Source organism: Constrictibacter sp. MBR-5 (assembly GCF_040549485.1).
Classification (GTDB): domain Bacteria; phylum Pseudomonadota; class Alphaproteobacteria; order JAJUGE01; family JAJUGE01; genus Constrictibacter.
Map to the genome: position 1 here is coordinate 1 of NZ_JBEPTK010000009.1, position 112,784 is coordinate 112,784.

Below are 112,784 nucleotides of genomic sequence, written 5' to 3' on the forward strand. Positions count from 1 at the left end.
GAGAAGCGCAAGCCGAATTGGAAGAATCGGTAAGATCACGCTTTATCCCGGAGCGGGGGGGGGGGGCGCCCCCCCCCCCCCCCCCCCCCGGCCGGGGGGGGGGGGGGGGGGGGGGGGGCCCCCCCCCCGGCCGTTCGCTCGGATGCGTGGCGTCACATCTTCGGCATGTCGCGCTCGAGCGCCGTCAGCGAGCCCTTGCGGCCGCCCGGGACCTCCATCGACACGCAGGTGCCCTTCGGCACGGCCTTCCAGGCATTGCCCTGATAGTCGACCTTCGAGGTGCCGGCGCAGGTGGTGCCGGGGCCGGCGGCGCAGTCGTTCTGCCCCTTCAGCGCCACGCCGAAGCACTTCTCCTTGTCGGCGTCCATGGCGCTCGCCGGGGCGGCCAGCATGGCGAGGGCCGTGGCGAAGGAACCGGCGAGTGCGATGTTGCGTGTGAGGCGATTCATGTGAACTCTCCCTTTGGATTCGAGCGCGGGCCGTCTCTCGGCCTGCACTACGCCCTTCGACGCCCCGGCCGGGTTCGTTACCGTCGTCGCCGATCCGTGATGGCCGAGGCGGTGCCGATCACGGATCATTGATCCGGCATCATGCCGCTGTAACGAAGGCTGCCCGCGCAGCGAAGGACATGGGGACGGCGTGAACGACAGGGCGCGGGAAAGCAGGCGGATCGAACTGATGACGGCGGCGCTGGACGGCGACGCCGCCGCCTATCGCGCACTGCTGCAGGACATAGCGCCCGCGGTACGGGCGACGGTGCGGCGGGTTTTCGGCACCGGGTACGGCGCCGAGATCGAGGACGTGGTCCAGGAGACGCTGCTGGCGATTCACTTGAAGCGTCATACGTGGCGTATGGGCGAACCACTCGGCCCCTGGATCGGCGCGATCGCGCGCCACAAGGTCATCGACGCCATGCGCCGTCGCGGCCGACGGCTGGAAGTCGCCCTGGACGGGCTGGTCGAGGAGCCCGAGGCCGAAACGTCGGAACGCGACGAGGACAGGCGGGACGCGCAGCGGCTGATCGCGGGCCTGAACCCGCGCCAGCAGGACATCGTCCGCTCCATCTCGCTGGACGGCCGCACGGTGCGCGAGACGGCACAGCGGCTGGAGATGACGGAGGTGGCGGTGCGGGTGACCCTGCATCGCGCGTTGAAGGCGCTTGCGGCGCTGTATCGGAAAGGACGGGAATGAGGACCGGCGACCTGATCGAAGCCCTCGCAGCCGACGCGAAGACGCGCCGGACGCCGCCGGCCGCGGTCATGCTGCCGGCCCTGGCGGCAGGCGCCGTTGTCGCCGGCGCAGCACTGCTCGCAACGATCGGCATCCGCGCGGACGTCGCCGCCGCGCTCGCGACGACGCGTTTCCCCTACAAGTTCGTCGTCGTCCTCGGACTGGCCATTCCGTCGATCGTGCTGCTGCTCCGCCTCGCGCGGCCGGCAGCACCCGCGCGCGGCCCAGCGCTGGCGCTGCTCGCCTTCCCCGCGCTGGCCGCGGCCGGCATCGTGGCGGAACTCTTCGCCGTGCCGAGCCAGGCATGGGCGCCGCGGCTGATCGGCAACAACGCCGCGATCTGCATGACCGTCATCCCGCTGCTCGCGGTGGCACCGCTCACGGCACTGCTGCTGGGGCTGCGGCAAGGGGCACCGACCCGGCCGGCCCTCACCGGAGCCGTCGCCGGCCTGGCGGCGGGCGCCGTTGCGGCCTTTCTCTACGGCTGGCACTGCAGCGACGACAGCCCGCTCTTCGTCGCGACCTGGTACCCGCTGGCGATCTGCCTGCCCACCGCCGTCGGTGCGGCGGCGGGCAGCCGCCTGCTGCGCTGGTAGGCGCCGTCAGTTCTTGCCGGCGGCCTCGGCGACGATGCCGCCCATGGCCTTGGTCATCCGCCCGACCGCCTCGGACTCCGGATCCGCACCGTGCAGTTCCGCCAGCATAGCCGGCGGCCAGTAGCCCAGGTTCACCTTGCCGTCGGCATCCTCCCAGACCAGCACGCGCAGCGGCAGGTCGAGCCCGGCGGTCTGGTTCGTCTGCATCAGCGGCGTCCCCAGCTTCGGGTTGCCGAAGATCACCACGGTCGTGGGCCGCAGCTTCATGTCCACCGAGCCCGCCGCCTTCGCATGGTCGACGGTCGCCGCGATCTTGGCGCCGCGGCTCTCGATCGCCTTGGTCAGGCGATCGACCGTCTCGGCGAACCCGTGCGCGCTCGCGACGGTCGCAGGCTCATGGGCGGCCTCCGCGGCCATGGCGGAGACGGGGGGAAGCGATGCGGCCATCGCGAGGCCGGCGGCGAGGGCGAGCGGAAGGGAGCGGCGCGGCAGCAGTCTCATCGATCTCTCCGTCGTGATGGCGGTTTGCTGCCATACGGCAGCCAACTACCAACGACGGCAGCGGCGGCACCGTCCTTCACGATCGCGTCAGACGGTGATGCCCGGCGGCGCTACTCGACGATCGTCTTCACCTTCGTGCCCGGCTGCAGCGTCTCGCCCGGCCGAAGGCCGTTCAGCACGCGCATCCGGTCTTCGCGGTGATCCGTGTAGGGCATGCCCGCCGCGAGCGACGCCAAGGTGTCGCCGGGCCTCACCGTCCGGATCCTGATGCGGTAGGGGCGCACCTTCGCGGCCTCGGCCGCGGACAGGCGCCGGAAGCTGTAGGTCGTACGCTGCAGGTCGTTCGCCAGGCGGGCGGTCTGCGCGCTCGGCGTCGCGAACTGCAGGCGGTAGACGGTGTCGCCGTCGCCGCGGATCGCCACCAGCCGCATGTCGACGACGCCGCTCCGCGACTGGACGCGTGTGGTGCCGGTCGCAGCCGGCAGGCCGTTGATCGTGATGTTCTCGACGCCGGCGAGCCGCGTGCGCGCCGCCCAGACGTTCTGCAGATAGGCCGCCATGCCGGTCGCACCGCCACTCTTAGCCATGTCCATGACGATGACCGCGCCGTCCGGGCCGACCGCGCCCACCTTGCTGGCGGTGTTCACCAGCTTGAAGCTCTCCGGCACCTCGAAGCGGAAGCGCAGCACCGGGTGGATGAAGCTGCGCCCACGGATGAGCCCGTTCTCCGGGCTGTCGCCGTAGGTCATGCCGTCGATCTTCGCAAGGAAGGTGTCCCGTCCGCGCATCGGGTCGCGGATGCTGATGCCCTGCGCCGCGGCCGACGCCGCGGTCACCCGTTCGCCCGTCGGCGGATGGGTCGCCAGCCAGCTCGCCTCGGACTGCTCCTTGCCCTGGATGCGGGCCAGCAGCTCGCTCTGCGCCTGCATGCCGGCGAGGAAGCCCGACATGGCGTTCGGGTCGAAGCCGACGCGCGACAGATAGCGCACGCCGAGTTCGTCCGCCTGATGCTCCTGGCTGCGGGAATAGCTGGCCACATAGCCCTGCCCGAGGGTCGAGCCGATGCTGGCACCGGCGTCACCCAGAAGGATGCCCGCCGCCAGTGCGCCGATGCCGGCGATCAGTCCCTGGCCCTGGCGCTGGGCGGAGTGGCGCGCAGTGACGTGCCCGATCTCGTGCGCCAGCACCGCGGCCATCTCCGCCTCGTCGCGGGCGAGCGCGATCAGGCCCCGCGTCACATAGACATAGCCGCCGGGCAGCGCGAAGGCGTTGACGATGTCGGAATCGATGACGGTGAAGCGCCAGTCGAGCTGCGGCAGTTCCGAGGCGCTCGCCAGCAGCTTTCCCACGCTCGCGACATAGGCGGCCAACTCGGGGTCGTCATATTCCCCGCCGAACTGCGACAGGATCTTCGGGTGCTCCTGAGCGCCCAGTGCCGCCTCCGAGGACAGCGGCGTGAAGCCGGTGAAGACGGACTCGCCGGTGGCCGGTACCGTCTCGCAGGCGGCCAGAAGCAGCGCCGCCGCGACGCAGAGCATCGCCGGACGGATCGGAAATCCACGGATCGAAAATCGGCGGCTCATGATTCCGGCACCTCGATCTGCTCCGGATGGGTGACTTCCATCTGCGGGCCATCATACCAGCGCAGCCAGCCGCGCACGCGCACCGTGCGTCCCTGGAAGGATTGAATTTCGGCCCCTTCGCGCCGGAACAGGCGGACCGCATCCGGCGGCACGACGACGGTGAAGTCGGTCTTCCAGTCGGTGCCGAAGTTGAGATAGCCGCGCCCGCGCACGACCGCCGCGCCGAGCACCTCGCCCTCGACGATCTGGAACGTGCCGATGTCGCGGTCCAGATCATCGGCGCTCCGGATCGCATAGAAGCGCAGCCCCCAGATGCCTCGCCGGGCAGCCCGCGCCTCGCGCTCCAGCGCCAGCATTTCCGGCACCCGGGCGCGGTTGTCGGGGAAGGTGTAGACCCGCGCCATCCCCCGCCGCAGCATCTCGCCCTGCACCCAGGCCGCACCGTCGCCCTCACCCAGGAACAGGTGCGCGAGGTGGCGGCCGTGCCGATCCATCCTGGCGCCGCCGAAGCGCAACTGCACCCGCCGCCCCCCGGCGATCGCCTCCAGCGCCGCCTTCGCCTCCGCCGCCAGCGGCCATGTCGGGAAGTTCGGCCGCACGAGCGGCAGCTTCGGCGCCTGCAGCCCGACCAGCCGCACCTCGCTGCGGTCGTCGAGCACGACGGTGTCGCCATCCACGATGTCCACGACCAGCGCCGACGGCCCCGGCTCCAGCGCAACGGCCGGCGAAACGGACCAGAGGAAGGCGAGGAGCAGAAGAAGACGCCGCGCCGGAGCGCGGGCGTCCCGCCTGCCTATTATTCGTCCGCCGAGGGACGGAGAGGAAATTGCGGGCGGGACGCCCGCGCTCCGCCGGCGCCTCAAAAGATCTTCGGCTCCGGGATCGGCTCGCCGGCATGCAGGAAGTCGAAGTCGGCGCCCTTGTCGGCCTGCGTCACGTGCTGGATGTAGAGCGAGCCGTAACCGCGGCTGTAATGCGCCGGCGGCGGCTGCCAGGCCTCGCGCCGCGCCTTCAGCTCCGCCTCCGAGACGTGCAGGTGCAGCGTGCGCGCCTCGACGTCCATCTCGATCTCGTCGCCGTCGCGGACGAAGGCGAGCGGCCCGCCGACCGCCGATTCCGGGCAGACGTGCAGGACGCAGGCACCGTAGCTGGTGCCGCTCATCCGCGCGTCGGAGATGCGCAGCATGTCGCGCACGCCGTCGCGCAGCAGCTTCTTCGGGATCGGCAGCTGGCCCCATTCCGGCATGCCGGGCGCCCCCAGCGGGCCGCCGTTCTTCAGCACCAGCACCGAGTCCGCGGTCACGTCGAGGTTCTCGTCGTCGACGCGCGCATACATGTCGTCGACGCTCTCGAACACCACCGCCTTGCCGCGGTGCTTCAGCAGGCGGGGCTCGGCGGCCGTCGGCTTGATGATGGCGCCGTCGGGCGCGAGGTTGCCGCGCAGCACCGCGGTGCCGCCGGTCGGCGACAGCGGATTGCCGCGGGTTCGGATCACATCGTCGTCATAGACCTCGGCGCCGGCGATGTTCTCGCCCAGGGTGCGGCCGTTGACCGTCAGGCAGTCGAGGTTCAGGAGGTCGCCGATCCGGTTCAGCAGCCCGCGCAGGCCGCCGGCATAGTAGAAATCCTCCATCAGGTGCGTGCCGGCCGGCTTCAGGTTGCACAGCACCGGCGTGCGCTTGGAGATTTCGTCGAAGCGCTCGGCGGGCAGGTCGATGCCGGCCCTGCCGGCCATCGCCGTCAGGTGGATGATCGCGTTGGTCGACCCAGACAGCGCCATGTCGACGGTGATGGCGTTGTCGAACGCCTCGCGCGTCAGGATCTTCGCCGGCGTCAGGTCGTCCCAGACCATGTCGACGATGCGCATGCCGGCACGCACCGCCATCTGCGCATGCGTCGCGTCCACCGCCGGGATCGTCGAGGCGCCCGGCAGGGTCATGCCGAGCGATTCCGCCAGCGACATCATCGTCGAGGCGGTGCCCATCACCATGCAGGTGCCGGCCGACCGGGCGAAGCCGGACTCCAGGCTGTTCCAGTCGTCGTCGGACAGGTTGCCGGCGCGCCGCTCGGCGTGCAGCTTGAACACGTCGGTGCCGGAGCCCAGCGTCTTTCCGCGCCAGTGGCCGCGCAGCATGGCGCCTGCCGGCAGGTAGATCGCCGGGATGCCCATCGAGATGGCGCCCATCAGCAGGCCGGGCGTGGTCTTGTCGCAGCCGCCGAGCAGCACGCAGCCGTCGATCGGCTGCGAGCGCAGCAGTTCCTCGGTCTCCATGGCAAGGAAGTTGCGGTACATCATCGAGGTCGGCTTGGTCATCTGCTCGCCGACCGACATCGCCGGCAGTTCGACCGGGAAGCCGCCCGCCTGCATCACGCCGCGCTTCACCTCGTTGGCGCGGTCGCGCAGGTGGCTGTGACAGGTGTTGGTGTCCGACCAGGTGTTCACGATACCGATGACCGGCTTGCCCATGAACTCTTCGCGCGCGAAGCCCATCTCCTGCATGCGCGAGCGGTGGCCGAAGGCGCGATGCGTATCCGGCCCGAACCAGCGGAAGCTGCGGAGTTCGTCTGGCTGCTTGCGTCGCTGGCTCATGGCTTGCTCTCCCTGATCTTTTCGTCGTGCGGGCGGCGGCCGCTCGCTACGCGACAGAGTAGAGCCTCAAGTCACCTTTCGTCATCCACGTGCGGGAACGGCCCGCCCTGCGCAGTGGCTAAAGCTCCGCCTTCAGCGTCAGGCCGACGACGCGGCGCGGTCCGAGCGTCGCGGCGACATCGTTGTCATTATAGAGGAAGTAGTCCTCGTCGAAGACGTTCTCGGCGAACACCGTCGCCGTCAGGTTCCGGTAGCGGTAGCCCGCCTGAAGGTTGGCGACGAAGTAGCCGTCCAGCGTCTCCTGCGGCGCGGTGCCGAACCGCGCGAGGAAATCGGAGGTGTATTTCGCGTCGGCGCCGACGAAGAAGCCGCTGGGGTGGTGATAGTCGGCGCCGACGGCGACGTTCCACTTGGACGCCTCGGGGAACCGCGATCCCGACAGGTCGCCGAGGCTGGAGCTGTCGAAGTCCTCGAACTTGGTGTGCACGTAGCCGAGCGAGGCGAAGGCGGAGAGTTCGCGCGTGACCCGCCCCTTCGCCTCCAGCTCGAAGCCATAGAGCCGCGACTCCGCCGCGTTGGTCGTGATCGTGGAACCGAAGTTCGTCGGATCTTCCTGCACCTCGACCTGCTGGTCCGTCAGGTCCGCATAGAAGACGTTGGCGCCGATATCCAGCCGCCGCTCGAAGAAGCTGCCCTTGTAGGACAGTTCGTAGTTCCAGGCGAACTCGGGATCGAACGTGAAGGTCTCGCCGGTCGAGCGCTGCAGCCCGGCACCGCCGTTACGGAAGCCGCGCTGCACCGTTAAGCCCAGCTGATGCCCAGGCGTCAGTTCCTTGATGATGCCGGCCTTCGGCAGGAACACCGTCTCGTCGAAATCATAGTCGAAGTCGGTCGTCGCGGCACCGTTGCGCGAGAAGAAGTTCGAGCCCTTCTGGCTGCTGTGGTCGAGGCGCCCGCCCAGCACGGCCTTCCACGTCGGCACGAACTCGTAAGTGACCTCGCCGAACAGCGCCGCATTGTAGATCTCGGCGTCCGACCGGCTGATGTCGGAGTTGCCGAAATAGTCGGGCCGCCGATACTCGTTGTCGTCGTCCTGGTAGGCGCCGTAGACCCCCAGTGTCGCTGCGAGGCTGTCGGCGAGATAGTTCAGGCGGAACTCCTGCGTCGCGAGCTGTTCCACCAGGTTGCCGTCGACGAAGTTCGTCTCGCCGCCGGTGCCCTTGTTGATCGAATCGCGCGACAGGTTCGTGTGCACGTAGCTGGTCATCGAGGTGAAGGTGAGGTCACGCGACAGGTCGTGCGTGATCTCGGCGCCCGCACTGTGGTTCTTCGCGCGGCGCACCTCGGCGAACACCGGCAGGTTGAAGTCGCCGCGCTCGCTGTCCCAGTCGAAGCCCAGTCCGGGGCCGGCGATATCGTCGATGTCCGGTGAGTCGCTGGCGAAGGCGTAGGTCACCAGGGCGCGCGTATCGGGCAGCGCCGCCGGCGTGAACAGCAGCTTGCTGCGGATCTGGTAGTACTCGTCGCGCTTGAAGTCGCCATAGTCGTCGAACCGGCGGTAGGTTGGATAGTTCAGATCGCTTTCGCTGCGCTCGTATTCGGCGGCGATGCGCAGCGCGAGGATGTCGTCGACGACCGGCACGTTGACCATCGCGGCGCCGCCGCGCGTCTCCATGGTGCCGACCGTGCCCTCCGCCGCCGCCTCGTAGTCGAAGGTCGGGTCGTTCGTCTTCACCTGCACCGTGCCGGCCAGCGCCGCACGCCCCGACAGGGTCGACTGCGGCCCGCGATAGACCTCGACCTGCTGCACGTCCCAGAGGCCGCGGGCGCCGCGCCGCGTGCCCTGCACCGTCTGCTGCACGCCGTCGACGTAGAAGCTCGCGAGCGGCGCGCCGCCCGGCGTCAGCCCTTCCGAATTGAGGCCGCGGATCACGAAGCCGGCGTCGTTCCAGTCCGAATCGGCGACGTTCGCGAGCGTGCGGAAGGCGCTGCGGAAGCTGCGCAACTGGTGCGTCTCGATGTCCGCCTCGGTGACGATGCCGACGCTGGCCGTGATGTCGTCCAACGTCTGCGCGGTCTTCGCGCCATAGACGACGAGCGGATCAAGCGCGAGCGGTGCGAGCGGGTCGGCCTGCTGCGCTGCGGCCTCCTGGGCCCCGGCCGGTGCCGTTGCGGCCAGCGAGGCCGCCATCGCGGACGTGGCCGCGGTGCGCAACAGCCCTGGTCTCGGGCGCCCCTGCATCCGCGCGTGTCGCCCGGCTCGTCGATTACCGCGAATTGCCATCATCCCCCCTCCGAGCACGCGTGCAGCCCCCCACACGCGGGTAATGCCGGAAGTGATAATAAGAACGATTCCTCTTATCAATGAGAATCATTCTCCCTTCCTGCCGCGCCGACGGACCGAACGGGTTGCCGATCCAGTCAGTCCTTGACAGCCACCCCGCCGATGAGCCCCACTGAGCTTGCCGAGACGGGCTGCCGGAGGAGCCGCATGGCTGCCAAAGAGGGCAAGCGCAGGGAAAAGATTCGTCTCCTTGTCGAGGTCGTCGAGGAGGTCGGACGCGTTCACGCTTCGGTCGCCGCCGCCGCCGCGCGGCTTCATGGGCCGGAGGGTGCCGCTGCCGGACGCCGGGCGATCCTGCGCCAGCTCCGCGACGAGGGACCGCTGACGGTGCCGGATCTGGCGCGGCTGCGCGGGGTATCGCGGCAGTATGTCCAGACGGTCGTGAACGATCTGGTCGCGGCCGGCCACATCGAGACGAAGCCCAACCCCGAGCACAAGCGCTCGCCTCGTCTGAGCGTCGCGAAAGCCGGCATCGCCTTCCTCGACGACGCCGCCCGCCGCGAGGAGCCGTTCGCCGAAGCCCTCGCCTCCGACTTCAAGCGTTCCGAACTGAACGACGCGCTCGACCTCCTCCAACGCCTCCGCGCCGCCCTGGACAGCCACGAGCCAGGCGACGACACGCAGGATTAGAAAGGGTCAGGATGCGATCACGCGGTGGCGCGCGGCATGCGGAGCGCCAGCGACAATCTCGGCCGCGAATCGGTGCCCCCGTCCTTTCCAGTGTAGCTACGAAGAGCGCTACGAAGTCCGGAGCGGCGCGATCTTCATCCTGCGGATCTGGCACACGCGCGAGTCGCGATAGCGTCGAGAGGGGGAACGGCGGGCCCGAAGGCCCGCCCGCCGCCTAAAGCGCCCCGGTCACCTGCAGGTTGACCGTCACGTTCTTCTTCTGGGTGAAGCTGTCGAGCATTCCTTCCAGCGAGAACTCGCGGCCGATGCCGCTCTGCTTGTAGCCGCCGTAGGAGTGGCCCGGCATCTGGCCGAGGCCCTGGTTCACCTGCACCCAGCCGGATTCGATGGCGTGCGCGGTGCGGAGGCCGCGGCCGATGTCGTGGGTCCAGACATAGGCGGCGAGGCCGTAATGGCTGTCGTTCGCCATGCGGATGGCCTCGGCCTCGTCCTTCCAGCGGATCGCCACCAGTACCGGCCCGAAGATCTCCTCCTGCGCCAGCCGCCAGTCGTTCGACGCCTGGGCGAAGATCGTCGGCATGGCGAAGTAGCCTTCGCTCAGCGGCCCGTCCTGCGGCGGCAGCCCGCCCATCAGCAGGGTCGCATCCGGGCTCCTCAGGCCCTCGTCGACATAGCCGCACACACACTTGAACTGCTTCTCGTTGATGATCGAGCCAATGTCGGTCGCCTCGTCCATCGGGTCGCCCAGCTTCAGCTTCGAGGTCTTATCGACCAGCTTCTGCAGGAAGCTGTCGAAGATGCTCTCGTGCAGGAACAGGCGCGATCCCGCCGTGCAGGACTGGCTCTGCCGGGTGAAGCGCATCGACGCGATGACGCCGTCGACCGCCCAGTCCTCGTTCGCGTCGGGATAGACGATGGACGGGCTCTTGCCGCCCAGCTCCAGCGACACCGGCACGATCCGTTCGGCCGCCGCCGACATGACGAGCTTGCCGACGCCGGTCGACCCGGTGAAGGAGAGCTTGCGCACCAGCGGATGGCGGGCGAGCGGCTCGCCGCACTCCGGGCCGATGCCGGTGATGACGTTGACCACGCCCTTCGGCAGGAATTCCCTGCAGACCTCGGCCAGCAGCAGCACGCCGAGCGGCGCGTCCTCGGCCGCCTTCAGCACGATGCAGTTGCCGGCGCAGACGGCCGGCGCGATCTTCAGCACCGACAGCATGACCGGGGCGTTCCACGGCACGATGGCGCCGACGACGCCCAGGGGCTCGCGGCGGGTGTAGCTCAGAACCTGCTCGCCGAGCGGGATCGTCTCGCCCTTCAGCTCGCTCGCGAGTCCGCCGAAATAGCGGAAGATGTCGCCGGATAGGGCGGCCTCGCCGCGCGCCTGTGTGCGCAGCGCGTTGCCGGTCTCCAGCGCGATCAACCGCGCCAGTTCCTCGGTGCGCGCTTCCAGCGCATCGGCGATGCGCAGCAGCATCCGGCCGCGATCGCGCGGCGCCACCTTCGACCATTTCGGGAAGGCCGCCGCCGCCGCCTTCACCGCGCGGTCGACGTCATCGGCATCGGCACGCGGCACCTCGGCGATCGGCTTGCGCTTCGCCGGGTTCTCGACCGAAAGGGTCCGGCCGGTACCGCTCGCCACCCAATCGCCGTCGATCAGCATCAGCGGCCGGCGCAGGTCGCCACCGGCATCCGTCGTCGCTGCGGCTATCGTCATTCCTCGCTCCTTTCGCCCGGCGCAGCCGCCGGGCCCTTCCGCTCCGGGTCCGAGCGCATCTCGATCCCCGTCCATGCCTCCAGATAGCGCACGTAGGTGCTGATGTCCTCCCGCCCGCTGCCCTGGCCGACGGCGAAGGACCACATCTGCCGCGCCGCACTGGTGACGAACATCGGCACGCCCGCCGCTTCGGCCTCGTCGGTGCAGAGGCGGATGTCCTTGTGCATCAGCTCCGTGCGGAAACCGAAGTCGAAGGTTCGCGTCAGCACCCGCTCGGTGAACATTTTCTCCGTCATGAAGTTGCGGCCGCTGGACGCGTTGATGACGTCGACCACCATCTTCGCGTCGAGCCCGGCATGCACCGCCATCGCCACCGCCTCGGCGGACGCCACCACCGCCGTCGCGGCGAGGCCGTTGTTGACCAGCTTCAGCACCTGGCCGAGGCCGACCTGATCGCCCACCACGAAGACACGGCCGATCGCTTCCAGCGCCGATCGCGCCTTGTCGATCGCATCGGCCGGCCCGGAGACCATGACCGCGAGCGTGCCCGCCTCCGCCCCGGCGATCCCGCCGGATACGGGGGCGTCGATGGCCGTCACGCCCTTCGCCGCCAGCGCCGCGGCGACCTCGCGCGCCACCGTCGGACCCGTCGTCGACAGGTCGACGAAGGTGCGCATGCCGCCCCCCTCGATCAGGCCGTTCCGGCCGAGCGCCACCTCGCGCACGATCGCCGGCGTCGGCAGGCTGACCAGCACCGTCTCGGCATTGGCCGCGACGTCGGCGGGCGACGGCGCCGCCTCGGCGCCATAGCCCACCGCCCGCTCCAGTGCGGCCTGGGAACTGTCGTAGACGCGCACCCGGTACTGGCGCTCGCACAGGCGGCGGACCATCGGGCCGCCCATCGCGCCGACGCCGATGAAGCCGATCTCGTTCGTCATCGCGCCCTCCTACTTCTTCACCAACGGACAGGCGCTCTGCGCCAGCGGCCGGAAGGCCTCGTCGGCGGGGATCGTCTGGACCAGCTTGCAGGCGTCCCAGCCGCCTGCCGCGTCAGGTTGGCGCCGACGTCCGCCTTGTTCTGGTGATCGGCCGAGACGACCTCGATCTTCTTGCCGAGCACCGTGCGGCCGAAATCCTCGACCGCCATCTGTACGGCGACGACCGAGCCGGGCCCCGCCCAATCCTGGTAGGGGCCGCTCATGTCGGTCAGCACGCCGATGCGGACGACGTCGTCCGACACCTGAGCCTGTGCTCCGAAAATCGCGAACGACATCGCGGCCAGCGCGGCGGCGCTGGCGAGTACCGGTCTCATGGCTTTCCTCCGATTGTTCTTGTCGGAGGATGCTAGGCCCGCGCGCGAACGCCCGCCAGGAGGGGACCTGGGCGGCGACTATCCCGCGGCCGGCGCCCGTGCCGTGGTGACGCCGATCAAGGCGTCGCGGGTGACGAGGCCGGCCAGATCCGTCTCGCTCCAGCCCTCCGTGCCGGCCGGCCGCATCGGCAGGACCATGTAGCGCAGGTCCGCCGTGCTGTCGTGGACGCGCACCTCGACCGCGTCGGGCAGCACCGTGCCGAATTCGGCGAGGACGGCGCGCGGCTCGACCACCGTGCGGGCCCGGTACGCCTTCTTCTTGTACCAGGCCGGCGGCACGCCCAGCACGGCGCGCGGATAGCAGGAGCAGAGGGTGCAGACGATGACGTTGTGCACCGACGGCGTGTTCTCGACGATCATCAGTTCGGGGCTCTTCTCCAGGTCGATGCCCCACTCCTGGATCACCGCCTTCGGCTCGGACAGCAGCCGCGCCTTGAACGCCGGGTCGGCCCAGGCCTTGGCGACCAGCTTCGCGCCGTTCATCGGCGTGCGGCTGTCCATGTCGTCGATCTGCCGCTGGATCTGCTCGGCGGTCAGCAGGCCCTTCTCGATCAGCAGTTCGCGGATCGCCTGCTCCAGCAGTTCGTATTCGCGCGGCGGCGCCGGATCGTCGGGCGCATGGTCGTGATCATGATCGTGGTCGTGATCGTGGTGATGATGCCCGCCGCTCATCGCGCCGCCTCCAGCCAATGCTCGTAGATGTCGGCGGCGACCGTGTCGTTCGGTCCGCCGCGATAGTCCGGCCAGACGTCGGCCTGGCGGAAGCGGACCACGTAGAGCGGCTGCGCCGGCTCGCCGGAGCCGAAATAGGCCAGGCTCTCCGGGTTGCGGAAGGTGCCGAGCACGTGGTCGACGCTGCCGGTCTTGCCGCGCAGGAAGGTCGGCGTGCGGCAGTGCCCCTCGTGGTCGCGGGCATCGACGCGCACCCGGTCGCCCGGTGTGAAGCGCGGTCCGTTCATCGCTGATCATCTCCCCGTGCATCGAGTGCCGCGACGCGGTGTCGGAGCTCGTCGTCGGTCGCCACGCCGGTCTCCACGACGATCTGGCGCAGCACCGCCAGCCAGCGGCCGTAATAATCCTCGGCGTCGTAGTCGACGTCGCGCAGCCGCTCCTGCGCCTGCCGGTGCGCCGCCGCGCAGGCGCCGCCGGATCCGGCGATCAGCTGCAGCATTGCGTCGACGCGCTTCTCGTGCAGCGTCATCGGTTCCGGGTGCCGTCCGGCGTGATCCTCTGCGGTGGCCATGGTCCCTCTCCTGCCGCTCGCCGCGTGCAGGATAGCGGGCCGGTCGCCGCTTCACCAGGGAACCGCCGCGCCGCGATGGTCGAAGAACCCGCCATTGTCGCTCGGCCCCAGGCGGTCGATCACGGAGAGCAGGCGGCCCGCCGCCTCGTCCGGCGCCTGCACGTCCAGACCCCCCTTGGCGAACGGCCCGGACAGCCCGGTATCGACCGTCCCCGGATGCAGCGCAACGCAGGCGGCCTCGGGGCAGCGGCGGTGCAGTTCGACCGCCGCCGTCCGCACCAGCTGGTTCAGCGCCGCCTTCGACGCGCGATAGGCGTACCAGCCGCCCAGCCGGTTGTCGCCGATGCTGCCGACCCGCGCCGACAGTGTGGCGAACACCGCCTTGCCGCGGCGCGGCAGCAGCGGCAGCAGGTGCTTCATCAGCAGTGCCGGCCCGATGGCGTTCACCGCGAACGCATGCGCCAGATGCGCCGGATCCAGATCGCGCAGGCTCTTCTCGGGCGTGAAGCCGCCGCCGTGCAGGAAGCCGGTCGCGTCGATCACCAGCCGCAGCTCGCCGAGGTCTCGCAGCTGCGCCGCGGCGGCGGCGATCGACGATTCTTCCAACAGGTCGAGTCCGATCGCGGCGGTCCGGCCGCAGCCGACGACGCGCGCGAAGTCGCCGCGCGCCTCCAGGCCGTGCAGCAGCGCGGCACCGATGCCGCCGCCCGCACCGACCACCACGGCGATGCCGCCTTGCGGGAAGAGTATCGGCGACTGCGACGGGATCATCGGCCATTCCTCGGGAAACGGACACGGCAACGGCGCCACTCTGTGCCGCCGGTCCTCCTACGTGGGCATCCCGCGGGCGGATGATGAACCGTCGGCGATTCCGCCGCGTATGCCGGGCGAACCCTGGGTTATCCGCCGGAGCACGCGCCATGACATTTCCGCCGCGCCGCGAAGATCCCGGCCCCGGCCGCGAGTCCGTCTGGGACTATCCGCGGCCGCCTCGCCTGGAGCCGGTGGCGGAAAGGCTGCAGGTCGTCTTCGCGGGTGCCGTTATCGCGGACACCTGCGCCGGGTGGCGGGTGCTGGAGACGAGCCATCCGCCGGTGTACTACATCCCGCCGGCCGACGTGCGCCAGGACCTCCTCGTCCCGGCCCCGGGGCGCAGCTGGTGCGAGTTCAAGGGCACCGCGCGCTACTGGAGCATCGAGACGGGCGGCCGCCGCAGCGATGCCGCCGCCTGGTCCTATCCGGACCCCACGCCCGCCTTCCGCCCGATCGCGGGCTTCCTCGCCTTCTATGCCTCGCGCGTGGACGAATGCCATGTCGGCGCAGAGCGCGTGCAACCGCAGGAGGGCGACTTCTACGGCGGCTGGATCACGTCACGCATCGCCGGCCCGTTCAAGGGGGCGGCCGGCACGCGCGGCTGGTGAGTCCGCCGGTGGCGCGTCGCACAGTCCGCGCGCAGAATGACGCTCCGCCATTCCGCCGGAGGTTCCGATGACGTTCACCCTCATCGCCCGCTGTCCCCGCACGGGTGCCTTCGGCATCGCCACCGCCACCGGCGAGATGGCGGTCGGCTCGCGCGTGCCGTTCGCCCGTGCCGGGGTCGGCGCCGTGGCCACCCAGGCGCTCACCAACCCGACCCTCGGGCCGCGCGGCCTCGACATGCTGGCCGAGGGCCGCGACGCGGAGGCGGTCCTCGCCGCGCTCGCCGCCAGCGACCCGCATATGGAGCGGCGGCAGCTGGCGGTGGTCGATGCCGCCGGCCGCTGCGCCGCGTGCACAGGGTCCGGCAACACGGACTGGAAGGGCCACCATGTCGGCGACGGCTTCGTCGCCATGGGCAACAAGCTGGTCTCGGAACGGGTCGTCTCGGCGATGGCGGAGGCTTTCGCCGCATCCGAGGGGGCACCGCTGCCGGACCGGCTCTGCCGCGCCCTGGAAGCCGGGCGCGACGCGGGCGGCCAGCCGGACGGGCAGCAATCGGCGGCGATGCTGGTCTACGATGACCGATCCTTCCCGGCCGTCGACCTGCGCGTCGACCGCCATATCGAGCCGGTCGGCGAACTCCGCGCGATCCTCGACGCCTACATGCCGCTCATCCCCTACTACAAGGCCCGAGCCGACGATCCGTCGGTCGGGCCCTGGAACGAGTGGCTCGCCCGGCAGCAACGCGCGGGCGCCTAGTCCTCGGTACGGGTAGGGCTCAGTACGGCGTGTCGCCGCAGATCGTGATGCGGTGCATGATGCGCGTGTCGCCGGGATAGTCGTTGACCGCATAATGCTGGGTGCAGCGATTGTCCCAGAAGGCGAGCGAACCGGTCTGCCAGCGGAAGCGGCAGGTGAATTCCGGCCGGGTCGAGTGCCGCATCAGGAAGTCGATCAGCGGCTGGCTCTCCTCGGCCGTCATGCCCTCGATGCCGTGGGTGTGGCCGCCGATGTAGAGGCCCTTGCGGCCCGTCTCCGGGTGGGTGCGGATCAGCGGATGTGCAGACGTGGTCTGCACGTCGCCCGGATCCTTCACCTTCATCGAGATCTTGTCGGCGTAGAACTCTTTGCGCGACTTGCCGTCGTGACCCTTGAAGTTGTCGCCGATGTTCACGCCCTTCAGGCCCGACAACATGTTCTTCATCGTGTCCGACAGCGCCTCGTAGGCGAGGTACTGGTTGACGAACATCGTGTCGCCGCCCGCCGACGGCACCTGCTTGGCGTAGAGGATCGTGCCCATCGCCGGCTTTGGCGCGAACTGCTGGTCCGAATGCCACGACCCGCCGAAGTTCTTCTTGTCGGTCGGCAGCTTCTTGATCTCGAGGATCTCGGGATAGTCGTCCATGCCCTGCATGAAGGGATGGAAATGGATCTCGCCCCAACGCTTGGCGAAAGCCAACTGCCGGTCGGGGGTGAGCTTCTGATCGCGGGCGAAGATGACGAGATTGTCGAGCAGGGCGGAGCGGATCTCACCCAGCACCTCGTCGTCCAGCTCCTGCGACAGGTCGACACCTTCGATCTCGGCCCCGAGCGAGCCGGCGATCGGGTGGACCTCGATGTGCCGGTATTCGCGATTACGCAACGCCGTCATGAGCATGTCCCTCCTTCGGTTGTTCCTTGGACGCTGGTCCAGGACATCGCCTTGGAGAAGCGGCCGATCCCGATGGAGCGACAGCCTAACGGCATTCCGCCGCGTTGGGTACGGCAAAAGCACGGACAAATCGCACGTCCGTCCCCCTTCCGACCGATGATCTACAGCGGCACGCCGCCCTGGTCGAGGCAGGCCTGCCGCGGCATGGACCGGGAGCCCCAGCCGACGAGACTGCAGTCGACCAGATCGTAATGCTGTTCCTGCGTGTATTGCGGCTGGCCGCCGCAGCCGGCGATGGCGGTGGCGATACCGAGCATAGCCGCCAGCCCGAGGGCAGGCGGTATACACCGTTGCATGGCGCTCTCCTTGAAAACGACCGTGCAAAGCGATCTGTGCCGCCCGGCGCCCTCGCCAAGGCGCCGGTTCTACCTCGATGCGCCGCCGCAGCCCGAGGCGGCTACGCCTCGTCGCGACGCCCGGACGCGATCACGCCATCGCCAGCGGCGCACCGCCCGCCGAGCAGGCCGGCCGGTATCGGATCGAGAGCCTTCCGGAACGCGCCATGGAGCCCCTGCAGAGGCTCAGGAAAAGCCATAGCCATCGTCGGCGCCGGCGGCATTGAAGCCGGCGTGGTCGGTCGGGATTATCGTCAAGATCGGCGTCTCCCAGGCCTTCGCGGATGCGGGCTCGTCGTCGCGATCAGCCGTATTGCACTCGTTCATGCTGTCCCCCAGATCCCCGTGCGATGCCGCAAGCATGTCCGATCGACCTCGATCAGGCGACAGCCGCGCCGGTACGCGAATCCGGTCGAAGCGGGGCCGCCTCGATCCGGTAGTGGTGGTGGGCCCGCCAGGATTCGAACCTGGGACAACACCGTTATGAGCGGTGCGTTCTAACCGCTGAACTACAGGCCCTCCGGCCGGATGACGTAGCGCCCCGTGCGCGCCGGCGCAAGTCTAAGGGTCCGAGCGGTGTCACCGTTCCAACCCTGCCTCATGGGTCTCGTTACCCTCCTCGCCTTCGAGCTTCAGGAAGCGGGCATCGCCGAAGCCGATCGAGATGATACCGTTGCCTTCGCCGCCGAGCAGCCAATCCCCGCCGACGTCGCTGTCCCCACCGAAACTGATCACCGAGACCAGACCATTCGTCGGCCAGATCTAACCAACTTTAGGTGATTCGAAAGCGATATACATATTCAGATTCCTTCTGGCGCCCCCACCAGTAGCAATTTTCGCCATCATACCCATGCTCTTCGTATGTTTTCTCAATGAAATCGGTGATGAAATTGACGGCCGACTGCCGGTCCGGGAAGCGGTCGCCGACTTTGAAGTCGCTGATCTCACGCCCCTCAAGGGTGTGATTGCTCCCGATAATCGTAGGCATGCTCCGCCCTCCCTGCTCGCGATGGCGGGCCCATATCTTCCTGACCAGGCGCCGCCTTCGGAGTTGCCATGTGAGCGCAACCGGGTACCGGCAGTACACCCCTCAGAAGGGGTAGATCGAAAGTGCACTCTTAGCGAGATCGGCATTCGCGAGATATACGAGTGGGCAACATTGCCACTGTAGTTCAACACGAAGTCTGCAACGTATCTCTTACCCGCAGCCGCTTCGGCCGCTGAATTAACCCCACCAGCGGCGGACGATTCAGCATCGCGCGGGGGATCGGCGAGTCAAAGTATTGGAGGCGTTTCAAAGGGGCGCGCGGGCGTCCTCCCGAATCATCGCGGCGCACTTCTCGCCGATCATGATGGTCGGCGCGTTGGTGTTGCCGGACGGCATGGCGGGGATGATCGAGGCGTCGGCGACACGCAGGCCGTCGATGCCGTGCACGCGCAGGCGCGGGTCGACCACCGCCATCGGGTCGGTGCCCATGCGGCAGGTACCGACGGGGTGGTAGACGGTGCCGCCGTTACCGCGCGCGTAGCGTTCCATGTCGTCGTCGGTCTGCACGTCCGGCCCCGGGAATGTCTCCTGCACGCAGAGCGGTGCCAGGGCCGGCATGGAGAAGATCTTGCGCGACAGGCGTATGCCGGCCCGGATGACCTCCAGGTCGTTTGGTGCCGACAGGTAGTTCGGGCGGATCGAGGCCGGGATCGACGGGTCTGGCGAGATCGCCATCACCGTGCCGCGGCTCTCCGGCCGCACTGGGCAGACCGCGATGGTCATCCCCGGCTCCTTCTCCAGCACGCCGAACACGTCGGCGGCGAAGCTGCCCGGCGCGAAGCTGAGTTGCAGGTCGGGCCCCATCAGGCCTTCGCGCGAGCGGCAGAAGAGCAGCGCATTGGTGGCGCCCAGGGTCAGCACGCCGCGCGAACCGAACGTCCACTGCAGCACCTCGCCCACCAGACGCAGGCCGCGCGACTGCTCGTTGACCGTCACCGCCCCCTTCACCCGCTGCGAGACGCGCACGATGTAGTGGTCGTGCAGGTTCGCGCCGACGCCGGGCAGGTCGTGCACCGGCTGGACGCCGAGGCTGCCGAGATGCGCCGCCGGTCCCACGCCGGAGATCTGCAACAGGTGCGGCGAGTTGATCGTGCCGCCGGAGAGGATCACCGCGCGCGCCGCGCGCACCACCGTCTCGACGCCATCGCGCCGGAAGGCGACGCCGGTGCAGCGCCGGCCCTCGAAGATGAGCCGCGAGGCCAGCGCGCGCGTCTCGACGCGCAGGTTCGGCCGTCCCTTCGCCTCGGCCAGATAGGTGCGCGCCGTCGAGGCCCGGAAGCGCCCGCGCCGCGACATCTGGCAGAAGGACGCCCCCTCCTGGTCGCCGCTGTTGTAGTCGGGATTGTAGTCCCAGCCCGCCTGCTGCGCCGCCTCGACGAAGCGCTTCGCCAGCGGGTGGACCGTCCGATGGTCCTCCACCGTCACCGGCCCGTCGCGGCCGCGCACCGCGTCGTCCCCGGCGGCATAGCGCTCGCTGCGCCGGAAGTGCGGCAGGACCTCCTCATAGCTCCAGCCCTGGCAGCCGCGCTGCGCCCAGCCGTCATAGTCGGCCGGCTGGCCGCGCACCCAGAGCATGCCGTTGATCGAACTGGTGCCGCCCAACACGCGACCGCGCGGCCAGCGATGCGGGCGGTTGCCGGTGCCGGGCTCAGGCTCGGTCAGGTAGTTCCAGTTGACCCGCGGGTTCTGGATCAGCTTCAGGAAGCCGGCCGGAACGTGGATGAAGGGATAGGTGTCCGGCGGCCCCGCCTCCAGCAACACCACCCTGGCGCCGTCCTCGCTCAGGCGGGCGGCGACGACGCAGCCGGCGGAGCCGGCTCCCACCACCACATAGTCGGCTTCGATCACGGTTTTTCCCGTTTCGACGTTTCCCCTGCGATCAGGATGCGCCAGCAGGTTGCCGGGCACAACGGCGGGCACCGCCGGCTACAGTTCGGCCCAGGCGCGGATCAGGTTGTGATAGTGGCTGGTGACGCCCAGCACGCCCTCGTGCGTGTCGGGCAGCGTCGCCCGCAGCGCCATGATCGACTGGTCCAGGTCGTAGAGCATCGCCCGCCTGCCGTCGTCGCGCACCATCGACTGGGTCCAGAAGAACGAGGCCCAGCGGCTGCCGCGCGTGATCTCGGCGACGGAATGCAGGCTGGAGGCCGGATAGACGACCATCGATCCGGCTGGAAGCTTCACCGCCTGCGCGCCGTAGGTGTCCTCGACCAGCAGTTCCCCGCCGTCATAGTCGTCGGGGTCGGTGAGGAAGAGCGTCGAGGACACGTCGGCGCGCAGGCGGATGCCGGTACCCGGCACCTGCCGGATGGCACCGTCCACATGGGCGTCGAACTTCATGCCGACGTCGTAGCGGTTGAACATCGGCGGCAGCACGCGCAGCGGCAGGGCCGCGGCGGTGAAGGCGGGACTGCGGCCGAGGGCCCGCAGCACCAGGTCGCCGACCTCGCGCGCCGCGTCCGAATCTTCCGGGATCTGCAGGTTGCGCTTGGCGAGAGCCGCCTGCTCCCCCGCCGTCTTGCGTCCGTCGACCCAGGCCGCCGCCTCCAGCACGCGGCGGGCATGGGCGACCTCCTCGGGCGTCAGGACGTCGGGGATCTCGACGAGCATGGCTCGGCTCCTGCTGGCCTCGAAGCGGGGTAGATCGGGAGAGGCCGAAGCCCCTCCCCTCTTCGGATGGCGGTGTCAGAAGGTCACGCCCGCGGTCAGAACGAAGGTCCGTCCGGCGGACGGGACGACCCGATTCCCCCAGACCTGATCGTAGTTCAGTTCGTCGGTCAGGTTGTAGGCGTTCAGCGCCAGCCGATAGTTGGCGTACTCGTAGGACACGAGGCCATCCCAGGAGAAGGTCTCGGGTGCGATCGAGGTATTCGCGGAGTTCAGGTAGACCTCGTCGCGATAGGTGATGCCGGTGCCGATGAGAATGCGGCCCAGATCCTTGGGAATGATCAGGTCGGACAGATCATAGGTCGTCCAGACCGAAGCCGCGTGCTTGGGCACGAACGAGATCTGGTTCCCCTCGAGGCTGTCATCCACTCTCACGGGCGCTCCCCGCCCTCCCGAGAACCCCTCGCGGATCTCCGGGTCGAGATAGGTGTAACCGGCCGTTACGATCCAGGCATCGGTGATCCGTCCACTGATGCCGATCTCGACGCCCTTCACCCGCTGCTTTTCGCCGCTGTTGGCGAGAATGTCTCCGGTGACGGGATCGTTCTGCTTGGCGTTGTCCTTATCGATGTAGAAGATCGCCCCCGAAAGGCCGAGCCGCTCGTCGAACAGGCCGATCTTGGCACCGATTTCCCACAACTCGCTCGTTTCCGGTTTGAGATCGTCGCTGCTGACCGGGTTGCCCGTCGACGAGATGAACTGGCCCTGGGGCGAACTCGATTTCGCCCAAGACACATAGTAGGCCTGGGTATTGGTCGGCTCCCAGATCAGGCTCGCCTTCGGACTTGTCAGGTCGGACTTGTTCTCGACCGTCGTGAGGCCGTCATCGACCTTCGCGTCATAAGAATCGAAGCGGACGCCGCCGAGGACTGAAATCTCGTCGGTGAGCCACAGCCGGTCGCTGGCGAAGAAGCCGAGGTTCAGCGCGTCGGTCTCGCGATCGGCGCCTGTCCCCTTCAGGACATCGAACGGCGAATCGTTCGCCGGGTTCTCCAGGCCGGTTCCGGGACGCCCGGGACTGTAGGAGTGGCTCTGCCGCTCGTTGTTCTGCTTGAACAGGTCCGCGCCGACGACGAGCTGGTGACGGAGCGGTCCGGTGTTGAAGTTGCCGACGAGGGTAGAGACGTTCTGGGCGGCCCAGCCTTCCTGGTCATAGGGGCTCGGTCCACCGCGGCTGACGGTAGCGCCGCCGACGCCGAAATAGGCGGCGACGCACGCCGCGTTGCAGGTCGCCTGCGTCGCCTGAAAGTAGCGGTCGTAGGTCGTGACGCGCGTATCGTTGTAGAAGGTCAGCCAGTCGGTGACTTCGTGCTCGAGCCGGGCGGTGAACATGTCCACCTGGGTCTCGTCGGTATCGCTGTCGAAGCCGTAGAAGTTGTCGCGGTCGATGCCGTACTCGGTGGATGGCTTGCCCTTGTCGATCAGGAATCCTGGGCCGCCCGTATTGGGCGTTTGCCCGAAGACCGGGATTCCATAGTCCGGCACGCGGTCGTCTTCCTGGTGGAAGTAGGACATCGTGAACTCGGTACCGGTGCCGATGCCGAAGCCGATCGAACCGGCCACCCCCCAGCGCTCGGATTCGACCACGTCCCGGTCGGCTGCCTCCTGGTTGTGATACATGCCGTTCAGGCGCACGGCGATGGTGTCGGTGATCATCCGGTTGACGTCGACCGTGCCGCGGCCCTGCGGCCCGCTGCCGCCGCTGATCGTCCCGGAGACGAAATTCTGCAACTTCGGCGTCTTCGACTGCGTGTTGATGGCGCCGCCGGTCGTTCCCATGCCGAAGCTCTCCGACGAGGGGCCCTTGATGACCTGCACTTCTTCGTAGTTGAAGCTGTCGCGCACATACAGGCCGAAGTCGCGCAGTCCGTCCGAATAGATGTCGCTCTGCGCGGCGAAGCCGCGGATGCGAAACTGGTCGCCGTTGCTGGGTCCGCCCTCGCCGATCGCGATCGTCACACCGGGCACATTGCGCAGAGCCTGCTCCAGCGACGTCACGTTCTGCTCCTCTAGCACGCGCTTCGGGACCACGTTGACGATCTGCGGCGTGTCCTGGACGGTCCCGGGAAGCCGGCCGATTCCAGTCTCCGCCTTCAGCGTGTTCGGCGGCGTTTCCGTCTCCGTCCGGCCCTCGACCGAGATCGGGGCGAGTTCGACGGCACCCGTGGTCGACGTGTCCGCCGAGGTCTGCGCCTGGGCGAGTGCCTCGCCGGCGCCGACGGCGGCGAACGACACGGCCAAGCCCGCGGTCAGGGCCTTTCGCCGCAGCGTGCGTGGATGATGAATATTGTGCTTGTTCATTTGAGAATGACTCCCAACCGCATGGATTGGGGCCATAAAGCACATGCGAATCATTCTCCGCAACGGGATGTCGCGCCGCAAGCCGTTGTCCGCAAACCATTCATGGGGGCTCGGGACCGGCCGAACGTTGCCGTCGGATACCGGCGGCGTCGCACATGCGCAGGGTGCGCTGCCGCCCATCACGGCTATGCGATAAGAAGTGAGCGGTCCCGCCTGTTCGTCGGTGCAGGACCACAGTCATGGGCAGGCAGCAAACAGATGAAGCGCCCGATGCCCCCTGTCAGCCGGACGCGACGTCCCGCCCGGACCGCAACATTACAGCGCCGCAATTTTGCGATTGCCTCTCAATCACATAAGCTTTCACCAGTTAGGGGCAAAACTGCGACGGGGGCGAAGCCTTCCGGCTTCGCCCCCGTCATCATCGTCTCCGTCACCCGGCGGAGCGCGTCACGCTTCTGCGTCGAATTGCCGCACCCTCTGGCGGCCGCCCGACGCGCGGTCGCTCAGGTGTCGAGGAAGCTGCGCAGCTTGCGCGAGCGACTCGGGTGCTTGAGCTTGCGCAGCGCCTTCGCCTCGATCTGGCGAATGCGCTCGCGCGTCACCGAGAACTGCTGGCCGACTTCCTCCAGCGTGTGGTCGGTGTTCATGCCGATGCCGAACCGCATCCGCAGGACCCGCTCCTCGCGCGGCGTCAGCGAGGACAGGACCCGCGTCGTGCTCTCGCGCAGGTTGCCGAGAATGGCGGCATCGAGCGGCTGGATCGCGTTCTTGTCCTCGATGAAGTCGCCGAGATGGCTGTCCTCCTCGTCGCCGATCGGCGTTTCCAGGCTGATCGGTTCCTTGGCGATCTTCAGGACCTTGCGGACCTTCTCCAGCGGCATCCCGAGCTTGACCGCCAGTTCTTCCGGCGTCGGCTCGCGGCCGATCTCGTGCAGCATCTGCCGCGAGGTGCGGACCAGCTTGTTGATCGTCTCGATCATGTGGACCGGAATGCGGATCGTCCGCGCCTGGTCCGCGATGGACCGGGTAATGGCCTGCCGGATCCACCAGGTGGCATAGGTCGAGAACTTGTAGCCGCGGCGGTACTCGAACTTGTCGACCGCCTTCATCAGGCCGATGTTGCCCTCCTGGATGAGGTCCAGGAACTGCAGGCCGCGGTTCGTGTACTTCTTCGCGATCGAGATGACGAGCCGGAGGTTGGCCTCGACCATCTCCTTCTTCGCCTTGCCGGCCTCGCGCTCGCCCTCCTGCACCGTCGCGACGATGGTGCGGAAATCGCGCAGCGGCAGGCCCGCTTCGACGCAGATGTCGCAGATGCGGCTGCGGATCGTGGCGACCGGCTCGGCCTGGTCGCGGACGAACTTCTTCCACTCGGCCTTCTGGCCGATCCGCTGCATCCATTTCGGGTCGATCTCGTGACCCTGCCACTCGGGAATGAACACGTCGCGCTTCACCCCGGACTGCATCGCGAGCCGCAGCACGCGACCTTCCAGGCCGATGACTTCCTTGTTCAGCGCATAGAGCTTCGCGACGAGTTCCTCGATCCGGCTGTTGTGGAACCGAATCGCCTTCATCTGCTCCAGCAGTTCGGCCCTGAGCTTGTCGTATCGCTTGAGCTGGGCCGGCGTGACCGGGGTACCGGTGCCGATCGCATCCGCGACGATCGCTTCTTGGAGCGGCTTCACCTTCTTGTAGACGGCGGCGATCGCGTCGAACTTCGCGACGACCTCCGGCAGCAGCGCCCGCTCCATGGCGGACAGCGAGATGTTCGCCTCCTCGCCGTCGTCACCGTCCGACTCGGACTCGCTGTCCTCGGTCTCGGTTTCCTCGGTGGCTTCCGCCGGCACGGCCCCGTTGGCACCCGCCTCGCCGCCATCGACCCCGTTACCGGTGTTGAAGTCGGCGCCGTAGGTCGCCTCCAGGTCGATGATGTCGCGCAGCAGCATGCGCTCCGCGACCAGCCGATCGCGCCACTCGATCAGCGACTGCACCATTGCGGGGCTGGCGCAGATCGACCCGATCATCTTGTCGCGGCCGGCCTCGATGCGCTTGGCGATCGCGATCTCGCCTTCGCGGGACAGCAGTTCGACGCTGCCCATCTCGCGCAGGTACATCCGCACCGGATCGTCGGTGCGGCCGATGTCGTCCTCGTCGATATTGCCGCCGCTCGGCTGCTCCTCGGTCGCGCGCTCCGCGGCCGGCTCCTCGGTCTCCTCCGACTCGACGACGTTGATGCCGAGCTCGGAGAGCATCGCCATCGTGTCTTCGATCTGCTCGGAAGATACCTGCTCGGACGGGAGAGCGGCGTTCAGCTCGTCATAGGTGACGTAGCCCCGCTCCTTACCCCGGGCGACCAGGCGCTTGACCGCCGCGCTATCGTCCAGCAGCGGCCCATCCGGCGCGTCTTCCCGGGCGTCCGTCTCTGGCTCAGCCTCGGCCGGTTTCGTCGCCATGCCGTTCCTTCCGTCAGCAATGCAGCCAGACGACACTACCGTCGCCGGCTGGTTCGAGGTTTGCAATTTTCAGGACGGGAGACCGAAGGCCGGCCGCCGCGCCCGCTCCCATTTCAACTCTCGTCCGGCGTCGTCATGCGTGCCCGCTCGTTCGCGACCAAGCCGACGATCCCGTCCAGTTCGTCATCGGACGCGCGATCATCCAACCGGCTGACCCGCGCGTCGAGTTCCTGCAACAAGACCGGTTCGTGCGCACGATCCAACAGATGCATCAAGCCAAGTCGAACCTTCACGCTGTCCGCCCCGACCCGCGCGCAAGCCGCGTGCATGAGAATCTCAGGGCGGAGGATGGTTTCCACCGCTTCACCGAACCCAGCCTGACCTAATTGGGCTCTCAGGGAAGACCCGTCAAGCGCATCGGCGGCCGCAGCGCAGTTTAAGATCGCGGTGCGCAATCCGTCCAACCGATTGTCCGAAAAGCGCATCGTCACCAGGCGCTCGCCGAACTCGTGGATCATGTCCGGATGATTGACCAGGGTGGCGAGCACGGTCTGCTGCACCCGGTGCCGCTGTCCGAGCAGGGCCACGCCGCGCGACACCAGCCCCTCGGGCTGCGGCGTCGGCATCCGGCCGTTCGGCTGCCCGTCGCGGCGCCAGTCCTGCCGGTTGCCCTGCCGTCCCCCCGGCCGGCCATCCTGCCGCCGGCCCTCGGCGCGCGCCTGCCGCGGGGCGAAGAGCTCCGACAGGCGGCCGCGGAAGTCGTTGACGTAATATTCGCGAACGACGGGGTCGCGGACGCTCTCGGCCGCGTCCATCAGGCGCTGGCGCAGCGCGGCCCGGCGCTCGGGCGTGTCGGGCCGCTGGCGGGCGAGTTCGACCTGCCAGACCAGGTCGGCCAGGGGCCGACCGGCGGCCAGCACCGCACGCATCGTCTCGACGCCCGAGGTCCGCACCAGGCTGTCGGGATCCTCGCCCGGCGGCAGGCTGGCGAAGCGGAGAGACAGGCCGGCGCGCAGCAGCGGCATCGCCCGCTCGGCGGCGCGCACGGCGGCCCGCCGCCCCGCCTCGTCGCCGTCCAGACAGAGCACAGGCTCGGGGGCCATCCGCCAAAGCGCCTCGATCTGCTCCTCGGTGACGGCCGTCCCCAGCGGCGCCACGGCGTTGGCGATGCCGGCCTTGTCGAGCGCGATCACGTCCATGTAGCCCTCGACCACGATCACCTCGCCGGCGTCGCCGGCGGCGGCGCGTGCCCGCGCATGGTTGTAGAGGACGCGGCCCTTGTGGAAGACCGGGGTCTCCGGCGAGTTGAGGTATTTCGGCTGCTGGTCGCCCAGCGTGCGGCCGCCGAAGCCGATGACCCGCCCGCGCCGGTCGGTGATCGGGAAGATCACGCGGCCGCGGAAATACTCGTAGTCGCGCCCGTCGTCGGCCTGCTTCAGCAGGCCGGCCTCGCGCATGGCCGCCTCGTCGAAGCCGTCGCGCTTCAGGGCCGCGGCGACGGCGCCGCGCCGGTCGGGGGCGAAGCCCAGGCGATGGCGCAGGATGGTCGCGTCGTCCAGGTCGCGGCCACGCAGATAGTCCAGTCCCGCCCGGCCCTCGGGAAGCCGGAGCTGCTTCTCGAACCAGGCGCAGGCCGCTTCCAGCAGTTCGTGCAGGCCGCGCGCCCGTTCGTGCCGGGCCGCCTCCTCGCGCGACGGCCGCGGCACCTCCATCCCCGCCTCTGCGGCCAGCCGCTCCACCGCCTCGGGAAAGGTCAGGCCTTCGGTGCCCATCAGGAAGCTGATGGCGTCGCCGTGCGCGCCGCAGCCGAAGCAGTGATAGAAGCCCTTCTCGTCACTGACGGTGAAGGACGGGGTCTTTTCGTTGTGGAAGGGACAGAGACCGGTGTGTTCCCGGCCGCGGCGCACGAGGCGCACCCGGCGCCCCACCGTTCCGACGAGCGACACGCGTTCGCGCAGCTCCTCCAGGAAACCCGGTGGAAAGCTCATGCGAACGGGGCTCCTCTGCGCTGTGCGTGACGGCGGCCGAAGCGAAGAGCGGCGGCCGATCGTCGGCGGCCGGCGCTCGATCCATCCTTATTACACCAACTGCTCGCGTGCGAGCGCGCTCGCCTTGCCGAAATCGATCCGCCCGGCATAGCGATTGCGCAGTTCCGCCATGACGCGCCCCATGTCCTTGAGGCCGACGGCGCCCAGGTCGCCGACCACGTCCCGCACCGCCGCGCAGAGTTCGCCTTCGTCGAGCTGGGTCGGCAGGAATCCGCGGATCACCTCGATCTCGCGCGCCTCGCGCTCGACTAGGTCGAGGCGGCCGCCCTGTTCGTAGAGGGCGATCGACTCCTGGCGCTGCCGGATCATCTTCTGCAGGAGGTCGAGGATCTCGTCGTCGCCGATGCCCTCGGAGCGGCCCGTGCCGCGCGCGGCGATGTCGCGGTCCTTGATCGCCGCCAGGATCAGCCGGAGCGTCGAGACGGCGCACGCGTCGCGCCCCCGCATGGCGGCCTTGAGAGCCTCGTTGAGTTGCGTTCGCATCTGCGACCACCGCTGTCAGGAATCCAGGGTCCGGCTTCGGGGCCACAATCGGCAAACAGGTCGGAAAACGCCGGGGTGCCGGCCAACCTCCTGAAATGCCTTTGCATTTCTAGGCTGCCAGTGCCTGTTGACCTGATCGCCGCCGCCGCTTATCTAGCCCCCGCTCAGGGTTCCCCTCGCCAGCCGTCCGGCGGCGACACATATGGGGGAGCGCTGTCGGCCGTCAAGATTACAGACGGGTGTCAGCCACGGCGGCCATCGGGGCGATCGACGCCTGCCCGTCTGCACGGAAGAAAGGTAGCTTCATGCCGGAAAGACTGACGCCGGACAGCCCGACCGCGGCCCGGCCGGGCCGTCCGCGCGGGGCGACTGCCGCGCTCGTTCTGGCCGACGGCACCGTCCTCTGGGGCCGCGGCGTCGGCGCCGCGGGCCGCAGGGTCGGCGAGGTGTGCTTCAACACCTCGATGACCGGCTATCAGGAGATCATCACCGATCCCTCCTATGCGGGCCAGATCATCACCTTCACCTTCCCGCATATCGGCAATGTCGGCACGAACGTCGAGGACGTGGAGACGACCACGCCGTCGGCGCGTGGCGTCGTCCTGCGCATGGATCCCACCGATCCCTCGAACTTCCGCGCGATGCAGCATCTCGACGCGTGGCTGAAGTCGTACGACCTGCCCGGCATCGCCGGGATCGACACCCGCCAGCTGACGCGCCGCATCCGCGATGCGGGCGCGCCGACGGGCGTCCTGGTGCACGCGCCGGACGGCGCCATCGACATCGATGCGGCCCTCGCCGAAGCGCGCGCCTGGCCGGGGCTGGAAGGCATGGATCTCGCCCGGGAGGTGACGACCCGGCAGGCCTATTCCTGGGATCAGACCCCCTGGAAGCTCGGCGAAGGCTACGGCACGGCGGGCGAAGGGTCGCGGCACGTCGTCGCGGTCGACTACGGCGCGAAGCGCAACATCCTGCGCCAGCTCGCCGGCCGCGACTGCAGGCTGACCGTCGTGCCCGCCACGGCGACGGCGGAGGACATCCTGCGCCACAAGCCGGACGGCGTCTTCCTGGCGAACGGCCCGGGCGACCCGGCCGCGACCGGGCAGTATGCGGTCCCCGCGATCCGCAGCGTCATGGACAAGGGCCTGCCGGTCTTCGGCATCTGCCTCGGCCACCAGCTGCTGTCGATGGCGCTCGGCGCCGAGACGCGGAAGATGGAGCTCGGCCATCGCGGCGCGAACCATCCGGTGAAGGACCTGACCACCGGCAAGGTGGAGATCACCAGTCAGAACCACGGCTTCGTCGTCGTGCCGGAAAGCTTGCCGGGCGACGTCGAGACGACGCACGTATCCCTCTTCGACGGCACCATCGAGGGCGTGCGATCCAGGAAGCGGCGCGCCTTTTCGGCGCAGTACCACCCGGAGGCGTCGCCGGGACCGCACGACAGTCACTATCTGTTCGATCGCTTCATCCAGATGATCGACGGTAAAAGCTAACATCCCGACACGACCGCGGCAGTCAGCTCCCCCATGCCAAAACGCACAGACATAAAGTCGATCCTGATCGTGGGAGCCGGCCCGATCGTCATCGGCCAGGCCTGCGAGTTCGACTATTCCGGAACGCAAGCCTGTAAGGCGCTGCGCGAGGAGGGATACAGGATCATCCTGGTCAACTCGAACCCGGCGACGATCATGACCGATCCGAACCTGGCCGACGCGACCTATGTCGAGCCGATCACGCCCGAGATCGTCGCCAAGATCATCGAGCGCGAGCGTCCCGACGCGCTGCTCCCGACGATGGGCGGCCAGACGGCCCTGAACACCGCCCTCGCCCTCGCCGACGACGGGACGCTGGAAAAATACGGCGTCGAGTTGATCGGCGCGCGCCGCGACGCGATCCGCAAGGCCGAAGACCGGCTGCTGTTCCGCGACGCGATGAACGCCATCGGCATCGAGACGCCGAAGAGCGCCGTGGTGAACAGCATGGAGGACGCCTGGCGGGCGCTGGAGGACACCGGCCTGCCGGCGATCATCCGGCCCTCCTTCACGCTGGGCGGCACCGGCGGCGGCATCGCCTACAACCGCGACGAGTACGAACAGATCGTCCGCGGTGGCCTGGAGGCCTCGCCCGTCCGCGAGGTCCTGGTCGAGGAATCCGTCCTCGGCTGGAAGGAGTACGAGATGGAAGTCGTCCGCGACCATGCGGACAACTGCATCATCATCTGCTCGATCGAGAACATCGACCCGATGGGCATCCATACGGGCGATTCGATCACGGTGGCGCCGGCGCTGACGCTGACCGACAAGGAATACCAGATCCTGCGCGACGCCTCGATCGCGTGCCTGCGCGAGATCGGCGTCGACACCGGCGGCTCGAACGTGCAGTTCGCGATCAACCCGGCCGACGGGCGCATGGTCATCATCGAGATGAACCCGCGCGTGTCGCGCTCCTCGGCGCTGGCGTCCAAGGCGACCGGCTTTCCGATCGCCAAGGTCGCGGCCAAGCTCGCCGTCGGCTACACGCTCGACGAGCTCGACAACGACATCACCGGCGTCACGCCGGCGTCGTTCGAGCCGACGATCGACTATGTCGTCACCAAGATCCCGCGCTTCACCTTCGAGAAGTTCCCGGGCACCGAGGCCCTGCTGACGACCTCGATGAAGTCGGTCGGCGAGGCGATGGCGATCGGCCGCTGCTTCGCGGAATCGCTGCAGAAGGCACTGCGGTCGATGGAAACGGGCCTGACCGGCCTGAACGAGGTCGACATCCCGGGCGCCGATCGTGACGCGCCGGGTGGCGTCGACCCGCAGGCGGTCGTGGCGGCGCTGGCGCAGCCCGTGCCCGACCGGATCCTAGTGGTGGCCCAGGCCTATCGACACGGCCTCACGACATCCCAGATCCAGGCGGCCTGCAAGATCGACCCCTGGTTCCTCGAGCAGATCCGCCAGCTGGTCCAGGTCGAGGAGCGGGTGCGCGCCGACGGCCTGCCGGACGATGTCCAGGACATGGCCGGCCTCAAGCGGCAGGGTTTCTCCGACGCCCGTCTGGCCGAGCTGACCGGCCTGACCGAAACGGAGGTCGCCACGCGACGACGGGCGCTGGGCGTGCGGCCGGTCTACAAGCGTATCGACACCTGCGCCGGCGAGTTCGCCTCGCGCACCCCGTACATGTATTCCGCGCACGAGGGCAACGGCTTCAACGCCGCGGCCTGCGAGTCCGACCCGCAGGATCGCCGCAAGATCATGATCCTCGGCGGCGGCCCGAACCGGATCGGCCAGGGCATCGAGTTCGACTATTGCTGCGTGCACGCCGTGATGGCGCTGCGCGAGGCCGGGTTCGAGACCATCATGGTCAACTGCAACCCGGAGACGGTCTCCACCGACTACGACACCGCCGACCGGCTCTATTTCGAGCCGCTGACGGCCGAGGACGTCATCGAGATCGCCCATGTCGAGGCGAGCCGAGGCACGCTGCTCGGCGCCATCGTGCAGTTCGGCGGCCAGACGCCTCTGAAGCTGGCGGCGGCCCTGGAGGCGGCGAACATCCCGATCCTGGGCACCTCCCCCGACGCGATCGACCATGCCGAGGATCGCCAGCGCTTCCAGCAGCTGCTCCACACGCTGAACCTGCGCCAGCCGGAGAACGGTACGGCGACCTCGGTGGAACAGGCCGAGGCGATCGCCGAGCGCATCGGCTACCCGGTTCTGCTGCGGCCGTCCTACGTGCTGGGCGGCCGGGCCATGCAGATCGTCCACGACCGCGCCGGCCTGCTGCGCTACATGCAGACGGCGGTGAAGGTCTCCGGCGCCAACCCGGTCCTGGTCGACTCCTATCTCAGCGACGCCATCGAGGTGGACGTCGACGCGCTGGCGGACGGCACCGACGTCCATGTCGCCGGCATCATGGAGCATATCGAGGAGGCGGGCGTCCATTCGGGCGATTCCGCCTGCACCCTGCCGCCCTACTCGCTGGCGGACACCACCGTCGAGACGATCGCCGAGCAGACCAGGGCGATGGCCCTGGCGCTGAACGTCGTCGGCCTGATGAACGTCCAGTTCGCGGTCAAGCCCGGCGCCGACGGGACGGACGAGATCTACATCCTCGAGGTCAATCCGCGCGCCAGCCGGACGGTCCCCTTCGTCGCCAAGGCGACCGGCGTGCCGATCGCCAAGATCGCCGCCCGCATCATGGCCGGCGAGCGGCTGGGCGGCTTCGGCCTGGAGCGGGCCCGCCTGAAACACATCGCGGTGAAGGAGGCGGTGTTCCCCTTCGCCCGCTTCCCCGGCGTCGACACGCTGCTGGGCCCGGAGATGAAGTCGACCGGCGAGGTCATGGGCATCGACCGCGACTTCGGGCGCGCCTTCGCCAAGTCGCAGCTCGGCTCCGGCACCATCCTGCCGCTCGCCGGCACGGTCTTCGTCTCCGTCCGCGACCGCGACAAGGAGGCGATCCTGGGTCCCTCCCGTCGCCTCGTGGAGATGGGCTTCAGCCTGCTCGCGACCAGCGGCACCGCCCGCGCCCTGGAAGCGGCCGGCCTGCCCGTCGGCCGCATCAACAAGGTGCTGGAAGGCCGCCCGCACATCGTCGACGCGATGAAGAACGGCGAGGTGCAGCTGGTCTTCAACACGACCGACAGCGTCCAGGCGATCACCGACAGCTTCAGCCTCCGGCGCACCGCCCTGGTGAACCGCATCCCCTATTACACCACGGCGTCCGGCGCTCGGGCCGCGGTGGAGGCGATCGCGGCTTTGAAGGCCGGTCAGCTTGAAGTGCTCCCCCTGCAATCGTATTTTATCGGGGGCTTTTGACGGGGGCTTCGCCCTTTCCCGTCGAATAACAGTGGCGGCACGCGCGCGTTGCGGAACTTTATTCCGCGGCGTGTGCCTATGTTGCGTTTTCTCTCTGGAGTCGCGAGATGGAAAAGGTCCCGATGACGCCCGACGGGTATGCCCGGCTGCAGGATGAACTGCGCCGGCTCAAATCCGAAGAGCGCCCGGCCATTATCCGCGCCATCGCCGAGGCGCGCGAGCATGGCGACCTCTCCGAGAACGCCGAGTACCACGCCGCCAAGGAGCGTCAGGCCTTCACCGAGGGCCGCGTGGCGGAACTCGAGGACAAGATCAGCCGTGCCGAGGTCATCGATCCGCGAAAGATGTCCGGCGACAAGATCATGTTCGGCGCCACGGTGAAGATCGTCGACGAGGACACCGACAAGGAACTGACCTACCGGATCGTCGGGCCCGACGAGTCCGACATCTCCAAGGGCCTCGTCTCGATCAGCTCGCCCCTGGCGCGCGCGCTGATCGGCAAGAGCGCCGGCGATCAGGTGGAAGTCGAAGCCCCCGGCGGCTCGCGCTCCTACGAGATCCTGACGATCGTCTACGAATAGACGGCGCCACCAAAACGCCCGCCTGCCGGAAGGGAGGCGGGCGTTTTTGCGTCGGGACCTATTCCGCCGCGCGCGCCCGAACGGGCACCGGGGCGTACGTGCGGTCGTGCTGGAGCGAGGGGATCATGCGGCGCGCCTCGTCAACACGGGCGAGGTCGATGTCGGCGACGATAAAGCCCGGCTCCTCGCCGCCATCGGCCAGGACCTCGCCCCACGGGTCGATGATCACCGAGTGGCCATAGGTCTTGCGCCCGCCCGCATGCTCGCCGCACTGGGCCGCCGCCACGACGAAGCAGCCCGTCTCGATCGCCCGCGCGCGCAGCAGCACGTGCCAGTGCGCCCGGCCCGTCGGCCGCGTGAAGGCCGACGGCACCGTCAGCATCTTGGCGCCGGCATGCGCGAGGTCGCGGTAGAGATAGGGAAAGCGCATGTCGTAGCAGACGGTCATGCCCAGGTCGCACCAGGGCAGCGCCGCCATGACCGCCGCATCGCCCGGCCGGTAGGTGCGCGATTCGCGGTAGGACTCGCCGTCGGCCAGGTCGACGTCGAACATGTGCATCTTGTCGTAGCTGGCGACCACCGCGCCCTGCGGATCGAACAGGACCGACCGGTTCGCCACGCGCTCGGGCTCGACCTTGACCGTCAGGGAGCCGGCGAGCAGCCAGGCGCCCGTCTCGCGCGCCAGGTCGCGGAAGGCCTGCAGGCCGCGGTGGGCCGCCTCCTCCTCCGCCTTGCCGAGCACCGCCGCACGGCGTGATTCGATCATCAGCACGTTCTCGGGCGTGGTGATGAAGTCCGCACCGGCGTCGCGCGCCCGGCGGATGCCGTCCGCGACGATCCGCGTGCCCTCTTCCGGGTCCGGCCCGGTGTTGGTCTGGACGCAGGCCGCCTTGAACGTGGTGCTCATGCCGTGCCTCCGAGGAGCGGATCCAGTTCGCCCTTGCGGTCGAGTGCGTGGATCTCGTCGCACCCGCCCACATGCAGGCCGTCGATGAAGATCTGCGGCACGGTCCGCTTGCCGCCGGCCCGCTCCATCATCTCGCGCCGGCGCAGCGGTTCCGCGTCGACGTCGATTTCCTCGAACGCCGCACCCTTGGATTCCAGCAGCCGCTTCGCCCGGTGGCAATAGGGGCAGTACATGCTGGAATAGATCTCGACCTTGGCCATGCGAAAGCCGCCCTCCTGCTTCGCGTCCGCGGACATGCGGACTCCCGAGGATATAGTCACGCCGCCGCCGCCATCCACCACCCCCCTAGGGCGCGGGGCGGACGACGCGCGCCAGGGTCAGCACGTCGACCGAGGCGGCCCCGGTCCGGCGCAGCACGCGCGCGCAGGCGGAGACCGTGGCACCGGTCGTCAGCACGTCGTCGACCAGCACCACCCGCCGCCCGGCGAGACGCGCACCGCGGCGCGGGTGCGGCCGGAAGGCGCTGCGCACGTTGTCGGCGCGCTGCGTCGGGGTCAGGTGGCCTTGGGACGCCGTCCGCCGCCACCGCACCAGACCGTCGGGCAGGACCTCGATGCCCGTCTCGCGGCCGATCCGCAGCGCGAGCAGCGCGGATTGGTTGAAGCGCCGCGCCAGCAGCCGCGTCCAGTGCAGCGGCACCGGCACGATCAGGTCCGCATCCCGCAGGATCTCGGCACCCACCTGCACCATCCAGCGCGCGAACAGCGGCGCCGTCTGGGTGCGATCGCCATGCTTGAAGGAGAGGATCAGGCCGCGGCTCTCGTCGTCGTAGCGCAGCGCCGCGCGGCACCGGTCGAAGGCCGGCGCCTCGCGCGTGCAGGCGCCGCAGAGCGCCTCGGCGCCCGCATCGTGCTCGAACGGCAGGCCGCAGCAGCGGCACCAGGGCGCTCCGAGGAAGCCGAGCGTGCTCCAGCAGCGGGCACAGACGGTGCCGGCGCTCGCCACGCCGGTGCCGCACCGCATGCAGCGCGGCGGCAGCAGGAAGTCCAGTGCCGCCGCCCCGACCCGCCGAGCGGATGTCCCTGCCGCCGATATCCCGGCGGCCGATGCCCGAACGGAACGCGGCACGAGCATCGGCGCCTCGGCCCGTGGGTCAGGCCGGGACGGCCCGGAAGCGCACCGTGCCCTCGCGCTCGATCTGGCGGACCAACTCGACCTCCCAACTCAGGTATTCGCGCATCGCGTCCTCGATGCCGTCGTCGCGGTCGTAGGGGCGCAGCGCCACGTCGTCCGTCTCGTCGGCCATCCGCTCGCGGCCCTCGGCCAGGGGCAGTCCGGCGAGCCGCCAGGCCGGCGTGCCACCCGCCAGCACCCGTATCGGCCGATCGGTCAGCGCCTTCGCGTCGACCGCCGCGAGACGCGCCAGCGCATCGTCCGACGCCGTCAGCACGACCGTGCCCGCGCCGTCGGCCGCCGCCAGGACCTTGGCCAGCCGCGACCGCACGCCCCACACGGCACCCGGAATGTGCGCCTTGCGATAGGTGCGGCTGTCGGCGAGATCGATCACCACCGCCTTGCCGCCGTCGAGCAGCGCCGCCAGTTCGGCCGGCGCGATCTCGTCGACCGGCTCCACGCCGACGACCTGCGCCGGCTGCGGGCCGCTCACGAGACCGGAGGACGGCAGGCCGCCCGCCAGCACGCGCACCTCCCAGCCGATCTGCACCAGCCAGTGCGCCGTCATGGTCGCACGCACGCCGTTGTCGTCGACCAGGACGAGCCGGGCGTTGCGCACGCCGACATAGCGGTCGGTCGCCTGGACCAGCTGGCCGCCCGGTGCAGAAACCGCTCCGGGCATGTGGCCGGCCGCATATTCCTCGGGGCTGCGTACATCGAGCAGGAAGGTCGTGCGCGTCGGATCGCGCTCCCAGGCCGACAGGCCCGCGGCGTCGATCGTCTCCACGCCGAAGCGTGCCGCGACCGCGGCGGCTGCCTGCTGCGCCTGCGACAGCGTCGCGCCCGACGGTGCCGGAGCGTGGCGGCGATTGCCGCGCTCCAGGTCGAGACCGGCGAGGTGCCAGCCCATGGTGCCGTTGCGCAGCGCCACCACCTTGTTCGGAATGCCGGCATTGATCAGCGACTGGGCGCCGATGATGCTGCGCGTGCGGCCGGCGCAGTTCACCACGACCGTGGTGTCGGGCGTCGCGGCGACCTCGCCGACGCGATAGACCAGTTCGGCGCCGGGGCAGCAGACGCCGGAGGGGATGTTCATCACCTCGTATTCGTCCATCGGCCGGCTGTCGAGGACCACCAGCTTCTCGCCGGAGTCCATCATCGCCTTCAGCTCTTCGGCCGAGACGGAGGGCGTATGGTATTCGTGCTCGACGAATTCGCCGAAGGCCTTGGTCGGCACGTTCATGCCGCTGAAGACCTCGAAGCCGGCGGCGCCCCAACCCGGCACGCCGCCCTCCAGGATTGTCGTGTCGCCCCAGCCGAGCGCGTTCAGACGCGCCGCGGCGCGCTCCGAGAGGCCGTCGCCGTCGTCGCACAGGACGATGCGGACATTGCGGCGCGGCACCAGGTCGGCCAGCTTCAGCTCCAGGCGGCTGAGCGGCAGGTTGACCGCCCACAGCAGGTGGGCGTGGAAGAACCGACCCTCCTCGCGCACATCCAGCAGGGCCAGCTCGGCACCGTCGAGAAGCATCGCATGGAGGGCGGCGGGTGCGACGGTCGCGGTCATGCCGAAACTCCCGCCACACGCGTGATGTAGGGCTGCGCCGGGAACACCTTGTAGGTGCCGGCGGCCATATCGTACTGCACCCGGCCCGGCAGCTGCTCCAGGCTGCGGCCGTACAGGTGGAAGTGCCGCGTCGGCGTGCTGCCGAAATTGTGGATGGAGTGGATGTCGTCCGGCATGTAGGCGATGCTGTCGCCACGGCGGAGCATCTTCGTGCGGACGACCTCCACCTGCCCCCTGCCCTCGACCGAGCCGTCGTCGGTGCGGCGGTAGATGCGATTCTCCTCCTCGCCGCCCATGCCGGCGATGATCGCCCAGGTGGTGTGGTCGTGCGGCGGCGTCTGCTTGCCCGGCATGCCGCAGGACAGGTACAGCGCGAAGCGGCCGTCCGGATCCTCGCTCAGCAGATAGATCACGTTTGGCTTCTCGGCGGTCGGCGACGGGAAGGTCTCCTCGCCGAACAGGTCGGGGCGCTCGGTCAGCGCCTGCACCTTCTCGCGGATTTCCTCCAGGGCCGCGGGCGTGATGCCCTTCGCCGCCTCGATCGCGCGGACGTCGGCGAGCAGCGCCGCCAGTACCGCCTTGCGCTCGCCCGCGATGTCGGGCTTCTGCTGCGCGAGAGCCATGTCTTCGCCTCTTCCTTGGGTCGTGCCGAGGATCTTCCCTCGGGGCCGGACTCTACGTCCGGCACGGCGCGTCCTCAAGCCGGCGGCGAGAGGCGGGTCAACCGGCCTTGTCGTCGAGCAGGCGGCGCAGCGCCTTCAGCTCGGTCAGGATCTCGGAGAGTTCGCCGCGGGGATCGGACGGCACCGCCTCGGCGGCCTCCTCGGCGCCGTCCTCGACGTCGTCCGCGTCGTCGGGACCGCCGCGCGCCGACGGATCGCGGAGCACGCGCTGCGCGCCCTTGATCGTGTAGCCCTCGGCGTGGAGCAGGGTCTTGATGCGCCGCAGGAGCTCGACGTCCTCCGGGCGATAGTAGCGCCGCCCGCCGCCCCGCTTCAGCGGCGAGAGCACGGGGAACTTGGTCTCCCAGAAGCGCAGCACGTGCTGGGGAAGGTCCAGGTCGGTCGCAACCTCGCTGATCGTCCGATAGGCGGCGGGAGACTTGCCGCGCCGACCGTTCGCCGAGAAGAGAGAAGACTGCTCGTCGGTACCGTTGCCACCCATCAGCGAGCTGGCGCCTCCGGACGGTTGATGCGTCCCTTGAGCACGTGCGAGGGACGGAAGACCAGCACGCGGCGCGGCAGGATCGGCACCTCTTCGCCCGTCTTCGGGTTGCGCCCGATGCGCTGCCCCTTCTGGCGCACGCCGAAGCTGCCGAAGGAGGAGATCTTCACCTGCTCGCCGCGCGCGAGCGCATCGCCGACCTCCTGCAAGACGGCCTCGACGAGATCGGCGGAATCGCTTCGCGACAGACCGACTTCCCGATAGATCGACTCCGCCAAGTCCGCGCGGGTGACGGTCTTTCCGGACATGAGCTCCTCACACGCGTAGTGGTTGGAACGCTAGTCCTCATGCGGGGGTGGGGTCAATCGCGCGCTTCGGATTCAGACCGATTACCACCGGACGAGGCCGGCTCCCCAGGTGAAGCCGCCGCCCATCGCCTCCAGCAGCAGCAGGTCGCCGCGCTTGATCCGGCCGTCGCCCACCGCCTCGGCGAGCGCCAGCGGCACGGAGGCGGCCGACGTGTTGGCATGGCGCGCGACGGTCGACACGACCTTGGTGGGCGACACGCCCAGCTTCCGGGCAGTGCCGTCGAGGATGCGCTGGTTCGCCTGGTGCGGCACCAGCCAGTCGATGTCGTCGGCGTCGAGCCCGTTCGCGATCAGCGCCTCGTTCACCACCGCGGCCAGATTGGTCACGGCGTGCTTGAAGACCTCTCGGCCTTCCATGCGCAGATGGCCGACCGACTGGGTCGCCGAGGGACCGCCGTCGACATAGAGCAGGTCGCGGTGCCGGCCGTCGGAATGGAGATGGGTCGACAGGATGCCCCGGTCCGACGAATTGCCGGCACCCTCGGCCGCGCGCAGCACGACGGCGCCAGCGCCGTCGCCGAACAGGACGCAGGTGCCGCGATCGTTCCAGTCGAGGATGCGCGAGAAGGTCTCCGCACCGATGACCAGCGCCGTCCCGGTCTGGCCGGCGCGGATGAAATTGTCGGCGATGGACAGCGCATAGACGAAGCCGGAGCAGACCGCCTGCACGTCGAACGCCGCGCCGTGATACATGCCGAGCCCGGCCTGCACGGTCGTCGCGGTCGAGGGGAAGGTATAGTCCGGCGTCGCCGTGGCGAGGACGATCAGGTCGACCTCGTCGACCGATACGCCGGCGGCCTGAAGGGCCGCCTCGCTCGCCCGGAGCGCCAGGTCAGAGGTCTTCTCGCCCTCGGCGGCGATGCGGCGCTCGCGGATGCCGGTCCGCGCGACGATCCACTCGTCGGACGTGTCCAGCCGCCGGGCGAGTTCCTCATTGGTGACGATGCGCTCCGGCAGGTAGGCGCCGCAGCCCAGGACTTCGGATCGAATCATCAACCGGCCACCGCTGCCTGCGGCCCGGAGCCGCCATAGAGACGCTCCATCTCGGACCGCATCCCCTCCATGAAGCCGTTCCGCTGCATGTCGATGGCGACGCAGACCGCGTTACCGAAGCCGAAATCGTCCGAACCGCCGTGACTCTTCACGACGATTCCGTTCAGGCCCAGGAAGACCGCGCCGTTGTAGCGCCGCGGATCGAGCCGACCGCGGAGCTTGCGCAGGGCGCCGCGCGCCAGGATGTACCCCGCCATCGCCAGAACCGAGCTCTTGAAGCTTTCCTTCAGGAAGCCGGCACAGAGCTGGGCGGTTCCCTCGGCCGTCTTCAGGGCGACGTTGCCCGTGAAGCCGTCCGTGACGACCACGTCGACGGTGCCCGCGGGAATGTCGTTGCCCTCGATGAAGCCCCTGAACTCCATCGGCAGGTCGTCGGCGCGCAGGCGCGCCGCCGCGCCGCGGAGCGTCTCGTTCCCCTTCAGTTCCTCGGCGCCGACGTTCAGCAGGCCGACCGTCGGGCGCTCGATCCCCAGCACGACCTTGGAGAACAGCGCCCCCATCACCGCGAACTGCACGAGGTTCTCGGTGTCGCACTCGACGTTGGCGCCCAGGTCGAGCATCGCGCACTCGCCGCGCGAGGTCGGCAGCATGCCGGCGATCGCGGGCCTGTCGACGCCCTTCGGCGTGCGCAGCACGAACTTCGAAATCGCCATCAGCGCGCCGGTGTTGCCCGCCGACACGACGGAACCCGCCAGCCCGTCGCGCACCGCCTCGACGGCGAGCCACATGCTCGACGTCCGGCCGGTGCGCAGCGCCGCCGAAGGTTTCGTGTCGCTCGTGATGCGGTCGCTCGTATGCCGTACCTCCGACCGCTCGCGCAGACGGGGCAAAGCGGCGAGATGCGGCGAGATCGCCGCTTCGTCACCGAATATCAGGAACCGCACATCCGGGTATCGCTCCCGCGCGATGTCCGCGCCGCGGAGAACGATGTCGGGAGCCCGGTCGCCACCCATGGCATCGAGCGCGATCGTCAGGCGATCGCCCAATCGCTGCTTTCCTCGCTCGCGGCCGGCCTCAGCCGGCCTGCTGGTCTACGACTTCGCGTTCGCGATAGTGGCCGCACGATCCGCAGACGTGATGCGGCATCTTCCGCTCGCCGCAGTTCGGGCACTCGGTGTGCGCGACGGGAGAGAGCGCGTGATGCGAGCGGCGCATATCCCGACGGGACTTGCTTGTTTTCTTCTTGGGAACGGCCATGATTCGGTTTCCGGTGAGCTGAAGCGGCGTTCTTTATCGCAATTCACCCCGAGGAGCAACGCCCGCCCTCTGTGGGTCATGGTTCCGGTTGTGGTCTGTCCTCGCGGCCTCTCGGCCCTGCCCTCACTCGCGCTTCAGATGCGCGAGCGCCGCGAACGGGTTCGGTCTGGTTGCAGCGGCATCGTCCGCGCCGCCGGCGGCCTCGTTCTCGTCGCTGTCCGGCGCCGGCAGCGCCTCGTCCGCGGACGGCGCCCGCGGATAGGGGTCGAGCGACACCGCGAACTGCTGGACCACCGCCTCGCCGATGTCGATGGCGTCGCCCTCGATCGGTTCCGGCGGGTCCTCGGCATCCACGTCCACCTCGATGGGGCCGGCCTCGGTGAAGGCCGGGTCGGCACTGAAGGCGGTCTCGAACGTCTCGGCCAGATGCGCCGGCACCGGGTCGGTGGTGACGACGCAGAACTGCGCCAGATCCGCCTCGAAACGGCCGTAGACGCGATAGATGCCGCCGCGGCCGAGGGCCTCCACCGTCACGTCGGCCTCCAGCCTGTCGAGCGACGACAGGTCGAAGCGGCGCTCCAGCGCCCGGCGCTCTTCGGGAGTCGCCGAGATCGTCTTGTGCAGGCCCGACCGCCCCACCTGGCCGAGCCGCACCAGCCGGGAGAATTCCGGTGCGGCCGCCGGCGCGGCCGGCCCCTCGAAATGCGCGCGCGAGGGCATCAGACTGCCTCCGCCGCCGGCGGTGCCGCGAAGTGCACGCGTCCAGCCAGCAGCTCCGTCATCGGCTGGTCGCGCAACGAGGCCTCGGCCCGGCGGATATAGGCGGCGACCGCCTGCAGCACCGGCGCGTCCACCGCGACGTCGCCGTCGGTGACGGTGCCGTAGAGGTTGCGCCGCACGATTTCCATCAGATAGGCGTCGTCGCCGGCGAGGCCGTCCTCGTAGGCGGCGATCCGCCCGTAGAGCGCCTTAGCCATGTCCTTGACCTTCTTGCCGACGGACAGGTCGCCGACGCCGATCTCGCGCAGATTCTCGTCCATGTCCAGGAACATGGTGTCGAACAGCGACTGCGCCAGCCTCTGCGGTCGCGCGCGCTCGCCCGAATCCGACCCCAGCCGCCGCAGCACCAGGAACACGTGCAGGGCGATCGTCTCGAATCGGCCGTCCAACGTGTCCGGCACGCCGCAGTCCGCGAAGAAGGCCGGATCGCGTGCCTGCGTCACCGCGCTGCGATACAATTCGCGCGCCGCCGCTGCATCGGGGTCCTTGCGGAATGACTGGAAAAGTCGCATCTCGTTCGGGTTCCAACCGGCAGCAGGCCCAGCGGGAGCCTTACGGCCGACCCGGCGGTGTTATGTAGGTCGCGGTCGGTGCGACGCAACGGAGAACGGCGAAACGTGAAGACGAAGCATTCGTTGGCGCCGATGCGCCCTCTGACGGCACGCCTCCTCGCCGGCGCCCGCCGTGGCACCCTGGTCGTCGCTGCGGCGGCGGGCCTCGCCGCCTGCACCTCGACGGTCGAACAGCACGGTCACGTCCTGCCGGAGCGGGTCGTCAGCGAGTTGAAGCCCGGCCTCGTGACGCGCGACGGCGTCGTGGCCCTGCTCGGTACGCCGTCCACCGTGGCGCCCTTCGACGACAAGGTCTGGTACTATATCAGCGAGGATCTGAAGACGGTCGCCTTCCTGCGGCCGGACGTGGTCGACCGCACGGTGCTGGTCCTGCGCTTCGACGACGAGGGCATGCTCAGTGACGTGTCGACGCTCGATGCCGATGCCGGCACCGAAGTCGCGGTGGTGACGCGCGAGACGCCGACCGCCGGGCACGAACTGACATTCCTCGAACAGCTTCTCGGCAATGTCGGCCGCTTCAACAGCGCACCGAGCAACGGCAGTGTCCTTCCCGGACCGGGCAGCGGCGGCACCGGTCCGAACGGCGGTCGCTGACCGCAGGTCTTTCTGCGCATTTCCCTCGGCAGGAATGCGGAAGGCCCCGGCGGGAAACCGCCGGGGCCTTCTTTCGTAGGGGCTTCCGCCCCGCGCACGACGATCAGTGCGCCAGGATCGCCAGCAGCAGCAGCGCCACGATGTTGGTGATCTTGATCATCGGGTTGACCGCGGGGCCGGCGGTGTCCTTGTAGGGGTCGCCGACCGTGTCGCCGGTCACCGCCGCCTTGTGGGCGTCGGAGCCCTTGCCGCCGTGGTGGCCGTCCTCGATGTACTTCTTCGCGTTGTCCCAGGCGCCGCCGCCCGCCGTCATCGAGATGGCGACGAACAGGCCGGTGACGATCACGCCCAGCAGCATCGCGCCGACGGCCGAGAAGGCGGCCGACTTGTCGGCGATCAGCAGCACGACGAAGTAGACGACGATGGGCGCCAGGACCGGCAGCAGCGAGGGCACGATCATCTCCTTGATCGCCGCCTTGGTCAGCAGGTCGACGGCGCGGCTGTAGTCCGGCTTCGCCGTGCCTTCCATGATCCCCGGAATCTCGCGGAACTGGCGGCGAACCTCCTCGACGACCGAGCCGGCGGCGCGGCCGACGGCGGTCATCCCCATCGCCCCGAACAGGTAGGGCAGCAGGCCGCCGAGCAGCAGGCCGACCACGACGTAGGGGTTCGACAGCGAGAAGTTCAGGACGACGTTGGCGAAATACGGGTACTCCGTCGGATTGGCGATGAAGAAGTCCAGGTCGGAGGTATAGGCGGCGAACAGCACCAGCGCACCCAGGCCGGCCGAACCGATCGCGTAGCCCTTGGTGACCGCCTTCGTGGTGTTGCCGACCGCGTCGAGCGCGTCGGTGGTCACCCGGACTTCCGGGGGCAGGTCGGCCATCTCGGCGATGCCGCCGGCATTGTCGGTGACCGGGCCGTAGGCGTCGAGCGCCACGACCATGCCCGCCAGCGCCAGCATGCTGGTGACGGCGATGGCGATGCCGAACAGCCCGGCGAGGCCATAGGTCGCGATGATCGCCATGCAGATGATGATCGCCGGCACCGCCGTCGCCTCCATCGAGATGGCGAGGCCCTGGATCACGTTCGTGCCGTGGCCCGTGGTCGAGGCCTGGGCGATGCTCTTCACCGGCCGGTACTGCGTGCCGGTGTAGTATTCGGTCACCCAGATCAGCAGGCCCGTGACCACCAGGCCGATCACGGCGCAGACGAACAGCGAGAAGCCCGTGAAGGTGGCACCCGCCGCGGTCATCTCGGTGCCCAGGCCGACGACCCAGAGAGTGATGAAGAAGATGCCCACCAGGGACAGGCCGGCGGAGACGACGAAGCCCTTGTAGAGGGCCTTCATGATGTTGTTGTCGGGGCTCAGCTTGACGAAGAAGGTGCCGATCACCGAGGTGATGATGCAGATGGCGCCGATCGCCAGCGGATAGGCCATCATCGCGGCCATGGTATCGGGCTGCGCGACGAAGAAGATCGAGGCCAGGACCATCGTCGCCACGACGGTGACGCAGTAGGTCTCGAACAGGTCGGCCGCCATGCCGGCGCAGTCGCCGACATTGTCGCCGACATTGTCGGCGATCACCGCCGGGTTGCGCGGATCGTCCTCGGGAATGCCGGCTTCGACCTTGCCGACCAAGTCGGCGCCGACGTCGGCACCCTTGGTGAAGATGCCGCCGCCGAGCCGGGCGAAGATCGAGATCAGCGACGCGCCGAAGCCGAGCGCCACCAGCGGATCGATGATCGCGCGTCCCGTCGCGTCCATGCCGAGCAGGACGAAGTAGTAGCCGGCGACCGCGAGGAGGGCGAGGCCGGCGACCAGCATGCCGGTGACCGCACCCGCCTGGAAGGAGATGTGCAGGCCGCGGGCGAGACCTTCCCGTGCCGCCTCGGCGGTTCGGACGTTGGCGCGCACCGACACGTTCATGCCGATATAGCCGGCGGCGGCCGACAGGACGGCACCGATCAGGAAGCCGATCGCTACCATGATGCCGAGCAGCAGCCAGAGCAGGATGAAGATCACGACGCCGACCATGCCGATCGTCGTGTACTGTCGGTTGAGATAGGCGCGCGCACCCTCTTGGATGGCTCCGGCGATCTCCTGCATCCGGGCCGTGCCCGGACTCGACGCCAGAACCGCGCGGCTGGCGTAGACGCCATAGCCCAGCGCGATCAGCCCCGAAATGATCACGAACCAATAAACGGCTGTCATCCCTGATTCCTTGTTGTGGGTCGTTATCCGCGGGCGGCTGTATGGCTTGGCTGCGTCTGCCTGGCGGTCGTTCCTCTTGGTGTGAACCCGGCCGGCAACATGCCAGATCGTCGCACCCCCGGGTACAATGCCCCGTTACGCCGGACCTCGCAATTGGCTGATTCCAACGCGGTTTTCGCGGGCGGCGATCCCCCTGCACCGCCCGCGGGAGGCTTTCCTTGCCTCCCCGGGCGGCGGCGCTAGAGTAGGGGCCCGTTTCGCCAGGCCCCGGGGCTCGCCGCCATGTTCACCACCCGACCCGAGATCCTCGGTACTTTCGGCGTCTGCGCATCGACCCACTGGCTCGCCACGGCCACCGGCATGGCGATCCTGGAGAAGGGCGGCAACGCCTTCGACGCCGCCGTCGCCATGGGCTTCGCCCTCCAGGTGGTCGAACCGCACCTGAACGGCCCTGGCGGCGACATGCCGATGCTGATGTACAGCGCCAGCGAGGGCCGCCTGCGCACCGTCTGCGGCCAGGGCGTGGCGCCCGCCGCTGCGACGATCGGCCGCTACCGCGACCTCGGGCTCGACATGGTACCGGGCACGGGCCTGCTCGCCGCCTGTGTGCCGGGGGCGTTCGACGCCTGGCTCACCATGCTGCGCGACTACGGCACGATGCCGCTCGAGGCGGTGCTGACGCCGGCCATCGCGTTCGCCGGCAACGGCTATCCGCTGATCGACCACATCTGCAACACCATCGCCTCGGTCCGCGACCTCTTCCTCGCCGAGTGGCCGACCTCCGCCGCGATCTATCTGCGCAACGGCGACGTGCCGGCGCCCGGCACCGTCTTCCGCAACACCGCCCTCGCCGAGACCTACCGCCGCCTGCTGCGCGAGTCGGACGCGGCCGGCGGCGCCCGCGAGGCGCGCATCGACGCCGCGCGACGCTGTCTCTCCCAGGGCTTCGTCGCCGAGGCGATCGACCGCTTCTCGCGCACGCAGGAGGTCATGGACACCTCCGGCCGGCGTCACCGCGGCCTGCTCACCGGCGACGACCTGGCGCGCTGGCAGGCGACCTACGAGGAGCCGCTGACCTACGACTATGGCCGCTACACGGTCGCCAAGCCCGGCCCGTGGGCGCAGTCGCCGGTCTTCCTGCAGCAGCTTGCTCTGCTCCAGGGCTTCGACCTCGCGGCGATGGACCCGCTCGGCCCCGACTTCGCGCACACCGTGATCGAGGCGGCGAAGCTCGCCTTCGCCGACCGCGAAGCCTATTACGGCGACCCGAACTTCGTGAACGTGCCCGTCGAGACCCTGCTGTCCAAGGCCTACAACGACGCCCGCCGCGGCCTGATCGGCGACGCCGCGTCGCTGGAGCTGCGGCCGGGTGCCATCGAGGGCTTCGACCCACGCGTCAAGGTCGGTACCGGCACCGCCGGCGACGCGGCGGGCGCCGGCGAGCCGACCATGGCGAAGATCGACGGCGACACCTGCCACATCGACGTCATCGACCGGCACGGCAACATGGTTTCGGCCACGCCGTCCGGCGGCTGGCTGCAGAGCTCGCCGGTCATTCCGGAACTGGGCTTCTGCCTCGGCACCCGCGCCCAGATGTTCTGGCTGGAGGAAGTCGGCCCCGGCAGCCTGGAGCCCGGCAAGCGGCCGCGCACCACCCTGTCCCCCTCCTTCGCCTTCCGCGACGGCGAAGCGTGGATGCCCTTCGGCACCCCGGGCGGCGACGGCCAGGACCAGTGGACGGTCATCTTCTTCCTGCGCCACGTCCATCACGGCATGAACCTGCAGGCCGCGATCGACGCACCGACCTGGCAGACGGCACATTTCCCGAGCAGCTTCTTCCCGCGCCAGGCGAGCCCGGGCAAGGTCGTCGTGGAGGGGCGCCTGCCCGCTGCCACGATCGAGGAGCTGCGCCGCCGCGGCCACGTGGTCGAGGTCGGCGGCGACTGGAGCCAGGGCCGCCTCAGCGCCTGCGCCCGCGACGGCGAGGTGCTGAAGGCGGCGGCCAATCCGCGGCTCATGCAGGGCTATGCGATCGGACGGTGAGGCCGCGCCCGCACACGCCACCGCCCGCCCCTCGCCGAGGCCTGGACGCCCGATGACGTCGCTCCCGACGCGGCTCGCCGCGAGCCTTCTGCTCGGCACGGCCATCGCCCTGGTCGCGCCGATCACCGCCGCGGCCGCGCAGTGGACGCCGGTGGAGTCGCGGGCCCCCGTCCTGCTGACCGCCGACGAGATCGTGCAGGAGGGCGATACCGTCGTCGCCCGCGGCAGCGTCGAGGCCGCCCGCGACAAGCGCGTGCTGCGCGCCGACCGGATCAGCTGGAACCGGCAGACCGGCGTCGTCTCCGCCGAGGGCAACGTCTCCCTGACCCAGGACGACGGCAACGTCGTCTTCGCCGACACGGCGCAGATCACCGAGGATCTGCGCGACGGCGTGATCGCGGAACTGCGCCTGCTGCTCAGCGACGATTCGCGGCTCGCGGCGCGCAGCGCGCGCCGCACCGGCGGCGACCGGACGGTGATGCGGCAGGCCGTGTACTCTCCCTGCGCGCTCTGCGCGGCGGACCGCACCAAGCCGCCGCTGTGGCAGATCAAGGCCGGCGAGGTCGTCCACGACGAGGTCCAGAAGGAGATCGTCTACAAGGACGCGGTGCTGGAGATGTGGGGCGTGCCGGTGATGTACGCGCCCTACTTCTACCACGCCGATCCCAGCGTGAAGCGCAAGACGGGCTTCCTCGCGCCGACCTTCGGCAGCGACAGCGACCTCGGCCTCTATGCCCGCACGCCGTTCCACGTCGCGATCGCGCCGAACCAGGATGCGACGCTGACGCCGATCTTCCTCAGCAAGGAGGGCCTGGTCGGCGCCGGCGAGTACCGCCATCTCGGCGAACGCTTCCTCGTCGAGGTGGAGGGCAGCGGCGGCCAGATCGATCGCGTGCGCAGCAACGGCGATGTCGACCGCAACGACTGGCGCGGCCACTTCAAGGCCGGCGGCGGCTACGACATCGATCCGAACTGGCGCGCCAGGGCGAACATCTACCGCACCACCGACGACACCTATCTGCGCAAGCTGGACTTCGACGACACGCCGACCCTGCGCAGCGAGGCCTATGTCGAATATTTCAAGAACCGCACCTGGGGCACCGTCGGCGCCTCCACGGTCCAGGAACTGCGCGACGACGTCTCGAACGACGCGACCCCGACGGTGCTGCCCGGCGCCACCTTCGACTTCGTCGGTCAGCAGGGGCCGAACGGCTACTGGACGGCGAACGCCAATGCCGCCGTCTTCATGCGCGACGAGGGCACCGAGAGCCGGCGCCTCTCGGTCAGCGGCGGCTGGCACATGCCGATGCCGACGGTGGACGGCCACCTGTTCGACTTCTCGCTCGGGCTGCGCGGCGACGTCTATTCGGTCGAGAACGTGCCGGACGACGGCGGGACGCGCGACGGCATCGTCGGCCGCCTGGTACCGCAGGCCGTGGCGAGCTGGCGCTATCCGCTGGCCCGCACCACCGCAGCGATGACCCAGATCATCGAGCCCGTGGCGATGGTGGCGCTCGCCCCCAGCAACGTAAACCCCGACCGGATCCCGAACGAGGACAGCGCGAACTTCGAGTTCGACGACCTGAACCTGCTGGAGGCCAACCGCTTCCCCGGCTACGACCGGGTCGAGGGCGGGCAGCGCCTCACCTACGGCCTGCGCGCCGCCGCCTATTTCGTCGAGGGCGGGCAGGTCGAGGCCTTCGTCGGCCAGAGCGCCCGCAACGGCAGCGACGATTTCGACCGGGGGTCGGGCCTGGGGGACGGGCTGTCGGACATCGTCGGCCGGCTGCAGGTGACGCCGTCGGAGTGGGTCGACCTGCTCTACCGGTTCCGTCTCGACAAGGACGACATGGCGTTCCGGCGGAACGAGTTCACCGTGCGCGCCGGGCCGCCGCGCCTGCGCGTCAGCGCCGAGTATCTGCAGCTGGATTCGGCAGGGGCGACCAGCGCGATCTTCAATCGCCGCGAACAGATGCGCGTCGCCGTCACGGCCAAGCTGACGAACTATTGGAGTGTCTTCGGCAGCCATCGCCGCGACCTGGAGGAGAACGACCCGCTGCGCACGCAGCTGGGCTTCTTCTACGAGGACGAGTGCTTCGGCTTCCAGACGACCTATACCCGAGACTACACGTCGGACCGCGATATCGACGAGGACGAGAAGATCCTGTTCCGCGTGATCTTCAAGAACCTGGGCGCCCTGTCCTTCGGCGAAAGCTTCGGCGGCGGCTCCCGCTCCGACCGCTGACGCCCGCGCGCGGCCGTCAGGCGGCGTAGGTGCGGCCGACGCTGCTGGCGACGACGGCGGGATCGAAGCCGTAGACGTGGATCGAGATCGCGGTCGCCGTGCCGGCGTTGGCGATCCGGTGGATGTCGTCGGCGCCCGGCTCCAGCGCCCGCACGGTGCCCGTACCGCACCGCGTCTGCCGCGCCGGCCGGGCCGCGTCACCGTCCGCCACGAAGCCCTGCTCGACCAGGACGCCGCGGTGGACGCCCATCACGCACCAGCAGCTGTGGTCGTGGATCGAACTCCCCTGCCCCGGCTGCCAGACCATCGCCCAGATCGAGAAGCTGCCGTCTTCCGCGGCATGCAGCAGGTTGCGCGCGTAGCATTCCTCGGCCGGCAGGCAGTCGGCGGGCGTCAGCAGGGCCGGGTCGCCGAGAAACGGCGCCAGGCCGTCGGCAACGCCGCGCGCACCGCCGGACTGCGCCAGCGCCGCCTCGATCTCGCGGACGAGATCGGCGAGCGGTGCGGTCCCGGTTGCGCCGGTGGCGACGGTTTCACGTTCGGCGACGGGTGCGGATATGGCCGTGGCGGGCATGAAACGCCGCTCCTCCCTACTGACATGTCAGAGACATGTTTAAAGGGAGACCAGCGGCGTTTCAACAGCTTCGGCCGCAGCGGGGGGGGCGGCTACCGGCCGCCGGCCTCCTTCGCCATCGCCTCCCAGTTGAACAGCGGCGGCTGCTTGTCGACGAACCGCGCAACCGCCTGCTTGTGATAGTCGCCGGCACGCGCGATCGACTGCGCCATCGCCTCCAGTTCAAGCATGGTCTTGAAGTCGGTCTCGAACGACTGGTTGAGCAGGTTCTTCGACATGCCCAGCGCCTCGGTCGAGGCGTTCTTGAAGCGGCGCGCGAACGCCTTCGCCCGATCAAGGAAGCCCTCCTCCGGCCAGATGTCGTAGATAACGCCCATCTGCTTGGCTTCTTCCGCGTCGATCAGACGGCAGGTGTAGACCAGTTCCTTCGCCTTCTGCAGCCCGATCAGCCGCGGCAGGTAGTAGAGCCCCGCCCAGTCGGGCACGAGGCCGATCCGGTTGAACGAGGCGGCGAAGCGCGAGCGCGGCGTCGCCACGATGAAATCCGCCGCCAGCGCCAGGCAAAATCCGGCGCCCGCCGCCGCACCGTTGACGGCGGCGATCACCGGCAGCTCCAGGTGGCCGACATCGTACATCCGGTGGTGGCTGGCCCGCATGCGGGCCCGCGCATCGTAGGTCGTGGCCGTCGCCCGGCTCTTCATGCCCTTGATGTCGCCGCCGGCGCTGAAGGCAGTGCCGGCGCCGGTGATCACCACCGCCTTCACCGTCTTGCCCGCCTCGGCGGCGAGCCAGGGCAGCAGCTTGTCGAAATCGCCGCGCATCTCCTCGCTCAGCGCGTTGCGCGCCTCGGGCCGGTTGAGGGTGATGACGCCGACCTCGTCCTCGACCTCGAACAGGATGTGCTGAAACTCCATCGCTTCCTCCTCGCGTATGCGTGCTTGGCCGCCAGTGTCGCGCCGGCCGGCGAAGGCGGCAAGCGGGGCCCCGTTGGCGCCGGCACCGCGACGGGCCTATGCTGCCCGCGACGCCGGGCCGACGGGCCGGCGGACGGACGAAACGAGGGAGTGAGGGCATGGCCCTGAAGAAAGGCTACAAGCAGCTTCTCGCCGAGGCGAACGAGCGCATCGAGACGATTCCGACGGCCGACGCGATCAAGCTGCACGGCGATGCCGACACGGTCTTCGTCGACATCCGCGACCCGCGCGAGCTGGAGCGCGACGGCATGGTCGAGGGCGCCTTCCATGCGCCGCGCGGCATGCTGGAGTTCTGGGCCGACCCGGAGAGCCCCTACCACAAGGAGGTCTTCGCCTCCGGCAAGCGACTGGTGCTCTACTGCGCCAGCGCCTGGCGCTCGGCCCTGTCCGCCGACACGCTGACGCAGATGGGCGTGCCGCGCGTGGCGCACATCGAGGGCGGCTTCACCGCCTGGAAGAAGGACGGCGGCCCGGTCGGGGAGAAGCCGAAGAAGGGCTGACGTCGACGCCGGGAGCGGCACTGCCGCTCCCGATGCAGCGCCGCGTCAGTAGAAGTTCAGCGCCTTCGCCTGGATGACGTCGGGGATCGCCCGGACCGCCTCGAGCGCCGCTTCCGGCGCTGCACCGTCGATCTCGACGAGGGCGATCGCACTGCCGCCGTTGGCCGACCGGCCCAGGTGGAAGTTGGCGATGTTGACGCCGGCGCTGCCGAGGATCGAGCCCAGCTTGCCGATGAAGCCCGGCTTGTCGCGGTTGCGGACGAACAGCATGTGCCGGCCCAGCTCGGCCTCGAAGTGGATGTCCTGGACCTGCACGACGCGCGCCCGCGTGCCGCCGAAAAGCGTCCCGGCGACGATGCGCTCGCGCCGTTCGGTCTTCACCGTCAGGCGGATCAGCGTCTGGTAGTCGCAGGGACCGTCGATCTTCACCTCGCTCACCGTGATGTCGCGCTCGCGCGCCAGCATCGGGGCGTTGACCATATTGACCGTGTCGAGCAGCGGCGACAGCAGCCCCTGCAGCAGCACCGCCGTCAGCGGCCTTGTGTTCAGTTCGGCGACATGCCCCTCATACTCGATGACCACCGCCTCGAGGCCGGTCTCGGTCAGTTGACCGGCGAAGCTGCCGAGCTGTTCGGCGAGCCGCATGTAGGGCCGCAGCCGCGGCGCGTCCTCGGCGGTCAGCGAAGGCATGTTGATCGCGTTGCTGACCGCGCCGACCAGCAGGTAGTCGACCATCTGCTCGGCCACCTGCAGCGCCACGTTCTCCTGCGCCTCGCTGGTCGCCGCACCCAGATGCGGCGTGGCGATCAGCCGATCGCTGCCGAACAGCACGTTCTCCTTGGCCGGCTCGACCTCGAACACGTCGATCGCGGCACCCGCCACATGGCCGCTGTCGAGGGCGGCCCGCAGGTCCTTCTCGACGATCAGGCCGCCGCGGGCGCAGTTCACGATCCGCACGCCCGGCTTCATCTTTGCGATCGACTTGGCGTCGACGATGCCGCGGGTATGTTCGTTCAGCGGCGTGTGCAGCGTGATGAAGTCGGCGCGCTGGAACAGTTCGTCCAGTTCGACCTTCTCGACGCCCAGATCCGCCGCCCGCTCCGGCGACAGGAAGGGATCGAAGGCGACGACGCGCATGCGCAGGCCGCGCGCCCGCTCGGCGACGATCGAGCCGATGTTGCCGCAGCCGACGATACCCAGCGTCTTGCCGGTCACCTCGACGCCCATGAAGCGGGACTTCTCCCACTTGCCGGCCTGGGTGGAACGGTCGGCTGCCGGGATCTCGCGTGCCAGCGCCATCATCATCGCGATCGCGTGTTCGGCCGTGGTGATCGAGTTGCCGAACGGCGTGTTCATCACGACGATGCCGCGCGCGGTCGCCGCCGGCACGTCGACATTGTCGACGCCGATGCCGGCGCGGCCGATCACCTTCAGGTTCTCCGCCGCGGCGACCACGTCGGCCGTCACCTTCGTCGCCGACCGGATCGCGAGGCCGTCATACTCGTGGATGCACGCCTTCAACTCGTCGGGCTTCAGCCCGACGCGGACGTCCACCTCGACGCCCCGTTCCTCGAAGATCGCGGCGGCGCGCGGGCTGAGATCGTCGGAAATCAGTACCTTGGGCATCGCTCAACCCTTCTTAAGCTGCTCGGCTTTGACGGTGGCAAACGCCCAGTCGAGCCAGGGGAAGAGTGCCTCCAGATCCGCGGTGTCGACCGTCGGGCCCGCCCAGATGCGCAGGCCGGGCGGTGCATCGCGGTAGCCGTTGATGTCGTAGCCGGCCCGCTCCTTTTCCAGGAGTCCGGACAGTGCCTTTGTCAGCGCCGCCTGCCGGTCGGTCGGGAGCGCCGCACACTCCGGATCGACGATCTTCAGGCAGACCGAGGTGGACGACCGCGTCGACCGCACCTCCGCCAGGAAGTCCACCCACGGCGTGCGCTCGACCCACTGCGCGATCGCGGCGAGGTTGCCTTCGACGCGCTTCGCGACCGCGTCGCCGCCGCCGAGCGATTCCATCCACTTCAGCGCGTCGATCGCGTCCTCGACGCACAGCATCGACGGCGTGTTGATCGTCTCGCCCTTGAAGATGCCCTCGATCAGCTTGCCGCCCTTGGTCATGCGGAAGATCTTCGGCATCGGCCAGGCCGGCTTGTAGCTCTCCAGCCGCTCCACGGCGCGGGGCGACAGCACGATCATGCCGTGCGCCCCCTCGCCGCCCATCGCCTTCTGCCAGGACCAGGTGACGACGTCGAGCTTCTCCCAGGGCAGCTTCATGGCGAACACCGCCGACGTCGCGTCGCAGATCGTCAGGCCCTGCCGGTCGTCGGCGATCCAGTCGCCGTTCGGGACCCGCACGCCGGAGGTCGTGCCGTTCCAGACGAAGACGACGTCGCGCGAGAAATCGGCCTGGCCGAGGTCGGGCAGCGCGCCGTAGGGCGCGCTCAGCACCCGGACGTCATCGAGCTTCAGCTGCGACTTCACGTCGGAGACCCAGCCCTCGCCGAAGCTTTCCCAGGTCAGCATGTCGACGCCGCGCGCGCCGAGCAGCGACCACATCGCCATCTCGACCGCTCCGGTGTCGGACGCCGGCGTGATGCCGATCCGCCAGCCCTCGGGAATCTTCAGCACCGTGCGCGTGCGGTCGATCACCTCGGCAAGGCGCGCCTTGCCCTCGGAGGAGCGGTGCGACCGCCCCAGGAGCGCCTGCGAAAGGACCTCGGGAGACCAGCCGGGGCGCTTCGCGCAGGGACCGGAAGAGAAGTTCGGATCGGCCGGGCGAATGTTCGGTTTCATCGACTTGCACCAAAAGCGAAAGCCCCCCGCGCCGATTTGGCGAGGGCGGCGAAAATGTGGCGGATACTATGAGGCCTGAGAACGAGGGGTCAATCCGCCGCTCGCCCCGCGCCCCGCAAGTCAGCCATGCAGCGGCCGGGGACCGCCTCTGCGGACACTTACGCCGCCGCGTGCCCGGCGAGACGCCGCAGCGCAGGAATGTCCTGAAGGACCATCTGGCCGCCACGCAGGTCGAGCACGCCCTGGCGGCGCAGTGTCGCCAGGGTGCGGCTGACATGCACCTTGGTCATGCCCAGGGCGTCCGCGACCATTTCCTGGGTCAGCGGGCAAGAGAAGCCTTTGGCAGACTGGAGATGCCGTTTGCAGAGCCGGTCGTACAGGTCCAGCACGAAGCAGGCGAAGGACTGGATGGCCAGCCTCGCACCCAGGGTCAGGATCCGCTCGTCGCGCTCGAGACGATCCGCGACGAGCACCTGCAGGACGTGCGCCTGGACCTCCGGATAGCTGTGCAGGAGCCGCGGCACCTCGGCGGCGGGATAGGCACAAAGCGAGACGGGGGTGATGGCCTGGACCGACAGGGCCGAAGGCTTGCCCAGCAGGCACTCGACGCCCAGGATGTCACCGGCGAGATGGAAGGTGACGATCTGGCGGCGACCGTCGGACATGACCCGGAACGAAAATGCCCAACCCTCGCGGATGGCGCAGACCCGGTCGACGGCCTCGCCCGCACGCAGGATGAGTGCCCTCGACGGCAGCGAGAGCGGCGTGCACCGGAAAGCCTCGTCTTGCGGCAAGATCGGGCAGGACATGAGGCTTTCGGGCGCCTTCACCTCGCTCTCGATCCCATGCATGCGACGCAGGCCCCGGAAACCGGATTCGCGGGAGCCTGCACAAGCAGGCCGTCCAAGGAATCCCTGGCTATGTGTATTTCAAGGGAGCGAACTGTATTGTTCTTGAGGCAGTTGGTCAAATAGTCAGACCAAAAGACTAATGTAACAATTGTTGTGAACATAATAGAACTGTTCGACGAAGGCTCCGCACGGAGCAGTCGAGCCAGAACCGGGCGACACACGCGCCAATGGTCACATCGCCAGGGGCGGGAAAGACCAGGACGCACGAAGATGTACATGGCACTACTGGCGATCTTCTTTGCGCCCGCAGATAAGTGCCTGAGTAAAAATCCGGCTGCACGGGTTCGGGCCGCAAGAGTTCCCGTCTGAACACCTATTTGATATCGGATTGCATTGGGTACAATGGCACCGCCGCGGCGCGGCGGTGGGCTCACGCCATATTGAAGAAGGCGGATGGAACTTTCGGAGACGGCCGCGCCGGCCGGGGGCCGCCGTCCCTATGGCCGGCAGGCGACCACATGCAGGAAGTCCGCCGTCAGGACGACCGCGCCATGCTGATTTGCGACATTATACCGCAGCACGACGGTGCCGCGATCGGGCTGCCGCTTCGACGCGGTCGCCGAAAGGACCTCGACATCCACGCGGATCGTGTCGCCGGGGCGCACGGCCCGGTGCCAGCGGACCTCGTCAATGCCCTTGCCGCCGATATTGTGCGGATTGAGCGGCCCGCTCTGATAGACGAGCCGGAAGGCGACCGACAGCGTATGGAAGCCGCTGACGATCAGGCCGCCCCACATGCTGGCCTTCGCGGCCTCGGCGTCGATGTGGAAGGGCTGCGGGTCGAAGCGAAAGGCGAAGTCGATGACCTCGCCCTCCGAGAAGGTGTAGCCGCCGGTCGACCAGCGGCCGCCGACGACGAAGTCCTCGAACCAGGCGGCCGGCGGGATCGTCGGCCCCGCCCCCTGCCCGCTCATGGCGCGGCGCCGCTCATGCGGTCTTCACCGCTTCGGCGATGGCCTTGCCGACATCCTCGGTGCCGGCATTGCCGCCCATGTCGCGGGTGCGCGGCCCGCCCTCGGTCAGGACGATCTCGATGGCCCGCTCGATCGCACGCGCCGCTTCGGAATGCCCCAGATGGTCGAGCATCATGGCCCCCGACCAGATCTGGCCGATCGGGTTGGCGACCCATTTGCCGGCGATGTCCGGCGCCGAGCCGTGCACCGGCTCGAACATCGACGGATGGTTGCGCTCGGGATTGATGTTCGAGGACGGCGCGATGCCGATCGACCCGGCCACCGCCGGCCCCAGGTCCGAGAGGATGTCGCCGAACAGGTTCGAGCCCACCACCACGTCGAACCAGTCCGGGTGCTGCACGAAATGCGCGCACAGGATGTCGATGTGGAACTGGTCCCACTTCACGTCGGGATAGCCTTCCGACACGACCTTCACCCGCTCGTCCCAGTACGGCATCGTGTGGATGATGCCGTTCGACTTAGTCGCCGAGGTCAGGTGCTTCTTCGGCCGCGACTGCGCCAGTTCGAAGGCGAACTTCAGGATCCGGTCGACGCCGCGGCGCGTGAACACCGTCTCCTGCACCGCCATCTCGGCATCGGTGTCGCGGTAGAGCCGCCCGCCGATCTCGGAATATTCGCCCTCGCAGTTCTCGCGGACGACATAGAAGTCGATGTCGGCGGCGGTGCGGTTGGCAAGCGGCGTGTTGGCGCCCTTCATCAGGCGCACTGGCCGCAGGTTGACGTACTGCTCGAACTCGCGCCGGATCGGGATCAGCAGGCCCCAGAGCGACACGTGGTCCGGTACGCCCGGAAAGCCGACGGCGCCCAGATAGATCGAATCATAGGCGCGCAGCTGGTCGATGCCGTCCGGCGGCATGAAGCGGCCGGTCTCCTTGTAGGTCTCGCAGCTCCAGTCGAAATGCCCGTACTCGAACGACAGGCCGAAGCGCGTGCCGACCGCATCGAGCACCCGGATACCCTCGGGCACCACTTCCTTGCCGATGCCGTCGCCCGGAATCGCCGCGATCCGATACCGTGCCATGTGCCGCTCTCCCTCACCCTCGTTCGCAGCGGAGCCTAAGGGAGCCGCGGCCGATTTGAAAGCGCCCGCAGGCGCAGGGCGAGCGGATGCCGGGCACTGAACGGCATATTCCAGCGTATCCGCCTCCTCTTCCCTTTGCGGCAAATCGCCATCATATTGACGGCAGATTGCCGCCACCCTCAGGTGAGGTTCTTCAATGTCGGTCGTCGTGGAAGAGGTCGCCCGGAAACTGGGTGGACCGGCGGTCCTGGGCAGCGTCGTGCGGTCGCAGGCGGATCTGGCCCTCGCGGTGAGCAACCGCCTTCCGCTTGCCGCGCTCAAAGGGCTCGCCCAGGCGGGCCTCTCGGACCAGGAGATCGAGCGGTTCGTCATTCCGCAGCGGACTCGCCGCCATAGGGCGGACAGGAAGCAGCCGTTGACCATAGATGAATCGGATCGCGCCGTGCGCCTGCTGCGGATCCAGACTCTCGCCGAGGACACGTTCGCGGATCGGGAGAAGGCGGCTGTCTGGCTTCGCCGCCCCCTGGCGGAGTTGAGCGGCGAGACGCCCCTCGACGTCGCGCGGACCGAGGCGGGCGCGCGCCTGATCGAGACGATCCTCGCCAAGATCGCCTGGGGTGCCGCCGCCTGATGATCCTCTGGCGCCTGTCGGGCCGCGAGCACGTCATGCGCTTCGACGGCGGCTACGGCCTGCTCTACGACGGCCGCTGGAATACCGCGGGACATGCGGTAACCTACTGCGCGACGTCTCCTTCGCTCTGCGTCCTGGAGAAGCTGGTCCACGTCCAGGACCCCGACCTCCTGCCCGATCTCGTGATGGTGCGCTACCGTGTGCCCGACGCGCTGGAGATCGAGACGGTGGAGCCGGCGGACCTCCCCGCGGAATGGCAGCGGCGGGAGGACTGGACGCAGCGGCGTGGCGACCGGTGGCACCGCGCCGGCGGGTCGCCCCTGCTCCGCGTACCCTCGGCCATCGTGCCCCTCGACGGCTCGCCCGACGTGAACCTGCTCGTCAACAACCGCCACCCCCGTGCAGACGAGATCGAAATCGCCGCCGCCGAGCCCTTCAGGCTCGACCCGCGCTTGTTCTGAAGTCTTCGCCCGCCTGAGACGGATTCGTGGTCTCCTCTTGCAGGACTCCGCACGCCCGGCTGTACTTGCCCGGACATTATGCGATCACGGCCGCCGTCGGCAGGCAGGAGATACTTCACGTGAACTGGCACCCTGAACTCGAGGAGCTGCGCGAGCGGCAGAAGCTGGCGCGGCGCATGGGCGGCGCCGACAAGGTGAAACGCCAGCACGACGGCGGACGCCTGACGGTCCGCGAGCGCATCGACGGCATGCTCGACGACGGCAGCTTCCTGGAGATCGGCTCGGTCACCGGTACGGCCAGCTACGACGAAGAGGGCAAGCTGCTCGACCTGCTGCCGGCCAACTGCGTCCTCGGCCGCGGCACCGTCGACGGCCGGCCGGTCGTCGTGGTCGGCGACGACTTCACGGTGCGCGGCGGCTCCGCCGACGCGACCATCAAGGAGAAGCCGCAGATGGCGGAGAGCATGGCAAACGCGCTGCGCCTGCCGCTCATCCGCATCATCGAGGGCTCGGGCGGCGGCGGCTCGGTCAAGACGATCGAGACCAAGGGCCGCGCCAACCTGCCCGGCGGCACCGGCCAGTCGAGCGGCTTCCACCTCTGCGCCGCCAACATGGGCACGGTGCCGGTGGTCGGCCTCGGCCTCGGCTCGGTCGCCGGCCTGGGTGCGGCGCGCCTGACGGTCAGCCACTACAGCGTGATGACCAAGAACACCTCGGCGATGTTCGTCGCCGGCCCGCCCGTCGTCTCCGGCACCGGCAGCAACCTCACCAAGCAGGAACTCGGCGGCTGGGAGATCCAGACCAAGGCGGGTGCCGTCGACCACGCCGTCGACACCGAGGAGGAGGCGTTCGAGGCGGCGCGCAAATTCCTCTCCTACCTGCCCTCCTCGGTCTACGACGTCTCGCCGCGCGGCCCCCGCGACGACGACCCCAAGCGCGCCGACGAAAAGCTGTTCGACGCCGTCCCGCGCGAGCGGCGCAAGGTCTACAAGATGCGCGCGATCATCGACTCGGTGGTCGACAAGGGCTCCTTCTTCGAGATGGGCCGCATGTACGGCCGCTCGATCATCACCGGCTTCGCCCGGCTCGACGGCGTGCCGGTGGCGCTGATGGCGAGCGATCCCTTCTTCTACGGCGGCGCATGGTCGGCCGACGCCTGCCGCAAGATCACGCGCTTCGTCGATACGGCGGAGACGTTCCACCTGCCCGTCGTCTATCTCGCCGACTGTCCCGGCTTCCTGGTCGGGCTGGAGGCCGAGCGTACCGGCACGATCCGCGAGGGCGTGCGCACCATGACGGCGATCAACCAGTCGACCGTCCCCTGGTGCTCGATCATCGTGCGCAGCGCCTTCGGCGTCGCCGGCAGCGCGCACCAGCCGTCGAGCCGCTACGCCGTGCGCTACGCCTGGCTGTCGGCCTGGTGGGGCTCGCTGCCGCTGGAGGGCGGCATCGAGGCGGCGTATCGCGCCGAGATCGAGGCCGCCGCCGATCCGGTGGCGAAGCTGAAGGAGATCGAGAAGCGCCTCAACCTCCTGCGCTCGCCCTTCCGCACGGCCGAGACCTTCTGGATCGAGGAGATCATCGACCCGCGCGACACGCGCCGCCTGCTCTGCGACTTCGCCAACCTCGCCGAGCCCCTGCGCACGCCGGGCCCGCGGCCCATCGGCATGCGCCCCTGATCGCCGCCGCGGGCGCCTACCGCGCCCGCTGCAGCCGCTCCGCGGCGACCCCCATGTCGACGTTGGGGTTCAGGTTGGGATTGTCGGTCATCATGTAGGTGCCGTCCTGCAGGCGCCAGGCGTGGTTGTAGGTGTTCGGCAGTTCCACCTGTCCGCCCGACGCCATGGGATCGCGATAGACTTCCTGCTCGCGCGTCATCAGCGACCAGCTCTCCTGGCCGCGGTCGATCATCGCCTGGCGGTCCTTGTAGCCCTGGTTGATGATGTCGCCGATCTCGCCGTAGGTCCGCCCGATGCGCGCCTGCGCCTCGGCGTTCTGCCGTGCGCGGTCCCTGGCGCCGCGGGCGTTGATTTCCGCCACCGCCCGCTGGCCCTCCTGCCGGCGCCTCGACCATTCCGGGTCCGGCTTGAACGAACGCCGGATCGTGTCGGCCAGCTGGAAGTCCAGCTGGCCTTCCGGTGCGCGCGCGGCGAAGCTCGGCAGGCTGATGCCCATCACGAACGCATCGGTCCCCTGCAGGCCCGGCATCTGCATGACGTTGAACAGCACCACCGCGCCGATCATTTCACGCATCGGGCCGGATGGGCCCTGGTAACCGATCAGGATGTCGCCGGCCTCGAACCAGCTGCGTCTGTTCGGGTCGCCCGCCTGCATGGCGCCAGCGACCGGGGCCAATTCGGCCACCAGGTCCGGACGGGGCCGGAAGTCCAGTACTGTCGCGCCCTGGCGCATGACCTGGACCAGCGCCTGCAGATACTCCTGCACCGAGCGGACCATCAGATTGTCGCATCCGGGCAGCGGGTAGGGCAGCGTCGACCACTGCCATCCCGTCGTCGGCAGGACTTCCACGCCGAAGCGGCCGCTGGGGTCGGTGGCGCTCCACTGATGCTGCACGACGTCGCTCTGACACGGCGCCTGCGGGTTCCAGCGCACGCCGCCCTGCGCCTGCCAGTCCGCGGGAATCATGATGTGCGCCGCCGGCATCGGCCGTTCGAAACCCGACGGATCCATGATCGCGACCGGTCTGAACCGCTGCGCCTGCTGTGCCGCGGCCACGGAGGCCGACCCGAAGACCAGCAGGCCGGCGAGAAGGGTGGGAAAGATCCGCATGCTCGCCTCCGTCACACGCCGGCGGTTACCGCATCGCCGCTATCGATGTACCAGTCGGCACCTGCGCCCCACAACGCATGATCGCCGCCGCGATGACGTGCATCACAACGGGTCGATACGCTCCGCCCGGCCGCGGCGGACGTTCAGCGACGCGCCGTGACCTCGATCTCGATCTTCATGCGCGGATCGATGAGGCCGCACACCACCGCCGTGGCGGCCGGGCGGCAGGCGGCCCAGTGCTTCGCCAGCACCGGCTTGGCGCGCTCGAAGTCTTCGGCGCTGGTCACGTAGACGCGGCAGCGCACGACCTTCTCCATGCCGCTGCCGGCCTCGGCCAGTGCGGCGGCGATCGTCGCGAAGCACTGTTCGGCCTGTTCTTCGACCGTCTCGGCGAAGCTCATCGTCGCGGCGTCGAAGCCGGTGGTGCCGGAGACGTGGACCCAATCGCCGTCGACCACGGCGCGGGCATAGTTCAGGTCGCGCTCGAAGGACGAGCCGGAATAGATGCGCGTTTCCATCGCGGCCACCTCAGCGGAAGGCGAAGATGCGATAGGCGACGAAGTTCCAGACCATCAGCACACCCGTGGTGAAGATCTGCGACGGAAGGTAGTGCAGGCCCAGCACCTTCACCAGCAGCGCCATCAGCAGCGTGTTCAGCACCAGGCCGAGCCCCGCCAGGAAGAAGAAGCGCGGCGCGGCCTCGCTGTGCCGGCTGGTCGCGTTGAAGGTGAAGCGGTGGTTCAGCAGGTAGCTCGCCACGCCGCCGGCGACGAAGGCGAGGAACGAGCCCAGCACCGGGTCCAGGTCGGCCAGTTCGGCGAACAGCAGCAGGCTGCCATACTGCACGACCGCGGCGGCCAGTCCTGCGACCAGGAACCAGGAGACGTCGCGGAACAGGCGCTTCGGCGCCCAGGCCCTCATGCCGCTCCCCCGCCTCAGGCCGTCGGCCGGAGCGTGAAGGTCATCCGCCGCGGATTGAAGCCCAGGTTGCGGTCCTCGCGCACCCCGCCGAATCCGTGCTCCGCCGCCAGCGCCAGGAACGCGTCCGGCGCATAGTGCGACAGGCGCAGCGTGCGCCGCATCCGGCCGTAGTCCGAGACCGCCGTCGCCGCCAGCCCGCCCAGCGCCGCCAGAAGGAAGCCACCGCGCCGCGCGGTGCGCAGCAGCGAGGCGACGTCCGCCGCGACGTTTCCGTCCGGCGGGATCACGTCGGCGACCACCAGCCGGCCGTCGCGCCGCAGCAGGCCGCGCGCCCGGACCAGCAGTGCGGCGAGTTCGTCGCGCGAGAGATACTGGACGACCGAGTTTACCATGATCAGGTCGATGCTACCCTCGGGCAGGGTCGCGAGTCCCGCCTCATCGAGGATGGCGATGCGCCCGCTCCCGCCGTGCAGCGCCGCCAGCCGCGCCCGCACCGCCTCCGCCGCGTCGTAGAGGTAGAGCCGTTCCACCCGTTCCGCGACGCGCGCCGCCTCCAGTGCCAGCCCGCAGCCATAGTCCAGGACCGCCGCGGCACCGTCCGGCACGACGGCGATCAGGTCGTCGGCCACCCGGCGATAGTGCACGCGCAGATGGGTGTCGTTGACGTAGATCCGGTGCGGCCGGTTCCAGAAGGCGAGCCAGCCGCTCATTCGCTGCAGCCGCTCATCGGACCTTGTCTTCCACCGACACCAGCGCCGCGATCAGATTCTCCAGGGCGAAGGGCTCGAAGCTGAACACCACCGTATGCCGGCCCGGCGGCACCTCGACGGCGCGGAACAGCACGTTGGCCCGGTGGATCGGCCGCTCCTCGCCGTCCACATAGGCCCGCCAGGACGGATACCAGAGGTCGTTGAGCACCAGGAACGACCGCTGCGCCGCGTTCACCTCGACACGCACCTCCGTGTTGGAATAGTCGACCACCGTCGCGCTGCCGGCCATTGCACCACCGATGGGCGCGCCGCCGATGGAGGCCCTGCCCCCAACGGCCGCTGCGCGGCCGGCCGGCGGCGGGTTCGTCCAGGACGGCGGCAGGTCCTCGATCAGCGCCGTCGCGCGATAGTCGAGCGGCGGCATCACGCCGGAACGCAGGATCTTCTCGGCGTCGGCGGCGATCGCCCGCGGCACCAGCATCGCCCGCGGCATGGCGCCGGCGTTCTCGTAGATCCGCACGCGGCCGATCTGGTCGACCAGGCGCATGTCGCCCGGCTTCAGGCTCGGGTCCAGCGTCTCGATCGGCGCGGCCGTACAGATGAAGCGGATGCCCAGCATGTTCGCCAGCGTCGAGCGGTAGCTGCCCATCAGCTTGGAGAAGCGCCGCTTCGACATGTGCGAGCTCTCCGTCGCCCCCGTCGCCTCCTCGTAGGCTTCGAGACGCAGCGGGTTGTAGCCCAGCGTCGATTCGATATCGAAGACCATCGGCGCGTTCTGCCAGGCGCCGCCCAGGCCGATCACCTCGGCGCGGTACGGCCCGCCGCCGCGTTCCTCGGCGGTGCTCAGATATTCCTGCAGCACGCCGGCCACGACGTCGCCCTCCGGCGCCTCGAACGTGGCCACCGTGTCGGGCGAATGGGCGTTCAGGACCGTGCCGGAATTGTGGAGCCGCAGGTCGAGAACGAGCAGCGTCAGTGCCAGGCCCAACGCGGCGTGCCCGCCCGAACCCGACCGGGCGACGAGGGCCGCGATGCCCGCGGCGACGGCGATCCAGAGGGCCGCCTCGGTCATCTGGAGAAGCGCCCAGTGAAGCTCGCCATGAGTCCAGGCCAGCCAGCCGGCGAAGCCGGTCGCGGCGACCGCGGCCACCGCGCCGATCGTCAGGGCGGGCCGGCGCAGCCGTCCCGTGTCGCCCGCCGCCAGCCGGTGCAGCAGGTATCCCGCGCACAGGGCCAGCGCGAAGCCGACCAGGAAGGTGGCGTCGGCCGGCCGCCGGTAGAGATCGACGCCGGGTACGGCCTCGTAGAGGAATTCGAAGACGGGCGTGTGGCTCCCGACGGCGTAGAAGATCATGACGACCAGGACGCCGGCGTAGAAACGCACCTCCCGCGCCGCCAGCCAGCCGGCGAGGACGCCGTAGCGCAGCACGAGCACCACCGGCAGGATGCCCAGATAGAGATAGTCGGTCGCCCGGTCGGTCCAGTCGCGTTCCGCCCAGGGCAGTCCGCCGGGTCCCCAATAGCCGGAGAAGCCGTTCAGCGACTTGAAGTAGTCGGGCACCAGCGCCGTGATGAAGTTCACCGGGTTGAGCGAGCCGGTGATCGCGAGATCGAAGGAGATTTCCGGCCGGTTGCTGAGACCCAGGAACTGCAGGGTGAGCAGCACCGGCAGCGCCAGCACGGCGATGCCGGTCGCGATCGCGGTGAGCCCGGGACGCCAGCAGGCGTTCGCGAAAGCGCGCAGGTCGGCCGCCGTCGCCGCGCGGTGGGCAACGTAGGCGACCATGGTCATGCAGGCCAGGAAGGCGATCTGGTCGCGGTTCGCCGCCATGACCGCGGCGACGAGGCCGAAGCCGGCGGCCCACCCGACGCTCCGCCGGCCCGCCTCCGACCGGTCTACCGTCTCCTTCAGCAGCCAGAAGGCCAGCGGCAGCCAGCCGTAGCTCAGGATGATCCCGGTGTGCTGCAGCCGCGCCGCCGCCGACCCGCCGAACATGTAGACCGTTGCCGCCAGCAGCCCGGCAGGCGCGATCCACCGGTGGCTGCGGCAGAGCAGGACGATCCCGATGCCGCCGATCAGCAGGTGCAGCAGCTGTGCCGCGTCGACCATGCGCATGGACGGCCGCTCCACCAGCGCCGCCAGACCCAGCATCAGCGGCGAGAACAGCATCGACTGCGGATCCGAGATCATCGGATATCCGCCCATGTGGTACGGGTTCCAGGCCGGCGACTGGCCGTCGTGCAGCGACTGCGCGACGAAGCGCAGCAGCGGGTAGAAGTGGTTCTTGGCGTCCCAGGGGATGATCAGCCCGTCGACCAGCCACGGCCAGGCGAGGAACGCCCATATCCCCGCGACCGAGGCGAGCGACGCCCACAGCGGCCAGTCGCACGTCGTCGGGCGCAGCAGCGGATCGGGACTGGCGAGGGCCGGTGCGTGCATGGGGCTGTGCGGCTCGGCGGTGCGTTCGGGGGACGGTGAGGTCAGGGGCTCGTGTGGTGCTGGGCGGCCGGGGCCGCTGCGCCGGTCCAGACCTCCGGTGCCTCCGGTTCCAGGCCGATCGCCTCGCGCACCAGATACAGCGGCCGCCGTTTCACTTCGGTGAATATCCGGCCGAGATATTCTCCGAGCACCCCGAGGGTGATGAGCTGGATGCCGGCGAACAGGCTCACCGCCACCATCAGCGACGGATAGCCGGGCACCTCGACCCCCAGCACCAGGGTCTTCACCAGGATCCAGACACCGAAGATCAGTGCCACCGCCGACACCGCGAGCCCGACATAGGACCAGACCCGAAGCGGCATGGTGCTGAAGGCGGTCAGCCCGTCCAGCGCGAACAGCCAGAGCTTCCAGAAGCTCCACGTCGTCCGGCCGGAATGGCGCTCGCCGATGTCGAAGGGCACTCCGCACTGACGGAAGCCGACCCAGGCGTAGAGCCCCTTGGCGAAGCGGGTGCGCTCCGGCATCGCGTTCAGCGCCCGCACCACCTTGCGGTCGAACAGCGCGAAGTCGCCGACGCCCTGCGGCAGGTCGATCTCCGCGATCCGCGCGAACAGGCGATAGAACAGCCGGCTGCTCCAGCGCTGCGCCGCGGACTGATAGGCGCGGTCGCGCCGCTGGGCATAGACCACCTCGAAGCCTTCGCGCCACCGCGCGACCAGCTCGTGCAGCAGTTCCGGCGGGTGCTGCAGGTCGGCGTCCATCAGCACCACCGCCTGTCCCGAGGCGTGGCGCAGGCCGGCGGCGATGGCGATGTCCTTGCCGAAATTGCGCGACAGGCCGAGCAGCTTGATTCGGCGGTCGTCGCGCCGGCACGCCCGCACCCGCTCGACCGTGGCGTCTGTGCTGCCGTCGTCGACGAAGATCACCTCGGACGCCATGCCGAGGGCGTCGAGGACCGGTCGCAAGCGGGCCACCAGCGCGTCGACGTTCCCCGCCTCGTTCTTCGCCGGAATGACGATCGAAAGCATGTGCCGCTGCCGCCCCCCGCCCCGCGTCGCGCTCTGTTCCTGGCGCATGCGGGTGCGATGGCGGTAATAGCTGACCCAGGCTCCCGTTGCTTTCAAGTCGATTCGCAATGTCCGATGCACGTCCCGTCATACTGTGCGCCGACGACTACGGTCTGACCGCCGGGGTCAGTCGCGGAATAGCCGATCTGCTCGCCGCCGGGCGCCTCTCCGCGACCAGCTGCATGAGCGTCGCGTCCGCGTGGCCGGCCGCCGCCGGCGACCTCGCCGGCCTCTCCGGCCGCGCCGATATCGGCCTGCACCTGACCCTCACCCGCCTCGCGCCGCTCGGGCCGATGCCGCGGCTCGCGCCGGACGGACGGCTCCCGGACATCGGCACGCTCATGCGCGCCGCGATGGCCCGCCGCTTGGACGAGCCCGAGATCGCTGCCGAACTGGAGCGCCAGCTCGACGCGTTCCTCGCGGCGACGGGGCGGCCGCCGGATTTCCTCGACGGGCACCAGCACGTCCACATCCTGCCGGGCGTCCGCGACGTCGTGCTCGACCTCGTCCGCCGCCGCCTCGACCCGCGGCGGCTCTATGTCCGCTCCTGCGCCGAAGGACTCCCCGCGATTCTCGGCCGCCGTGTCGCCGCGCCGAAGGCGCTGCTTCTGTCCGTGCTGTCGCGCGGACTGGTGCGGCGCTGCGCGGCGGCCGGCATCGCGACGAACCGGGGCTTCGCCGGCGTGAACGGCTTCCGCCCCGACGAAGATTTCGGCGCGATCTTCCGCCGATTCCTCATGTATCCGGGGCCTCTGCCGCTGGTCATGTGCCATCCCGGCATCCCGGACGCCGGCCTCGGCGAACTCGACGAGGTGACAGACAGGCGACGCGACGAACTCGACTACTTTGCCGGCGATCGATTCCCCGCCGATCTTTCCGAAGCCGGCTGTCGGCTCGCACGATTTCGCCGCTGAGACGTTCCAGGTTTCGGGGGCGATTACGGGTCGACCCCGCGAGTCCGGGAGTCCAGACTGTCGGACAGTCATGCCGAGACGAAAGGGGAGAGCCGGAATGGCCACCGAAGCCGAACCAGCGGCGGAAAAGCCCGCCTATCAGATATGTGCACCCGTCTTCTTCGGGTCGGCCATCCTGATCGTGCTATTTGTCGTCTTCGGTGCTGCAATGCCCGAGCTCGCCAGCGATGTGTTCAGTTCCGTACAGGACTGGATCGTCGCGACGTTCGGCTGGTTCTACGTCCTGACCGTGGCGATCTTCATCGTGTTCGCCTTCGGGCTGGCGCTCAGCACGCATGGCAACGTCCGGCTCGGCCCGGACGATTCAACGCCGGACTACACCTACCTCTCCTGGTTCGCGATGCTGTTCAGCGCCGGCATGGGCATCGGCCTCATGTTCTTCGGCGTGGCCGAGCCGATCATGCACTACACCACGCCGCCGGTCGGCGAGGGCGGCACCATCGACGCGGCGCGCCAGGCGATGGTCATCACCTTCTTCCACTGGGGCCTGCACGCCTGGGCGATCTACGCGGTCATCGGCCTGTCTCTCGCCTACTTCTCGTTCCGGCATGGCCTGCCCCTCACGGTCCGCTCCGCGCTCTATCCCATCATCGGCGAGCGTATCCGGGGTGGCTGGGGCCATCTCGTCGACACCTTCGCCGTGCTGGGCACGATGTTCGGCGTGGCGACCTCGCTCGGCCTCGGCGTGCTGCAGATCAACGCCGGCCTCACCTACCTCTTCGGCGTGCCGGAGACGGTGGGCGTCCAGCTGGTGCTGATCGCCATCATCACCGTCCTCGCCACCATCTCGGTGGTCGCCGGCCTCGACGTCGGCATCCGCCGCCTCAGCGAACTGAACCTCATCCTCGCCCTCGCCCTGATGCTGTTCGTCGTCGCGGTCGGGCCGACGCTCTTCCTGTTCCAGGCGCTGGTCCAGAACATCGGCGCGTATCTCAGCAACGTCGTGAACATGACGTTCCGGCTCTACGCCTACGAGCCGAACACCTGGATCGGCGGCTGGACGCTGTTCTACTGGGCGTGGTGGATCGCGTGGTCGCCCTTCGTCGGCATGTTCATCGCCCGCGTCTCGCGCGGCCGCACCATCCGCGAGTTCGTGCTCGGCGTGATGCTGGTGCCGGTCGGCTTCACCTTCATGTGGCTCACCTTCTTCGGCAACACGGCGCTCGACCTCGACCTCGGCATCGCCGACGGGGCGATGGCCGCCGCCGTCGCCGACAGCGTGCCGACCGCCCTCTTCCACTTCCTCGAATATTTCCCCTGGTCGGGCGTCACCTCGCTGATCGCCACCATCCTGGTCGTGACCTTCTTCGTCACCTCATCGGACTCGGGCTCGCTGGTCATCGACACCATCACGTCGGGCGGCATCGACGACCCGCCGGTCTGGCAGCGGATCTTCTGGGCCACCACCGAGGGGCTCGTCGCCGCGGTCCTGCTGCTGGCGGGCGGCCTGCAGGCGCTGCAGACCGCGTCGATCGCGGCGGCCCTGCCGTTCGCCTTCGTCATGCTGTTCGTCTGCTATGGGCTGCTGCGCGGCCTGCGCATGGAGGCGCAGCGCCAGGTCGTGCTGGAGATGCCGCCGGCCATCCATATCCGCGGCGCCGCCGTGCCCTGGCAGCAATGGCTGAAGACCATCGTCACCTATCCGCGTCGCGAGGAGGTCGAACGTTTCCTGCGGGACACGGTCGAGCCGGCGCTGCGCGAGGTGGCGCAGGAACTCGAGCAGACGACCCTGAAGCCCGTCATCGACGTCGGCGAGCGCGAGGTCTCCCTTACCGTCAACCACGAGGGTGCCCGCGAATTCCTCTACGTCGTCCGGGCGCACGGCTACTCGGCACCCGCCTTCGCCGTGCCCGACACGCGCGCCCGGCGCCGGGCGGAGGAGACGCGGCGCTACTACCGCGCCGACGTCCGCCTGCTCGAGGGCCCGCAGCATTACGACGTGATGGGCTACACTAAGGAGCAGATCATCGGCGACGTGCTGTCCCAGTACGACAAGCACGTCCGCTTCCTGCTGATGACGGCCTGATCGGGTCGAGCGGGAAAAGGAAGGGCGGCGCAGCGGCGCCGCCCTTCTTCTTCTTCTCCGACTTCGTCCCCGAGGGCGTCGTCCGGGAGGGCGTCGTCAGAGCCCCGCCACCTTCGCCAGTTCGTCCAGCTTCGGCAGCATCTCCGCGTCGGGCAGCGGCGGCACGCTGAAGCAGATGCGCGTCGCCCCCGCCTCGGTCAGGCGCTTCACCCGGTCGCTCTCGTGCGCCGTCTGGTAGGCGACCAGTTCCAGCGACGCCGGGTCGCGCCCCGCCTCCGCCGCCATCTGGCGGAAGCGGGGGAAGGTCTCGGCGAGGTCGGTGCCGCGGCTGCCGAGCGGCATCCAGCCGTCGCCGTAGCGCAGGGCGCGCTTGGCGGCGTGCGGGAAGGCGCCGCCGACGATGATCGGCGGGTGCGGCTTCTGCACCGGCTTCGGCCAGGTCATCATCGGCGGGAAGTCGACCAGGTCGCCATGATATTCCGGCTTCGTCTTGGTCCAGATCTCCTTCATCGCCTCGATGCGCTCGCGCATCAGCTTGAATCGCGTCTCGAAGACCGTGCCGTGGTCCTCCATCTCGTCCTGGTTCCAGCCGCCGCCGATGCCGAAGACGAAGCGGCCGTTCGACAGCTGGTCGAGGCTCGCCACCTCCTTCGCCGTCTGGATCGGATCGCGCTGCACGACGAGGCAGATGCCGGTGCCCAGCTTCAGCTTCGTCGTCACCGAGGCGACCGTCGCCAGCGCCACGAAGGGGTCCATCACGTCGTAATACTGCTTCGGCAGGTCGCCGCCGCCGCCGAAGGGCGACTTTCGGGTCAGCGGGATGTGCGAATGTTCCGCCACCCAGAGCGATTCGAACCCTCGCTCCTCCAGCGCCCGCCCCATGTCGGCCGGCTTCATCGAATAGTCCGTCGGGAAATAGGCGACGCCGAAATCCATCTCGTCCTCCCGCTTCTCTCGTCGTTCGGGTTGCGCGGACGAGTATCGGCCAGCCGGCGCGGAACCGCCAGCCGCGGCCGTCCGCGGTCCGGGCGGAGCGGCGACCCCAAAGACCCGGACGGATCCCCGCGGGTCCGCGACGAAAAGGCATGTCGCGCGTTAACTTCCGATACAATCTCGCTGTGAGATTGCTCTTCCGCGTTCAAGCAAAAAGCCGTTCATTCATGGTCATGGGTACCCCGGAGCAGCCGACTGCCGAGAACCGGTCCGGAGGGACGGTGCTGCTGGACGACGCCTGCACGGTGGTGGCCTATACCGACCGTTGCCCGGACCTTCTGGGCGTGGCGGCCGAGGATGCCGCCGTCGCGGCGGCGGTCGCGTCCACGGTCACCGGCATCGAGGACGGGCGCACGACCCGCACCGCCAGCGGCTGCGCCGTCACGGCGCGGCGCCTCTCCAACGGCGGCTGGGCGCTGGAGCTTCGCCCAGCCGCGCCGTCGGCACCGCGCGCCGACCCGGAGATCCTCGCCGAAATCCTCGACAGCATCGACGCGTCGCTGGTCGTCTACGACGCCGAGGAGCGCTACGTCTTCGGCAACCGCCGCTTCCACGAACTCTACCCCAACCACCCGCCCGAAGAAGAACTGGCGGGGCTGAAGTTCGAGGAGATGATCCGCCGCACGATCGCCGCCCGGATCTATGTCGAGCAGCAGGCCTACCAGGATCCCGCCGGCTTCACCGCCCGCCGCCTGGCCGAGTTCCGCGCACCCAACGACCGTCCGAGCGAGCGGCGGCTGCCCTCCGGCGAGTGGCACCTGCTGCGCCGGATGAAGACGCCGAGCGGCATGCAGGTCACCCTGCGCGTCGACATCAGCGAGCAGAAGCGGCTGCAGCAGGAACTGTCGGAGACCTCGGAGCGGCTGCGGCTGGTCAGCGAGGCCAAGTCAGCCTTCCTCGCCAACATGAGCCACGAGCTGCGCACGCCGCTGAACGCGATCATCGGCTTCGCCGACATGATGCGCCAGCAGGTCTTCGGCCCGCTCGGCGCGGCACCCTATGTCGACTATGCCGACGACATCCTGCGCTCCGGCGAGCATCTGCTGGCCCTGATCAACGACCTTCTCGACTTCAGCAAGGTCGAGGCCGGCGCCCTGAAGCTGCATCCCGAGCCGGTCGACCTGCGGCGCTTCCTGTCCGACGAACTGCGCATGTTCGGCCCCGAGGCGCGGCGCCGGGCGCTCAGCGTCTCCTGGGAGTGCCCGGACGACGCGCCCGCCCTGAAGGCCGACCCGCGCGCCCTGCGCCAGATGCTGATGAACCTCGTCTCCAACGCACTGAAATTCACCGCGGCCGGCACCATCCGTGCCCGGGTGCGGGTCCGGGACGACCGCGGCATCGACATCGCCGTGTCGGATACCGGCGTCGGCATCCCGGCGGAAGGCCTGGCGCGGATCGGCGAGCCCTTCTACCAGGCGCACGACCCGCGCCGGCGCGCCACCGGCGGCACTGGCCTCGGCCTGGCGCTGGTACGCGAGCTGATGAAGCTGCACGACGGCGGCCTGTCGGTGGAGAGCCGCGAGGGCCACGGCACCACCGCGACCCTCTGCTTTCCCCCGGCGGCCAGCGTCTCCGTCAGGCGGCCAGCGCCTCCAGCGGCGGACGGCGCAGATGCCAGCCCGCAGCCTGCTCGTAGGCATAGCCGACCCGGTAGACCATAGCCTCGGCGAACGGCCGGCCGATGATCTGCATCGACAGCGGCATGCCTGCGGACGACAGGCCGGTCGGCAGCGCCAGCGCCGGATCGCCCGTCACGTTGATCGCCTGCCGCGCCTGCCGCGGATAGGTCCGGTCGACCAGCGCGTCGTCTTCCAGGTCGCAGGCCGGCTCCATGCTGGAGGCGGTGATCGCCACGTCGACGTCGCGCATCGCCTCGGCGAAGCGCGCGATCAGCCGCCCGCGCATGCGCAGCGCCTGGACATAGTCGACGGCGCGGTAGAAGGCGCCGGCCATCAGCCGCTCGCGCGCCCGCGCACCATAATCCTCCGGCCGCTCGGTCAGCCACTTCTCGTGGATGGCGAAGGCCTCGCACTGCAGGATGATGCGGTTGACCGTCGCGTATTCCTGCAGCGGTCCCGGGTCGATCTCCGTCACGCTGGCGCCCATGCCGGCCAGCGTCTCGACCGCCGCCTCGATCGACGCCGCCATCTCGGCGTCGGCCACCATGTCCTTCGCGTAGAAGCGCCGCACCACGCCGATGCGCAGCCCCTTCACCCCGTCCTTCATCCCGGCGGTGTAGTCGATGGCCGGCTCCGGCGCGCTGCCCGGATCGGACGGGTCGTGCCCGGCGATCACGTTCAGCATCAGCGCGTTGTCCTCCACCGTGCGCGTCATCGGCCCGACATGGTCGAGGCTGAAGGACAGCGGCACGACGCCCGCTCGGCTGACCCGGCCATAGGTCGGCTTCAGCCCGACGATGCCGCACTGCGATGCCGGGTTGCGCACCGACCCGCCCGTGTCCGTGCCGATCGCCGCCGGGAAGAAGCCCGCCGCGATGCCCGCCCCCGACCCGCTCGACGAGCCGCCCGGATGGCAGGTCCGATTCCACGGATTGCGCGCCGGCGGCCAGGGCAGGTCGCGCGACGGTCCGCCGATGGCGAACTCGTGCGTCGACAGCTTGCCCATCAGCACGCCGCCGGCACCGCGCAGGGCGCGCGTCACCGCCGCGTCGCGCTTGGCGACGTTGCCCTCCAGGATCTTCGAATGCGCCGTGGTCGGCACGCCCTCGACGTCGACGATGTCCTTCAGGCCGTAGGGCACGCCGTGGAACGGCCCCCGCCAGTTGCCGGCCGCCACCTCCTCCTGCGCGCGCTTCGCCTCGGCCATGGCCACGTCGCGCATCGGCAGGATGAAGGCGTCGAGCGCCGCGTTGTAGCGGTCGACCTGGGCGAACAGCGCCTCGGCATACTCGACCGGCGAGAGCGTCTTGGTGCGGATGAGATCCGACGCCTCGGCGACGGTCAGGAACGGCAGATCGGTCATCTCAGCGCTCCGCCTTCAGGCGCAGCACGTGCGCCGGCTCCTCGGCGAGGTCGAAGTCGCGCGGCATCTCGTCCTTCAGCCTGCGCGAGAAGCTCACCGCCTTCTCCAGGTCGCCGCGGAACCGCGCCGCCGCCTTCTCCAGCCCGACGCCGCGCGCCAGCTCCATGATCTCGTCGTCCTGCATGGATGGATCCCCCTTCGGAGCGCGGGCGTCCCGCCCGCATGGAACGTCAAACATGACGAGAGAGGCGGGCGGGACGCCCGCGCTCCCAGCCTATGCCGCCGACCGCCGCCCGGTCGCCTCGCCCAGCGCGCGGTCGAAGATGCCCAGCATCCGGTCGATCTCGTCCTTCGACACCGTCAGCGGCGGCGCCACCCGGAAGACGCTGGCGAGGCTGCCGAGCCGCGCGATGTTCATGTTCACGCCATAGGCGAGACACAGGTCGGTGACCCGGTCGCACAGGCCGGTGGCGGCCTTGCGCGTCTGCCGGTCCTCGACCAGTTCGACGCCGACCATCAGGCCGCGGCCGCGCACATCGCCGATCGCCTCGTATTTCTGCTGCAGGTCGAGGAAGCCCTGCTTCATATGGGCGCCCAGTTCCTTCGCCCGCGCCGCGAGGCCGTCGCGCACCAGCGCCTCGACCACGCACAGGCCGACCGCCGCCGGCAGCGGGTCGTTGGCGTGCGTCGTGAAGAACAGGAAGCCGCGCGCGTGGCAGCGCTGCTCGATCTCGGGGCTGGTGATCACCGCCGACAGCGGCAGGCCGGCGCCCAGCGTCTTCGACAGGGTCAGGATGTCGGGCGCCACGCCGTCGCGCTCGAAGGCGAAGTTCGTGCCCGTCCGGCCGATGCCGGTCTGCGCCTCGTCCAGGATCAGCAGCATGCCCCGTTCGCGGCACTTCGCCTTCAGCTTCGCCAGATAGCCGTCGGGAATCTCGACGATGCCGCCGCTCGACAGGATCGGCTCGATGATGACCGCCGCGAGCGCCCCCACCGACTGCCGGTCGATCATGTCGAAGCCCATGTCGAGCTCCGCCTCCCAGTCGTAATGCCCGTCGCGCACGAAGCGCGAGCGGTAGCGGTCCGGGGTCGGCAGCACCATCGATCCCGCCATGGCCGGGCCGTAGCCGCGCCGGCCGCCGGTATAGGTGGTGGAGGCCGCACCGCCGGTCATGCCGTGCCACGCCCGGTCGAATCCGACGATCTCGAAGCCGCCGGTATAGAGCTTGGCCATGCGGATGGCGCACTCGTTCGCCTCGCCGCCGGTCGACAGGAACATCGCCTTGGACAGGCTGGGCGGCAGCAGCGCCGCCAGCTTCTCGGCCAGCCGGATGACGGCGGGCGAGCGCTGGCTGGAATGCAGGTGCGCCACCGTCTCGGACGCCTCGCGGATCGCCTTCAGCACCTCCGGATTGGCGTGCCCCAGGATCGCGCTCATCTGGCCGGAGGTGAAATCCAGGATCTCGCGGCCGTCGGTCGTATAGAGGACGGTCCCCTTCGCCCGCTCGATGATCGCCTCGGCGAAGGCGCCGCCATAGCGGACGAGGTGCTTTTCGGCGATGTCGTGAAGCGCGGACATGGGCACCTTCCTCCTCTTCGGCGGCGCGGCCTGTTCCCGGCCGTGCTGCCCGTCAGTACGACTTCGGCAGATCGAGCACCCGTTCGGCCAGGTAGGACAGCACCAGTTCCCGGCTGATCGGCGCGATGCGGGCGATCATGATCTCGCGCATGTAGCGCTCGACGTGGAACTCCTTTGCATAGCCCATGCCGCCGTGCGTCAGGACCGCGCGCTCGCACGCCTCGAAGCCGAACTCGCCGGCCAGGTACTTCGCGGCGTTCGCCTCGGCGCCGCAGGGCTGTCCGGTGTCGTACAGCCAGGCCGCCTTGAACATCAGCGCCTCGACCGCCGCGAGCTTCGCCCAGGCCTCGGCCAGCGGATGCTGGATGCCCTGGTTCTGGCCGATCGGCCGGTCGAAGACGACGCGTTCGCGGGCATAGCGCGCCGCACGGTCGAGCGCCACCCGGCCGATGCCGATCGCCTCGGCGGCGATCAGGATGCGCTCCGGGTTCAGGCCGTCGAGCAGGTAGTAGAAGCCCTTGCCCTCCTCGCCGATCAGGTCCTCCTTCGGCACGGGCAGGTTGTCGATGAACAGGGCGTTCGTATCGACCGCCTTGCGCCCCATCTTCGCGATCTCGCGGATCTCGACATGGTCGCGGTTCAGGTCGGTGTAGAACAGGCTGATGCCGTCCATCCGCCGCTTGCATTCCTCGCGCGGCGTGGTCCGCGCCAGCAGCAGGATCTTCTTCGCCTCCTGCGCCGTGGTTGTCCACATCTTGCGGCCGTTGACGACATACTTGTCGCCGTCCCACACGGCGCGCGTCTTGATGGCGGCGGTGTTCAGGCCGGCGTCCGGCTCGGTCACGCCGAAGCAGGCCTTCTCCTCGCCCTTGATCAGCGGCACCAGCCAGCGCTGCTTCTGCTCGGGCGTGCCGTGCACGACGATCGGGTGCGGCCCGAAGACGTTGATGTGGATCGCCGAGGCACCCGACAGCGCGGCACCCGACTGGGCGATCGCCTGCAGCATGATCGCCGCCTCGGTGATGCCCAGGCCGGCTCCGCCATACTCCTCCGGCATGGCGATGCCCAGCCAGCCGTCCTTCGCCATCGCCTGGTAGAATTCCTCGGGATAGCCGCCCTCGTTGTCCCGCTCCAGCCAGTAGTCCGGCCCGAAATTCTCGCAGAGCTTGACGATGGAATCCTTGATCTGCTGCTGCTGGTCGGTGAGTGCGAAATCCATGGGTCCCGTTGCCGGACGGCTCGTGTCGGTGTCACGCCGGAGGGGCCGCCTGCGCCGCCTTTCCAGGCGCCCCCGCGATCAAGCCTTATAAGCCGCCCCGCGGCCCGACGCGACACCCAACGGTCCGGACAAACGATCCGCCGCGCTCACCACCCCTCGCCCGTCATTGCGCGGCGCGCAGCGCCGAAGCAGCCCAGGGCCTCAGCCTGCGCGCCGGCCCTGGATTGCTTCGCCTTCGGTTCGCAATGACGGCGAGAAGGGGAGGTGTGCAGAGAGTCTGGCACACCCTGGACGGGACACGCCGTCACCCATAGGCCTGATCGAAGAACGCCTGCTCCAGTGCGGACGTCCGCACGAACAGGTCGCGGACCTCGGCGCGCTCGGCGTCCGACAGCGTCGGGCCGAGCCGGTCCAGTTCGGCGATCAGCCACTCGACGAAGCTGCGGAAGTCCGGGTTGGCGTGGATGTCGATCCATTCGGCGAACCAGAACTGGTCCGGCACCGTGTCCATCACCGACGTCGCCCAGTCCAGATAGACCCACTCGGTCACCACCAGCACCGTCAGCACCGGTGCATAGCGGCCGGAGCGGGCCGCCTCGCCCATGATCTCGTGGAAGCGCCGCGTCACCGGCAGGATCTCGGGCTCGCGCCACTCCGTCTCGGGGATGCCGAGCGCCGCGAAGGAACGCAGGAAATAGGTGTTCTCGCCGCTGGTCACCGCGGCGCGGAAGTCGGTGTAGCGCCGCCGCGCCGCCTCTTCGGGCGCCGTCGCGATGGCCGCGTCCAGCAGCCGGACGAAATGATCCAGGAAGGAATAGTCCTGCACCAGATAGCGCCGGAAGACAGCCGGCGGGATCGTCGCGTCCGCCACGTCGCGCGCGAACCGGTGCCCCGTGGCGGCGGAGAAATCCGGCTCTGCCGCCGCCCTCAGCTGCAGGGTGAATCGCTGCTCCGGTGCGGTCGCTGCGTCGGTCATGACCTGGTCTCTCCTCGTTCCGTGCGTGGCAGAACATGTCCGCCCTGCCCGCGCCTGTCGACCCGCCTGCGCGTGCGTTCAGGTCTCGTCGAGGGCGATCTTCTCGCGCCGCGCGCGCAGCGCCGGCAGCACCGCAGAGAGCAGCAGGGCCGCGGCCAGGAGGAGGCAGACGGCGGAGATCGGCTTGGTGACGAAGGTCGTCAGGTCGCCCTGCGACAGGATCAGCGCCTTGCGCAGGTTGTTCTCCAGCATTGGGCCCAGGACATAGGCCAGGACGAGCGGCGCCGGCTCGAAGCCGAACTTCTTCATCAGGTACCCGAAAAGGCCGAATCCGGTCATCACGTAGAGGTCGAAGACCGAGCCGTTCACGCTGTACACGCCGATCATGCAGAACAGCAGGATCATCGGGAACAGGATGTGGTAGGGCACCTTCAGCACCTGCACCCACAGCCCGATCAGCGGCAGGTTCAGCACCAGCAGCATCACGTTGCCGATATACATGCTGGCGATCACGCCCCAGAACAGTTCAGGGTGGTTGACCATCAGCAGCGGCCCCGGCTCGACGCCGTGGATGATGAAGGCGCCGAGCAGCAGCGCCGTCACCACGCCGGTCGGGATGCCCAAGGTCAGCAGCGGGATGAAGGCGCCGCCGGCGGCCGCGTTGTTGGCCGCCTCGGGACCCGCGACGCCCTCGATGGCGCCCTTGCCGAAGCGCGACGGATCGTCGGCGAAGCGCTTCTCCACCGCATAGGACACGAAGGACGAGATCACCGAGCCAGTCCCCGGCAGCACGCCCAGCACGAAGCCGATCGCCGAGCCGCGCAGCAGCGCCCAGCGGCACTGGATCCAGTCCTTCACCGTCGGCAGCAGCTTGCCGATCCGCGTCTTCACCACGGTGCGCTGCTGCGCGCCCTCGATGTTGAACAGGATCTCGGCGATGCCGAACAGGCCCATGATCATCGGCACCAGCCCGACGCCGTCGACCAGTTCCAGCCGGTCGAAGGTCAGCCGCGGCATCGCCGTGATCGAGTCGATGCCGACGAGGCCGAGGGCGAGGCCGATGCACGCCATCATCAGCGACTTCAGGATCGAGCCGTGCGTCACGTAGCTGAGGATCGCGAGGCCGAACACCATCAGGCTGAAATATTCGGCCGGCCCGAACCGGACGGCGAAGTCGGCGAGCGGCGGCGCCACCAGCATCAGTGCCACGATCGCCAGCGTGCCGGCGATGAACGAGCCGATCGCCGCGACGCCGAGCGCCACGCCGGCGCGGCCCTGCAGCGCCATCTGATAGCCGTCGAGCGTGGTGACGACCGACGCCGCCTCGCCCGGGATGTTCACCAGGATCGCCGTGGTCGAGCCGCCGTACATCGAACCGTAATAGATGCCGGCCATCATGATGATGGCGGCCTCGGGCGTGATGTAGAAGGTGATCGGCATCAGCAGCGACATCGCCGCGACCGGCCCGATGCCGGGCAGCACGCCGATCAGCGTGCCGATGAACACGCCGACGAAACAGTAGGCGAGGTTGGCCGGTTCGAAGGCGACGGCAAACCCCGCCATCAGCATGCCGAGAATGTCCATCGGTCAGCCCACCAGCAGCGGTTCGAGCAGGCCGGCCGGGAACTGCGTGCCCAGACCGACGCCGAACAGGACGTAGACGGCCAGCGTGATCGCCACCGAATAGAGTACCGCCTTCGTCCAGGACTGCGGGTCGACCGTCCGGAACAGCAGGAACAGCAGGGCGATCGTCAGCAGGATGAAGCCGACCGCCTCGAGCAGGGCGCAGTAGACGACCAGATATGCCAGGACCAGCGGCACCCGCCGCCAGCGTTCGCCGAACGGCGACCCGTCCGCACCCGCCGCACCGCCGGCCCCCGCGAGGACGGCCGACCCGGCGAGCAGCGCCGAGAGCGCGGCCATGAGCGCGCCGACCCAGAAGAGGATGAAGCCGGAACCCGGCTCGTGCAGGTCGCCCAGGCCCATGTCCCGCCCCTCATAGACGAGCCAGAGGCCGAGGCCGAGGCCGAGCAGGCCCGTGCCGATATCGGATGGACGCATGGAGAACTCCCGGCGGAGGCCCGGCGCCCTTCGGCACCGAGCTTCAGGCGGCGCCCTTCGGCGCCGGGCTCAGGCGGCGCCGCCGGCTTCGCCAGGCCGGACGCGGCGCCGTTGGGACGGCGGCGGCTACTTCTTCGCCAGCCCCAGTTCCTCGACCATCGCCTTCTGCTCCCCGATGAACTGCATCACGAACTTTTCGTAGTCGTCCGTGCCCAGATAGTCCTCGACGAAGCCGATCTTCGCCATGATCTCGGCGTGCGCCGGCTGCTGCATCGCCTTGCGGAAGGCGTCGTGCAGCGTCTTGACGACCGCCGGGTCCATGCCGGCCGGACCGCCGATGCCGTAGGGCGAGGTCACGACCATGTCGATCCCTTCCTCGCGCAGCGTCGGCACGTCCGGGAAGCGCTCCAGCCGCTCGGGCGTCCAGATCACCAGCATCCGGATCTTGCCCGCATCGGCCAGTGCGCCCAGCGTCCCCGTGCTCGCCACGTTCAGCGAGGTGTGGCCGCCGAGCAGCGCCGCATTCTGCTCTCCGCCGCCCTTGTAGGGGACGTGGATCCACTTGATCCCCAGCTTCTTGGCGATCTGCTCCATCGTGATGTGCTGCGTGCCGCCCGCGCCGGACGACGAGTAGCTGACCTTGCCGGGGTTGGCCTTGGCGTACTCGACCAACTCGTCCCAGGTCTGCCAGGGCGCGTCGGCCTTCACCGCCACCGCGAAGGCATAGCCGGTGAGCTGCAGGATGTAGGTGAAGTCCGTCTTCGGGTCGAAGGAGGTCTTCTGGATGAAGGGCAGCCGGTAGAGCGTCGCCGGCATCTGCGAGATGGTATAGCCATCCGGCTTCGCCGTGGCCGCCATCGTCGCCGGCCCGAGCGTGCCCGAGGCGCCGCCCTTGTTCTCGATCGTCACCGGCTGGCCGAGTTCCTTGGATACCAGGTCGGCCAGCACGCGCAGATGCGTATCGGTGCCGCCGCCGGCCGGGAACGGCACGATCAGCGTGATCGGCCGCGTCGGATAGTCGGCCGCGGCCGCCACGGTCGGCGCCGCGCCAAAGGCCGCGGCGGCGGCCAGGGCCAGCCCGAACAGGTTTCGTCTCGATATCGCCATGGGTGCTCCTCCTAGAGCCGGCGCCCGCGTTTCGGCGGGCGGCCATGATTGAGGCCGCGGCGGCGCGCTTCTGGACGAGCGTTCGCCGGTCGCGACGGGATCCGCGGCGTGTGCGCCGCGCGGTGGGAATGACGGGACGTGTCGGTGGAGAGGGTGGGTGAAGGGTCGGTGCAGCGGGTCGGGGGGACCTGCCGCCGCGCTGCGGCGACAGGTATATGTCCGCTCATATCATCGCCCGCCGGACGGGGCAACCGCGGCTCGACCGCCGTTTCCCGCACACCGGCGGGGCGCGGTACCGACCTCCCTCATCGTCCCGCGGGGTGAAGCGGGGCGACCGGCGCCGCGCCCGCCACCGTCGCCTCAGAACGCGCCCCGCAGGCCGAAGAGGACGCTGCGCCCCCGCAGGGGTGCCGCGTCCTTGATGAAGGAGGTGTGGTTGAAGGCCGGCTCGTCGGTCAGGTTGGTCGCCCGCACGAAGGCCTCGGCTTCGGTCGGCCCGACCGAGAAGGCATAGGCCGCCGTGGCGTTGACCGTGTCGTAGCCGCCGGTCGAACTCTCGAAGTCCGCCGTCTTCGACTGGCTGAAGGTACGGTAGTATTCGAGTTCGCCCGACACCGGCCCGTAGCGGCCGTCGAAGCGGATGCCGGCGCGGCCGGCCGGCACGCGCGGCACGTTGCCCTCGCCATCCTTCAGCTTGGCGCGCACATAGTCGCCGAACAGCGACACGCCGAAGCCCTCGAACACCTCCTGCCGGATCAGGCCATCGACGCCGGTGAAGGTGGCGTCCGCGGCGCTGTACCGGATCAGGCGGAAATCCTCGAACCGGTCGAGCGTGTCCGCATAGATGTAGTCCTTGAAGTCCTGGTGATAGACGCCGATCGAGAAGGTCGTGTCGCCTGCCCGCTTGCGGAAGGTCAGGTCGACCGACCGCGCCGTCTCCTTCCCCAGGTCGGCGTCGCCGACCTCGTAGGTGTTCGTCGCCAGGTGGACGCCGTCGGCGTAGAGTTCCTGGTTGTTCGGCGCGCGCTGCGTCCGCGCCAGGGTCAGCGCCAGCGAGTAGGCTTCGTCGATATCCCAGATTGCCGCCGCCGACACCGAGAAGGGCGCGTGCTTCGCCGTGCTGCCATTGTCCGGATCGACGCCCTGCCATTCCTGGCGTACCGCCAGTTCGAACCGCACCGGGTCGAGCCGGAAGGTCTCCATCCCGAACAGGGCGACGGTGTCGGTCCGGCTCTTCGGCAGGAACGCCTCCTCGCCGAGCGCGCTGAAGCGACTCAGGCCGTACTGTGCGCCGAACACGCCGTCCAGCCCGAAGACCGGGGCGTGGCGGAACTCGACGCGGCTGTCATAGGCCTCGTTCTTGAAGGTCGTCGCGACCTCTCCGTCCTCGATCTCGTCGTGGCGGTAGTCGGTGTAGGAGGCGCGCAGCCGCGCCTGGGTTATCCCGGGCAGCGGGTCCCGATATTCGCCGCGCAGGTCGACGCGCTCGCTGCGCAGCTTCACGTAGGGAACGCCGTGCCCTTCCTCGTCGTGGTCATGGTCGTCCCCCTCCTCGCCCTCGTGCCCTTCCTCCTCGTGCTCCTCCTCCTCATGGCCGCCGCAGTGCAGGTGCGTGCCGTGCGGATGGCAGTCCTCGTATTCGTGCTCGTGCCCCGGCAGGCCGTATCTGCTGCGCTGGCGCGTGTAGGCGGCACCCAGAAAGCCGCTCTCGCCGATGAACGAGGCGCCGAGGCTGACCGCGGAACTGTCCGCATACGACCCTTCGACGTGCCGCGACCCGGTCTCCCGCGGCACGCGATAATCGTCCAGGCTGCGGTCGGCGCCCTCGACGCGCAGGGCGAAACTGCCCGCACCGACCGTCACGCCGCCGGCGGCCGCGCGCTCGTCGTCCGCCGTCCCCAGCCGTCCCTCGAAGACGCCAGTGACGCCGTTCTCCGGCACCGCGGTCGGGATCTTGGAATCGAGCAGGTTGACCGCCCCGCCGATGGCGCCGCCGCCATAGAGCAGCGCCGCCGGCCCGCGCAGCACCTCGATGCCGTCGAGCAGCAGCGGCTCGGTGACGATCGCATGGTCGGGCGAGATCGACGAGGCGTCGTGCACCTCCGAGCCGTCGGACAGGATCTTCACGCGCGGCGCCGTGTGGCCGCGGATGATCGGCCGGCTGGCGCCGGCGCCGAAATGCTCGAAATGGATGCCCGGCTGCGCCTCCAGCGTGGCGCCCAGCGTCGCCTCCCGCCGATGCACCAGTTCCTCCCCGGAGAGGCGCACCACCGGCGTCGCCATCTCGTCAACGGTCTGGCCCAGCGGCGACGCGCTCACGGTGATCCCCGGCAGGACGATCGCCTCCCCGGCCCGGTTCCCGACCTGCGGGTCGCTCGGACCGCCCGCCTGCCCTCCGACCTGCCCCACAGCCGCCCCGTGCAGGAACGGCATCGCCGCCGCCGACAGCAGAACCGTACGTAACCTCACAGCTTCCCCCTGAACGCATCCGACCACGCCGCCCCTCGGCGGGCGACAGAAAGACAGACGTTATAACGTATCATCTCAGCGTCGCAATATGGCATCCCATTCGAAGCGGCCCCTCATTGTCATCCTCGGGCGGAGCGCAGCGGAGACCCGAGGATCCAGGGGCACGCGCTCAGGCGGCCGCCCTGGCTCCCCGGGTCGGCGGGCTCCGCCCTTGCCCGGGGATGACACTCAAGAAATGCGGCCGCCATCCCCAGGTCGCGCCCCTGTGTGAGCAGCGGGAAGGCGGCGCCACTTGTATTCCTAGGACTATAAGCGCATAATGCGACCTCCCCTTGGGAGACCCGCCATGCCCGAAGCCTCACCCCCGCCCCTCACCGAGCGCCAGGAAATCTTCTGCCGCCACGTCGCCCGCGGTGCCAGCGGCGCCGCCGCCGCAAGATGGGCCGGCTACGCCCCCGACAGTGCCGCCAAGCAGGCGAGCGTCATGCTCGGCCGCCCGCACATCCGCCGCCGCGTCGAGGACCTCCGCGTCCGCCGCGAGATCGCCCGCCAGACCGGCATCGCCGAGATGGTCGACCGGCTCCGGGCACTCGCCAAGCTGGCCACCGCCAAGGGCGACTACCGCACCGCCGTCCGCTGCATCGAGATCGAGGCGAAGGCCACCGGCCTGATCCCGGACAAGCACGCGGCCAGCCCCTGCGGCGGCTTCGCCGGATCCGACCCGCTGCTCGACGGCATCGACCCGAGATGGCCCGGCCACGCCGCCGCGGAGGCCGAGGGCTGGCTCGCGGAATGGCGCCGGGGCCTGGCGCCGGAACCGGAGGAGAAGCCGGAGCCGATCATCGTGCCGCACGTCTACGAGGGTTTCGGGGGCCGGCCGCTGGACGAGTTCACGCCCTTCACCGACCTGGAGCGGATGCGGGCCGACCAACAAAAAGGAATGGAAGGGAAGGAAAAGGAACCTTCCATCGACGAGATCGAAGACGAAGACCCCGACCCCATCGCCTCCCGCGAGGCCCGCGCCGAAGCGGCGCTCGAAGCCGAACTCGCCTACCTCCGCAGCATCGCCCCGCCCGTCGCGATCAACCCCGCCGCCCCCTCCTGGGCCCGCCACCCGGACCCCCTGGTCCGCGGCGGCCAGTCCGATCTCCACGGCTGGGACCCCGCATGGGAGCGCCCGGGGTGAAAGCGCTCACCGCCATCATCGAGCGCCCCCGGCCTTCTTCCACTGTCATCCCCGGACGCAGCGAAGCGGAGATCCGGGGAGCCAGGACCGGCGCGCTGGCCTCGACGGACGCGCGGGGGCCGCGTCGGGATGGGTCCTCGGGTCTCCGCTGCGCGGAGCCCAAGGACGACAGTGGAGGGGATGCCGGAGACAGAAGGCGCACGACGAAGACGATCCTGCAGTAGCCCCTCTTGATGAGGAGCCCGCCCCGCGGGCGTCTCGAAGCACGAGAGGCGGGCCGAAACCGCCGCCCCGCGAAAACCCCTAACCCCGCCCCGCCCGGCGGACGAAGCCGACCAGCCGCTCCACCTCGTCCTCGCTGTTGTAATAGTGAACCGAAGCCCGCACGACCGCGTCGAGCCCGCGCGCCGTCATGTCGAGGCGCGTCGAGCCGACACGGCTGACGCTGACGTTGATCTTCTGGCCCGCCAGCGTCGCCTTCACCGCCTCGGGGTCGACACCGGCGATGTCGAAGCTGACGATGCCGCAGCGCTTCGTCCCGCGGTCGCGCACCGTGACGCCGGGGATGGCGGACAGGCCGTCGCGCAGCAGGGCGGCCAGGTGCGCGATGCGCGCCTCGATCGCCGGCAGGCCCCAGGAGAGCGCGTACTCGACGGCCACGCCCATGCCGATCTTGGCGGCGTAGCTGCACTCCCAGTTCTCGAAGCGCCGCGCGTCGGCGCGGATCTCGTAGCTGTCCGGCCCGGTCCAGCTGGCGGCGTGCAGGTCGAGCAGCGGCGGATCCAGGCTCTCGACGAGGCCGCGGCGGACATAGAGGAAGCCCATGCCGCGCGGCCCGCGCAGATACTTGCGCGAGGTCGCCGAGAGCATGTCGCAGCCGATGGCTGCCACGTCGATGGGCATCTGCCCGACCGACTGGCAGGCGTCGAGCAGGAACGGCACGCCGGCCGCCCGCGCCACGGCGCCGATCGCGGCCGCCGGATTGACCAGGCCGCCGTTGGTCGGCACGTGGGTGACCGCGATCAGCTTGACCCGGTCGTCGATCATGCCGCGCAGCGCCTCCACCGAGAGCTGGCCGTGTTCGTCGTCCGGCACCGGCTCGACCGTCACGCCCATGCGCCGCGCGGCGTGCAGGAAGGCGATGTAGTTGCTGGCATATTCGGCCTGCGCCGTCAGGATCCGGTCGCCCGGCCGGAAGGGCATCGAATAGAAGGCCATGTCCCAGGCGCGCGTCGCGTTCTCGACCACCGCCACCTCGTCGGGCGCGCAGTTCAGCAGCCGGGCGACGGCATGGTAGCAGCCGTCGATGGCGTCCGCGGCGCGCGCCGCCGCCTCGTAGCCGCCGATCTCGGCCTCGAGCCGCAGATGGCCGATCGCCGCGTCGAGCACCGCCTGCGGCGGCAGCGCGGCACCGGCATTGTTGAAATGCGTGACGTGCGCCGTGCCCGGCGTCTCCGCCCGCGCGCGTTCCAGATCGATGGTCATGCTGCCGTCCTCCTAGACAATTCGGACCACGCTACCGCACGCGCAGCCATCGACAAACGGCCAGGAGCGACTCCGCTGGTAATGCCTATTTTTTTAAATAAACGCCTATTGATGCCTATATGAAGTGCTCCCATATGAGGTCGACCGGAGTGGTTCGGCCAGAGCAAGGAGCATGAGCATGCCCGCGCAAGATGTTGTCTTTGTTCCGATTTCGAGGCAGCTGTACAATGATTTGGTCCGGTTCTCGGACGGGCAGGTGGATGGGCGAATAGCCGAAACCCTGATCGAGAGCTGGATCGAGCGCACGCTCTCGTTAGGTGATCAGATCTCAGTCTGGGGTGACCGGGCTGTAGAGGTCGCAGAGACCTATGCCCCCCATGTCGCAAAGCGGTGGAGGAAAGAGGACGAAGACCACTCCGTCGACCTGCGGAAGCAGAACCGCCCGCTGATCTGGAAGGAAGTCTCGATCCCTGCCGGCGCCGACGTCAGGATGCAGTATGACGGCATCCAGTATTATGGCGTCGTTGTCGACGGCTCCATCGAATTTGAAGGCGAAAGGTACACCCCCTCTTCATGGGCCTCTAAGGTCGCCGGCGGCACAAGTCGCAACGCTTGGCGGGACATTTACGTTAAGGAGCCACTTGGAAAATTCTGGATCCCCGCCGAGATTCTTCGAAAGGAGGCGCGCCAAGAACAACGGCGCAGGTGGGACGCGGAGATCGACCTTGGTGAAGGGGAGCAGCAGGAATGAACCGGCATCACCGGTCCTGCATCGCGATTGTCGAGTCCGTTGGGTTCGACGCCCCCGCGATGGAGCGTCGCGGAAAGCATCTGGCACTCCGCATCGGCGGGGCCGATCGCGTCGCGACAGTGTTTTTTCGCTGCACGCCGCCTGACCCGCGCTGGGCGAAAAATGCCCGTGCGCTTGTCCGCCGCGCTGTACGTGAGGAGAACTGAGCTGCCCTGGCCCACGGCTTGCACGGCGCGCGGCTTGAACGACGCCGGGGCCGGCCGCTATCCTCTCCGGCCGTTTCGGCATTCCATCGGCGGCGGGCGCCCGTCCGGCGCCACTTCCCATCGCCAAACGTCACCACCGAGGCGCACAGAATGACAGCAGGTTCCCGGCCGGCACGGGTCGCCGTCGACATCGGCGGCACCTTCACCGACGTGGCGGTCGAACACGGCGCGGACCTCCACACGGTGAAGGTCCTCACCACGCCGCGCGCGCCCGAGGAGGGCGTGATGAACGGCATCGCCGCGGCGATGGAGGCGGCCGGCCTCTCGCCCGCCGACGTCGGCATCATCATCCACGGCACGACGCTGGCAACCAACGCGCTGATCGAGCGCAAGGGCGCCGTGACGGCGCTGGTCGTGACCGAGGGCTTCCGCGACTCCGTCGAGATGGCCTACGAGAACCGCTTCGAGCAGTACGACATCTACATGGAGCGGCCGGCGCCCCTGGTGCCGCGCCACCTGCGCCTGCCGGTCCGCGAGCGGCTCAACAACCGCGGCGAGACGCTGATCGAACTCGACGAGGACTCGGTCCGGGCGCTGGTGCCGACACTGCAGAAGTACGGCGTCCAGGCGCTGGCCATCGGCCTGCTGCACGCCTACGCCAACCCGGCGCACGAGATCCGGGTCGAGCAGATCCTGAAGGAGGCGCTGCCGGACCTCTGGATCACGCGGGCCTCCGAGGTCTGCCCGGAGATCCGCGAGTACGAGCGCCAGTCGACCGCCTGCGCCAACGCCTACGTCCAGCCGGTGATGGCCCGCTATCTCACCAACCTCGACAAGGCGCTGCGGACGACCGGCTACGACTGCCCGCTCTTCCTGATGATGTCCGGCGGCGGCATCACGACGCTGGAGACGGCGATCGCGAACCCGATCCGCCTGGTCGAGTCCGGCCCCGCAGGCGGCGCCATCCTCGCCTCGCACATCGCCGCCGAGTGCGGCCTCGACGAGGTGGTCTCCTTCGACATGGGCGGCACGACGGCCAAGATCTGCCTGATCGACCAGGGCAAGCCGCAGAGCTCGCGCACCTTCGAGGTGGCCCGCGTCTACCGCTTCATGAAGGGCAGCGGCCTCCCGCTGCGCATCCCGGTGATCGAGATGGTGGAGATCGGCGCCGGCGGCGGCTCGATCGCCGCGGTCGACAGCCTGAAGCGCATCACCGTCGGCCCGAAGAGCGCCGGCTCCGAGCCCGGCCCCGCCTGCTACGACCTGGGCGGCACCGAGCCGACCGTGACCGACGCCGACGTGGCGCTCGGCCGCATCGACCCGGCCGGCTTCGCCGGCGGCCGCGTGAAGATGGACCCGCGCAAGGCCGAGACGGCGCTCGCCCGTGCGGTCGGCGCGCCGCTCGACCTCACGCCGACGCTGGCCGCCTTCGGCGTGAGCGAGATCGTCGACGAGAACATGGCGAACGCCGCGCGCGTCCACGCCGTCGAGCGCGGCAAGAGCCTCGACAGCCGCGCCATGGTGGCCTTCGGCGGTGCCGCCCCGCTGCACGCGGCACGCCTCGCCGAGAAGGTCGGCGTCCGCCGCGTCGTCGTGCCGACCGGTGCCGGCGTCGGCTCGGCCATCGGCTTCCTGCGCGCCCCCATCGCCTACGAGGTGGTCCGCAGCCGCTACATGAAGCTCTCGGCCTTCGACGCCGACGAGGCCAACACGATCCTGGCCGAAATGCACGACGAGGCCGAGGCCGTGGTCCGGCGCGGCGCCGGCGACCAGCCGACAGCCGAGGTCCGCACGGCCTTCATGCGTTATGTCGGCCAGGGCCACGAGATCACGGTCGACCTGCCGCTGCGCCTGCTGAAGGCCGGCGACGCCGACGAGATCCGCCACGCCTTCGACGCGGCCTACACCGCGCTCTACGGCCGCACGATCCCGAACATGGACGTCGAGATCCTGAGCTGGACGCTGACGCTGGGCACTGCGGTCGACGCTCCGGCACTGGCCACCGACACGCCGCCCCTGCCCGCGCCGGAGCCGTCCGGCCGGCGCCGCCTGTTCGACGCCGCGACCAGCGACTTCGTCGACGTGCCGGTCTACCGCCGCGAGGCGCTGCGGCCCGGCGCGGTGATCGCCGGCCCGGCGATCGTCGCGGAGGAGCAGACGACGACCGTCGTCACCGCCGCCTTCGACGCGCACGTCAACGCGCTCGGCTACCTCGTCCTCGACCGCCGTCCGAACTGATCGCCTCGGGAAACAGAGACATGACGCTGAACAGCTCGGCTCCCCTCGCCCAGATCCACAAGCAGGTCATGTGGAACCGCCTGATCTCGGTGGTCGAGGAGCAGGCCCAGACTCTCATCCGCACGGCCTTCGGGACGCCGGTCCGCGAGGCCGGCGACCTCTCCGCCGGCGTCTACGACCTGAACGGCCGCATGCTGGCCCAGGCCGTCACCGGCACGCCCGGCCACGTGAACGCAATGGCGGCCTCGGTCGGCCATTTCATCCGCAAGTATCCCGTCGAGACGATGCGCGAGGGCGACGTCTTCGTCACCAACGACCCGTGGCTCGGCACCGGCCACCTCAACGACTTCACCGTGGTGTCGCCGACCTTCCGCCAGGGCAAGTTGGTCGCGCTGTTCGCGTCCACCGCGCACGTGGTCGACGTCGGCGGCCTCGGCTTCGGCCCCGACGGCCGGCAGGTCTACGAGGAGGGCATCTATGTCCCCATGATGTACTTCGCCCGCGCCGGACAGGTGAACGAGGACCTGCTGGAGATCGTGCGCTGGAACGTGCGCGAACCGATCCAGGTCGAGGGCGATCTCTACTCCCTCGAAGCCTGCAACCGCACCGGCTCCGAACGGCTCGTCGCCATGATGGACGAGTTCGGCATGGAGACGATCGACGAGTTGGCCGACTGGATCATCGACACGTCGCACCAGGCGATGCTGGACGAGATCGGCAAGCTTCGGGCTGGCACCTACCATAATTCGATGCGGATCGACGGGTACGAGCGCGAGGTCGATCTGGTCGCCACGATGACCATCGGCGCAGACGGCATCGACGTCGACTTCACCGGCACGTCCTCCGTTTCCAGCTACGGCATCAACCTGCCGCTGACCTATACCCAGGCCTACGCCTCGTTCGGCGTGCGATGCGTGGTCGGCGCGACCGTTCCGAACAATGCGGGTTCGCTGTCGGCCGTTCGCGTTTCGGCACCGGAAGGTTGCATCCTGAACGCGCCGCATCCGTGCGCCGTCACGGCCCGTCACGTCATCGGCCAGATGCTGCCCGACGTCGTGCTGGGCTGCCTTCACGAGGTCATCCCGGGGGGCACTCTGGCCGAGGGGACGTCCTGCTTGTGGAACCCGGTACTGCTCGGCGGCCACGGCGTCGGCGGCACAGACGCACCCGGCGCGAAGCGATCGGTCTCCTTCGCCGTCAACTGCTTTCACGCCGGCGGTATGGGCGCTCGCCCCTCCATGGACGGCCTCAACGCGACGGCTTTCCCATCGGGTGTCCGCAACACGCCCGTCGAAGTGACAGAGACGATCGCGCCACTGATCTGCTGGCAGAAGGAGTTCCGGCCGGATTCCGGTGGTCCCGGCACCTTCCGCGGGGGCGCCGGCCAGATAATGTCTTTCTCCCACGCAGACGACGCGCCTTTCGCGATATCCGCCATGTTCGACCGCGTGAAGCACGCTCCCCGCGGCCGCTCGAACGGACAGGACGGCCAGACGGGCCAGCTGCATCTCGCCTCGGGCAAACAGCTGCCGGGCATGGGCCGGCATCCTGTCCCGCCGGGCGATCGCATCGTCATGGAGATGCCGGGTGGCGCGGGATTTGGTGATCCATTGGCCCGTGACCCGGCTATGGTCGCTGCAGATGTCTTGGCCGGCTTCGTCTCCGTCGAGGCTGCGAGATGTCAGTACGGCGTCGTTCTGGACGCAGGCGGTGGTATCGACGAAGCGGCTACGGCGGCCGAGCGCGAAAGCCACCGTGCGGCTTGACCGCTGCCGCACCGCGGCTCCCGTGCCACGCCAACCGGAAAATCGCCCGAACCTGATCCGGGTTGGTTGATCTCCCGGAACTCTCGGATAACATTGGTGACAAGGATCACAGGCTTTACGATACCTTCACACTGATGGGCCAGCCTGTAATCGTGTTTTCCGTGGGGGATCCTGTTTCGCTATGCGTATCTTGGCTGCTTCGGCACTGATGTGCTGCTTGGCCACCGCACCTGCGGTGGCCGGGGAGAGCGGCCTGCGCCTGTTGCTGGGTGATCCGCTGGAAATCACACCCGGCATCCAGCACGATGCTCAGGACGACTCGGGCTACCTCACCGAGAACGGCTTCTTGACTAGGCCCAGGCTGGACAGCCAGCAACTCGCCGACACTCTGGTGCTCCAGTCACTGCCCGCTTTCGAAGCCGAGATCGTGCGTGGCTCAGGTTTTGCCGCCGGGGTATCCGCACGAACGCCTTTCGACAGGCGGGGATTGTTCCGCCAGTCCGACCGGGGCGGATCGACCGCGGACTCAGGCGTCGGCGCGTACGGAAGCTTCTCCATGGAGGATCTCACGCTCACCGCCCGCCTGGGGCAGGAAGCGACCGACGGGACCGGGGGCTTCGTGGCGGATCTTGGCCTGAAATGGGCCTCGCAGATCATGGACAACCTGACCCTTGTGATTGGCTCCGAGATCAGTTGGGCGGACGAGAACTATTTCGAGGGCCTTTACACCACTGATAGCCGCTTCTCCGGTAGCGGGCTGCGTCTTCATGACGCCTCACCCGGCCTGAAGGACCTGACGGTGTCCGGGTCGGTGACCTACTCGATCGGCGACAACTGGACTGTCGGCGGGCTCGTCGGTGCGCAGCGCTTCCTCGGCGATTCCGCCGCCAGTGTGACGAATGGCGTCGAGAGTGAGTATTTCGGCGGACTGAGCCTTGGCGTCCGCTTCTGACCGGCCGCGCGCTGCACGTGGCACGTCTATCCACATCCCTACCGCCCCTCTCTGTTGCCCGCAGTTGCCTTAGCGGCTCGTTCCCGACACACTGCGGTCACCCCGCGGCTGCGGTGTGACATGAACGGGGCTAAAGCGCGTGCAATTCGGCTTGATGACACGTGGTCAGTTTCCGTCTGGCGACGATATGTCGGTCCGCTTCCGGGAACTCGTAGAGCAGGCTAGGCTCGCCGACACGCTCGGTTTCTCGTCCCTCACGAAGGGTTCTCACTACAGCGCGCACCCGTATCAGGACTTTCAGCAGTTTCCCTTCCTGGCACGGATGTCCGCCGAAGCGCCAAATCTACGGCTGAATTTCGGCATCGTGCTGGTCCCCCTGCACAAGCCGCTTGATGTCGCAGAGCAGTTGGCCACGATCGATGTCATGTCGGGCGGCCGCGTGATCTTCGGCGCGGGCCTGGGCTATCGCGACGTGGAGTTCGAGGCCTTCGGCACCGAACAAGGAGCACGGGTAAAGCGGTTCGAAGAGAATCTCACTGCGATCCGCCGTCTGTGGACCGAGGAAACGGTGGACATGGCGGGCTCACACTTCACCCTCCGTGGTGCTTCCTGCCCGACCAAGCCGGTACAGAAACCGCATCCGCCGATCTGGATCGGGGCGAATGCCGACAGTGCGATCCGGCGTGCGGCACGTCTCGGCGACTGCTGGTACGTGAATCCACACAACCGCATCGATACGATTCAACGCCAAACGGACGTCTATCGGGCAGCCCTCGACAAGCTCGGTAAGCCCTTCCCACTAGAGTTCCCTTGTCGCCGCGAAGTGTTCGTCGCCGCGACACATGAGGAGGCCATGCGCCTCGCGCGGCCGCATCTCGAAGGCAAGTATGAGATCTATCGCTCCTGGGGGCAGGATCGAGAGATGCCGCAGGGCGATGATCTTGGTGGTAGTTTCGAAGACCTCGCTCGCGACAGGTTCTTGATCGGCACGGCGGACGCGGTGGCAGAGGGCATGGTCCGGCTCTCGCGCTTGACCGGAATCAATCACCTCATCATGAGCATCCAGTGGGCAGGCATGCCCCAGTCCTTGGTCATCGAGACGATGCACCGGCTCGCCGAAGAGGTCTTTCCGAAAGTGAGGCATGCGGCATGATCAAGAACTTCGGCCCGCTACTGTGAGAATACGCGGTTTGGCAAAAGAACCTTCAGGCCTGTCAATCATTGCGCGCCTTGCGCTGGCCGGCCTCGTTTCGACTGTAGCCGCGTGCGCGACCACGCCGCCGCCGCCCTCGCCTCCGCCACCTCGTGCGGTCACCGAGCACGCTCCACCGTCGGCACCATCTCGGGCTGAGCCGCAGGTGACCTTCGAACTTGAGCCCCGGCTTGTCCGGAGTTTCCGGAGCGACGGCAAGTTGGTACGGGTCGACGTCATCCGTGCGGTTGGCGCCGGCTCAAGCCGGCCTGCCGTCGTAATGCTCCACGGGGCCAGTGGACTCGGCAGCGGTTGGTTGGTGTTTCCCCATGCCGAGGAGTTAGCGCGCCGCGGCATCGATGCATTCGTGGTGCGCTACTATGATGGCCTCGACGGCAACGACGGGTCGAAGTCGAGTTCGGCTCTGCACTACAGACGAGAGCAGATCATCTCAGACGCGATTTCCTACATCGCATCTATCCCCGAGATCGATCCGCAGCGGATCGGCGTCTACGGCATGTCGCTCGGAGCCTTCCATGCCCTCGCCCTCGGAACTCACGATCGCCGTGTTGCAGCAATCGCGGATGTGATGGGGGCGATGCCGGGCCAGATCGCGCTCTCCAGCGTCACGAGCATGCCCCCGACCTTGCTCATCCATGGGGCGCGAGACCGGATCGTTCCGATCGAGCGGATGTACGAGGTTGCGAGCAGGCTCGACGACATAGGCGCTTCGTATGAGGTGAAAGTCTACACCGATCAGGCACATAATCTGGCCGGCGCAGCACATACGGATAGCATCCTCACCGTCGCCGACTTCTTCGATCGCCGCCTGAATGGAGCCGCTCAAACCGCCAGTGCACAGGTACCGGCATCTGCTCGCACGTTGACGTCACTCTCCGAGATCAAGCCGGTCATCACGGCACGCACGCAGAGCAAGAGTACGAAGACCGCCCTCAATTCACGGTCCAAGAAGGGCGCTAAAGATGTCAGAGTCACCGCCAAATCCTCGGCAACCAAGGTAGCCGGGAAGCCACGTGAAACCCCGGCCAAGGTCGCCACTGCGCCAATCCGTTCCACCACCAAGGCGTCCGGGCAATCGGCGTCCAGCGCCAACGCAGCACGCGGCGCAAAGGACACGAAGTCACGGCAAGCTGCGGTGTCGCGCCCGGAGCCTCAGCCTGCCGCGACGAGAACGAAGACTCCGGTTGATCGCAATCAAGTCGCCGCTACGCGCTGATACGGCGACGACCGCCGCCGGCTCAGCGCTCGAAGCTAATGCGGCATCGCCTCAAGTTCGTCGATGAAGCCGGCTAGGACGTCAAGGCCGCGGCTCCAAAAAGCCGGGTCAGTCGCATCCAGTCCGAACGGTGCGAGCAGTTCCTTATGGTGTTTCGTCCCTCCGGCGCGGAGCATGTCGAGATACTTCGCCTGAAAGCCCGGATGACCGCTCTGATAGACGGCGAACAGCGAGTTCACGAGGCAATCGCCGAAAGCGTAGGCATAGACGTAAAAGGGCGAGTGAATAAAGTGGGGGATGTAGGCCCAGTAGGTCCGGTAGACGTCTTCGAATCGAAGCGCGGGACCCAGGCTACGCTCTTGCACTTCCATCCATATGTCGCCCAACCGCGTCGCCGTCACCTCGCCGGTACGCCTCTCGGCGTGGACCCGCTCTTCAAACTCGAAGAGGGCTATTTGGCGAACGACCGTGTTGAGCATGTCCTCCACCTTGCCTACAAGCATGGCCCGCCGACGGCGCGGATCCTGCTCGCGATCCAGCAATCGCCGGAAAGTGAGCATTTCGCCAAAGACTGAAGCGGTCTCAGCCAGCGTGAGCGGCGTATCCGCAAGCAGATGACCTTGCTGCGCGGCAAGCACTTGGTGGACGCCGTGACCGAGTTCATGGGCCAGCGTCATCACATCCCGCACTTTGCCCTGATAGTTGAGCAGGATGTAGGGATGGGCGCTCGGAACCGTCGGATGCGCGAACGCTCCGGGTGACTTGCCCGCGCGGGCTGGCGCATCGATCCAGTTATGTTCGAAGAAACGGCCGCCGACAGCCGCCATCTCGGGATCAAAGGCCGCGTAGGCGGAAAGAACAGTCTCGCGCGCCTCATCCCAGCGCAAGGTGCGGTCCTCGGAGTCGGGGAGCGGCGCATTCCGGTCCCAATAGTCCAACTTCTCCCCGCCGAACCAGCCGGCTTTCAGCTTGTAGTAGCGGTGCGACAATCGGGAATATGCATCGCGCACAGCACTAACCAGAGCGTCGACGACCTCGTCCTCCACCCGATTGGACAGGTTGCGGGCGGAGGTGGGGCGAGCGTAGTGCCGCCAGCGGTCGTCGATCTCCTTATCCTTCGCCAGCGTGTTCGTCACGTGCGCGAACAGACGGATGTTCTGCTGCAGAATCTGGCCGAGCGACCTCGCCGCGTCGCGTCGCACACCGCTGTCCCGATCGGATAGCAGGTGCAGAATTTCGGCGTTAGTCAGATTCTTGTCACGGAAAGGAAAACGCAGGCCCGCCATGGTCTCGTCGAACAGACGCGTCCAGGCGGCCCGACCCGCGACGTGCTTGTCGTTCAACAACCGTTCCATGTCCTCGTCGAGTTGGTGGGGACGGAACGCCCTGCTGTTTTCCACCCAGGAAGCATACCGTGCCAGCGCAGGCGCTTTGAGTTTCGCCTCCATATCGCCCGGCTCGATCAGGTTTAACTCGAGTGTGAAGAACAGGAGGTCGCTCGCAATATCCGTTACACGCTCTTGGACCCCCTGGTAGAATTTTCCAATCTCCGGATCTTCTAAGTTCTTCGAGTGCAGAAGTTGCGCGTAGCTCATGACACGGGAGAGGGTTTCGTCAATCCTTTCGTAGGCGGCCACCGCTGCTCCCAGCCTGTCACCGTCCAGTTCCGCCACGTGCGTACGGAAGTCCTTGGCAAACACCTTGGCAGCGGCTGCGGCAGCTTCTAGATCGTCCTTGAGTGCCTTGGAGTCAGGGGCCGGATACAGATCCGTCAGATCCCATTCTGGTAGCGGACCGAGGTCCGCCCCTGGATCGCTTTCCGGTTCCACCGCCGCAAGGTACCGATCGTCACTCATGCTTCAACTCCTCCAGGTAGCGCGCGATATAATGCCCTCGCTGCGCCCATCCAAGGCGGCGCACCGAAGACGACCGAGCGGCACGGCTCATCCGTGAACCGTAGGGAGGAAGCGTGCAGGATCAAAGTCTGGAAGCCGGCTTGGCCCGGTATCGGACGTGGCCGAACCTCGTGGCCATGTTCTTCGAACAGGCCCAAACCCACAGCGATCGTCCCTTTCTCTGGCATAAGGATCGAGGTGAGTATCGGCCGCTCTCCTGGTCGGAGACCGCCCAACAGGTCATGCAATTCGCCAGTGGCCTCCGAGCACTCGGTATCGCGCCGGGGGACCGGGTAGCGCTCATCGCCGAAAACCGACCGGAATGGATGATCGCCGACCTGGGCATCATGGCCGCTGGAGCGATCACGGTTCCCAGCTACGCGACCTACACCACGGACGACCACTTCCATCTTCTATCCGACAGCGGCGCAAAGGCTGTTGTGGTTTCAACCGCAGCGCTTTGCGGGAAAGTCCTGCCAGCCGTCGAGCGAAACGCCGCCACCGCTTTGGTCATCACAATCGACCCGGCGTCGCAACATCGCGACAGTGGCGCGCATATCATCCCTTGGGCGGAGGTCATCGCCGCCGGCACCGCGGCGGGCGACGGCGTGCTCATGGGCACCTCGGAGACGGGACGGGACGAGCCGGCCTGCATCATCTACACGTCCGGCACGGGAGGCGCTCCCAAGGGCGTGGTTCTCAGCCACGGAGCGATCCTGTTCAACTGCATGGGCGCTTTCGATCTACTTCACGAACTGGGCTTGGACGACGAGGTATTCCTCTCCTTCTTGCCGCTCTGTCACTCCTACGAGCATACTGCCGGACACTTCTTTCCCACGTCGATTGGAGCTCAGATCTACTACGCGGAAAGCATTGAGGCGCTCGGGCGAAACATGATGGAAGCCCGACCGACGATCATGACGGCGGTTCCGCGGCTCTACGAGACACTCCACGCCCGCATAATGCATAGCCAGCGCAACAGTCCGCCGTTGCGCCAGCGTCTCTTCCACGCCGCAGTCCGCCTCGGCCGCAAGCGATACGAACATGCCGGCCGGCTCTCTCCGTTAGATCGCATTTTCGATCTAGCACTGGATCATCTGGTGCGCGCAAAGGTCCGAGAGCGCTTCGGCGGTCGGATCAAGGCGCTCGTCTCAGGTGGCGCCCCGCTCAATGTCGAGATCGGCATTTTCTTCACCGCCCTCGGACTCCGGCTTCTGCAGGGATACGGCCAAACAGAGTCCGCCCCCGTCGTCAGCTGTAACCGACCGCATAAAGTCAAAATTCATACCGTGGGGCCACCGCTCCGCGATGTCGAAGTCCGCATCGCGGACGATGGGGAAATTCTGGTTCGCGGCGAACTCGTCATGCGCGGCTATTGGAACAAGCCCGAAGCGACTGCCGAGGTGCTTCGCAACGGATGGCTGCATACAGGCGACATCGGCGTCATCGACAGCGACGGCTACCTCCAGATCACAGACCGAAAGAAGGACATTATCGTCAACTCGGGAGGCGACAACATCGCGCCCCAGCGGGTGGAAGGCTTCCTGGCACTGCAGCCGGAGATCTGCCAGGCGATGGTCTACGGTGACAAGCGGCCCTACCTGGTGGCCCTGATCGTCCCGGATACGGAATTCGCCGCAGCCTGGGCACGGGCCCACGGTCAGCCAATCGAAACGCTTCCGGACGTGCCGGCCTTCCGCAAGGAGATCAGCGCTGCGATCGATCGGACCAGTGCCGAGCTCTCGATCGTCGAACGGGTCCGCAAGTTCATCATCGTGCCGCAGCCGTTCACGGTGGAGAACAACATGATGACTCCGTCGCTTAAAATCCGCAGGCACGTGATCCGCGCGGCGTATCGCGATCGCCTTGAAGCGCTCTACTGATACTCGCGTACTGCGGAACTGTAACAGCGGACGGCCGTTGTCTGGCTGAACCGAAACGAGGTGGCGGGTCGATGAGCGAGCACGGCAATGCAGGCGCGCGCGAACGCATCGAGGAGAAGGCGTCCGAGGCATATGACGCAGTCCGTGAGAGGACTCACGGCCTAGTCGACGATATCCGCGAACAGGCTGAGACGATCGCAGCCCGCCAGAAGGCGATGATCGCGGATCGGATCGACGGTACAGCCGCCGCGATCCGCAAAGCTGCCGAAGAGTTCGACGCTCAGCAGCAGCCCGTCATGGCTGGCTACGCGGAGGATATCGCCACCGCCGTAGGCAGCGTCTCGAAAGCCGTACGGAACCGCGAGGTCTCCGAGATCGCGGAAGACGTCGAAGACCTCGCACGACAGCATCCGGGGCTTTGCTTGGCGGGCTGCGTGCTCCTCGGGTTTGCCGCTGCGCGCTTCCTGCGCGCTGTCGCCGAGCCCCGGCCACGGTCACGCGTTGCTGCGGCGCCGTCAAGCGGCCCGGGGATGGGCGGCCCGGTATGACATCCCCTGAGCGAGGCGCGGCATCCGACACGATCGAAGCGTCATTCTCCCGACTGGGACAGTTGGCTGCTTCGCTGGTGCGCGACGAGATGGCACTGGCTAAGGCCGAGGCCGGCGAGAAAGCGCGTCAACTGGCACTGGGTGCTGGCGCTGTGGTTGTCGGCGCCATGATCTCGCTCGCCGGCGTCATCGTGCTCTATGAAGGCTTCGTTGCGGCGATGCGGGACTTTGCAGGGGTTCACCCTGTTTTCTCAGCTTTGGGTGCCTCGATCCTGATTGCGGTGATCGCCGGTTGGCTGGTGTACAGCGCCGTCGTCCGGTTGAAACCATCCGGGCTCGTCCCTCGTCACACGATCGACAGTCTGCGGCGCGATCGCGAGATGCTCGAAACCCTCGGGCGCTGACGCCCAGTTTCCGTCACGGCTGATGCCGGGAGAATGCGAATGACAGACTATCCCAATGACGTCCGCGACATGGCGGACTGCGTCGTAGAGGCGGCGCGGGAACACCCCGTGCCGGTGGCACTGGCCGGTCTCGGCCTAGGCTATCTGCTGTATGCGACGCTGACGCGCTCGCGCAATTCCGACCTGCGCCAGAGCGAGTTCTCGGATTACATCGACCCGCTGGCGGACGGGCCGGCCTACGACATGGACGACTATCGCGAGCCTCACCCGAGCCGTCGCCGCGCGCGGGAGACGGTCGACGCCGTGCGTAGCGCCGGCGCGCGCGCCGGCGAAGCCGCGACGGACTTCGGCCACCGCGCTTACGTCAGGGCGGAGAGTGCCGGCCGGTATGCGAAGCGGACGTTCGCCGAGACCGTCGACGAGCGACCGCTGGTGCTCGCGGCGATCGGCCTCGCGATAGGTGCCGCGGTCGGTGCTGCCCTGCCCCGCACGCGGCAGGAACGAGCTTGGCTCGGCGATGCGGCGTCGGAGGTGCGGGAGCGCGGCCAAGCCTACGCCCGCGAGCAATGGGAGCGCGGCGAGCGCGTCGTCGAGAAGGCGACCGCAGCGGCCAAGGCCGAGGCTAAGCGGCAGGGGCTGACGCCCGACGATCTCGCCGACAAGGCCGAGCAGGTGGCCGAAGCCGGCACCGATGCCGGACAGTCCGAATTGAACCGGTGAGCGGCGGAGCGGCGGCCTAAGCAGCCGCCTCGTTCACTACCTCACGGACCGCGGCAATCGCGCGGTCGATGCCCGCGCGGTCCACGTCCAGATGCGTGACCGCGCGGATTCGTTTGCCGTCACCGAGGCCCATGCGGACGCCCTTGGCGAGCAGCCGCTCGTAGAAGGCCTGCGGTGTCAGGCCCGTCTCGGCGACTTCGAAGAAGACCATGTTGGTCGCGACCTCTGCCGGCGACAGCACGATGCCGGGGATCTGGGCGAGGCCACGGGCCAGCACGCGGGCGTTCTCGTGATCGTCGGCGAGCCTGTCGACGTGATGTTCCAGGGCGTAGACGCCGGCCGCCGCAATGATGCCGGCCTGACGCATCGCGCCGCCGAACTGATGCTTCCAGCGCCACGCTTCCTCGACGAAGTCGGCCGAGCCGCAGAGCACGGCACCGACCGGGCAGCCGAGCCCCTTGCTGAGATCGACCCACGCCGAGTCGCAGATGGACGCGAAGGCGCTCGGCTTCACGCCGGCCGACACCGCCGCGTTCATCAGGCGGGCGCCGTCCATGTGCATGCCGAGCCCGTGCTTCTTCGCGACGCCGCGTACCTCCTTCAGCTTCTCCATCGGCCAGACGCTGCCGCCGCCGAAGTTGGAGGTCTGCTCGACGGACACCAGCTTGGCGCGCGGGCGGTTGCGCTTGTACGGCCGAATCGCGGCTTCGAGCTGCTCGCCGGTGAAGATCCCGTCGTCGCCGTCGATCATGTTCAGCATGCACCCCGAGAGCGCCGCCGGGCCGCCCGCCTCGGCGTGGATCGGGTGCGCCGTCTTGTCGAGCAGCACCTCGTCGCCCTGCCGGCAATAAACCCGGTAGGCGATCGCGTTGCACATCGTGCCCGAGGGCACGAAGACGGCGGCCTCGTGGCCCATCATGTCGGCCACCATCTCGACCAGCCGGTTGACGCTGGGATCCTCGTGCGCCTGCTCGTTGCCGACCTCCGCCTCCGCCATCGCCTTGCGCATGCCGGGGGTCGGCTTGGTGATCGTGTCGCTATAGAGATCGATCTGGACGGCAGGCATGGCGGCGGCTCCATGGAAGCAGGGTCGGACGGCGTCGGCCACTGTCAGCTCCCGGAAGAGGCTGGCGCCCGACGATCGAACTGCCGCCAGTCTAGCACCGATCCCGCCGCCGCGCCCATCCGGTGCCACGCGGCGAGCGCGCATAGCGAAAAATAGGTTTTTATGGGGGTGCCGATAAAAACCTGTTTCGGATCAGTCTGTTGCCCCACTCCGAAAAACCCGCCCACGAAAGATCGGCGGGTTTTCATGGTGAAACACGGGGCGCCCTCACCCCGATGCGCCTCCCAAAGGACGGAAGTCCTGTATATAGCGGCAGCCCACCGGCGTGCAACGACGCCGGTGGGCTGGGAATTCCGCTACTCCGCTGCAGCCGGCAGCGCCGGCGGACGCCAGCGGAGGACGGGCTTGCGGGCGGCCCGGGTCTCGTCGAGGCGGCGGCGAGGGCTGAAGCGGGGCGCCTGCTGGAAGAACGCCTTGTCGCCGGTCTTGGCCCGCGCGACCAGGGCACGCATCACCTCGATGAACTGGTCGAGGCTCTCCTTGCTCTCGGTCTCGGTCGGCTCGATCAGCATGGCCCCATGGACGACCAGCGGGAAGTACATGGTCATCGGGTGGAAGCCCTCGTCGATAAGCGCCTTGGCGAAGTCGAGGGTGGTGACGCCCGTGCCCTTGAGGAAGCTGTCGTCGAACAGCGCCTCGTGCATGCAGGGCCCGGGGAACGGCGCCGACATCACGTCCTTCAGGCGCGCCATGATGTAGTTGGCGTTCAGCACCGCGTCGCCGGAGACCTGACGCAGGCCGTCGCCGCCATGGCTCATCATGTAGGCGAGCGCGCGGACGAACATGCCCATCTGGCCGTGGAAGCCCTTCATGCGGCCGAACGGCCGCGCCGACCTGTCGTGCTCGATCAGACGGCGGGTGTCGCCGTCGGTCACCACCCAGGGATAGGGCGCGAACGGGGCCAGCGCCTCGGACAGGACGACGGGCCCGCTGCCGGGACCGCCGCCGCCATGCGGCGTCGAGAAGGTCTTGTGCAGGTTGATGTGCATCGCATCGATGCCGAGGTCGCCGGGCCGCACCCGGCCGACCAGCGCGTTGAAGTTGGCACCATCGCAATAGAAGAAGGCGCCGACCTCGTGCACACGCTTGGCGATCTCGACGATGTCGTGCTCGAACACGCCGCAGGTGTTCGGGTTGGTGAGCATGATCGCGGCGACGTCGGGGCCGAGCTTCTTCTCCAGCGCCGACAGGTCGACGCGGCCGTCTTCGCGCTCCGGAATGTCATCGACGGTATAACCGATCGCGGCCGCGGTGGCGGGGTTGGTGCCGTGCGCCGAAGAGGGCACGAGCACCCGCTTGCGCGGGTCCTTGCGGTCCTCCAGGGCAGCCCGGATCGCCATCATCCCGCACAGTTCGCCGTGGGCACCCGCTCCCGGCGACATGGCGACGGCAGGCATGCCCGTCAGGACCTTCAGCCAGTGCGCCAGCGTGTCGATGAGTTCGAGCGCGCCCTGGACCGTGCTTTCCGGCTGGAGCGGGTGAATGTCCGAGAAGCCCGGAAGCCGCGCCATCTTCTCGTTGAGGCGCGGGTTGTGCTTCATCGTGCACGAGCCGAGCGGATAGAAGCCGGCGTCGATCGCATAGTTCTTCTGCGACAGGCGCGTGTAGTGGCGGATGACCTGCGGCTCGGATAGGCCCGGCAGGCCGATCGCGCCGCGGCGCTCCAGGCCGCCCAGTCGGCTCTTCACCTTCGGCGGCTCGGGGAGGTCGACGCCGGAGCGATCACGCTCGCCCATCTCGAACAGCAGCGGCTCTTCGAGCTGGAGGGCGCGGTTGCCGGTCAGCGTCTCTTCCTCGGCCGGCGCAGTATCGGCCGAGGGGCGGGTCGCACGTCCTTCGTTCAGCATCACAGGATCTCCCGGAGCGCCGTGGCGAAGGCGTCCATATCCTCGGGCGTGTTGGTCTCGGTCGCGGCGACGAGGAGCAGGTTCGCCATCTCCGGCCGGTCGGGGTAGAGGCGCAACGCCGGTACCCCGCCCAGTATTCCCTTACCCGCGAGCGCTTCGACCACCTCGGCGGCGGGCTTGCGCAGACGGACGGTGAACTCGTTGAAGAAGGTGGCGTTCAGCACCTCCGCCCCATCGACCGCGTCGAGCCGATCCGCCAGCTGCACGGCCGCGGCGTGATTGAGCGCCGCCATCCGGGTGAAACCCTGCTCGCCGAGCAGGCTCATGTGGATGGTGAAGGCCAGAGCACAGAGGCCTGAGTTCGTGCAGATGTTGCTGGTCGCCTTCTCGCGGCGGATATGCTGCTCCCGCGTCGAGAGGGTCAGCACGAAGCCGCGCTTGCCGTCGGCGTCGACGGTTTCGCCGCACACGCGGCCCGGCATCTGCCGGATCAGCTTCTCGCGCGTCGCGAACAGACCGACATAGGGGCCCCCGAAGTTCAGGGCGTTGCCGATCGACTGCCCCTCGGCGGCGACGATGTCGGCGCCCATCTCTCCCGGCGACTTGAGCGCCCCGAGCGCCACGAATTCGGTCACGACGACGACCAGCAATGCGCCCTTGGCATGGCAGGCCTGGGCGAGCGCGGTCCAGTCGCGGACGTTGCCGAAGACGTCGGGATACTGCACCACGACGCAGGAGGTGCGGTCGTCGACACGTGCCCCCAGATCCTCCTCGCCCTTCACGTCGGGCCCGGCGCAGTCGAGGTCGAAGCCGATGAACCGCGCCAGCGTCTCCGTCACCTCGCGGTAATGCGGGTGCAGCCCGCCCGAGATGACCGCGCGATGCCGCCGCGTCGTGCGGTTCGCCATCATCACCGCCTCGGCGCAGGAGGTGGCGCCGTCGTACATCGAGGCGTTCGCGACCTCCATGCCGGTGGCGAGCGCCACCTGGGTCTGGAATTCGAAGAGATATTGCAGCGTGCCCTGCGTGATCTCCGGCTGGTAGGGCGTGTAGGACGTCAGGAACTCGCCGCGCTGGATCAGATGATCGACCGCCGCGGGCACGTGATGGCGATACGCCCCCGCACCGAGGAAGCTCGGCCCCGCGCCGGCCGGCATGTTGCGCGCCGCCATCTTGGCCAGGCGCCGCTCCACCTGCAGTTCGCCGCTGAACGGCGGGAGATCGAGCGGCGCGCTCTGGAGCTTGTCGCTCGGCACGTCGCGAAAGAGCTCTTCCACCGAACCCGCGCCGATGGCGCCGAGCATCGCCCGGCGGTCGTCGTCTGTCAGGGGGAGATAACGCATCAGCCGAGACCCTCGATGAATGCCTGGTATGCCGCTTCGTCCATCAGGTCTTCGAGCTCGGACGGCTCCGAAAGCTTGATCTTGTAGAACCAGCCGTCGCTGCTGGCGGATTCGTTGACGGTGCCCGGCGTATCGGCCAGAGCCTCGTTCACTTCGACCACCTCGCCCGAGACGGGCGCATAGACGTCGCTGGCCGCCTTGACCGACTCCACGACGGCAGCTTCGTCCTTCTGCGCGAGCTCCTTGCCGACGTCCGGCAGCTCGACATAGACGACGTCGCCGAGCTGGCTCTGGGCATAGTCGGTGATCCCGACCGTTCCCACGCCGTCCTCGACGCTGATCCACTCGTGGTCTTCGGTGTAGTAGATGTCAGCCATGATGGTGTTTCCCTTTCGAGGGGCTGCCTGCGCGAGGAATGCTCACTTACCCTTGAAGTATCCATGCGGAACGAACGGCATCGCCGCGACCTGCGCCGGGCGCGGCGCGCCGCGCACGAGCAGCGACACGTCCATTCCCACCTGTGCGGAATCGGTCGCGACATAGCCCATGCCAACGGGGCCGCCGGCGCTGGGGCCGAAGCCGCCGCTGGTGATTTCCCCGATCGGGCTGCCGCCGGCGTCGACGATGGCCGTGTGCTCGCGCGCGACCACGCGCCCCTCGGGCCGGATGCCGACACGCTTGCGCGTCACGCCGTTAGCCAACTGATCCTGGATCACGGCAGCACCGGGGAAACCGCCGGCTTCGCGCCGCCGCTTCGAGATGGTCCAGACGAGCCCGGCCTCGATGGGCGAAGTGGTCGTATCGATGTCATGGCCGTAGAGGCAGAGGCCCGCCTCCAGCCGCAGCGAATCGCGGGCGCCCAGGCCGGCGGGCTCTACCTCGGCCTCGGCCAGCAACCGGCGCGCGAAGGCATCCGCATCCGCCGATGCGACCGATATCTCGAACCCGTCCTCCCCCGTGTATCCCGAACGGGTGACGAAACAGGCGAAGCCGCCGACATCGATGTCGGCGGCGCTCATGAAAGGCATCGTCCGCACGGCCTCGCCCGCGAGGCGCGCCATGACGTCGACCGCCGCCGGCCCCTGCAGTGCGAGCAGGGCGCGGTCGTCGAGATACTCGACCGACACGCCCTTCGGCAGGCCGGCGCGCATGTGCGCGATGTCGGCCTCCTTGCAGGCGGCGTTCACGACCACGAACAGGCCGTCTTCGACCCGCGTCACCATCAGGTCGTCGAGGATGCCGGCCTTGTCGTCGGTGAACATGGTGTAGCGCATGCGCATCGGCTTGAGCGCCTGCAGGTCGCCCGGCACCAGCGCCTCGAGCGCCGCGACCGCGGCGTCGCCGGGAAGGCGGACCTGACCCATGTGCGAGACGTCGAACAGCGACGCCTTGGCGCGGGTGTGCAGGTGCTCCTTGACGATGCCGGCCGGGTACTGGACAGGCATGTCGTACCCCGCAAACGGCACCATCTTGCCGCCGAGTTCACGGTGCAGCGCGTCGAGGGGTGTCGTCTTGAGAGGGGCGGCGTTGGTAGCGTCTGGCGACTGGCTCACAGATCCTCCGGAGACGGACGAGTCGGGGCGCCATTCGCCTCGAACCAGCGTCCGCCCCCTCTGTCCTAGGACCTGAAAGATTCACCTGCGCCCGAGCGAGGGCTGCCGGCTTACATCTTCGGTGAGGTACGGCAATCGGCGCCGCACCTGCTTTCCAGAGTCGCCTCCGACGACGGTCCTTCTGCCTGAGAGTTTCCGGGGCGGTTGCTCCTTCGGCGCCCTCCACCCTTTCGGGCGGAAGATCTCTCCCGTCGCCATCGCTGGCATGACAAACCTAGCCGGACCCGCAGCAAAGTCAACGTGTGCCGGGCCGCGGCGGCCGTCGCAACGGAATCAGGGCTCGGCCAGGACCGCCGGCACGACCAGTGCGACGGGCCGGGCCGCGAGCGTGAAGGTAGCGGGCAGCCTGCAGACGATGTTGCCGTCGCACTGCACCGGCGCCGCCGCCGGCCCCGCGATGGCGATGCGGCGGGCCGGGACGATCCGTACGTCCGACTGTTCGGCCAGGCGCCCGCGCAGGAGCGCGGCGGCGTAGCGCAGATGGTCCCTGCGACGGCATCCCCGAAGGATGCAGACCAGCAGTTCGGGCTGGAAGAGAGATGCCGACGGCGCCAGGACGTAGGAGCCGCCATAGTTAGACCCGAGGGTCACGATGGCTGATCCGGCCTCCACCCTGCTGCCGTCCACGTCCAGGACGTAGCCGGAGAAGCCGCCGCGGGCGATCGCCAGCAGCGCCTGACCGGCATAGGCGTAGCGGCCGAAGAGGCGCTTCTGCCTCACCCCGACTGCATCGACCGCCATGGCATCGACGCCGACCCCGGCCATGAGGGCGAAGCGACGGCCGTTCACGATGCCGGGCCAGAAGGGCCGCGTGCGACCTTCGACGATGACCTCGACGACCGCTTCGATCCGCCGCGGCAGCCCGAGTTCCACCGCCAGCACGTTGGCCGTACCCAGCGGCAGCACGGCCAGGGGCGGTGCCTCCGCGCCGAGCCCGTTGAGAACCTCGTTGAAAGTGCCGTCACCGCCCGCCGCGACCACGACATCGCACGATCCGGCGGTCGCCTCGGCGGCGATGCGTTCGGCGTCGCCCGGCGCCTCCGTCTCGCGAACAGTCGTAAACACCCCTTTCCGGCGAAAATGATCGAGCGCTTCAGCCAACGCGGCGCGGCGCCGGCGCCCTGCAGCCGGGTTGAAGACGACGAGCGCGCGCTTCGGTCGCGGGTCCTTCATCGAGGTCCCCTCACGCTTCGAAGGCCCCTCGGCTGCGACGCGCACAATCGCCGGTCGCCCGCGTTCCGAGGGACACCAACCGGCAGATCATGTAGACTTTCCATAACATGCCCGTGATTCCCGGAGGCGCGTATCGCGACGCTGGCCCCATTGCATGAGCCGCGCTTCGAGACGGAACGACTGAGGACGGCGCTGCGATACTGGACATCGAAATGTGCAGGCGGCCGGCTGCCGAGCCGCCGCGATTTCGATCCGCCGACAGAGGTCCCGCGCCTGCTGCCGTACATCGTCCTGGTGGATGTGGCGCACGATCCGCTCGACTTCCGTTACAGGCTGGTCGGCACCGAGGTCTGCAACCGCGTCGCCGCCGACTATACGGGCGTTCGGCTGATGGACCTGCCGCACCAGCGTCCTGGCAGCAGGGTCTGGAAGAATGCGACCCTGGTCGTCGAGCAGAGGCGGCCGGTGTTCAGCGACATTCCCTATGTGGGCGCCGATCCCGACGTTCGGGGATATCAGGACCTGCTGATGCCGCTCTCCAGCGACGGGGGCCGCGTCGACATGATCTTCGCCCTCATCGAGTTCGACGTGGTCGCGTTCGACTTCACCGCCCGCGGCGAAGCCGGCATCACCGCCTGACGCGCAGGCGGTGATGCCGGGATGCTAGGCGAGCGGCATGATGTCGCGAACGAAGCGCTCCATACGATCGAGGCTCTCCGACAGTGTCGGCGAGCGGAAGTCGAAGACCATTTCAGACACGCCGAGCGCCTCGAACTCACGGATGTCGGCCGCGATCTGCTCCGGTGCGCCGGCGAAGCGCTTGCGGCCCGAGGCGGGCAGTTCGCCCGGCTTGTCGTAGAGGGGCGCCTTGTAGGAGATGGTCAGCCGGTCGAAATCGCGGCCCTCGGCCTCGGTCAGCCGGCGCAACTCGTCGAGCTTGGCGCGCAGGTCGTCCGGCTCCAGCGGCACCGCGGCGGTGGCGCCGACCGGATGCCAACCGTCGCCGTAGCGCGCGGTGCGGCGCAGCGCCGGCTTGCTGTGGCCGCCGATCCAGATGGGCGGATGCGGCCGCTGCACGGGCTGCGGCTGACAGTGCAGCGGGCCGAAGCTGTAGAACTCGCCGGCATGCTCGACCGGATCCTCCGTCCACAGCTTCTTGAAGATGCGCAGCCACTCGTCGCTGACCGCGCCGCGGCGGCCGAACGGCGGCGCGCCGACCGCCTCGAACTCCTCCTCCAGCCAGCCGACGCCGGCACCGACCGTCACCCGGCCACCGGACAGGACGTCGATGGTCGCCAGGATCTTCGCCGTCAGGACGGGATTGCGGTACGGCAGGATCATGACGCTGGACACCAGGCGCAGACGTTCCGTCTTGCCGGCGATGAACGACATCAGGGTGAGCTGCTCGAGGGCGTCGCCCTGTCCCGGAAAAGCGCCGGTCACCGTGTAGGGATATTTCGATTCGATCACGGTCGGGAAGACGATGTGGTCTGCGATCATGACCGAAGTGAAGCCCCAGCCTTCCGCCTTGGAGACCAGCGTGGCGAGCGCGTCGGGTGCCGCGGTGTCGCCGCGCGTCGGCAGATAGAAGCTGTACCGCATCTTGTTCCTCCCGGGATCGTCGGTCGTTGCCGAGGGGCCATTCTCGCCCAGGCGGCGGCACCGGAACAGACGCACCCGCCCGCGGGGCCGGGAGGCCGGTCAGGGAGGCGTGGCGGCGCGGCGCAGGCGGTCGTTGATCGCGGCCCCCAATCCTCGCTCGGGCACCGGCATCACGGCGATGCCGGAGCGTCCAGGCCGGTCGAGCGCACGCAGATACCGGAACAGATTGGCCGCCGCTTCGGTGAGGTCGCCCGAAGGGCTGAGATTGAGGGTCTCCACTGCGCCCCCGGGCACGTCAGCGCCGAAGGCGAGCAGCGCCTCCTCCGGCCCGACCGCCGTCGCGCCGAGGCGAACGGGAATGCCGGGCGCGTAGTGACGCAGCAGGAGGCCGGGCGATTTCGGCCGGGCATGCGCATCGGCACCCGGCATCGCCACCGGGCCGATGACGGCGCAGAGGTCCTCGGCCGTCACGCCACCCGGGCGCAACAGGACGGGATCCGCTCCGGAGAGGTCGAGAATGGTCGATTCGAGGCCCACGGCGCACGCGCCGCCGTCGATCACCATGTCGACGCGACCGTCGAGACCCTGAACCACGTGGGCGGCGGTCGTCGGGCTGACGGCGCCCGACGGATTTGCGCTGGGGGCGGCGACCGGCACCGCAGCCGCCCGCAGCAGGGCCCGGGCGATCGGGTGAGCCGGCACGCGGATCGCCACGGTGTCGAGGCCGGCGCAGGCGAGAAGCGAGACGGGGCAGTCGGCGCGGCGCGGCAGGACGAGCGTCAGCGGACCGGGCCAGAAGCGTGCCGCCACCGCCTCCGCCCGCGCGTCGAAAACGGCGAGTCGCCGCGCCGCGCTCACGTCGGCGACATGGGCGATGAGCGGATTGAACCGCGGGCGCCCCTTCGCCTCGTAGATGCGCGCGACCGCGACGTCGCTCGTGGCGTCCGCGCCCAGGCCATAGACGGTCTCGGTCGGAAAGGCGACGAGACGGCCGGCCCGGATCAGCGCGGCGGCACGTTCGAGCGTGTCGGGGTCGGCGGGCTCGACCAGCGTCGTCGGTGCCTTCAGAACGACCTCCCGCGGGCGCGGCTGGCTGCATCCGAATGCGCGCCCGATGCGCACCCGGGCTGCGATACAGTGGTCGGCGCCAGGATGGAAACGAACATGCGCATCGGCCTGCTGATCCTCTCGTTCGCCACGAGCATGGCGTTCGCGCTGCCCGCCCGGACCGCATCGGGAGATGTCTTCGCACCCGAGGGGTGCGAGTTCAGCGTCCTCGTCGCCGGCCGGTCGGTGTCCGAGGCGACGGAATGGGCCGGCAGACGCACCGTGAGCGTCGCTGCGGACACCGGCAGATATGCGATACGCGCCGCATGCACAACGGGATATCCGGCCGGCGCCCTGGCGAGGCTCGACCGCGACGCCCGCCTCGCCTTCGTCGAGCGACTGGCCCGAAGCATGGGCTTGAGCGCGATGTCGATCGCCGCGGCACAGAACGGGGAGTGGATCGACGTCCGCGGCTCGATGCCGGCCGCGCATGTCCGCGCACGGATACTGTACGGGGCCTTCTCCCGACTGATGGTGGAGGTCGTCTCTGAAGACGAAAGCGCAGCAGAAGCAGGCTTCAGCATCCTGCTTTCGACAATACGGCAGAAGTAAAAGCAAATATGGAGTTGAATAAAATTTTAACCATGCCGCTGGAGCGGGTTCGCCTGACTTAAGCTGCGCTTAACCACGGCATGATTTCATGGAGTCCTCAGACAAGAGGCTCCGTCATGCGTCTACGCGCTCTTCCGGCCATCGTCCTGCTGCTGTTCGCGACCGCCTGCCAGACCACCGGCGGCGCGAGCATGGACGCCACGGCGACGGCCACGCCGATGCGGACTGCGGCGGCCACGCTGCCGCCCAAGGGCTTCGTCGACTTCTGCAAGCGCTTTCCGGCACAGTGCGACGAGGTGTCCGAGGTCGCCGGGCCGGTCGCGCTGGACGCAACGCGACGCGCCGAACTCGCGCACGTCAACGACAGCGTGAACCGCGACATCCGCTACGTCGCCGACAGCCGCTCGTCGGGGCGCAGCGAATATTGGACGCTGCCGCAGACCGAGGGCGACTGCGAGGATCTGGCGCTGGAGAAGCGGCGCCGGCTGATCGAGATGGGATGGCCGCCGGATGCGCTGCTGATCGCGCTCGCGATCGTGCCGCGGATCGGGGGACACGCCGTGCTCGTCGCCGTCACCGACCATGGCGATTTCGTACTCGACGTGCGGGATCCGGAGGTGCGCCCCTGGGAGCAGGTGCCCTACCGCTGGGTCCGGCGCCAGTCGCCGACCAATCCGCGCGTCTGGCTCAGCCTCAGGGCCTGACGGGGGCGGCCGCGAGGCGATCCAGCGCCGCGGGCAGGTCGGCGAACCGGTCGATCAGGCAATCCGCGCCGAGATCGGGCGGGGCCACGTTCGTGTAGCCCCAGCTGACCGCCACCACCGGCAGGCCGGCGGCGAGGCCGGCGGCGATGTCGTTCGGACTGTCCCCCACCATCGCCGCCTTGGACCGATCGGCCCCGATCCGGTCGAGGGTGGCCAGGATGTGCGCCGGGTCCGGCTTCTGCGCGGGGACGCGATCGCCGCCGACCACCGCATCGAGCAGGTCCGCCAAGCCGAGTTCGTCGAGGATCGCGACGGCCGCGGCCTCGGCCTTGTTGGTGCAGACGGCGAGCGACACGCCCTCGGCCCGCAGGCGCCGCAGCGTCTCCGCAACGTCCGGGTAGACGCGCGTCAGGCGCGGGCGGTCGGGCCCCTCGTAGAAGGCCCGGAAGCGGCGCAGCAGGTCCGGTAGCGCGTCACGCGCAGGCGGCCGTCCAGCCGCGACAAATGCACGCTCCACAAGCTTCGCCATGCCGTCGCCGATCATGCCGGTGACGGCGGCCAAGGTCGGCGCCGGCAGCCCCTCCTCCGCCAGCAGCGCCGAGACGGCCGCGTGGAGATCCGGCGCGCTGTCGATCAGGGTACCGTCGAGATCGAGCACGATGGCCGTGAAACGTCTGGTCATGCTAGCCTTCGGTTGTCCGTGGACGGTGGCGGAGCGGCACCGCTGTCGCATACGGTGTTGTGCCGTCGCCGTGGCCTGCCTCCCCTTTCCAGGAGTCGGCGGCATTGCCACTGTGCGAAAGAATGTGCGTTTCATCACTACGCCTCGAAATGGACACTATGCTAGACGATATTCCGGTGAGCACAGCAGCAAGAAGCCAGATGACGCACGATCAGGTCGCCGCCGTCGTCCTCGCGGCCGGCAAGGGCACCCGCATGAAGTCGGCGCTCCCCAAGGTTCTGCACCCGCTGGCCAACCGGCCGATGATCCTGCACCTGCTCGAGACCGTCCGCGGGATCGGCGTCGAGCGCGCCGTCGTGGTGGTCTCGCCGGACGGCGGACAGGTCGCCGACGCCGTGGCACCCGCCGCGACCGCCATCCAGCACGAAGCCCTGGGCACCGGCCACGCCGTGAGCGCCGCCCGCGAAGCACTGGCGGATTTCGAGGGCGACGTGCTGGTGCTCTACGGCGATACGCCGCTGATCTCGGCCGAAACCCTGACGGCGATGCTGGCGAAACGGCAGTCGCCGGCCCGGCCCGCGGTCGTCGTGCTCGGCATGCGACCCGTCGCCGCCAACGAGTATGGCCGGCTGGTGACGGCCGCTGACGGCAGCCTGGAGGCGATCGTCGAGTGGCGCGACGCGACGCCGGCGCAGCGGGCACTGCCGCTGTGCAATTCCGGTGTCATGGCGATCGACGGCAAGGCGTTGTTCGGACTGCTCGATCGCGTCGGCAACGCGAACGCGAAGGGCGAATATTACCTGACCGACATCGTCGCCATCGCACGCGCCGACGGCCTCTCCTGCGCCGTCGTCGAAGGTGACGAAGCGGAGTTGCTCGGCGTCAATTCCCGGATCGACCTCGCCGCGGCCGAGGCCGTGCTGCAGAACCGGCTGCGCGAACAGGCGATGCGCGACGGCGCCACCCTGACGGCGCCGGAGACCGTCTTCTTCTCTGCAGACACGCGCCTCGGAAAGGACGTGACGGTCGGCCCGAACGTCGTCTTCGGCCCCCGCGTCGTTGTCGAGGACGGCGCGGAGATCCGCGCCTTCAGCCATCTGGAGGGTGCGAAGGTCGCATCCGGGGCCGTCATCGGCCCGTTCGCGCGGCTGCGGCCCGGCGCGGATATCGGGCAGGACGCCCACATCGGCAATTTTGTCGAGGTGAAGAAGGCGACCGTCGAGCAGGGTGCGAAGATCAACCACCTCACCTATATCGGCGACGCCCGCATCGGCGCGGGCGCGAACATCGGCGCCGGTACGATCACCTGCAACTATGACGGCTTCGAGAAGCATTTCACCGACGTCGGCGCCGGGGCGTTCATCGGCTCCAACAGTTCGCTCGTGGCACCCGTGAAGATCGGCGACGGCGCCATCGTCGGCGCCGGCAGCACCGTCACCCACGACGTTCCCGCCGACGGCCTCACCGTCGTGCGCGGCGACGAGAAGACCGTCGAAGGGGGCGGGCGCCGCTTCCGCGCGCGCCGGCAACTCGCAACCGGACAGGGCGCACGACGCCGGACCGGCTCCGAAGGCTAACCGCAGCAGCATCGAGCAATCCTATGTGCGGCATCATCGGGATCATCGGCCTTCGGGACGTCTGCCCCCTCCTCGTCGAAGGCCTGAAGCGCCTCGAATACCGCGGCTACGACTCGGCCGGAGTCGCCTCCATCGTCGACGGCAAGATCGACCGGCGCCGCGCCGAAGGCAAACTCGACAACCTTGCGAAGCTCGTCGAGCGCCAGCCGCTCGGCGGCAAGATCGGCATCGGCCACACGCGCTGGGCGACGCACGGCGCCCCGAACGAAATCAACACGCACCCGCACGCAACAAAGCGGGTCGCCGT

106 protein-coding genes, 1 tRNA gene and 2 riboswitches (1 of these 109 running past the window's edge) are annotated in these 112,784 nt (G+C 68.6%); of the genes, 35 read left to right on the forward strand and 72 right to left on the reverse strand.

Annotation, left to right across the window (positions count from 1 at the left end):
* Nucleotides 1–152 precede the first annotated feature (152 nt).
* Entirely contained in the window at nt 153–449 is a 297-nt protein-coding gene (locus ABIE65_RS17670) for a BufA1 family periplasmic bufferin-type metallophore (protein WP_354079484.1), read from the reverse strand.
* A gap of 190 nt (nt 450–639) precedes the next feature.
* Here ABIE65_RS17670 and ABIE65_RS17675 point away from each other — a divergent pair, with 190 nt between their 5' ends.
* Both ABIE65_RS17675 and ABIE65_RS17680 read left to right on the forward strand, forming a co-directional pair.
* Entirely contained in the window at nt 640–1,191 is a 552-nt protein-coding gene (locus tag ABIE65_RS17675; RefSeq protein WP_354079486.1) for a sigma-70 family RNA polymerase sigma factor, read from the forward strand.
* Nucleotides 1,188–1,826, forward strand: coding sequence for an NrsF family protein (locus tag ABIE65_RS17680; protein WP_354079488.1), 639 nt, complete (start codon nt 1,188–1,190; stop codon nt 1,824–1,826). The genes ABIE65_RS17675 and ABIE65_RS17680 overlap by 4 nt, the downstream gene beginning before the upstream one ends.
* Nucleotides 1,827–1,832: 6 nt before the next feature.
* Here the strand turns inward: ABIE65_RS17680 and ABIE65_RS17685 are convergent, their stop codons facing one another.
* The 5 genes from ABIE65_RS17685 to ABIE65_RS17705 form a co-directional block, all read right to left on the reverse strand.
* Nucleotides 1,833–2,327, reverse strand: a complete 495-nt coding sequence (locus ABIE65_RS17685; RefSeq protein WP_354079490.1) for a DUF302 domain-containing protein — start codon at nt 2,325–2,327, stop codon at nt 1,833–1,835.
* A 110-nt stretch (nt 2,328–2,437) separates the two neighbouring features.
* Nucleotides 2,438–3,910 (reverse strand): M48 family metalloprotease, encoded by a 1,473-nt coding sequence (locus tag ABIE65_RS17690; protein ID WP_354079492.1) that lies wholly within the window; start codon nt 3,908–3,910, stop codon nt 2,438–2,440.
* On the reverse strand, nt 3,907–4,596 hold the full coding sequence (locus ABIE65_RS17695; RefSeq protein ID WP_354079494.1) for a thermonuclease family protein: 690 nt from the start codon (nt 4,594–4,596) through the stop codon (nt 3,907–3,909). Before ABIE65_RS17695 ends, ABIE65_RS17690 begins: the two co-directional genes overlap by 4 nt.
* A gap of 173 nt (nt 4,597–4,769) precedes the next feature.
* Nucleotides 4,770–6,500, reverse strand: coding sequence for an L-arabinonate dehydratase (gene araD, locus ABIE65_RS17700; RefSeq protein ID WP_354079496.1), 1,731 nt, complete (start codon nt 6,498–6,500; stop codon nt 4,770–4,772).
* Nucleotides 6,501–6,618: 118 nt separating this feature from the next.
* Entirely contained in the window at nt 6,619–8,715 is a 2,097-nt protein-coding gene (locus ABIE65_RS17705) for a TonB-dependent receptor (protein ID WP_354079498.1), read from the reverse strand.
* A gap of 276 nt (nt 8,716–8,991) precedes the next feature.
* Here ABIE65_RS17705 and ABIE65_RS17710 point away from each other — a divergent pair, with 276 nt between their 5' ends.
* A complete protein-coding gene (locus tag ABIE65_RS17710; protein WP_354079500.1) occupies nt 8,992–9,474 on the forward strand; it encodes a MarR family winged helix-turn-helix transcriptional regulator in 483 nt (160 codons plus the stop codon).
* 214 nt (nt 9,475–9,688) lie between these two features.
* Here the strand turns inward: ABIE65_RS17710 and ABIE65_RS17715 are convergent, their stop codons facing one another.
* The 7 genes from ABIE65_RS17715 to ABIE65_RS17745 all read right to left on the reverse strand — a co-directional run bounded on the left by ABIE65_RS17715 (nt 9,689) and on the right by ABIE65_RS17745 (nt 14,577).
* Complete coding sequence (locus tag ABIE65_RS17715) at nt 9,689–11,191, reverse strand: aldehyde dehydrogenase family protein (protein ID WP_354079502.1); 1,503 nt, start codon at nt 11,189–11,191, stop codon at nt 9,689–9,691.
* Entirely contained in the window at nt 11,188–12,129 is a 942-nt protein-coding gene (locus ABIE65_RS17720) for an NAD(P)-dependent oxidoreductase (protein ID WP_354079504.1), read from the reverse strand. Before ABIE65_RS17720 ends, ABIE65_RS17715 begins: the two co-directional genes overlap by 4 nt.
* A gap of 17 nt (nt 12,130–12,146) precedes the next feature.
* Complete coding sequence (locus ABIE65_RS17725; RefSeq protein ID WP_354079506.1) at nt 12,147–12,503, reverse strand: ABC transporter substrate-binding protein; 357 nt, start codon at nt 12,501–12,503, stop codon at nt 12,147–12,149.
* A gap of 78 nt (nt 12,504–12,581) precedes the next feature.
* Nucleotides 12,582–13,235 (reverse strand): nitrile hydratase subunit alpha, encoded by a 654-nt coding sequence (nthA, locus tag ABIE65_RS17730; protein WP_354079508.1) that lies wholly within the window; start codon nt 13,233–13,235, stop codon nt 12,582–12,584.
* A complete protein-coding gene (locus tag ABIE65_RS17735) occupies nt 13,232–13,522 on the reverse strand; it encodes an SH3-like domain-containing protein (protein WP_354079510.1) in 291 nt (96 codons plus the stop codon). The genes nthA and ABIE65_RS17735 overlap by 4 nt, the downstream gene beginning before the upstream one ends.
* Nucleotides 13,519–13,806 carry a hypothetical protein gene (locus tag ABIE65_RS17740; RefSeq protein WP_354079512.1) on the reverse strand — a complete coding sequence of 96 codons (288 nt, stop codon included), beginning with the start codon at nt 13,804–13,806 and terminating at the stop codon, nt 13,519–13,521. The genes ABIE65_RS17735 and ABIE65_RS17740 overlap by 4 nt, the downstream gene beginning before the upstream one ends.
* Before the next feature lie 51 nt (nt 13,807–13,857).
* Nucleotides 13,858–14,577 (reverse strand): SDR family NAD(P)-dependent oxidoreductase, encoded by a 720-nt coding sequence (locus ABIE65_RS17745; RefSeq protein ID WP_354079514.1) that lies wholly within the window; start codon nt 14,575–14,577, stop codon nt 13,858–13,860.
* A gap of 149 nt (nt 14,578–14,726) precedes the next feature.
* Between ABIE65_RS17745 and ABIE65_RS17750 the strand changes: the two genes are divergently transcribed.
* Nucleotides 14,727–15,227, forward strand: a complete 501-nt coding sequence (locus tag ABIE65_RS17750) for a DUF427 domain-containing protein (protein WP_354079516.1) — start codon at nt 14,727–14,729, stop codon at nt 15,225–15,227.
* A gap of 67 nt (nt 15,228–15,294) precedes the next feature.
* On the forward strand, nt 15,295–15,984 hold the full coding sequence (locus ABIE65_RS17755; RefSeq protein WP_354079518.1) for a DUF1028 domain-containing protein: 690 nt from the start codon (nt 15,295–15,297) through the stop codon (nt 15,982–15,984).
* 19 nt (nt 15,985–16,003) lie between these two features.
* Here the strand turns inward: ABIE65_RS17755 and ABIE65_RS17760 are convergent, their stop codons facing one another.
* The 12 genes from ABIE65_RS17760 to ABIE65_RS17815 all read right to left on the reverse strand — a co-directional run bounded on the left by ABIE65_RS17760 (nt 16,004) and on the right by ABIE65_RS17815 (nt 28,271).
* Complete coding sequence (locus tag ABIE65_RS17760; protein ID WP_354079520.1) at nt 16,004–16,876, reverse strand: TauD/TfdA dioxygenase family protein; 873 nt, start codon at nt 16,874–16,876, stop codon at nt 16,004–16,006.
* A 161-nt stretch (nt 16,877–17,037) separates the two neighbouring features.
* Nucleotides 17,038–17,232: a hypothetical protein gene (locus ABIE65_RS17765; RefSeq protein ID WP_354079522.1), complete on the reverse strand. Its 195-nt coding sequence runs from the start codon at nt 17,230–17,232 to the stop codon at nt 17,038–17,040.
* Between the two features lie 225 nt (nt 17,233–17,457).
* Nucleotides 17,458–17,634, reverse strand: a complete 177-nt coding sequence (locus tag ABIE65_RS17770; RefSeq protein WP_354079524.1) for a hypothetical protein — start codon at nt 17,632–17,634, stop codon at nt 17,458–17,460.
* A gap of 80 nt (nt 17,635–17,714) precedes the next feature.
* A tRNA-Ile gene (locus tag ABIE65_RS17775) sits at nt 17,715–17,790 on the reverse strand.
* 60 nt (nt 17,791–17,850) lie between these two features.
* Nucleotides 17,851–18,006 (reverse strand): hypothetical protein, encoded by a 156-nt coding sequence (locus ABIE65_RS17780; protein WP_354079526.1) that lies wholly within the window; start codon nt 18,004–18,006, stop codon nt 17,851–17,853.
* A gap of 37 nt (nt 18,007–18,043) precedes the next feature.
* A complete protein-coding gene (locus tag ABIE65_RS17785; RefSeq protein ID WP_354079528.1) occupies nt 18,044–18,259 on the reverse strand; it encodes a hypothetical protein in 216 nt (71 codons plus the stop codon).
* A 306-nt stretch (nt 18,260–18,565) separates the two neighbouring features.
* On the reverse strand, nt 18,566–20,167 hold the full coding sequence (locus tag ABIE65_RS17790; RefSeq protein ID WP_354079530.1) for a GMC family oxidoreductase: 1,602 nt from the start codon (nt 20,165–20,167) through the stop codon (nt 18,566–18,568).
* Nucleotides 20,168–20,245: 78 nt separating this feature from the next.
* Nucleotides 20,246–20,929 carry a Fe2+-dependent dioxygenase gene (locus tag ABIE65_RS17795; RefSeq protein WP_354079532.1) on the reverse strand — a complete coding sequence of 228 codons (684 nt, stop codon included), beginning with the start codon at nt 20,927–20,929 and terminating at the stop codon, nt 20,246–20,248.
* 75 nt (nt 20,930–21,004) lie between these two features.
* A complete protein-coding gene (locus ABIE65_RS17800; RefSeq protein WP_354079534.1) occupies nt 21,005–23,287 on the reverse strand; it encodes a TonB-dependent receptor in 2,283 nt (760 codons plus the stop codon).
* Nucleotides 23,288–23,790: 503 nt separating this feature from the next.
* On the reverse strand, nt 23,791–25,740 hold the full coding sequence (rpoD, locus tag ABIE65_RS17805) for an RNA polymerase sigma factor RpoD (protein WP_354079536.1): 1,950 nt from the start codon (nt 25,738–25,740) through the stop codon (nt 23,791–23,793).
* A 113-nt stretch (nt 25,741–25,853) separates the two neighbouring features.
* Nucleotides 25,854–27,728 (reverse strand): DNA primase, encoded by a 1,875-nt coding sequence (gene dnaG / locus ABIE65_RS17810; RefSeq protein ID WP_354079538.1) that lies wholly within the window; start codon nt 27,726–27,728, stop codon nt 25,854–25,856.
* 90 nt (nt 27,729–27,818) lie between these two features.
* Nucleotides 27,819–28,271 carry a GatB/YqeY domain-containing protein gene (locus ABIE65_RS17815; RefSeq protein ID WP_354079540.1) on the reverse strand — a complete coding sequence of 151 codons (453 nt, stop codon included), beginning with the start codon at nt 28,269–28,271 and terminating at the stop codon, nt 27,819–27,821.
* A 305-nt stretch (nt 28,272–28,576) separates the two neighbouring features.
* On the opposite strand from ABIE65_RS17815, the gene carA reads away from it, so the two are divergent.
* From carA to greA, 3 genes are all read left to right on the forward strand, one after another.
* Complete coding sequence (gene carA, locus ABIE65_RS17820) at nt 28,577–29,767, forward strand: glutamine-hydrolyzing carbamoyl-phosphate synthase small subunit (protein WP_354079542.1); 1,191 nt, start codon at nt 28,577–28,579, stop codon at nt 29,765–29,767.
* A 33-nt stretch (nt 29,768–29,800) separates the two neighbouring features.
* Nucleotides 29,801–33,079, forward strand: a complete 3,279-nt coding sequence (gene carB / locus ABIE65_RS17825; protein ID WP_354079544.1) for a carbamoyl-phosphate synthase large subunit — start codon at nt 29,801–29,803, stop codon at nt 33,077–33,079.
* A 107-nt stretch (nt 33,080–33,186) separates the two neighbouring features.
* On the forward strand, nt 33,187–33,660 hold the full coding sequence (gene greA, locus ABIE65_RS17830) for a transcription elongation factor GreA (protein WP_354079546.1): 474 nt from the start codon (nt 33,187–33,189) through the stop codon (nt 33,658–33,660).
* Nucleotides 33,661–33,718: 58 nt separating this feature from the next.
* Here the strand turns inward: greA and ABIE65_RS17835 are convergent, their stop codons facing one another.
* The 12 genes from ABIE65_RS17835 to ABIE65_RS17890 all read right to left on the reverse strand — a co-directional run bounded on the left by ABIE65_RS17835 (nt 33,719) and on the right by ABIE65_RS17890 (nt 42,378).
* Nucleotides 33,719–34,567, reverse strand: coding sequence for a carbon-nitrogen hydrolase family protein (locus ABIE65_RS17835; RefSeq protein WP_354079548.1), 849 nt, complete (start codon nt 34,565–34,567; stop codon nt 33,719–33,721).
* Nucleotides 34,564–34,827: a glutaredoxin 3 gene (gene grxC, locus ABIE65_RS17840; RefSeq protein WP_354079791.1), complete on the reverse strand. Its 264-nt coding sequence runs from the start codon at nt 34,825–34,827 to the stop codon at nt 34,564–34,566. The genes ABIE65_RS17835 and grxC overlap by 4 nt, the downstream gene beginning before the upstream one ends.
* A gap of 85 nt (nt 34,828–34,912) precedes the next feature.
* Nucleotides 34,913–35,701 (reverse strand): double zinc ribbon domain-containing protein, encoded by a 789-nt coding sequence (locus ABIE65_RS17845; RefSeq protein WP_354079550.1) that lies wholly within the window; start codon nt 35,699–35,701, stop codon nt 34,913–34,915.
* Nucleotides 35,702–35,720: 19 nt separating this feature from the next.
* Nucleotides 35,721–37,304 (reverse strand): rhodanese-like domain-containing protein, encoded by a 1,584-nt coding sequence (locus tag ABIE65_RS17850; protein ID WP_354079552.1) that lies wholly within the window; start codon nt 37,302–37,304, stop codon nt 35,721–35,723.
* The gene (locus ABIE65_RS17855; RefSeq protein WP_354079554.1) at nt 37,301–37,927 is read right to left on the reverse strand and encodes a cysteine dioxygenase family protein; all 627 of its coding nucleotides are present in this window, start codon (nt 37,925–37,927) and stop codon (nt 37,301–37,303) included. The genes ABIE65_RS17850 and ABIE65_RS17855 overlap by 4 nt, the downstream gene beginning before the upstream one ends.
* Before the next feature lie 97 nt (nt 37,928–38,024).
* Nucleotides 38,025–38,468 carry a MerR family transcriptional regulator gene (locus ABIE65_RS17860; protein WP_354079556.1) on the reverse strand — a complete coding sequence of 148 codons (444 nt, stop codon included), beginning with the start codon at nt 38,466–38,468 and terminating at the stop codon, nt 38,025–38,027.
* A complete protein-coding gene (locus ABIE65_RS17865; RefSeq protein WP_354079558.1) occupies nt 38,468–38,776 on the reverse strand; it encodes an integration host factor subunit alpha in 309 nt (102 codons plus the stop codon). Before ABIE65_RS17865 ends, ABIE65_RS17860 begins: the two co-directional genes overlap by 1 nt.
* 81 nt (nt 38,777–38,857) lie before the next feature.
* Nucleotides 38,858–39,829 carry a beta-ketoacyl-ACP synthase III gene (locus tag ABIE65_RS17870; RefSeq protein WP_354079560.1) on the reverse strand — a complete coding sequence of 324 codons (972 nt, stop codon included), beginning with the start codon at nt 39,827–39,829 and terminating at the stop codon, nt 38,858–38,860.
* Nucleotides 39,829–40,875 (reverse strand): phosphate acyltransferase PlsX, encoded by a 1,047-nt coding sequence (gene plsX / locus ABIE65_RS17875; RefSeq protein WP_354079562.1) that lies wholly within the window; start codon nt 40,873–40,875, stop codon nt 39,829–39,831. The genes ABIE65_RS17870 and plsX overlap by 1 nt, the downstream gene beginning before the upstream one ends.
* Before the next feature lie 28 nt (nt 40,876–40,903).
* Nucleotides 40,904–41,086 carry a 50S ribosomal protein L32 gene (gene rpmF / locus ABIE65_RS17880; RefSeq protein WP_354079564.1) on the reverse strand — a complete coding sequence of 61 codons (183 nt, stop codon included), beginning with the start codon at nt 41,084–41,086 and terminating at the stop codon, nt 40,904–40,906.
* Between the two features lie 123 nt (nt 41,087–41,209).
* Nucleotides 41,210–41,806 (reverse strand): DUF177 domain-containing protein, encoded by a 597-nt coding sequence (locus tag ABIE65_RS17885; protein ID WP_354079566.1) that lies wholly within the window; start codon nt 41,804–41,806, stop codon nt 41,210–41,212.
* Complete coding sequence (locus ABIE65_RS17890) at nt 41,806–42,378, reverse strand: ubiquinol-cytochrome C chaperone family protein (protein ID WP_354079568.1); 573 nt, start codon at nt 42,376–42,378, stop codon at nt 41,806–41,808. Before ABIE65_RS17890 ends, ABIE65_RS17885 begins: the two co-directional genes overlap by 1 nt.
* Nucleotides 42,379–42,483: 105 nt before the next feature.
* Between ABIE65_RS17890 and ABIE65_RS17895 the strand changes: the two genes are divergently transcribed.
* A complete protein-coding gene (locus ABIE65_RS17895; RefSeq protein ID WP_354079570.1) occupies nt 42,484–43,032 on the forward strand; it encodes an outer membrane protein assembly factor BamE in 549 nt (182 codons plus the stop codon).
* Nucleotides 43,033–43,135: 103 nt separating this feature from the next.
* Here the strand turns inward: ABIE65_RS17895 and ABIE65_RS17900 are convergent, their stop codons facing one another.
* Entirely contained in the window at nt 43,136–45,247 is a 2,112-nt protein-coding gene (locus tag ABIE65_RS17900; protein WP_354079572.1) for a sodium-translocating pyrophosphatase, read from the reverse strand.
* 282 nt (nt 45,248–45,529) lie between these two features.
* Between ABIE65_RS17900 and ABIE65_RS17905 the strand changes: the two genes are divergently transcribed.
* Nucleotides 45,530–47,290 (forward strand): gamma-glutamyltransferase family protein, encoded by a 1,761-nt coding sequence (locus ABIE65_RS17905; RefSeq protein WP_354079573.1) that lies wholly within the window; start codon nt 45,530–45,532, stop codon nt 47,288–47,290.
* A 52-nt stretch (nt 47,291–47,342) separates the two neighbouring features.
* Entirely contained in the window at nt 47,343–49,535 is a 2,193-nt protein-coding gene (locus tag ABIE65_RS17910; protein WP_354079575.1) for an LPS-assembly protein LptD, read from the forward strand.
* 16 nt (nt 49,536–49,551) lie between these two features.
* Here ABIE65_RS17910 and ABIE65_RS17915 read toward each other — a convergent pair whose 3' ends face one another.
* Together ABIE65_RS17915 and ABIE65_RS17920 are read right to left on the reverse strand one after the other, a co-directional pair.
* The gene (locus ABIE65_RS17915; RefSeq protein WP_354079577.1) at nt 49,552–50,109 is read right to left on the reverse strand and encodes a cysteine dioxygenase family protein; all 558 of its coding nucleotides are present in this window, start codon (nt 50,107–50,109) and stop codon (nt 49,552–49,554) included.
* Between the two features lie 92 nt (nt 50,110–50,201).
* Nucleotides 50,202–51,023: an enoyl-CoA hydratase/isomerase family protein gene (locus ABIE65_RS17920; RefSeq protein WP_354079579.1), complete on the reverse strand. Its 822-nt coding sequence runs from the start codon at nt 51,021–51,023 to the stop codon at nt 50,202–50,204.
* Nucleotides 51,024–51,181: 158 nt separating this feature from the next.
* Between ABIE65_RS17920 and ABIE65_RS17925 the strand changes: the two genes are divergently transcribed.
* Nucleotides 51,182–51,583: a rhodanese-like domain-containing protein gene (locus ABIE65_RS17925; RefSeq protein ID WP_354079581.1), complete on the forward strand. Its 402-nt coding sequence runs from the start codon at nt 51,182–51,184 to the stop codon at nt 51,581–51,583.
* 45 nt (nt 51,584–51,628) lie between these two features.
* Here the strand turns inward: ABIE65_RS17925 and serA are convergent, their stop codons facing one another.
* From serA to ABIE65_RS17950, 5 genes are all read right to left on the reverse strand, one after another.
* Nucleotides 51,629–53,209 (reverse strand): phosphoglycerate dehydrogenase, encoded by a 1,581-nt coding sequence (serA, locus tag ABIE65_RS17930; RefSeq protein ID WP_354079583.1) that lies wholly within the window; start codon nt 53,207–53,209, stop codon nt 51,629–51,631.
* 3 nt (nt 53,210–53,212) lie between these two features.
* The gene (locus ABIE65_RS17935) at nt 53,213–54,376 is read right to left on the reverse strand and encodes a phosphoserine transaminase (protein WP_354079585.1); all 1,164 of its coding nucleotides are present in this window, start codon (nt 54,374–54,376) and stop codon (nt 53,213–53,215) included.
* A 158-nt stretch (nt 54,377–54,534) separates the two neighbouring features.
* Nucleotides 54,535–55,227, reverse strand: coding sequence for a Crp/Fnr family transcriptional regulator (locus ABIE65_RS17940; RefSeq protein WP_354079587.1), 693 nt, complete (start codon nt 55,225–55,227; stop codon nt 54,535–54,537).
* 497 nt (nt 55,228–55,724) lie between these two features.
* On the reverse strand, nt 55,725–56,201 hold the full coding sequence (locus ABIE65_RS17945; protein WP_354079589.1) for a MaoC family dehydratase: 477 nt from the start codon (nt 56,199–56,201) through the stop codon (nt 55,725–55,727).
* Nucleotides 56,202–56,214: 13 nt separating this feature from the next.
* Nucleotides 56,215–57,282, reverse strand: coding sequence for a tartrate dehydrogenase (locus tag ABIE65_RS17950; protein WP_354079591.1), 1,068 nt, complete (start codon nt 57,280–57,282; stop codon nt 56,215–56,217).
* Nucleotides 57,283–57,478: 196 nt separating this feature from the next.
* Between ABIE65_RS17950 and ABIE65_RS17955 the strand changes: the two genes are divergently transcribed.
* The 3 genes from ABIE65_RS17955 (at nt 57,479) to ABIE65_RS17965 (ending at nt 60,053) form a co-directional block, all read left to right on the forward strand.
* On the forward strand, nt 57,479–57,913 hold the full coding sequence (locus tag ABIE65_RS17955) for an Xre family toxin-antitoxin system antitoxin (RefSeq protein WP_354079593.1): 435 nt from the start codon (nt 57,479–57,481) through the stop codon (nt 57,911–57,913).
* On the forward strand, nt 57,913–58,374 hold the full coding sequence (locus ABIE65_RS17960; RefSeq protein WP_354079595.1) for an RES family NAD+ phosphorylase: 462 nt from the start codon (nt 57,913–57,915) through the stop codon (nt 58,372–58,374). The genes ABIE65_RS17955 and ABIE65_RS17960 overlap by 1 nt, the downstream gene beginning before the upstream one ends.
* Nucleotides 58,375–58,493: 119 nt before the next feature.
* Entirely contained in the window at nt 58,494–60,053 is a 1,560-nt protein-coding gene (locus tag ABIE65_RS17965) for an acyl-CoA carboxylase subunit beta (RefSeq protein ID WP_354079597.1), read from the forward strand.
* 16 nt (nt 60,054–60,069) lie between these two features.
* On the opposite strand, the gene ABIE65_RS17970 is transcribed toward ABIE65_RS17965, so the two are convergent.
* The 6 genes from ABIE65_RS17970 to ABIE65_RS17995 all read right to left on the reverse strand — a co-directional run bounded on the left by ABIE65_RS17970 (nt 60,070) and on the right by ABIE65_RS17995 (nt 66,359).
* Nucleotides 60,070–61,164, reverse strand: a complete 1,095-nt coding sequence (locus tag ABIE65_RS17970; protein ID WP_354079599.1) for a hypothetical protein — start codon at nt 61,162–61,164, stop codon at nt 60,070–60,072.
* A 143-nt stretch (nt 61,165–61,307) separates the two neighbouring features.
* Nucleotides 61,308–61,682: a RidA family protein gene (locus tag ABIE65_RS17975; RefSeq protein WP_354079601.1), complete on the reverse strand. Its 375-nt coding sequence runs from the start codon at nt 61,680–61,682 to the stop codon at nt 61,308–61,310.
* A 10-nt stretch (nt 61,683–61,692) separates the two neighbouring features.
* A complete protein-coding gene (locus ABIE65_RS17980; RefSeq protein ID WP_354079603.1) occupies nt 61,693–62,085 on the reverse strand; it encodes a GtrA family protein in 393 nt (130 codons plus the stop codon).
* Between the two features lie 14 nt (nt 62,086–62,099).
* The gene (locus ABIE65_RS17985) at nt 62,100–62,795 is read right to left on the reverse strand and encodes a class I SAM-dependent methyltransferase (RefSeq protein WP_354079605.1); all 696 of its coding nucleotides are present in this window, start codon (nt 62,793–62,795) and stop codon (nt 62,100–62,102) included.
* A gap of 13 nt (nt 62,796–62,808) precedes the next feature.
* Nucleotides 62,809–65,235, reverse strand: a complete 2,427-nt coding sequence (locus ABIE65_RS17990; protein ID WP_354079607.1) for a YfhO family protein — start codon at nt 65,233–65,235, stop codon at nt 62,809–62,811.
* Nucleotides 65,236–65,276: 41 nt separating this feature from the next.
* Complete coding sequence (locus tag ABIE65_RS17995) at nt 65,277–66,359, reverse strand: glycosyltransferase family 2 protein (RefSeq protein ID WP_354079609.1); 1,083 nt, start codon at nt 66,357–66,359, stop codon at nt 65,277–65,279.
* A gap of 11 nt (nt 66,360–66,370) precedes the next feature.
* Here ABIE65_RS17995 and ABIE65_RS18000 point away from each other — a divergent pair, with 11 nt between their 5' ends.
* Together ABIE65_RS18000 and ABIE65_RS18005 are read left to right on the forward strand one after the other, a co-directional pair.
* Nucleotides 66,371–67,216 (forward strand): ChbG/HpnK family deacetylase, encoded by an 846-nt coding sequence (locus ABIE65_RS18000; protein ID WP_354079611.1) that lies wholly within the window; start codon nt 66,371–66,373, stop codon nt 67,214–67,216.
* Nucleotides 67,217–67,313: 97 nt separating this feature from the next.
* Nucleotides 67,314–69,302, forward strand: a complete 1,989-nt coding sequence (locus ABIE65_RS18005) for a BCCT family transporter (RefSeq protein WP_354079613.1) — start codon at nt 67,314–67,316, stop codon at nt 69,300–69,302.
* A 96-nt stretch (nt 69,303–69,398) separates the two neighbouring features.
* Here ABIE65_RS18005 and ABIE65_RS18010 read toward each other — a convergent pair whose 3' ends face one another.
* A complete protein-coding gene (locus ABIE65_RS18010; RefSeq protein ID WP_354079615.1) occupies nt 69,399–70,238 on the reverse strand; it encodes an LLM class F420-dependent oxidoreductase in 840 nt (279 codons plus the stop codon).
* Nucleotides 70,239–70,462: 224 nt separating this feature from the next.
* Here ABIE65_RS18010 and ABIE65_RS18015 point away from each other — a divergent pair, with 224 nt between their 5' ends.
* On the forward strand, nt 70,463–71,956 hold the full coding sequence (locus tag ABIE65_RS18015; protein WP_354079617.1) for a sensor histidine kinase: 1,494 nt from the start codon (nt 70,463–70,465) through the stop codon (nt 71,954–71,956).
* Here ABIE65_RS18015 and ABIE65_RS18020 read toward each other — a convergent pair.
* The 9 genes from ABIE65_RS18020 to ABIE65_RS18060 form a co-directional block, all read right to left on the reverse strand.
* Nucleotides 71,871–73,277, reverse strand: coding sequence for an amidase (locus ABIE65_RS18020; RefSeq protein ID WP_354079619.1), 1,407 nt, complete (start codon nt 73,275–73,277; stop codon nt 71,871–71,873). The two genes, ABIE65_RS18015 and ABIE65_RS18020, sit on opposite strands and share 86 nt — an antisense overlap.
* Nucleotide 73,278: 1 nt before the next feature.
* Nucleotides 73,279–73,461, reverse strand: coding sequence for a hypothetical protein (locus ABIE65_RS18025; RefSeq protein WP_354079621.1), 183 nt, complete (start codon nt 73,459–73,461; stop codon nt 73,279–73,281).
* Between the two features lie 90 nt (nt 73,462–73,551).
* Entirely contained in the window at nt 73,552–74,856 is a 1,305-nt protein-coding gene (locus ABIE65_RS18030; RefSeq protein ID WP_354079622.1) for an aspartate aminotransferase family protein, read from the reverse strand.
* A 52-nt stretch (nt 74,857–74,908) separates the two neighbouring features.
* Complete coding sequence (locus tag ABIE65_RS18035) at nt 74,909–76,075, reverse strand: acyl-CoA dehydrogenase family protein (RefSeq protein ID WP_354079624.1); 1,167 nt, start codon at nt 76,073–76,075, stop codon at nt 74,909–74,911.
* Nucleotides 76,076–76,379: 304 nt separating this feature from the next.
* Nucleotides 76,380–77,051, reverse strand: a complete 672-nt coding sequence (locus ABIE65_RS18040) for a TenA family protein (protein WP_354079626.1) — start codon at nt 77,049–77,051, stop codon at nt 76,380–76,382.
* A gap of 78 nt (nt 77,052–77,129) precedes the next feature.
* Entirely contained in the window at nt 77,130–78,635 is a 1,506-nt protein-coding gene (locus tag ABIE65_RS18045; protein WP_354079628.1) for a tripartite tricarboxylate transporter permease, read from the reverse strand.
* A gap of 3 nt (nt 78,636–78,638) precedes the next feature.
* Nucleotides 78,639–79,112, reverse strand: coding sequence for a tripartite tricarboxylate transporter TctB family protein (locus tag ABIE65_RS18050; protein ID WP_354079630.1), 474 nt, complete (start codon nt 79,110–79,112; stop codon nt 78,639–78,641).
* A 126-nt stretch (nt 79,113–79,238) separates the two neighbouring features.
* Entirely contained in the window at nt 79,239–80,219 is a 981-nt protein-coding gene (locus ABIE65_RS18055; RefSeq protein ID WP_354079632.1) for a tripartite tricarboxylate transporter substrate binding protein, read from the reverse strand.
* A gap of 360 nt (nt 80,220–80,579) precedes the next feature.
* The gene (locus ABIE65_RS18060; protein WP_354079634.1) at nt 80,580–82,688 is read right to left on the reverse strand and encodes a TonB-dependent receptor domain-containing protein; all 2,109 of its coding nucleotides are present in this window, start codon (nt 82,686–82,688) and stop codon (nt 80,580–80,582) included.
* A gap of 346 nt (nt 82,689–83,034) precedes the next feature.
* Here ABIE65_RS18060 and ABIE65_RS18065 point away from each other — a divergent pair, with 346 nt between their 5' ends.
* Nucleotides 83,035–83,874, forward strand: coding sequence for a terminase small subunit (locus ABIE65_RS18065; protein WP_354079636.1), 840 nt, complete (start codon nt 83,035–83,037; stop codon nt 83,872–83,874).
* A gap of 303 nt (nt 83,875–84,177) precedes the next feature.
* Here ABIE65_RS18065 and ABIE65_RS18070 read toward each other — a convergent pair whose 3' ends face one another.
* Nucleotides 84,178–85,359, reverse strand: a complete 1,182-nt coding sequence (locus ABIE65_RS18070; RefSeq protein WP_354079637.1) for an aminotransferase class V-fold PLP-dependent enzyme — start codon at nt 85,357–85,359, stop codon at nt 84,178–84,180.
* Nucleotides 85,360–85,537: 178 nt separating this feature from the next.
* Here ABIE65_RS18070 and ABIE65_RS18075 point away from each other — a divergent pair, with 178 nt between their 5' ends.
* From ABIE65_RS18075 to ABIE65_RS18105, 7 genes are all read left to right on the forward strand, one after another.
* Nucleotides 85,538–86,110 carry a hypothetical protein gene (locus ABIE65_RS18075; RefSeq protein ID WP_354079638.1) on the forward strand — a complete coding sequence of 191 codons (573 nt, stop codon included), beginning with the start codon at nt 85,538–85,540 and terminating at the stop codon, nt 86,108–86,110.
* Entirely contained in the window at nt 86,107–86,316 is a 210-nt protein-coding gene (locus tag ABIE65_RS18080) for a hypothetical protein (protein ID WP_354079639.1), read from the forward strand. The genes ABIE65_RS18075 and ABIE65_RS18080 overlap by 4 nt, the downstream gene beginning before the upstream one ends.
* Nucleotides 86,317–86,466: 150 nt before the next feature.
* Nucleotides 86,467–88,554, forward strand: coding sequence for a hydantoinase/oxoprolinase family protein (locus tag ABIE65_RS18085; RefSeq protein WP_354079641.1), 2,088 nt, complete (start codon nt 86,467–86,469; stop codon nt 88,552–88,554).
* 20 nt (nt 88,555–88,574) lie between these two features.
* Nucleotides 88,575–90,320 carry a hydantoinase B/oxoprolinase family protein gene (locus ABIE65_RS18090; protein WP_354079642.1) on the forward strand — a complete coding sequence of 582 codons (1,746 nt, stop codon included), beginning with the start codon at nt 88,575–88,577 and terminating at the stop codon, nt 90,318–90,320.
* Between the two features lie 217 nt (nt 90,321–90,537).
* Nucleotides 90,538–91,272: a MipA/OmpV family protein gene (locus ABIE65_RS18095; protein WP_354079643.1), complete on the forward strand. Its 735-nt coding sequence runs from the start codon at nt 90,538–90,540 to the stop codon at nt 91,270–91,272.
* 139 nt (nt 91,273–91,411) lie between these two features.
* Nucleotides 91,412–92,425: an LLM class flavin-dependent oxidoreductase gene (locus ABIE65_RS18100; RefSeq protein WP_354079644.1), complete on the forward strand. Its 1,014-nt coding sequence runs from the start codon at nt 91,412–91,414 to the stop codon at nt 92,423–92,425.
* A gap of 205 nt (nt 92,426–92,630) precedes the next feature.
* Entirely contained in the window at nt 92,631–93,701 is a 1,071-nt protein-coding gene (locus tag ABIE65_RS18105; protein WP_354079646.1) for a dienelactone hydrolase family protein, read from the forward strand.
* Between the two features lie 35 nt (nt 93,702–93,736).
* On the opposite strand, the gene ABIE65_RS18110 is transcribed toward ABIE65_RS18105, so the two are convergent.
* Nucleotides 93,737–95,557, reverse strand: a complete 1,821-nt coding sequence (locus ABIE65_RS18110; protein WP_354079647.1) for a M3 family oligoendopeptidase — start codon at nt 95,555–95,557, stop codon at nt 93,737–93,739.
* 113 nt (nt 95,558–95,670) lie between these two features.
* Between ABIE65_RS18110 and ABIE65_RS18115 the strand changes: the two genes are divergently transcribed.
* From ABIE65_RS18115 to ABIE65_RS18130, 4 genes are all read left to right on the forward strand, one after another.
* The gene (locus ABIE65_RS18115) at nt 95,671–97,479 is read left to right on the forward strand and encodes an AMP-dependent synthetase/ligase (RefSeq protein WP_354079648.1); all 1,809 of its coding nucleotides are present in this window, start codon (nt 95,671–95,673) and stop codon (nt 97,477–97,479) included.
* A 71-nt stretch (nt 97,480–97,550) separates the two neighbouring features.
* The gene (locus tag ABIE65_RS18120) at nt 97,551–98,027 is read left to right on the forward strand and encodes a hypothetical protein (protein ID WP_354079649.1); all 477 of its coding nucleotides are present in this window, start codon (nt 97,551–97,553) and stop codon (nt 98,025–98,027) included.
* Nucleotides 98,024–98,431: a phage holin family protein gene (locus ABIE65_RS18125; RefSeq protein WP_354079650.1), complete on the forward strand. Its 408-nt coding sequence runs from the start codon at nt 98,024–98,026 to the stop codon at nt 98,429–98,431. The genes ABIE65_RS18120 and ABIE65_RS18125 overlap by 4 nt, the downstream gene beginning before the upstream one ends.
* A 39-nt stretch (nt 98,432–98,470) precedes the next feature.
* Nucleotides 98,471–99,151, forward strand: a complete 681-nt coding sequence (locus ABIE65_RS18130; protein ID WP_354079652.1) for a hypothetical protein — start codon at nt 98,471–98,473, stop codon at nt 99,149–99,151.
* Between the two features lie 16 nt (nt 99,152–99,167).
* Here the strand turns inward: ABIE65_RS18130 and ABIE65_RS18135 are convergent, their stop codons facing one another.
* The 6 genes from ABIE65_RS18135 to ABIE65_RS18160 all read right to left on the reverse strand — a co-directional run bounded on the left by ABIE65_RS18135 (nt 99,168) and on the right by ABIE65_RS18160 (nt 106,253).
* On the reverse strand, nt 99,168–100,217 hold the full coding sequence (locus ABIE65_RS18135; RefSeq protein WP_354079654.1) for a threonine aldolase family protein: 1,050 nt from the start codon (nt 100,215–100,217) through the stop codon (nt 99,168–99,170).
* A 356-nt stretch (nt 100,218–100,573) separates the two neighbouring features.
* On the reverse strand, nt 100,574–102,124 hold the full coding sequence (gcvPB, locus tag ABIE65_RS18140; RefSeq protein WP_354079656.1) for an aminomethyl-transferring glycine dehydrogenase subunit GcvPB: 1,551 nt from the start codon (nt 102,122–102,124) through the stop codon (nt 100,574–100,576).
* Complete coding sequence (gene gcvPA / locus ABIE65_RS18145) at nt 102,124–103,467, reverse strand: aminomethyl-transferring glycine dehydrogenase subunit GcvPA (RefSeq protein ID WP_354079658.1); 1,344 nt, start codon at nt 103,465–103,467, stop codon at nt 102,124–102,126. Before gcvPA ends, gcvPB begins: the two co-directional genes overlap by 1 nt.
* On the reverse strand, nt 103,467–103,844 hold the full coding sequence (gene gcvH, locus ABIE65_RS18150) for a glycine cleavage system protein GcvH (RefSeq protein WP_354079660.1): 378 nt from the start codon (nt 103,842–103,844) through the stop codon (nt 103,467–103,469). The genes gcvPA and gcvH overlap by 1 nt, the downstream gene beginning before the upstream one ends.
* A gap of 42 nt (nt 103,845–103,886) precedes the next feature.
* Entirely contained in the window at nt 103,887–105,020 is a 1,134-nt protein-coding gene (gene gcvT / locus ABIE65_RS18155) for a glycine cleavage system aminomethyltransferase GcvT (protein ID WP_354079662.1), read from the reverse strand.
* 58 nt (nt 105,021–105,078) lie between these two features.
* Nucleotides 105,079–105,180, reverse strand: a riboswitch (glycine riboswitch).
* A gap of 3 nt (nt 105,181–105,183) precedes the next feature.
* Nucleotides 105,184–105,281: riboswitch (glycine riboswitch) on the reverse strand.
* 72 nt (nt 105,282–105,353) lie between these two features.
* On the reverse strand, nt 105,354–106,253 hold the full coding sequence (locus tag ABIE65_RS18160; RefSeq protein WP_354079664.1) for a diacylglycerol/lipid kinase family protein: 900 nt from the start codon (nt 106,251–106,253) through the stop codon (nt 105,354–105,356).
* A gap of 150 nt (nt 106,254–106,403) precedes the next feature.
* Between ABIE65_RS18160 and ABIE65_RS18165 the strand changes: the two genes are divergently transcribed.
* Nucleotides 106,404–106,892: a PAS domain-containing protein gene (locus ABIE65_RS18165; protein WP_354079666.1), complete on the forward strand. Its 489-nt coding sequence runs from the start codon at nt 106,404–106,406 to the stop codon at nt 106,890–106,892.
* A gap of 24 nt (nt 106,893–106,916) precedes the next feature.
* Here the strand turns inward: ABIE65_RS18165 and ABIE65_RS18170 are convergent, their stop codons facing one another.
* A complete protein-coding gene (locus ABIE65_RS18170) occupies nt 106,917–107,855 on the reverse strand; it encodes an LLM class F420-dependent oxidoreductase (RefSeq protein ID WP_354079668.1) in 939 nt (312 codons plus the stop codon).
* A gap of 99 nt (nt 107,856–107,954) precedes the next feature.
* Nucleotides 107,955–108,923 carry an L-threonylcarbamoyladenylate synthase gene (locus ABIE65_RS18175; RefSeq protein WP_502918549.1) on the reverse strand — a complete coding sequence of 323 codons (969 nt, stop codon included), beginning with the start codon at nt 108,921–108,923 and terminating at the stop codon, nt 107,955–107,957.
* Between the two features lie 96 nt (nt 108,924–109,019).
* Between ABIE65_RS18175 and ABIE65_RS18180 the strand changes: the two genes are divergently transcribed.
* Nucleotides 109,020–109,514, forward strand: coding sequence for a hypothetical protein (locus ABIE65_RS18180; RefSeq protein WP_354079670.1), 495 nt, complete (start codon nt 109,020–109,022; stop codon nt 109,512–109,514).
* Nucleotides 109,515–109,630: 116 nt separating this feature from the next.
* Nucleotides 109,631–110,218, forward strand: coding sequence for a transglutaminase-like cysteine peptidase (locus ABIE65_RS18185; protein ID WP_354079672.1), 588 nt, complete (start codon nt 109,631–109,633; stop codon nt 110,216–110,218).
* Here the strand turns inward: ABIE65_RS18185 and gph are convergent.
* Nucleotides 110,208–110,900 (reverse strand): phosphoglycolate phosphatase, encoded by a 693-nt coding sequence (gene gph / locus ABIE65_RS18190; RefSeq protein ID WP_354079674.1) that lies wholly within the window; start codon nt 110,898–110,900, stop codon nt 110,208–110,210. The two genes, ABIE65_RS18185 and gph, sit on opposite strands and share 11 nt — an antisense overlap.
* Nucleotides 110,901–111,100: 200 nt before the next feature.
* Between gph and glmU the strand changes: the two genes are divergently transcribed.
* Entirely contained in the window at nt 111,101–112,477 is a 1,377-nt protein-coding gene (glmU, locus tag ABIE65_RS18195; RefSeq protein ID WP_354079676.1) for a bifunctional UDP-N-acetylglucosamine diphosphorylase/glucosamine-1-phosphate N-acetyltransferase GlmU, read from the forward strand.
* A 23-nt stretch (nt 112,478–112,500) separates the two neighbouring features.
* Nucleotides 112,501–112,784, forward strand: partial view of a glutamine--fructose-6-phosphate transaminase (isomerizing) gene (glmS, locus tag ABIE65_RS18200; protein WP_354079678.1) — the 5' end (the start) only. The gene runs 1,540 nt beyond the window's last position; 284 of the gene's 1,824 nt are visible here — the first part of the coding sequence; its start codon is at nt 112,501–112,503; its stop codon lies off the right edge, out of view.

Bases quoted from the DNA above. Each gene is read 5' to 3' on its own strand.
- ABIE65_RS17670 (WP_354079484.1), bottom strand. From the start codon at position 449: ATGAATCGCCTCACACGCAACATCGCACTCGCCGGTTCCTTCGCCACG.
- ABIE65_RS17680 (WP_354079488.1), top strand. From the start codon at position 1,188: ATGAGGACCGGCGACCTGATCGAAGCCCTCGCAGCCGACGCGAAGACG.
- ABIE65_RS17685 (WP_354079490.1), bottom strand. From the start codon at position 2,327: ATGAGACTGCTGCCGCGCCGCTCCCTTCCGCTCGCCCTCGCCGCCGGC.
- ABIE65_RS17690 (WP_354079492.1), bottom strand. From the start codon at position 3,910: ATGAGCCGCCGATTTTCGATCCGTGGATTTCCGATCCGTCCGGCGATG.
- araD (WP_354079496.1), bottom strand. From the start codon at position 6,500: ATGAGCCAGCGACGCAAGCAGCCAGACGAACTCCGCAGCTTCCGCTGG.
- ABIE65_RS17710 (WP_354079500.1), top strand. From the start codon at position 8,992: ATGGCTGCCAAAGAGGGCAAGCGCAGGGAAAAGATTCGTCTCCTTGTC.
- ABIE65_RS17715 (WP_354079502.1), bottom strand. From the start codon at position 11,191: ATGACGATAGCCGCAGCGACGACGGATGCCGGTGGCGACCTGCGCCGG.
- ABIE65_RS17720 (WP_354079504.1), bottom strand. From the start codon at position 12,129: ATGACGAACGAGATCGGCTTCATCGGCGTCGGCGCGATGGGCGGCCCG.
- ABIE65_RS17725 (WP_354079506.1), bottom strand. From the start codon at position 12,503: ATGAGACCGGTACTCGCCAGCGCCGCCGCGCTGGCCGCGATGTCGTTC.
- nthA (WP_354079508.1), bottom strand. From the start codon at position 13,235: ATGAGCGGCGGGCATCATCACCACGATCACGACCACGATCATGATCAC.
- ABIE65_RS17735 (WP_354079510.1), bottom strand. From the start codon at position 13,522: ATGAACGGACCGCGCTTCACACCGGGCGACCGGGTGCGCGTCGATGCC.
- ABIE65_RS17740 (WP_354079512.1), bottom strand. From the start codon at position 13,806: ATGGCCACCGCAGAGGATCACGCCGGACGGCACCCGGAACCGATGACG.
- ABIE65_RS17745 (WP_354079514.1), bottom strand. From the start codon at position 14,577: ATGATCCCGTCGCAGTCGCCGATACTCTTCCCGCAAGGCGGCATCGCC.
- ABIE65_RS17750 (WP_354079516.1), top strand. From the start codon at position 14,727: ATGACATTTCCGCCGCGCCGCGAAGATCCCGGCCCCGGCCGCGAGTCC.
- ABIE65_RS17755 (WP_354079518.1), top strand. From the start codon at position 15,295: ATGACGTTCACCCTCATCGCCCGCTGTCCCCGCACGGGTGCCTTCGGC.
- ABIE65_RS17760 (WP_354079520.1), bottom strand. From the start codon at position 16,876: ATGACGGCGTTGCGTAATCGCGAATACCGGCACATCGAGGTCCACCCG.
- ABIE65_RS17765 (WP_354079522.1), bottom strand. From the start codon at position 17,232: ATGCAACGGTGTATACCGCCTGCCCTCGGGCTGGCGGCTATGCTCGGT.
- ABIE65_RS17770 (WP_354079524.1), bottom strand. From the start codon at position 17,634: ATGCTTGCGGCATCGCACGGGGATCTGGGGGACAGCATGAACGAGTGC.
- ABIE65_RS17785 (WP_354079528.1), bottom strand. From the start codon at position 18,259: ATGCCTACGATTATCGGGAGCAATCACACCCTTGAGGGGCGTGAGATC.
- ABIE65_RS17795 (WP_354079532.1), bottom strand. From the start codon at position 20,929: ATGCTCGTCGAGATCCCCGACGTCCTGACGCCCGAGGAGGTCGCCCAT.
- ABIE65_RS17800 (WP_354079534.1), bottom strand. From the start codon at position 23,287: ATGAACAAGCACAATATTCATCATCCACGCACGCTGCGGCGAAAGGCC.
- rpoD (WP_354079536.1), bottom strand. From the start codon at position 25,740: ATGGCGACGAAACCGGCCGAGGCTGAGCCAGAGACGGACGCCCGGGAA.
- dnaG (WP_354079538.1), bottom strand. From the start codon at position 27,728: ATGAGCTTTCCACCGGGTTTCCTGGAGGAGCTGCGCGAACGCGTGTCG.
- ABIE65_RS17815 (WP_354079540.1), bottom strand. From the start codon at position 28,271: ATGCGAACGCAACTCAACGAGGCTCTCAAGGCCGCCATGCGGGGGCGC.
- carA (WP_354079542.1), top strand. From the start codon at position 28,577: ATGCCGGAAAGACTGACGCCGGACAGCCCGACCGCGGCCCGGCCGGGC.
- carB (WP_354079544.1), top strand. From the start codon at position 29,801: ATGCCAAAACGCACAGACATAAAGTCGATCCTGATCGTGGGAGCCGGC.
- greA (WP_354079546.1), top strand. From the start codon at position 33,187: ATGGAAAAGGTCCCGATGACGCCCGACGGGTATGCCCGGCTGCAGGAT.
- ABIE65_RS17835 (WP_354079548.1), bottom strand. From the start codon at position 34,567: ATGAGCACCACGTTCAAGGCGGCCTGCGTCCAGACCAACACCGGGCCG.
- grxC (WP_354079791.1), bottom strand. From the start codon at position 34,827: ATGGCCAAGGTCGAGATCTATTCCAGCATGTACTGCCCCTATTGCCAC.
- ABIE65_RS17845 (WP_354079550.1), bottom strand. From the start codon at position 35,701: ATGCTCGTGCCGCGTTCCGTTCGGGCATCGGCCGCCGGGATATCGGCG.
- ABIE65_RS17850 (WP_354079552.1), bottom strand. From the start codon at position 37,304: ATGACCGCGACCGTCGCACCCGCCGCCCTCCATGCGATGCTTCTCGAC.
- ABIE65_RS17855 (WP_354079554.1), bottom strand. From the start codon at position 37,927: ATGGCTCTCGCGCAGCAGAAGCCCGACATCGCGGGCGAGCGCAAGGCG.
- ABIE65_RS17860 (WP_354079556.1), bottom strand. From the start codon at position 38,468: ATGGGTGGCAACGGTACCGACGAGCAGTCTTCTCTCTTCTCGGCGAAC.
- ABIE65_RS17865 (WP_354079558.1), bottom strand. From the start codon at position 38,776: ATGTCCGGAAAGACCGTCACCCGCGCGGACTTGGCGGAGTCGATCTAT.
- ABIE65_RS17870 (WP_354079560.1), bottom strand. From the start codon at position 39,829: ATGATTCGATCCGAAGTCCTGGGCTGCGGCGCCTACCTGCCGGAGCGC.
- rpmF (WP_354079564.1), bottom strand. From the start codon at position 41,086: ATGGCCGTTCCCAAGAAGAAAACAAGCAAGTCCCGTCGGGATATGCGC.
- ABIE65_RS17885 (WP_354079566.1), bottom strand. From the start codon at position 41,806: ATGCCCTCGCGCGCGCATTTCGAGGGGCCGGCCGCGCCGGCGGCCGCA.
- ABIE65_RS17890 (WP_354079568.1), bottom strand. From the start codon at position 42,378: ATGCGACTTTTCCAGTCATTCCGCAAGGACCCCGATGCAGCGGCGGCG.
- ABIE65_RS17900 (WP_354079572.1), bottom strand. From the start codon at position 45,247: ATGACAGCCGTTTATTGGTTCGTGATCATTTCGGGGCTGATCGCGCTG.
- ABIE65_RS17905 (WP_354079573.1), top strand. From the start codon at position 45,530: ATGTTCACCACCCGACCCGAGATCCTCGGTACTTTCGGCGTCTGCGCA.
- ABIE65_RS17910 (WP_354079575.1), top strand. From the start codon at position 47,343: ATGACGTCGCTCCCGACGCGGCTCGCCGCGAGCCTTCTGCTCGGCACG.
- ABIE65_RS17915 (WP_354079577.1), bottom strand. From the start codon at position 50,109: ATGCCCGCCACGGCCATATCCGCACCCGTCGCCGAACGTGAAACCGTC.
- ABIE65_RS17920 (WP_354079579.1), bottom strand. From the start codon at position 51,023: ATGGAGTTTCAGCACATCCTGTTCGAGGTCGAGGACGAGGTCGGCGTC.
- ABIE65_RS17925 (WP_354079581.1), top strand. From the start codon at position 51,182: ATGGCCCTGAAGAAAGGCTACAAGCAGCTTCTCGCCGAGGCGAACGAG.
- serA (WP_354079583.1), bottom strand. From the start codon at position 53,209: ATGCCCAAGGTACTGATTTCCGACGATCTCAGCCCGCGCGCCGCCGCG.
- ABIE65_RS17935 (WP_354079585.1), bottom strand. From the start codon at position 54,376: ATGAAACCGAACATTCGCCCGGCCGATCCGAACTTCTCTTCCGGTCCC.
- ABIE65_RS17940 (WP_354079587.1), bottom strand. From the start codon at position 55,227: ATGCATGGGATCGAGAGCGAGGTGAAGGCGCCCGAAAGCCTCATGTCC.
- ABIE65_RS17945 (WP_354079589.1), bottom strand. From the start codon at position 56,201: ATGAGCGGGCAGGGGGCGGGGCCGACGATCCCGCCGGCCGCCTGGTTC.
- ABIE65_RS17950 (WP_354079591.1), bottom strand. From the start codon at position 57,282: ATGGCACGGTATCGGATCGCGGCGATTCCGGGCGACGGCATCGGCAAG.
- ABIE65_RS17955 (WP_354079593.1), top strand. From the start codon at position 57,479: ATGTCGGTCGTCGTGGAAGAGGTCGCCCGGAAACTGGGTGGACCGGCG.
- ABIE65_RS17960 (WP_354079595.1), top strand. From the start codon at position 57,913: ATGATCCTCTGGCGCCTGTCGGGCCGCGAGCACGTCATGCGCTTCGAC.
- ABIE65_RS17970 (WP_354079599.1), bottom strand. From the start codon at position 61,164: ATGCGGATCTTTCCCACCCTTCTCGCCGGCCTGCTGGTCTTCGGGTCG.
- ABIE65_RS17975 (WP_354079601.1), bottom strand. From the start codon at position 61,682: ATGGAAACGCGCATCTATTCCGGCTCGTCCTTCGAGCGCGACCTGAAC.
- ABIE65_RS17980 (WP_354079603.1), bottom strand. From the start codon at position 62,085: ATGAGGGCCTGGGCGCCGAAGCGCCTGTTCCGCGACGTCTCCTGGTTC.
- ABIE65_RS17985 (WP_354079605.1), bottom strand. From the start codon at position 62,795: ATGAGCGGCTGGCTCGCCTTCTGGAACCGGCCGCACCGGATCTACGTC.
- ABIE65_RS17990 (WP_354079607.1), bottom strand. From the start codon at position 65,235: ATGCACGCACCGGCCCTCGCCAGTCCCGATCCGCTGCTGCGCCCGACG.
- ABIE65_RS18000 (WP_354079611.1), top strand. From the start codon at position 66,371: ATGTCCGATGCACGTCCCGTCATACTGTGCGCCGACGACTACGGTCTG.
- ABIE65_RS18005 (WP_354079613.1), top strand. From the start codon at position 67,314: ATGGCCACCGAAGCCGAACCAGCGGCGGAAAAGCCCGCCTATCAGATA.
- ABIE65_RS18010 (WP_354079615.1), bottom strand. From the start codon at position 70,238: ATGGATTTCGGCGTCGCCTATTTCCCGACGGACTATTCGATGAAGCCG.
- ABIE65_RS18015 (WP_354079617.1), top strand. From the start codon at position 70,463: ATGGTCATGGGTACCCCGGAGCAGCCGACTGCCGAGAACCGGTCCGGA.
- ABIE65_RS18020 (WP_354079619.1), bottom strand. From the start codon at position 73,277: ATGACCGATCTGCCGTTCCTGACCGTCGCCGAGGCGTCGGATCTCATC.
- ABIE65_RS18025 (WP_354079621.1), bottom strand. From the start codon at position 73,461: ATGCAGGACGACGAGATCATGGAGCTGGCGCGCGGCGTCGGGCTGGAG.
- ABIE65_RS18030 (WP_354079622.1), bottom strand. From the start codon at position 74,856: ATGTCCGCGCTTCACGACATCGCCGAAAAGCACCTCGTCCGCTATGGC.
- ABIE65_RS18035 (WP_354079624.1), bottom strand. From the start codon at position 76,075: ATGGATTTCGCACTCACCGACCAGCAGCAGCAGATCAAGGATTCCATC.
- ABIE65_RS18040 (WP_354079626.1), bottom strand. From the start codon at position 77,051: ATGACCGACGCAGCGACCGCACCGGAGCAGCGATTCACCCTGCAGCTG.
- ABIE65_RS18045 (WP_354079628.1), bottom strand. From the start codon at position 78,635: ATGGACATTCTCGGCATGCTGATGGCGGGGTTTGCCGTCGCCTTCGAA.
- ABIE65_RS18050 (WP_354079630.1), bottom strand. From the start codon at position 79,112: ATGCGTCCATCCGATATCGGCACGGGCCTGCTCGGCCTCGGCCTCGGC.
- ABIE65_RS18055 (WP_354079632.1), bottom strand. From the start codon at position 80,219: ATGGCGATATCGAGACGAAACCTGTTCGGGCTGGCCCTGGCCGCCGCC.
- ABIE65_RS18065 (WP_354079636.1), top strand. From the start codon at position 83,035: ATGCCCGAAGCCTCACCCCCGCCCCTCACCGAGCGCCAGGAAATCTTC.
- ABIE65_RS18070 (WP_354079637.1), bottom strand. From the start codon at position 85,359: ATGACCATCGATCTGGAACGCGCGCGGGCGGAGACGCCGGGCACGGCG.
- ABIE65_RS18075 (WP_354079638.1), top strand. From the start codon at position 85,538: ATGCCCGCGCAAGATGTTGTCTTTGTTCCGATTTCGAGGCAGCTGTAC.
- ABIE65_RS18080 (WP_354079639.1), top strand. From the start codon at position 86,107: ATGAACCGGCATCACCGGTCCTGCATCGCGATTGTCGAGTCCGTTGGG.
- ABIE65_RS18085 (WP_354079641.1), top strand. From the start codon at position 86,467: ATGACAGCAGGTTCCCGGCCGGCACGGGTCGCCGTCGACATCGGCGGC.
- ABIE65_RS18090 (WP_354079642.1), top strand. From the start codon at position 88,575: ATGACGCTGAACAGCTCGGCTCCCCTCGCCCAGATCCACAAGCAGGTC.
- ABIE65_RS18110 (WP_354079647.1), bottom strand. From the start codon at position 95,557: ATGAGTGACGATCGGTACCTTGCGGCGGTGGAACCGGAAAGCGATCCA.
- ABIE65_RS18120 (WP_354079649.1), top strand. From the start codon at position 97,551: ATGAGCGAGCACGGCAATGCAGGCGCGCGCGAACGCATCGAGGAGAAG.
- ABIE65_RS18125 (WP_354079650.1), top strand. From the start codon at position 98,024: ATGACATCCCCTGAGCGAGGCGCGGCATCCGACACGATCGAAGCGTCA.
- ABIE65_RS18130 (WP_354079652.1), top strand. From the start codon at position 98,471: ATGACAGACTATCCCAATGACGTCCGCGACATGGCGGACTGCGTCGTA.
- ABIE65_RS18135 (WP_354079654.1), bottom strand. From the start codon at position 100,217: ATGCCTGCCGTCCAGATCGATCTCTATAGCGACACGATCACCAAGCCG.
- gcvPB (WP_354079656.1), bottom strand. From the start codon at position 102,124: ATGCTGAACGAAGGACGTGCGACCCGCCCCTCGGCCGATACTGCGCCG.
- gcvPA (WP_354079658.1), bottom strand. From the start codon at position 103,467: ATGCGTTATCTCCCCCTGACAGACGACGACCGCCGGGCGATGCTCGGC.
- gcvH (WP_354079660.1), bottom strand. From the start codon at position 103,844: ATGGCTGACATCTACTACACCGAAGACCACGAGTGGATCAGCGTCGAG.
- ABIE65_RS18160 (WP_354079664.1), bottom strand. From the start codon at position 106,253: ATGAAGGACCCGCGACCGAAGCGCGCGCTCGTCGTCTTCAACCCGGCT.
- ABIE65_RS18170 (WP_354079668.1), bottom strand. From the start codon at position 107,855: ATGCGGTACAGCTTCTATCTGCCGACGCGCGGCGACACCGCGGCACCC.
- ABIE65_RS18180 (WP_354079670.1), top strand. From the start codon at position 109,020: ATGCGCATCGGCCTGCTGATCCTCTCGTTCGCCACGAGCATGGCGTTC.
- ABIE65_RS18185 (WP_354079672.1), top strand. From the start codon at position 109,631: ATGCGTCTACGCGCTCTTCCGGCCATCGTCCTGCTGCTGTTCGCGACC.
- gph (WP_354079674.1), bottom strand. From the start codon at position 110,900: ATGACCAGACGTTTCACGGCCATCGTGCTCGATCTCGACGGTACCCTG.
- glmU (WP_354079676.1), top strand. From the start codon at position 111,101: ATGACGCACGATCAGGTCGCCGCCGTCGTCCTCGCGGCCGGCAAGGGC.